Raw genomic sequence first — 115,343 nt, 5'->3', positions numbered from 1 at the left:
GGCGTTGTGTCGGCCGCGACCGCGGGGACGCTGCGGTCCTGCGTGTCCAGGGTGCGGTCCGGGTGGTACACCCACACCTTGTACAGCCAGAACCGGAAGGCCGTACCGAGCACGAGGCCGATCACGTTCGACGAGATGTTGTCCGCGAGCGCGGAGTGGTAGCCGAGGACGTAGTGCGAGATCCAGAGGCACCCGAGGGAGATGAGCATGCCGCCGAGTGACACGACGACGAACTCGATGCCCTCACGCACGGCCACGGAACGGCGCTGGTGCCGGAACGTCCAGTAGCGGTTCCCGACCCAGTTCACGAGGATCGCCACCGTGGTCGAGATGAGCTTGGCGAAGAAGGGACCGGCGTGCACGTGCTCGGGGGCGAGGACGGTGAGGCGGAGGAGGTTGAACAGGCCGGTGTCGACCACGAACCCGACTGCTCCGACGATGCCGAAGCGCGCGAGCTGTGCGAAGAGACGCCGCACGGGCCCTCCCGGTTCCGTAGAGTTGTGGCCGGCGGATGCGAGAACGGCCGCCGCGAGTCTAGATGACGCGCTGGGATCGGTCCCGGTCGTCGTGGAGGGAACACACGGACATGGCGTTGCGCGTCGGCGTGATCGGTGGCGGACAGCTGGCCCGGATGATGGTGCCCCCGGCCGTGGAACTCGGCCTCGACATCCGGGTGCTCGCGGAGCAGCCGGGCATGGCGGCCTCGATCGCCGCGACGGCCACGGGTGACTACCACGACGCCGCGACCGTGCTCGCCTTCGCGCGCGAGGTCGACGTCGTGACGTTCGACCACGAGCACGTGCCCCAGGACGTGCTGGCCGCGCTCGTCGACGCCGGCGTGGCCGTGCGTCCCGGCCCCGCCGCCCTCGCCGTGGCGCAGGACAAGATCGTCATGCGCACACGGCTGTCGTCGCTCGGGTTGCCCGTGCCCGACTGGGCCGCCGTGCACGACGCGGCCGAACTCGGCGCCTTCCTCGACGCCCACGGCGGCCGCGCGGTCGTCAAGACCGCCCGTGGCGGGTACGACGGCAAGGGCGTCCGCGTCGTGACGGCGTCCGACCAGGCCGACGACTGGTTCACCGCCCTGGCCGAGACTGCCTCGGGGGACGCGTTGCTCGTCGAGGAGCTCGTCGCCTTCACGCGGGAGTTGGCGCAGTCCGTGGCGCGGCGTCCCTCGGGCGAGGTCGTCCCGTGGCCCCTCGTCGAGACCGTCCAGCGCAACGGCGTGTGCGCCGAGGTCATCGCGCCGGCGCCGGGCAGCGCGGGGCGGATCGCGGACACGACCGAGGACATCGCCGTCCGCATCGCCGAGGAGCTCGACGTCACGGGCGTGCTCGCGGTCGAGCTGTTCGAGACCGACGATGAGCGGATCCTCATCAACGAACTCGCGATGCGGCCGCACAACACCGGGCACTGGTCCATCGACGGCGCCACGACGAGCCAGTTCGAGCAGCACCTCCGCGCGGTCCTCGACCTGCCGCTCGGAGTGCCGGGCATGCACGCGCCCACCGCGGCCATGGTGAACGTGCTCGGCGGCCCGGCCGACGGCGACCTCGCGGCGCGCTACCCCGCCGCACTCGCCGAGTTCCCGGAGGCGAAGTACCACTTCTACGGCAAGGCGCCGCGGCCCGGGCGGAAGATCGGCCACGTCACGGTCACGGGCGACGACGTCGACGACGTCGTGTTCCGTGCCCGGGCGGCCGCAGCGCACTTCGACGACTGACGGGCGGCCGCGCGACGGCCCGGCGCCGTCCCTCCCGACCGGCGCCGTCCCCCGATGGGGGATCCCCCGGACTGGGCGGTGCACAGGGGTGACCACTGCTGTTGTCATGGACAACAGCCAGTCACGTGTGCTCCCGACGCACGTTCCACCCCGTGCGTCCCCGACGCACGACCGCGCCCACCACGCCGTCAGGAACGTCCATGCTCCGCTCTCTCTGCGCCGCGGGCGCCGGGATCGTCGCGGCCGCCGCCGCGGTCGTCTCGATCGCCGTCGTGCCCGTGTCCGCGGCGTCCGCCGCGTCGGGCACACCCCTCACCGCCGCCACGGTCCACAGCGCCGCGTCGAGCGGCGTCTTCGCCGGCGGACCGTACCGCGAGCCCACGAGCCAGGCGGCCCAGGCGGCCAGCAGCCTCGCGGCGGCGGGCGACAGCAGCGGGGCCGCGGCCGCCCGCGCCATCGCGCAGTACCCGGTCGCGATCTGGCTGGGCGAGTGGTACTCGGACGCGCAGCTCGTCGACCTCCTCACCTCGACGGAGGCCGCGGCGGCCGGGGCGGGCGCGACGCCCGTCTACGTCACCTACGCGATCCCGAACCGCGACTGCGGCGGCTACTCGTCCGGCGGCATGACCGCGACGCAGTACACGCGGTGGGTGGACCTCATCGCATCGACCCTGCGGGGGAAGCGAGCGGCCGTGATGGTCGAGCCGGACTCCCTCGCGATGCTGAGCAGCTGCCCCGACGAGGCGACGAGCCGGTACGCGCTCCTGTCGCACGAGGTCAGCGCCTTCACCGCCGCGGGGGTCCCGGCGTACCTCGACGGGGGGAACTCGAACTGGGTCCCCCCGGCCACCATGGCGCAGCGCCTCCGTTCCGCGGGTGTCGCCGATGCGCGCGGCTTCTTCAGCAACGTCGCGAACTACTACCCGACCGCGCAGGAGCAGGCCTACGACCAGCAGGTCTCCGCGGCGACGGGCGGCGCCCACTACGTCATCGACACGTCACGCAACGGGCAGGGCTGGCGGGGCACCTGGTGCAACGGGCCCGGAGCCGGACTCGGCGCGGCCCCGCGCGTCGTCGACGACGGCACGGCGCTCGACGCCCTCCTGTGGGTGAAGACCCCCGGCGCGAGCGACGGTTCCTGTGGCGGTGCGCCCGCCGCTGGGGAGTGGTACCCGAGCTACGCCCGGGCCCTCGTCGCGAACGCCGTGCTGGACCCGAACGGCACCGTGAGCGCGAGCTCCGGCAACGGCGGCACGACCGCGCCCGCGGGATCCGCCCCGAAGGGGTCGTTCGACCGCGCCACCGCGGTCACGGCCGGTGTCACCGTCCAGGGATGGGCCTTCGATCCCGACGCGACCCGAACGCCCCTGTCCGTCCGGATCACCGTCGACGGCGCGGCGACCACGATCACCGCGAACGTCACCCGGCCCGACGTCGCGCGCGCCTACGGCGTCACGGCCGCGCACGGGTTCTCCGCCACCGTCCCGGCGACGAGCGGGAAGCACGCGGTCTGCGCGAGCGCGGCCGGGGTCGCGGGCGGCGGCGACAGCAGCCTCGGATGCAGGACCGTGACCGTCCCGTCCGTCAGCCCGAAGGGGTCCTTCGACTCGGCGACCGGCGCGGCCGGTGGCATCCGGGTGGCCGGATGGGCGTTCGACGGCGACCAGACCGGGACCGCCCTCACCGTCCGGGCCGCCATCGGGTCGACGACGACCACGTTCACGGCCGACACGACGCGGAAGGACGTCGCGCGGGTGTACGGCGCGGGGGCGTCCCACGGCTTCACCGCACTCGTCCCCGCGGCGGCCGGGTCGCGGAGGGTCTGCCTGACGGCGGTGAGCGTCGGCGGTGGCGCCGACACGAGTCTCGGGTGCAAGACCGTCACGGTGCCGAACACGAGCCGGTAGGCCCACCGACCGCGGTGGCCGGTGTGCCGGCGCGGCCATCTCCACGCACGGACGGACGGACGAACGGACGGGCGGACCGCGGCTGGGTGGCCGGTCCCGCGCCGGTAGCATCGACCCGTGACCGACACCACCGCACCGTCGTCCCCGCTCGTCGCGATCGTCATGGGATCCGACTCGGACTGGCCGACGATGCGCGCGGCCGCCGAGATCCTGACCGAGCTCGGCATCCCGTTCGAGGCGGACGTCGTCTCCGCCCATCGCACGCCCGACAAGATGATGCGGTTCGGTCGGGAGGCCGCCGGTCGCGGTATCCAGGTCGTCATCGCCGGCGCGGGTGGTGCGGCGCACCTCCCCGGCATGCTCGCGGCCGTGACGACGCTGCCCGTCATCGGCGTTCCCGTGCAGCTCGCGCGGCTCGACGGCCTCGACTCACTGCTGTCGATCGTGCAGATGCCCGCGGGAGTACCCGTGGCGACCGTCTCGATCAACGGCGCGGCCAACGCGGGGCTCCTCGCGGCCCGCATCATCGGCTCCGCCGACGCCGCCGTCTCCGCGCGTCTGGCCGACTACGCCGCGGGACTCGAGGACCTCGTCGAGCAGAAGGCGGCGGCGCTCCGCGCGCAGCTCTGAGGGGTGCCGGGCCGACCACGGCGTCCCGGGCGGCGCGGCGAGGCCGGTGACGGGCCTCCCGCGCGTGCCGCTCAGAGGTCGGCGTGCAGGTGCCAGACCTCGGCGGCCGAGTCGCGCCAATCGAACATGCGCGCGCGGTCGGGACCGGCGACCCGGAGCTGCGCGGCGAGCGCCTGGTCGCCGACGACCTGGAAGATCGCGTGGGCGAGCCGTTCCGGGTACGTCTCGATGGGGTTCGTGTCGACCACGACCGCGGCGTCCGCGGCGACCTCGCGCACGGCCGGCGCGTCCGAGTGGATGACCGGCGTGCCGAGGCTCATCGCCTCGATCACGGGCAGGCCGAAGCCCTCGGCCAGGCTCGGGAACACGAACACCGACGCGCGGGCGTAGACGACCGCGAGGTCGGCGTCCTCGATCCGTCCGAGGACCTTGACGCGGTCCGGGGCGAGGCCCGCGGCGGCGGCCGTGCCGGCCACGTCGACGTCGCCCCAGCCGTCCGGACCGCTGATGACGAGCGGGAGGTCGGCGGGAGCATCGGGGCGCGCCATCGCCGCGATGAGGTGCCCGAGGCCCTTGCGCGGTTCGAGCGTCCCCACCGCGAGCACGTACCGTTCCGGGAGGCCCAGGCGCTCGGCCCGCACGTCGGCGTCGACCGGGACCCGGAGTCGCCCGCTCGGCGCTCCACCGATCACGCGGAGGCGGTCCTCGAACCGGTGGATCTCGTTGAGCTCGGCCGCGACCGCGTGCGTGGGCACCACGACGGCGTCCGCGTACTTGTACGCGCGCTTCACCATCGCCTTGTGGAAGTGGACACCGCGGGGCGTCAGGGTCTCGGGGTGGGTCCACGGCACGACGTCGTGCACCGTGACGACCGTCTGCCGGCCCGGCTCCAGACCACGGTCGTGCTTGACCAACGGGGCGAGCACGCTCGGCGCGTGCACCATCCCGCGGCTGGCGCCGTGGGCGAACCCGCCCTGCCAGGCGAGCGAGAGCTCGCGGCGGGGCAGCGACAGGCGCTCGAGGTCCGCCAGGCCCGGCAGGAGCGTCCGGATGTGCGCCAGGTCCCCGGCGTCGACGGCCGACACGATGCCCTCGACGTCGCAGCCCGCCGGTGCGGTGGCGATGAGTTCCCGCGTCAGTTCCTCGGCGTACCGCCCGATCCCGCCCGGCACCGGGGCCACGATCTGGTCGACGATCACGCGGAGGGTGGTCATGGGGCTGTTCGGTCTCCTGGAGTTCGCCGACGACGCGTCGGACCCGGTCTCGCTCGGCCCGCGGACGTCCCCGGCAGGCCGCACGAACCTATCAGTGCTGCCCTGGAGTTCCGCGAGAGCCGAGCGCGCCGAGGTCGTCCCGCTCGGTCGGGACCGCGACGGGCGGCACGGGACGGTGCCGCCGGTTCAGCACGAACACGGCCGCGAACACGACGTCGACGACCGTGAGCAGCACCCGGGACATCACCGCGACGCTCACCGCGGTCCCGCTGGCGAGCGGCACGCCCGCCACGAGCAGCGCGGTGAGCGTGGCCTCCCGCCCGCCGAGCCCGGCCGGCAGGAAGAACACGACGAAGCCGACGAGCCACGCGAGCGCGTAGCCGCCGATCACGAGCAGGAACACGCCGGGGCGGAGGTGCGCGAGCGGCGACAGGACGAGGGCGATGTGCGTGCCGAACAGCCCCCAGGCGAGCGCCGCCCACCCGAACGCGCGGGCCAGGGTCGGGTAGGGGATCGTGAGCTGACCGAGCTCCCGACGCGTCACCCGTGAGGCCAGGCGCATGCCGAAGCCGAGCACGGACGGGTGGAGTGCGGCGACGACGATGGGCACGAGCAGGAGCACGAACCAGTAGGTCCGGAAGGCGCCGGGGGCGACGAACGGGATGGTGACGGCCGCCACGCAGACGCCGGCACCGCAACTGACGAGCAGGGTCAGCATGCCGACGGCGACGCTCTTGGCCGCGGGCACCTTGTGCTCGCGGCCGAGGTCCGCCTGCGCGACGATCGGCCACACCGAGCCCGGGATGTACTTGCCGATCTGTGACAGGAAGAACACGCGCTGCGCGGCACCGAGCGGGAGGCGGTGCCCCGCGCCGGCCAGGAGGCTCCGCCAGGACAGGAACGTCACCCACGTCGCGGCGAACCCGAGCAGGAGTGCGAGCGCGAGCGGCGCCGGACGCTGCCGCGCGAAGGCGGCGGCGATGTCGTCCGCGCGCGGCACGAGGAACGCCACGCACAGCGCCAGTGCGAGCACGAGGGCGACGACGCGGATGACGGTCCGGCGGCTGCGTCGCGGGGCGGGCGGCGTCTCGGGGCTCGTGGTCATGATCACCTAGGGTAGTTCGCGGCCGATGACGCATCGGCCCGGGCAGGGAGGACACGAGGCCACGTGCGCATTCTCGCATTCGGGACGTACCAGGCGGCGAACCACCCGCGCGTCACGGTCCTCGTCGAGGGCCTCCGTGCCCGGGGCCACCGGGTCGTCGAGGCGAACGTGCCGCTCGGCCTGAGCACCCGGGACCGCGTGGCCATGCTCGGGTCGCGGACCGGGGCGGTCCGGATGGCCGTGCGGCTGCTGTCGTCGTGGAGCCGGCTCGCCGTCCGGGCACTGCGGGTCCGCGCCGCCGGTCGTCCCGACGCACTGCTCGTCGGGTACATGGGGCACTTCGACGTCTGGTTGGCGCGAGCGCTGTTCCCCCGGACCACCATCGTGCTCGACCACCTGATCTTCGCCGCGGACACGGCGGCCGACCGCGGCGTCGGCGGTGGCGTCGTCCAGCGCGCCCTCCGGTGGCTCGACCGCGCCGCCCTCACCATCGCCGACGTCATCGTCCTCGACACCGAGGAACACCGGGACCTCGTGCCGGCCGCGCTGCGGTCGAAGGCGGTCGTCGTGCCCGTCGGCGCGCCCGCGGAGTGGTCCGCGGTCGAGCCCGCGCCCGAGCCCGGGGACGGACCCGTCCGCGTCGTGTTCTTCGGACTGTTCACGCCCCTCCAAGGGGCCGCGGTGATCGGGCACGCGCTCGCGGGCCTCCCCGAGGGGCTCGTCGAGGTCTCCATGGTCGGGGCCGGTCAGGACCTCGACGCCACGCGCGCGGCCGTCGGCGACCGACCCGACGTCACCTGGACGCCCTGGGTGGAGGCCGCCGACCTGCCGTCCGTGGTCGCCGCGCACCACGTCGGTCTCGGCGTGTTCGGGACGACCGACAAGGCGCTCCGGGTGGTGCCGAACAAGGTGTACCAGTGCGCCGCGGCGGGCACCGCGATCGTCACGAGCGACACACCGCCGCAGCGACGGATGCTGGGGGAGGACGCGCTGTTCGTGCCGCCCGGGGATGCCGACGCGCTCGGCGCGGCGCTGCGCGGTCTCGCCGAGGACCGTGATCGGTTGGCGGCGCTCCGGAGGGCCGCCCGGAGCCGTGCCGCCGGGTTCCGACCGGCCGCGGTGGTCGCCCCGCTCGAGGAGCGGCTCGCCCGGCGCTGAACGCGGTCGGCGCAGGGCGCGATGGCCCAGGGCGCGACGGCCCCGGGCGGCGCCGGGCGCGACGGCGCCGGGCCGCGACGGCGCCCGGCGACCCTCAGGCGGTCAGGACCCCCGCTGCCGCGGCGGCGTGCAGGGCGTCCCGCCAGTCGCGCATCGGCGCGATCCCGGCCGCCGCCCAGCCGTCGTGCCCGAGCACGCTGTAGGCCGGACGCGGTGCCGGACGGACGAACGCACTGCTGTCCGTCGGGAGCACGCGCTCCGGGTCGAGGCCGGCCTCGGCGAAGATCGCCTTGGTGAACTCGAACCACGAGGCCTGCCCGCTGTTCGTGCCGTGGTAGACCCCGGCGGGAGCGTCGGCGTCGAGGAGCGCGACGATCTGCCGTGCGAGGTCGCCCGTCCACGTGGGCTGGCCGACCTGGTCGGTGACGACGCTCACCGTGTCGTGCGACGCCGCGAGCCGGAGCATCGTCTTGGCGAAGTTCGGGCCGCCGGCGCCGTAGAGCCACGCGCCCCGGACGATGTACGACGAGTGCGGGGCGACGGAGCGGACGAACGCCTCGCCCTCGGCCTTCGTGCGACCGTAGGCGCTCACCGGGTGGGTCGGCGTGTCCTCGGCGTAGGGCGTCGTCGCCGTGCCGTCGAACACGTAGTCCGTCGACACGTGGACGAGCCGGGCGCCGGACTGGACCGCGGCCCGGGCGAGCATCTCGGCGCCCTGGGCGTTGACGCGCCGCGCCGTGGCCTCGTCGGTCTCGGCGTCGTCGACCTTCGTGTACGCCGCCGCGTTGATGACGACGTCGTGGCCCTCGACCGCGGCAGCGACGGCGCTGCCGTCGCTGATGTCGAGTTCGGCACGCGTCAGCGCGGTCACCGCCCGCCCGAGCAGCGCCTGCTGGAGGTCCTGGCCGAGCATGCCGCCCGCGCCGGTGATGAGGTACCGGGTCATGCGAGCGCCGCACGCTCCTTGAGCGGTTCCCACCACGCGCGGTTGTCGCGGTACCACTGCACGACGTCGGCGAGGCCCTGCTCGAACGGCACGAGGGGCTCGTAGCCGAGCTCGGCCTGGATCTTCGAGATGTCGACGGAGTAGCGGAGGTCGTGCCCGAGCCGGTCGGCCACGCGGTCGACGTACGACCAGTCCTTGCCCGTGGCGTCGAGCAGCAGCTGGGTCAGCTCCTTGTTCGTGAGCTCCGTGCCGCCGCCGATGTTGTAGATCTCGCCCGCGCGGCCCCGGGTCAGGACCATGGCGATGCCGCGCGTGTGGTCGTCGACGTGCAGCCAGTCGCGGATGTTGTCGCCCTCGCCGTACAGCGGGACGTGCTGGTCGTCGATGAGGTTCGTGACGAACAGCGGGATGACCTTCTCGGGGAAGTGGTACGGGCCGTAGTTGTTCGAGCACCGTGTGATCGACAGGTCGAGCCCGTGGGTGCGGTGGTAGCTGCGCGCGAGCAGGTCGCTGCCGGCCTTCGACGCGGAGTACGGGGAGTTGGGCTCGAGCGGCCGGTCCTCGGTCCACGAGCCCTCGGCGATCGAGCCGTAGACCTCGTCGGTGGAGACGTGCACGAAGCGCTGGGTGCGGTGCCGCAGGGCCGCGTCGAGGAGGCGCTGGGTGCCGACGACGTTCGTCTCGACGAAGACGCCGGAGTCCCGCACGGAACGGTCCACGTGCGACTCGGCGGCGAAGTGCACGATCGCGTCGATGCCGGGGACGACCTCGTCGAGCTTGGCCGCGTCGGTGATGTCGCCGTGCACGAAGGTGTAGCGCGGGGAGTCGGCGACCGGGGCGAGGTTCTGCTCGTTGCCGGAGTAGGTCAGCGCGTCGTAGACGACGACCTCGGCGCCCTCGAGGCCCGGGTAGGCGTCCTCGAGCGTGCGTCGGACGAAGTTGGAGCCGATGAACCCGGCTCCACCGGTGACGAGGATCTTCACGGACTGTTCCTAACGGTCTGGCGGAGGGTCGCCGAGGATTCTAGCGGGACGCTGCGGGGGCTCGTCGGAGCGACGGGCGGTCCGGCCCCGCGCCGACGGGGGTCGTTCCGCCGTCGCTCCCGCGGCCGGCCGATCGCCACACCGCGACGACCGTCGCGCTCCCGGCGACGGCCAGGAGGCACACGGCCGCGAGCAGGACCGGCGCACCGAGCGGGGTGGTCGCGGCGAGGTGGGCGAGGCCGGCGCGGGTGACACGGAACGCCGCGCCCTCGTCGAAGCCGCGGTAGGCGACGGACAGTCCGTAGACCGCCATGACGGGCGCCCCGACCGCGACGACCCGACCGGCGACGGGCCACCAGCGCGCCGGGAGCAGACGGAGTCCGCCGACGGCGGCGACGAGCAGGAGCGCGGCGAGCGCCACGAAGAAGTACCGCCCCTGCGCCCCGGTGATCCGGTGCAGCCGACCGTACGACTGCCAGTTGTTCGCCAGGAGGAGGAGCAGGGACACCGCCGGGAACGTCACGAGCGCGAGCACGGGTCCACGCCACCGTGACCGGAGCACGACCGCGGCGGCCACGGTGACGAGGCCGGCGATGGTGAGCGCCACCACGACGACCGGGTCGATCGGGTACGAGAGGAGCCCGAACCGGCCCCAGAACGACGTCGTGAGCGCGGACCACTCGTCCGACAGGAAGAACGCCGGGTCGCGCTGCTGGCCCGGGGCCCACGGCGACGCCGTCCAGGTGCCGGCAAGCCCGTTCGGCTGGACGGTGCCGTAGCGCACGACGTTGCGGACCCACCACCAGCCCCCGAGCGCGGCGCCGATCGCGAGGGCCACCGCCGCACGTCCCAGCCGTACGCGGAGACGAGCCGTGGTGGCCACGACGAAGGCGAGGCCGACGAGCGGGACGGCGGGGAACCCGGTCGCCTTCGTGGCCACCAGGACGCCGAGGGCGGCGCCGAGTGCGACCGTGGTGCGCCACCGGAGATCGCCGGTGGCCACTCGGACCGCCAGCCAGGTCACGACCGCGCCGAGCAGGATCACGAGCGCGTCGTTCGTGACCGAGGAACCGATCTGGGCCAGTTGCGGCACGGCCGCCAGGGCCGCAGCCGCGACGAGGCCGAACCGCCGGGACCGCGTGAGGCGACGGCCGGCAGCCCAGACGAGCATGGGCAGCGGCGCGACGAGTGTGACGTCGAGGAGGCGGAGGACGACGATCACGTGGTCCCACCGCAGGTCCTCGAACCCGACCACGCGGAGCACGACGGCCGCCAGGGCGTAGGCGGTCGGTGGATGCTGGGTCATCTGGTCCGCTCCGGCGCTCGCACCGGGGGCGGCACGGACGAGTTCGGCCCAGGTGCCCCGGTCGGCCGGCGCGGTCGTCGCGACCTCGGCGCGGGCCGCGAGGAGCGCGTTCGACACCCGCAGTGCGCCCGGCGCCGGCCAGCCCTCACCCGTGGCGATCGCCACGACGGCGCCGGTGTGCGGCAGTTCGTCGGGCGCCTGGAAGAGCGGCGTGAGGAGCGCCCAGACGACGAGCAGGAGGGTGAACGCCGCGGTGATCGAGCCGATCGTCCAGCGCTCCGTGCGGGTGACTGGCATCCGGACCTCCATCGTCGGCGAGCTTACCGATCGGCCACCGCCCCGCCCACCCGCCGACCCGCGCCGCGCCGCTCCCGGGCGAGGGCGCGAACCGGTGCCTTGCTACGCTCTCGGGGTGCAGATCCGCGAACTGAAGATCCCCGACAGCTACGAGATCACGCCGAAGCAGTTCGGGGACGACCGTGGCGTGTTCCTCGAGTGGTACCGCTTCGACCGCCTGGCCGAGGCCACCGGCCGTTCGATCGACCTCAAGCAGGCGAACACGTCCGTGTCGAAGCGCGGCACCGTCCGCGGCATCCACTTCGCGGACATCCCGCCGAGCCAGGCCAAGTACGTGACGGCGACGCACGGCGCGGTCCTCGACTTCGTCATCGACATCCGGGTCGGCTCGCCGACGTACGGCGAGTGGGACTCGGTGCTCCTCGATGACGAGGACCGGCGGGCGATCTTCCTGTCCGAGGGGCTCGGGCACTGCTTCGTCGCACTGACGGAGGGCGCCACGGTGTCCTACCTCGTCACGGACGTCTACCAGCCCACGCGCGAGCACGGCATCAGCCCGGTCGACCCGGCCATCGGGCTCGCGTTCCCGGAGGAGGCGGGCGAGCTGCTGCTGTCCCCGAAGGACACCGAGGCGCCGACGCTCGCCGAGGCCGAGGCACAGGGGCTGCTGCCGCAGTGGGCGGACGCCCGGTCGTTCTACGACTCGCTGAAGGGGGCCTGATCGCGATGAAGGGCATCATCCTCGCCGGCGGTTCCGGCACGCGGCTGTGGCCCATCACCAAGGGCATCTCGAAGCAGCTCATGCCGATCTACGACAAGCCGATGGTCTACTACCCGCTGTCGACGCTCATGATGGCCGGGATCCGCGAGGTCCTCGTGATCACGACGCCGGAGTACAACGACCAGTTCCGTGCGCTCCTGGGCGACGGCTCCGCGCTCGGCATGACGATCGAGTACGCGGTCCAGCCCTCGCCCGACGGCCTCGCGCAGGCGTTCGTCATCGGCGAGGACTTCATCGGGGACGACAGCGTCGCGCTCGTCCTCGGCGACAACATCTTCCACGGGGTCGGCCTCGGCACGAACCTCCGCAAGAACACCGACATCGACGGCGCGACGATCTTCGCGTACCACGTCTCCGACCCCAAGGCCTACGGCGTGGTCGAGTTCGACGACGCCTTCCGCGCGATCTCGATCGAGGAGAAGCCCGCCGAGCCGAAGTCGAACTACGCCGTGCCGGGGCTGTACTTCTACGACCACCGCGTCGTCGAGATCGCCAAGACGATCGAGCCGAGTGCCCGCGGTGAGCTCGAGATCTCGACGGTCAACGAGCGGTACCTCGAGGCCGGTGCGCTCAACGTCCAGGTGCTCGACCGCGGCACCGCATGGCTCGACACCGGCACCTTCGAGTCGATGATGCAGGCGTCGGAGTACGTGCGCGTGATCGAGGACCGGCAGGGCCACAAGATCGGCTGCATCGAGGAGATCGCCTGGCGGAACGGTTGGATCGACGACGCCGCGCTCGCCGCGCTCGCCGCACCGCTCGCGAAGAGCGGGTACGGCGTGTACCTGCAGCGCCTCCTCGACGCCTGACGCGCGTCCCGTCGCGCGGCACCCCGACGCCCCGGACCTCCGCCAGGAGCCGGGGCGTCGTCGCGTCCCGAGCTCCGTCAGTCGACGTCCGGGAGGCGGTCGGTCGCGGTCACGGGACCCGTGGCGGTGACCGACGGGACCGGGGTGGGCGGGGCCTCCCGGCCGGTCGTGTCCCGACCGGACCCGAGCCCGCACCAGCGCCACGCGAGCACCACCGCGACGACGACCGCGACCGCCATGAGGACGCCGACCACGGCGAGGGCGTGCGACCCGAGCGGCGTCGTGTACGCGAGGTGCGCGAGGCCGGGACGCGTGATCCCGAGGTTCGTCTGCTCGTACTCGCCCCGGTAGGCGACGCTCAAGCCGTACGCACCGACGGCCGGGGCCGCGACGACGAGGACCCGGGCGGCCCGGCGACGGAGCACCGGCCGGACCACGAGCGCGGACCAGGCGACCGCACTCATCGCGATCGCCGCGACGAGTGCGACGAACAGGAACCGCCCCTGGGTCCCGCCGATCTGGTGCAGGCCACCGTAGGACCGCCAGTCGTACGCGACGACGGCGAGGAGCACGGCCGCAGGCAGCGCGCCGAGTGCGACGACGGCACCGCGCTGCGGGAACCGGCGGGTGAACGACCACGCGATCGCGAGCAGCGCCACGAGCGACAGGAGGTCGGTGAGGATCGGGGTCATCGGGAACTGGAAGCCGCCGAACTCGCCCCAGAACGAGCGCGTCAGTCCGTCCCACTGCTGGTCGACGAAGAGTCCCAGGTTCCGCGTCGAGCCGGGCGGCCACGGCGTGACCGGGGTGAGACCGGCGAGACCGTTCGGCAGCGGGGTGTGGAAGGCGACGAGGCAGTGCACCCACCACCAGGAGCCGAGCACCACGCCGATCGCGAGCGCCACCCCGGCGCGGGCCAGCCGTGCCCGCCAGGGGAGGGCGCGTGCGGCGAGCACGACGACGGCGACGAACAGGACCGCCGGGAGGCCCGTGGCCTTCACCGACGCCAGCACGGCGAACGTCAGCCCGAGCGCGAGTGTCGTCCACCAGCGCCGGTCACCGGTGAGGATCCGGACGCCGAACCACGTCAGCAGGCCGCCCAGGAGGAACACGGGGGCCTCGTTCGTGACGGAGGATCCGATCTGCGCGAGCTGGGGCACCGCGAACAGCGCGAACGGCGCGACCGCTGCGAGTCGCGGCGCCCGCGTGAGCCGCCGGACCGTCGCCCAGACCAGGACCGGCAGCGGCGCGACGAGGAGGGCGTCGACCAGGCGGAGCACGACGACGGCGACGTCCCACCGAAGGTCGTGGAGGTGGAGGATCCGGAGGACGACCGCCGCCGCCAGGTAGTAGGTGGGCGGGTGCTGCGACATCTGGTCCACGAGCACCGATTCGCCAGGGTGCGCCGCGAGGAGGGCACCGACGGTGGGCCGCTGGAGGGGCGGGGTCGACGCGGCGGAGTCGACCGCGGCACGCGTCGCGCTGAGGTAGTGCAGCTGCCCGGGGGCGTCCCAGTGGCCGCCGAGCGCGAGGTGCAGCACGGCGTCGACGTGGGCGGCCTCGTCCGGGGCCTGGAACATCGGGGTGACGAGCGCCCACACGACGAGCAGGAGCGCGAACGCCAGCGTGCCCACCGCGACCACCACGACCTCGCGCCGGGTCACCCGGGGGCGCGGCACGACCACCGCGGTGGCCGGGAGGCGCTCGGCGGCGGTCATACCGGGACCTCCTCGCTCCGCGCCGCGCGCGTCCGCGCCGCCGCGGCTGCGGCTGCGGGGATCGCCCACCACGTGGTGACGGCCGCCGCGACGAGGGCGACGCCGACGAGCACGGTGAGGACCGTCACGCCGGCGCCGCCGACGGGACTCACGCTCGCGAGCCGGTGGAGGCCGTCCTGCGTGACGAGGAACTGGTTCTTCTCCCAGAAGCCGCGGTACCCGACGGTGACGCCGTACGCGGCCACGAGCACGGCCGTCACCAGGGCCACCCGGCCGAACCGGGCGCGACCTGCGGGCGTCAGGACGGCGCGTCGCCACGCGAGCGCGCTCAACGCCACGAGGGCCACGATGCCCGGGAAGAAGTACCGGCCCTGCACGCCGCCGATGAACTGCGTGCGGTCGTAGCTCTGCCAGTTGTTGAGCAGCTGGGTCGCGACGAGGAACGCGGGGAACACCGCGAGCGCGATCGCCGAGCGGAGCGCGGGGCCGCGCCGGAACCCCCACACGACGATCCCGCCGATCCCGACGATCGTGAGCAGGTCCGTCAGCACCGGGGTCATCGGGAACTGAGCGCGTCCGAAGTCACCCCAGAACGTCGGTCCGAGGCCCGTCCACTCGCTGTTGAAGAACTGGCCGAAGTTCGGCGTCGCCCCGCCGGTCCAGGGCTCGTCCGGACGGAGGGCGATGAGTCCGTTCGGCTGGAGCGCGTGGTACACGACGATGTTGTGGAGCCACCACCAGCCGCCGAGCACCCCGGCGACGGCGAGCGCGACGAGCGCCCGGACCGCGCGCACCGCGGGACGGAGGACACCGACCCCGGACCAGAACGCGGCGACGGCGACGAACGGGATCGCGGGCAGACCCGTCGCCTTCGACGCGACCGTGAGTCCGAGCGCGACCGACAGCGCCAGGAGCGTGCGGCGTCGGACGTCGCCCGTCACGACCCGGACCCCGAGCCACGTGACGAGCGCACCGGCGAGCATGACGAGCGGGTCGTTGCTCGCGGAGGCACCGATCTGTGCGACCTGTGGCACCGCGAGGACGGCTGCCCCGCCGACGAGCGCCGCGGCGGGTGAGCCCGTCAGCCGTCGGGTCGTCGCCCACGCCAGCAGGGGGAGTGCGAGCACGAGGAGGGCGTCGAACAGCCGCAGGGTGAGCACGACGAGGTCGTACCGGAGGTGCTCGTAGTGCACGAGGTGCAGGACACCGGCCGCGAGCACGTAGTACGTCGGCGGGTGCTGCGTCATCTGGTTCACGCCGGTCTCGTGCGTGTACCGGCGTTCCAGCGCGCCCCACGTCGGGCCCTGGTCGGTCGGGACGTGTCCCACGAGCGCCTGCGCCTGGACCGTCGCGCCCTCGTAGCGGAGGTGCCCGGGTGCCGCCCAGCCGTCGCCGCGCGCCACGTGCACCACGGCGTCCACGTGGGCGGCCTCGTCCGGCGTGTGGAACAGCGGGGTCAGGACCGCCCACAGCGCGAGTACCAGCCCGAACGCGACCGTCAGCGCGACGACGGCGATGCGCTCGCGACGGGTGATCGGAGGGGCGTCAATCGCCATACCGGGCGAGCTTCTGGAGGTCGAGTGTCTCCTCTTGCAACGTCCGGTTCAGGCGTGTCAGGTCGGCGACCACGCCGATCACGATCGAGAGCAGGGCCGTGATGACGAGGACGACGCCGAGGATGAGTGACTGCAGGTGGTTGCCCCCGCCGTCCACCGCCAGCAGGACGAGGTACCGGACGAACGGGATGAGCCCGCACACGGCGAGCAGCACGCTGATCCAGGCGAACAGGGCCATGGGTCGGTACATCAGGTAGACCCGGGCGATCGCGGACCCCGACTGGAACATGTGCTGCCAGATGTTGCTGAAGAGGCGGGACTCGCGGGTCTTCGGGTTCGTGGTGATCGGCACGCTGGCGATCGCGAGGCGCTTGTACCCGGCCTGGACGATGGTCTCCATGCAGTAGCTGAAGCGCGTCACGATGTTCAGCCGGATGAGCGAGTACTTGGAGTACGCGCGGAAGCCGCTCGCGGCGTCGGGCAGGTCGAGGCCGGCCGCGCGGCTGGCGACCCAGCTGCCGAACTGCTGCATGCTCTTCTTGAAGGCCGAGAAGTGCTCGATGGTGCGGGTCTGCCGGTCACCGATGACGATGTCGGCCTCGCGCCGGAGGATGGGCTGCACCAGCTCGGTGATCATGGCCTGCGGGTACTGGTTGTCGCCGTCGGTGTTCACGACGATGTCGGCGCCGTGCAGGAGCGCGTAGTCGACGCCGTCCCGGAAGGACCGCGCGAGACCCATGTTCGTCGTGTGGTGCACGAAGTGCTTGACGCCGTGTTCGCGCGCGACCTCGACGGTGCGATCGGAGCAGCCGTCGTCGATCACGAGCAGCTCGACCTCGTCGATGCCGGGGATCTCGCGGGGGATCGAATCGATCACGGACGCGATCGTGGCCTCTTCGTTGAGGGCGGGGATCTGCACGAACAGTTTCAAAATTCGGAACACCTCGGGCTCTGGACAGCGCTGTCGATCCTAGCGGAGGTCGTGAGCGGAACGGTGTCGGCGGCGCGCGGGCACTACCCTCGGACGCATGGCGCTGACCCGGGGACCAGCTCGCGTCGCTGCGGGTGTCGCTCGACGCCTGTTGGCCGGTCGTGACGTCAGCCCACCCGACGCGGGGCACGCACCCGTCGTGCTCGGCATCGCGACGGAGATCGACCAGCGCGGCGTGGACCATGCGGCGCTCCGCGCCGACGTGACCACCGTCCTCGTGCTCGCCGACGTCCGGACGTCGCTCGCCGACCACGCCGCCGCCCTCGACGCGGCCGCAGCCTCGGTCGACGCCGCGCAGGTGCTCCTGGCCACGTACGACGTCCACGCCGGACCCGCCACCGCACATCCCGTACCGCGCGTCCCGCAGGGGTGGCAGGGCGTCGACGAGCGCGTGCACGCGACGGTCGGCGGCGCCGTCGCCGCCGCGCTCCCGGCCGTGGTCGGAGCGCGTCTGCTCGTGGTCGACGCGGCGCTCGACGCCGAGCCGGAGGCGTGGGGACGCCTCCTCGACGCGCTCACGCCGGACACCGCGGTGGTCCAGGCGGTCGTCCGCACCCGCGACGACCTCGTCGCGAGCGCGGGTGCCGGGTTGATCCGTCCAGGGTGGCCCACGTGGTCGGTCCTCGAGGGGTTCCCGGTCGAGGACGTCGGCGAGGCGGGCACGGTGGTCTTCGCCGCCGACGAACCCGTCCTCGCCGTCCACACGAGCGCAGTCGGGATCCCGCCGCGCACGATCGACGCACAGGTCACGCTCGCCGCCTGGACACGTGCCGCTGCGGACGTGCACGGCGGGGCCGTGCGGGCCGTGCCGGTCGGACGCGTGTACCGGGACGCGCGCGAGACACCGCGGCGCCTCGACACCGACGCCGAGGCGGTCGTCCGCGGGTGGGACGACCGAGCGGACGCCTGGACGCCGACGACCCTCGCCGCGCGCGGTCTCGCCATCGCACGCGTCGACGCCGGTCCTGCGGGGCGTCCCGTCGCGCTGCGCGTCCCCGTGCCGTGGCTCGTGCGGGCCGTGCACGCGACCGATCGCGCCGTCCGTCTGCGCTGGTCGCTCAAGATCGCGGCCCACGCCGGCCCCCGCGGTGACGACTGGGGCGACCTGTTCTTCGCCCAGGACCTCGCGGCCGCCCTGCGGCGAGCGGGTCAGGAGGTCGTGGTCGACGCGCGGGACCGGCACGTCCGTCCGCGCTCCGAGCACCTCGACGACGTCAGCCTCGTGCTCCGTGGACTCGACGACACCCCGGTCGTCCCCGGCGCCGTCAACGTGCTCTGGGTGATCAGTCACCCCGACCTCGTCACCGACCCGGAGCTCGCCCGGTTCGACCTGCGCTTCGCCGCGGGCGCTCGGTGGGCGGACGCCACGGCGGCCCGGACGGGACTGCCCGTCCGGACGCTGCTCCAGGCCACCGATCCCGCGCGGTTCGCACCCGGACCGTCCGATCCCGAACTCGCCAGCGACGTCCTCTTCGTGGGCAAGACCCGCGACACCGTCCGGCCGGTCGTCGCCGACGCGGTGGCGGCCGGCCTCGACCTGACGGTGTGGGGATCCGGGTGGGACGCGACACCGGTGGCGCCCCTGGTCCGCGGGGCGTTCCTCCCGAACGACCGCCTGCCCGACGCCTACCGCAGCGCTCGGGTCGTGCTCAACGACCACTGGCCCGACATGGCCGACGGTGGGTTCCTGTCGAACCGGCTCTTCGACGCCGCCGCCACGGGGGCCATCGTCGTGTCGGACGACGTGCCGGGCATCCGCGAGGTCGCAGGACCGAGCGTCGTGGTCACGGCCGGCGGTCCGGACGACCTGCGGCGCGTCGTCGCGGCCGCGCAACCCGGCGACGAGATGATCCGATCGGCGCGTGCCGCGGTGTTCGCCGAACACCATTCGTTCGACCGTCGAGCCGCCGTCCTGATCGAGGAGGTCCTCCGTGTCCGCAGCTGAGTCGTGGGCCGAGGGACCCCGGAGTGCGACGCGGGAGCGACGCCGGGAGGGACGGGCGCGGCGGGACGCGCGGCTCGAGGTCGCCGGGTTGGTCGCCGCCGTGGTGTTCGTCGTGCTCGCCTCGGTCGCCCGTGCGCTGAGCAACGGGCCGCTGTCGACGGCCGACGAGACCGCGCACCTCGACTACGCCTACGAGGTGTGGCACGGTCACCTCCCGGTCTTCGAGCGCGGGATCCAGTTCCACCCCGCCTTCGGGGCCGTCCCGCCCGTGCAGTGGGTCTCGCAGCACCCGCCGCTGTTCTACGCGCTCCTCGCGCCCGTGGTCGGACCGCTCATCGACGGCAACCACCTCTACATCGCGGTGATCGCCGGCCGGTTCGAGGACGCGCTCATCGCGGGGACGACGGTGCTCGCGACGTGGTGGGCCGCGCGGCAGGTGCGTCCGGGGGACCGCGTCGTCGCGGTCGTGGCCGCGCTCGCCACCGCGTCGACCGGCATGCTCATCCTCGTCGGTGGCGCGATCTACAACGACCTCGTCAACGTCACGTTCTGCGCGCTCGCGATCGGGCTGGCGGCGCGGGCGTTGCGGACCGGCCTGACGACGCGGCTCGTCGTCGCCGCGGCGCTCGTCGGCGTGGGCGGCATGCTGAGTCGGCTCGTGTTCGCCGTCTTCCTCCTGGGCCTCGTCGTCGCCCTGTTCGTCGCGCCGACCCGTGCCGTCACCGCGCGCGGGGCGTGGGGGCGCCGGGTGCTGGCGGCCGTCGTCGTCGGTGTCGTCGCCGCGCTCGGGGCGGGGTGGTTCTACCTCCGCAATCGCGCGCTCACCGGCAACGTGGCCGGCAGCCACCCGGCCTGGGCCGCGGCGCACCTCGGTCGGCACGACCGGACCGCGTCGTCCGTCGTGACCGACAAGGGGTTCTGGGAGCAGCTGTTCGCCGTGTACCGGGCCGGCCTGCCGACGACGAGCCCGCTCACGTGGGTCCTGCTCCTCGCACCGCTCGTGCTCGCCGCGGTCGTCGGTGTCGTCGTCCTCGTCCGCACGCTGCGTGCACGCGGACGCCGCCACGGCTCCGCCGCCGCCGATGCCCAGCCGACCGAGGCCGCCGGGGTCGTCGGGCGGCCGCTCTGGGGTGTCCCGGCAGGGTGGTGGCTCGCGGCGATGATGGTCGCGGTCGTCGTGCTGACGGTGTTCCTCGAGGTCCGGTTCGTGATGGGCGGTGGCGCCCCGAACACGCGCTACGCGCTCCCGCTCGTCCCGGTCACCGCGATCGTCGGGGCGATCGGACTGACCGCGCTCGGGCGCATCGCGGGCACGGTCCTGACGGTGCTCTGGTCGATCTGCGCCGTCGTGGCCTACTCGAGCGCCGTCGGGCTCGTGACCCCGGTCGGCCCGGCGACCGCGCTGACCGCCACGCGTGGCGACTACGTCGTCTCGCTCGTCGTCTTCGCGTTCATGGTGGTGGCGGCCGTCGTGCTCCGCCTCCGGCGGCCGCCGGCAGTCGGCGTCGACGCGGGTTCCGAGCCCGACGTCCACGCCGACCACGGCGGACGACCCGACGGCGCCTGAGCGGCGCGTCCGGAGTCTCCGGAGTCTCCGGCGTCTCCGGCACCTCCGCGTCGCAGCGAGGACGACCGCGTGTCAGTGCGCGTGTCAGTGCGGGTGTCAGTGCGCGCGGATGCGCGACCGGACCGACCGGGCCACGTCGCCCGCACGGTCGGCCATACGCACGACGCGCCGCGCCCGCATGCGCTGGAGCTCGGCCTCCCGGTGGTTCGCGAGCTGCTCGACGGCGTCGATCCGGAGTTGCTGGTGCTGCACCGTCGACTCGAGCAGCCGCACGTTCTCGCGGACGCGTCCGAGTTCGGTCTCGCGGCGGTCGACCTCGGCATCGCGCGCCGCCAACGCGGCTCCGATCCGGCGCAGGTCGACGAACTCGTCCTCCGGGACGACCTCGTCCTCGCCGTCGGCAAGCGGCGTCCCGCGGTCGGCGAACGAGCGGACGAGGGAGTCGTCCCGGGTGAACGGCCCCGCTTCGGCTTCCGCCTCGGTGACGTGGCGGAGCGCGTAGTAGTGGAGCAGGACGCCCTCCTGGAGGCGCCGGTAGTCACGCATCCCGTGGTGGTTCGGGCTCGGGTTGAGGTCGGGGTTCGCCTCGTACGCGCGACCGGCGATCTCGACGCGGTGCTCGTACTGCCCCCACGATCGCCAGGGGAAGTGCAGGACCTCGAGCGCGAGGTCCTCGGCGGGGGCCTCGCCCGCGGGGATGGTCACGAGGTGGTTGCCCTGGACGACGGCGACGTCCGGGTGTCCGACGTGGATCGCGTTCCCGGACGGCTGCGAGATGAGGCCCGCTGCGTGCAGTTCGGACGCAGAGCGTTCGTCGCGCCACAGGAGCCGCGACAGACCGGCGCCGCGCCGAGCGAGGGGACCGACCATGTTGACGACGGGGACGACGAACGCGTTCACCGCGGGGTCGAGCCGTTCGAACACCTCGTGGAGCGTCAGTCTGCGGTCCTTGGGGAACAGGAACTCGTCGGCGTCCGCGTTGACGACCCAGTCGGCACCGTGCAGCGTGTGCGCCTCGCGGGCCATCCGTGTCACGGTCTCGCTCTGCTGCTTCCGGTGCACCGGGTCGTGTCGGAGGTCGACCTCGGCGACGCCGGACGCCGCGAACGCCTCGAGGGCCTCGCGGGTGCCGTCGACCGATCCGTTGTCGGTGATGACGAAGACGTCCACGCCCTGTGCGAGGTGGTGGTCCAACCACGGTCGGATGACGTCCGCTTCGTCGCGGACCATGAGCGTGACTGCGAGTTTCATCGGTGGAGTCCCGGGGAGGTGTCGGGTCGGCCTGGGAGGCCGACGTGGTCAGATGGTCGAACCGTGCATCCTGCTGCGGACACCCAGGGCGAGCCTGAGCGCGACGCGCAGCGGCCACAGGTACCACCCGTGGTACTTCGAGGCGAGGAACCGGTACGCGCTCGCGTGGTGTGCGCGGCGCATCCGCTCGGACACGCCACGGGTGGAGTGCGCCCCGACGTGCGTGACGCGAGCCGCGGGCTCGTACACGTTCCGGAAGCCGGCTCTGGAGAGCCGGTAGCCGAGGTCGACGTCCTCGAAGTACATGAAGTAGCGCTCGTCGAACCCGCCGATGCGCTCGAAGGCGCTGCGGCGCACGAGCAGGCACGCCCCCGACAACCAGCCGGCGTCGCGTCGTCGGGCGCCGTCGCGGTCGCTGTGGTACCGGGCGGTCCACGGGTTCCGGGGCCAGACGTTGGCGAACAGCGCGTGGCCGAGCCCGTTCCGGAGCGACGGGACGGCGCGCGCCGACGGGTAGACGGTCCCGTCCAGTTCGACGATCGCCGGGCCGACGGCGCCGATGTCCGCTCGTTCCGAGCCGGTCGCGAGGAGGCGGTCGACGGAGCCGGGCGCGAGGACGACGTCCGGGTTTGACACGAGCACCCAGTCGACGTCCGGGGGGAGCGCGGCCACGGCGCGGTTCACCGCACTGCCGTACCCGGCGTTGGTGCCGAGTTCCAGGAACACGGCACCGCTCGCCTCCGTCGCCGCGCGGAGCCCGGCCAGGTCGTCGGACCGGTTGTCCGCGACGACGACCGGGACCCGGCCGGAGCACGACGCACCTGTCGAGGCGAGGAAGTCGGTCAGGTAGCGGCCGGAGTTGTAGCTGACGGTCACGATCCCGACGTGGGCCGTGCGTCGTTCGGTCGTCGTCATGCCGCGTAGACCTCCTCGTGCACGCGAGCGCACGCGCGCCAGGTGAAGGTCTGCGCACGCTGTCGGCCGTCGGTGGCGAGGGCGGAGCGAAGCGCCGGGTCGGTGAGCAGGCTCGCGAGACCCGCGGCGATCGCGTCCGCCGTGGGCTCCACGTACGCGACGGCGTCGCCTCCGACCTCCGGGATCGCCAGACGGCGCGTCGTCAGGACGGCGGCACCGCACGCCATGGCCTCGAGGACCGGGAGTCCGAAGCCCTCGCCGGTGCTCGGGTACGCCACGACGGTCGCGCCGCCGAGGAACGCGGCGAGATGGTCGTTGGGCAGGAAACCGAGGTGACGGAGGCGGGCGCCGGGCCGGTTCCCCGCGCGTTCGAGCAGGTTCCGAGCCGTCGGGTCCCAACCCAGGCCGCCGGAGACGACGAGCGGGGGAGCGTCCGGGAGTTCGGCGTGTGCGGCGACGAGGGCGGCGACCTGCTTCCGGGGCTCGACGGTCCCGAGGAACGCGACCCAGCCCTCGCTCGGGTCGAGGTCGTGCTCGGCCGCGAAGGAGCGCACGGCCTCCGAGGTCGGCTCGTGGAACACGGCAGGGTCGACGCCGAGGTGCGCGACGACGTTGGGGACCGCGGTGTGGGGCACGAAGCGGGCGATCTCCGCGGCCGTCGCGGCGCTCGGCGTGACCGTGGCCCGCGCGTGACGGCGGGCGAGTCGGGTCCACAGCCGGAAGAACCGGCGCTTCAGGGCCCCGTGTGCGTCGGGGTCGCTGAAGAAGGTCGCGTCGTGCAGCGTGACGACGGACCTGCGGCCAGCGGCGAGGGGGAACGTGTAGTGGGGACAGTGCAGCACCCGTGCCCGCGCCCGCAGGGCCAGGAGCGGCAGCCCGACCTGTTCCCAGAGCAGTCGGACCGGACGACGCGCCACGGCGGCGGGCGCGACCGCGTAGCGGTGCGACGGCGCCACCGATCGGAGCCACGACAGGTCGTCGGGCTTCACGACGACACCCACCGCCACGCCGTCCTCGGCCAGGCCGCGCAAGAGGCCCACGATGTAGCGCGCCACGCCTCCGCGGTTCGGCGGGAGACTGGTCGCGTCGACGAGGACCGGGAGGTCGACCACCGTCAGGCGGGGATCTCGCGTGCGACGGTCGACACCCGCGTCATCCCGGCGTGACGGTCGTCGTCGGCCATGACGAACCGGGCCGCCTCGCGCAGGATCGCGATGTGCTCCCCGGTCTTCTTGGCGAGGAAGCAGTGGATGAAGTACGGGCCACCGCCGAACTGGATGTCCCGGAGCCGGTACTCCACGATGGTCCGACCGTGCAACGGCTGGTGCGTGAAGCCGATCTTGCGGCTGTCCGTTCCGTACACGAGGTGGCCGTGCTGGTTCTCGATCTTGAACCCCGAGTTCCACTCCTCCAGCGGCGACGTGTGGGACACGGTCATCCGGATGACGAGGTCGTCGCCCGGCTGGAGTTCCTCGCCCGGCGCGCGGCCCGGCGCGGCGATCTCGACGCGCTCGACCTTGCCGGGCGTCGCTTCCTCGCCCGCGGCCTCGGCCTCGGCGACGCGGCGACCCTCGAGGATCTCGCGGAAGTTCTTGACGGCGTGCCGCGCGGACCCCTGGAACTTGACCTCGCCGTGGTGCAGGACGACGGCGTGGTCGCAGAGCTCCTGGACCTGCCCGAGGGAGTGGCTGACGAGGATGATCGTCCGACCCTGCTGCTGGAACTCGCGGATCTTGTCGAGGCACTTCTTCTGGAACTGCTCGTCGCCCACGGCCAGGACCTCGTCGACGAGGAGGACGTCCGGGTCGGTGTGGATCGCGACGGCGAACGCGAGCCGGACGTACATGCCCGAGCTGTAGAACTTGACCTGCGTGTCGATGAACTCGCCGATGCCGCTGAACCGGAGGATGTCGTCGAACTTCTCCTCGGCTTCCTCTTGCGTGAGACCGAGGATCGCGGCGTTGAGGAACACGTTCTCGCGGCCGGTGAGGTCCGGGTGGAAGCCCGCACCGAGTTCGATGAGCGCGGCGAGGCGCCCGCGTCGAGCGACCGACCCCGTGCTGGGCTCGAGGATGCCGCCGATCACCTTGAGCAGGGTCGACTTGCCCGATCCGTTCGGCCCGAGCAGCCCGATCGTCGTCCCGGCCGGGATGTCGAGGTTGACGTCCTTGAGGGCCCAGAAGTCCTCGCTGTGTCGGCGCCCGGCGCGACCGAGCGTGACGATCCGTTCCTTGAGGGAGTTGTCCTTCCGGATGACGAAGCGCTTCGAGACGTTCCGGATGCTGACGACGGTCGGGGCGTCCTCGAACACGGCGTCCTCGGTCTCGCTCGGGGCGATGAGGTCGTTGTCGATCGACATGTGCTGCCTTTCTCGGTCCCGAGGACTCAGATCTCCTGTGCGAAGTTCCCCTGCAGTCGGGCGAACGCCCGCTGGCAGAAGAAGAGCGCGACGAGTCCCACGACACCGGCGATCACCAGGCGGAGGAGCATGTGGTCCGGGTACTGCTCGGGACCGCCGGCGGTCCAGAAGGCGCGGTGGAAGCCGAGGATGGCGAGCGTGACGGGGTTGTTCTCGTAGATCGGCAGGATCCAGCTGATCCCCGCGGCGATCGCCCGGTCGTGCACCATCTGCCACGAGTAGACGATCGGGGACGCCCACATGAAGAGCATCATCAGGACCTCGACCAGGTAGGCCATGTCCCGCAGGTACACGTTGAGTGCCGAGAACAGCAGGCCGATGGCGGTGGCCCAGATCAGGATCACGAGCGTGGCGGGGAAGAAGAACAGGATCCCCTCGTCCATCGGGAAGGACCGGAACGCGGCCGTCGCGATGAGCAGGATCACCATCTGGATCCCGAAGTTGAACAGCGCGCCGCCCACCGCGGAGAGCGGGTAGATCTCGCGCGGGACGTAGACCTTCTTGAGGAGGCCCGCGTTCGCGACGACGGAGCCGGTCGCGCCGGAGACGATCTCGCTGAACAGTCCGTACAGGGTCAGCCCGGCGAACACGTAGATGGCGAACTCGGGGATCGCCCGGGACGAGCCGAGGATCTTGCCGAGGATCAGCCAGTAGATCCCCAGCTGGACGAGCGGCCGGATGAGCGACCAGGCGAACCCGAGTGCACTGTCCTTGTAGCGGGACTTCAGGTCGCGGCGGATCAGGAGGTCCAGGAGCTGGCGCTGACCGTGGATCTCGCGCACCGACCCCCAGGTACCCCCGGCGGTCCGGCCCGCGGGCACCAGCTGCTCCGTGCGGAGACGGGCGAACCGGTCGGCGACGGTCCGGTCGGCGACGGTCCGGTCGGCGATGGTCGTGCTCATGTGTACCTCACTCGTCGGACGAACAGGAAACTATACCTCGCGCCGATCCGGCCGGCACCGCCACGCACTCAGCGTCCGTACTTGCTCGCGCGCATCGTCGAGACACGGTTGCGCACCTTGCCCGCGAGTTCCTGGACGCCGCCGTCGGTCAGGTAGTGCCTCGCGAGCATGACGTCGCGGCGGAGCCCGTGTCGGCTGTTCGCGATCTCGTGGAACCGCTGCTCGCGCGACTTGCCGATCTGCGGGATGACGACGCCTCCGCCCGTGCGCTCCCGTTCGACAGCGGCGTTCGCGCGGTCGGGAGCCGGGTACGGGTCGTGCGCGAACTCGATGAGCGGCGCGAGCGCCTTCTCCCAGGTGAAGTCCGTACGGACCCGGGCGACCTGTGCTCGGGCCTCGGCGATGGCGGCCTCGTCGTAGAGCATCGCCTCGAGTGCGTCGGCGAGGGCGTCGACGTCACGCTCCGGGACGGAGACGCCCATGCCCTCGGCGGCCACGAGGTCGCCGAAGCTGTCGCCCTCGGTGGTGACGATCGGCAGGTTCGCCCACATGTAGTCGAGGATCCGGGTGCGGAACGAGAACGTCGTCTCGACGTGCGCGAAGTGCGTCGAGACGCCGGCGTCGGCCTCGAGCAGGTAGTTCTGGCGGTCGTCGAGCGCGACCCACTGCTCGTTGAAGAACACGTGCTTGTTCGTCAGCCCGAGCTTCTCGCTGATCTCGCGGGTCTTCGCGACGATGGCCATCTCGGGCACGTCGGGGTTCGGGTGCGCGACACCGAGGAAGAACAGGCGGATGTCGTCGTGGCGCTCGGCGACCTTCGCGACGGCCTCGACCAGGGTCGGGGTGTCGAACCAGTTGTAGATGCCGCCACCCCAGATGACGACCTTGTCGTCCTCGCCGATGCCGGGCACGACACCGCGGATCGCCTTGCGGGTGTGCTGCGGCGGCGTCGAGTCCATGCCGAACGGTGCGATCGCGATGAGGGACTTCAGGTTCTCGTCCTGCGCGTAGGTGTCGGGGTTCACGCGACCCACGGCCGCGAGCTGCCCGATCCAGAACAACCGCTGCCGCTCCGAGGCGCACAGGAAGAAGTCGCCGCGCTGGAGCTGCTCGTTGACGACCTCGGTGGTCACGAGGACCTGGTTCCGCCACGCGGCGTCGCCCATCTCGCGCCCCTGCTCGAGCTGCTCGAGGTGCATCGGGTCGTAGAGGTCGACGACCATGATCTTGTTCGAGGCCTGCAGCGTCAGGAAGTGCCGCAGTGCGAAGCCCTGGAAGAAGATGACGTCGGCCCACTCCTCGTGCACCTTCATCGCGCGCTCGTCCTGCAGACGGACGCGGTGCACCTCGAACTGGTCCGAGGCCCGGTTGGCGACGTTCCAGGTGACGAGGCGGACGTCGTTGTGCTCGCTCAGCGCCTCGGCGATCTTCCACGCCCGCATGCCCGGGCCGGCCATCTTCTCGCCGAGCGCGTCGCCCGTGATGATGAGGACGCGCTTGCGCATCATCGGCCGGTTCACCTGGAACGCGTCCTGGATGGCGGTGAAGCCCTCGAGGTAGTAGTCGTTGCCGAACAGCGGGTGGAAGATGTTCCCGAAGAGCCGGAAGACCTCTTTGTCGGTCTTCACCCGACGGGACTGCACCTCGGCCCGGCTCTGCCGGAGCTTCGGCAGGTCGGCCACGAACTGGTCGACCGCGAACAGACCGGCCACGGTGTCCTTCGACACCGGTGTGGTCGGCTCGTGCTCGTCCGGTGCCCCGGTGAAGCGGCGGAGGTCGTACGACTCGCTGTCGAGCTCGCCCTTGGCGACGGCGCGACGGGCGAGGAGGGCGAGGGCCGCGGGGAGGATCGTGCCGAGGCTGGCGTCGTCGAGGTTCTTGTAGAGCATGTGCAGCGCGTTGCGCTCGAGCAGGTACATCTCGCGGTACTCGCCGAAGCTCTTCATCGAGCCGTGGTGCTTGTGGTACACGATCGAGTTCGGCGCGAAGCGGACGCGGTAGCCGTACAGGTTCAGCCGCCACCCGAGGTCGACGTCGTCGTAGAACATGAACAGGTCCTCGTCGAACCCGCCGATCTCGAGGAACAGTGCCCGGCGCACGAAGAGCGCCGACCCCGTGCCGAAGAGGATGTCCTTCTCGCGGTCGAACCGGCCGTCGTCGGGCTCGGTCGTGTGGTTCTTGTAGCCCATGCCGAACCAGGTCAGCCCGGCCTCGACGAAGTCGATCGCCGTGCCGTCCCAGTCGAGGACCTTGCTGGCGACCGCGCCGATGCGGGGGCTCGCGGCGAACGCGGCGAGCCCTTCGCGGATCCACTGGGGGTCCGGCTTGGCGTCGTTGTTGAGGAACGCCACGAACTCGCCGGTCGCCGTGCGGGCGCCGAGGTTGCTGCCGCCGGTGAACCCGAGGTTCTCGTCGGACACGACGAGCTTGACGTTCGCCTGGTCGCCGAGGGCCGCCCGGAGGCGGGTCGCACTGTCGTCGCCGGAGCCGTTCTCGACGACGACGATCTCGAGCTGGCGTGCGGGCCAGTCGACCTCGTTCAACCGCGCGACGCACTCCAGGGTGTCGTCCGTGCCGCGGAAGTTGATGATGACGACGGACACGGTGCCCGTGGTGGTGACGGTCAAGACGGGATCTCCAGATGTCGACGGCGGTCGTGGCGCACTGGCCGTGGCGAGTATAGCCAGCCCCCCGGCGCGGGACCGTGGAGACCGCCGGTGGTGCGGGATGATGGTCGGATGCTCGTCTCGGTCGTCGTCGTCGACTGGCACCGCGCCGACCTGACCGTGCGCGCGGTGGAGTCCGTCCTCGCGCAGCGCAGCGAGCACGACGTCGAGGTGGTGCTCGTCGTCAACGAGGCCCGCGACGCCGACGTCGCCCGCTTCCGTCGCGACCTGCCGCGGGTGGTCGTCGTGCCGATCGACCGGAACAGCGGGTTCGCGGGCGGGGTGACCGCCGGGATCGCGGCCGCACGGGGAACGGTCGTGGCCCTGCTCAACAACGACGCGGTCGCCGACGACGGCTTCCTGGCACACGGCGTGGCCGCGCTCGAGGCGGCCGGACCCCGTACCGCCGCGGTCGCCGCGACCGCCCTGCTCGAGGGCACCTTCCGCCCGGACCCGGACCCGGACGGCCGCGACCCCGACGACCTCGTCGCGCCCGACGGGGCACGCTGGCGGCGCTCGGAGGGCGGCGTCCACCTCGTCAACGGCACGGGCGTCGTGCTCTCCCGGAGCGGCAACGGCCGCGACCGCGACTGGCTCGCCCCGATCGAGGGGCCGCGTGAGACGACCCCCGTGTTCGGGTTCAGCGGCGGCGCCGCGTTCATCCGTCGCGAGGCGCTCGACCAGGTGGGCGGGTTCGATCCGCACCTCTTCATGTACTACGAGGACGTCGACGTGTCGTGGCGGCTGCGCCTGACAGGGTGGGACATCGGGCACGCGCCGCACGCCGTGGTGGTCCACCGGCACGCGGCGAGCTCGGGCAGCGACTCACCCCTGGTCCGCTACCAGAGCATCCGGAACCGGCTCGCGGTCGTCCTGCGCAACGCGACGGCCGGCACGACGCTGCGGGTGGTGCTCCGGACCACGGTGCGCGCCCTCCTCGACCTCGCGCGCCCCGACCGCGCACAGCTCACGCCCGCGCAGTGGCGGCGTCTCGTCCGGGAGGCCCCGGGCCTGGTCCGCCATGCCCGTCGCGCCCGTCGCGGCGACGGTGCCACCCGTGCGGACCGTCGGCGGGTCGAGGAGCTCCTCGAGGCGGACTGAGCACACCTCCCGCCGCAGCGGCCTCGGGGAGGTGTGTCGAGCCTCCCGGCCGTTCCGTCGTGCCGCCCGTTCGGGGGACGGATCGGGGGCTGTGTGACTGGAGTGGTTCCCGTAGCCTGAAGTGACCATGAGGACCTGATGTGGTCGTGCGACCCCATCCGATGATCGCCGCGCCCGCGGACCGGACCAGCACCGACGCCACCGGCGAAGAGGAGACCGACGACGTGAACAAGCTCCTGGCGACGGTCATGGCGGTGCTCGCCCTGGCCACCGTGCTCGTCGGGTTCCAGGTCGCACCGCGCTCGCCCGGGGAGGAAGCCGCCCGCGCGCTCAGCGGGTCGTCGTTCCAGGCGGGGAACATCATCTCGGACGCCAACTTCTTCGACGGGGACGCGATGTCCGCGTCGGCGGTCCAGTCGTTCCTCGACGACCAGATCGGCACGTGCAAGTCGACCTCGTGCCTCAACGTCGGCACGTCGTCGCTGAACGCGCACGCCGCCGACCCCATGTGCGGGGCGGTCACCGGCGGATCGGGCCTGAGCGCGGCGACGATCATCACCCGGGTGGCGGTCGCGTGCGGCATCAGCCCCAAGGTGATCCTCGTGACCCTGCAGAAGGAGCAGGGACTCGTGTCGGGCAGCACCGCACAGAAGCCCTCGTCGGGCGTGCTCTCGCGGGCCATGGGCTACGCCTGCCCGGACACGACGAACGGCGCCTGCGACCCGGCGTACTCGGGGGTCGGCAACCAGGTGTACTGGGCCGCCTGGCAGTGGAAGCGGTACGCGAACCCCGCCGGCACGAGCAAGTACTTCACCTGGTACGCACCCGGCACGACCGCCGCGGTGCAGTACGACGTCCCGACCTCGTGCGGCACCAAGTCGGTGACGATCACCGACCAGGCGACCGCCGACCTCTACTACTACACGCCGTACACGCCGAACGCGGCGGCGCTGGCGAACCTCTACGGCACCGGGGACGCGTGCTCGGCGTACGGCAACCGGAACTTCTGGCGCCTGTACAACGACTGGTTCGGCGACCCGACGGCCGGCGCGGCGTCGCCGGTCGGGTCGTTCGACGGGGCGACCGGCGGGTTCGACGAGCTGAGCGTCCGAGGCTGGGCGATGGACGGCGACGTCGACGACCCGATCCGGGTCCGGGTCACGGTGGACGGTGGCAGCCCCACGACGATGACGGCCGACCAGACGCGCGCGGACGTCGGCAGGGCCTACCCGGGCCGGGGTTCGGACCACGGTTTCTCCGGGACGCTCGCCGCCGCCGCGGGGAGTCACCAGGTGTGCGTGACCGCGGTCGGCGTGGGCAGCGGCCAGACGACGGCGCTCGGGTGCCGGACGCTGACCGTGACGAGCGCGTCCCCGATCGGGGCGGTGGACCAGGCGCAGGCGTCGCCGGGCGGCATCCGCGTCCGCGGGTGGACGCTCGATCCCCAGACGTCGGACTCCATCCGTGTGGCCGTCTACGTCGACCACACGCACACGACCACCCTCGCGTCCGGCGCGCGGTCCGACGTCGGTCGCGCCTCGGGGCTCGGGTCCGCGCACGGGTTCGACGAGACGCTCCCGGCGACCGCCGGCACCCACACCGTGTGCGTCTACGGCATCAACGTCGACGAGGGCTCGAACGCGCTCATCGGGTCGTGCAGCACCGTGCACGTCCCGGGCTCGAGCCCGACGGGGTCGCTCGACGGCGTGACCACCACGACGAACTCGGTCGCGGTCGCGGGCTGGGCCCTCGACGGGGACACCACCGGTCCGGTGGCCGTCACGGTGACCGTCGACGGGAAGGCGCAGCGGGTGACGGCCTCCGCGTCACGCTCGGACGTCGCGCGGCTCTACCCGGTGTACGGGGCCGCACACGGGTTCTCGACGTCGGTGCCGGCCGGCAACGGGTCGCACACCGTCTGCGTGACCGCCGTGAACACGGGCGCCGGATCGGACACCAGCCTCGGCTGTCGGACCGTCTCGGTCGTCAACCAGGCCCCGAAGGGGAGCCTCGACCAGGTCGCGGCGGTGACCGGCGGCGTCCACGTCCGTGGGTGGACGTTCGACCCGGACGCACCGACGACGTCGATCGCGGTCCACGTGTACGTCGACACCCGCGCGACCGCGCTGACCGCGTCGACCAGCCGACCGGACGTCGCCCGCTCCTTCAGCGGGATCGGCACGGCGCACGGGTTCGACGCCACGGTCCCGGCCGCGAAGGGCAGCCACCGGGTGTGCGTCTACGCGATCGACGCGACCGGCGGCAGCAACCCGACGCTCGGCTGCAGCACCGTCACCGTCCGCTGACCGCGGCGTGCGCGGGTGCGGCCGCGGGAGACCGGCCCGCCCCGCGCGGGTGAGGCCGCGGGACACGCTCGCCGTGCCGTGGCGACGGAGCGGGTGAGCGGTCTGGCATGATCGTGCGGTGCTCAGGAACCGGACGGTCCACCCTGTCGTCGTCGCGATCGGCGCCGTGGCGCTGTGGGCGGTCGGCACGCTCGTCGCCTGGTTCCGGCTCACTCCCGAGAGCCGGGGGACCCTCTGGGCCGAGGACGGCCGCTTCTTCCTGCAGGACCTGTTCACCCACGGCACCGTCGGGTCGCTCCTCGTGCCCTACCAGGGGTACCTGCACGTCGTCCCGCGTGCCGTGATCGCCCTCGCGGAGCACGTGGCGTCACCCGGCCGCTTCGCCGAGGTCGACACGGCCCTCTGCTGTGCCGTCGCCGCGGCCGCGGGCGCGGGCGTGTTCGTCCTGTCCGGCGCCGTCGTCCGGTCCTGGGTGGCTCGGGTGCTCCTCGGTCTCGTGCCCGTGCTGCTCCCGCTGGCCCCGATCGAGATCTCCGGCAACGCCGCCAACATCCACTCGTACCTCCTGTTCCTCGCCCCGTGGGTGTTCGGGGTCGTCGTCCGGTCGTGGTGGCACTCCGGGGTGCTGGCGGTCGTCGCGGTGCTCATCGGTCTCTCGGAGATCCAGTCGATCGCGTTCCTGCCCGTGCTCCTCGTCGGGATCCGCTCACGTCGCAAGTGGCCCGTCGTCGCCGGTGCCGTCATCGGCACCGGTGCACAGGTCCTGACGACGCTGTCCAACGCGCGGACCGCCTCGGAGCACGTGCCCGTCTCGGTGGCCGACATGGTCGTCGGCTACCTCCTCGAGGTCGTCGGCGGCGCCGCGACGTGGAACATCGCGGACGTCGGGACGGAGGCGGCGATCCACGGGTTCGTGGTCCTCGTCGTGCCGGCGCTGCTCGTCCTCGCCCTGCTCGTGCTCGGCGTGGTGCTCGGCGGCTGGTGGCAGCGCGGCGCGATCGTCGTGCTGCTGTACGGCTCGCTCCTCGTCTGGGCGGGGTCGGTGTACCTCAACGCCAACACGGTCTACGAGTACGCGGAGTACACGACCGCGCAGCTGCGGACCGTCTGGACGATCCGCTACGGTGCGCCGAGTTCGATGTTCCTGCTCGCCGCGGTCCTCGTCGCCGCCGACGTCCTCGCGGCCCGCGCGGTCGCGGCACGGCGTCGGGTGTTGCGGGTCGGCCTCCTCGCCGTGGCCGGAGTCGTCGCCGCCGGGGTGGCCGTGGCGTTCGCCCTGAACGCGCCCGTCGACGGCCAGAAGCGCGAGGCCGGGCCGCTGTGGTCGGACCAGGTGACGGCGTGGACCGCGGAGTGCGACGTCCGACCCGCGCAGCCGGCACGACTCCTCGAGGCCCCGACCGGGTGGGTGGCGGCAGTGCCGTGCACCTGGCTGGAGCACTAGCCGACGACGGGTGCACCCACGGCGCGTGCACCCACGCACCGGCCGACGCCGCGGGGGCACCGGTGCACGGGCTTCAGGGGCGCCGGAGGCGTGAGCGCCAGGACCGGCGTCGCGCGGTGATCACGAGCACGGTGACGAACATCATCAACCCCGCGCCGTGGAGCAGGTAGCTCTCGGCCGCACTCGTCACGCCGATGAGGACGAGCACGACGGCGGGCCACACGTAGGCGACCCCGGGGAACGTCGTGGCGGTGACCCAGGCACGCGCGAACGCCAGTCCGGCGGTCGCGACGAGGACGAGCATGCCCGCGAGCCCGATCTGGAACCAGGCGTCGACGAGGGCGTTGAGGCCGGAACCGAACGGGCGACCCGACTCGGTCAGCAGCGTGTCGAACGGGAACACGTCGGTCGGCCAAGTGCCCACCCAGCCCCAGCCCTGGATCGGGTACGCCTCGATGAGGATCCGGATCCGCGACCAGAGGGCGATGCGGGTGGCGGTGCCCTCGGCCGCTCCGATCCCGCGGAGCAACGGGTGACGCAGCGCGATCCCCGTGACGACGGCGGCGAGGAGGAGCACACCGAGCGCCGCGTTGATGCCGGGACGGCGGGGGAGCGGTGCCCGGCGGAGCGCGACGATCGCGAGCGCCGCCACCGCGAGTGCGATCATGGCGATGCCCGTGATCGGGGACTGGACGAGCATGAGCGTGATGAGGGCGAGCGCGGCCGACGCGATGCCCCGCCACCGGGTGACGCTGTGCGTGAGGATCTCCATGACGAACGTCACGAGCGCCATGCCCGCGATGAACCCCATGAAGTTCCGGGTGCCGCCGACGCCCTGGATCGGGCCGCCGTAGGCGATGTCGCCGGTGATCCCGAGCGCCGGGATCGGGACGTCGAGCACGAGGCCGCTCAGGACCTCGAGCCCGAGTGACGTCACGACGAGGATCCGGAGCGCGTCGCCCGAGGCGCGCACCACCTGCACGAGGTCGCGTCCGAGCGCCAGGTACAGCCCGAGGGACACGAACCCGATCGTGGACGCGAACCCGCGCAGGGACGACCAGGAGTACGTGCTCCACAGGACGCTGAGCGCCATGTACCCGACGAGGCCGAGCAGGCTCAACGGGAGCACGCCGTGCCAGTCGATCCGGTAGCGCTGCCCGAGCAGGCTGAGACCGGCCAGGACCACCAGGGACACGAGGACCGCACCGGTGCCGGCCGCGCCGACGAGCACGTGGACGGTCGGGGACCCGAACGCGAACACCACGATCACGGTCGCGAGCGCCTGCGAGAACCGGCCGCCGGCGGAGAACCCGATCCACGCGGACACGTACCGGCGCGCCAGGACACGGCGTCCGGGTGCTGAGCTCACGGACCAATCATCTCGTACCCGGAGCGCCGCGGCCCGGACCACGCGGCACGGCGGCCGTTCCCGGGCGCGTGACCGAGCATGGGATACGCTCGACCGTCCACGCTCGCGTCCGAGGAGTCCGTCCGCACCATGCCGTCGTCCGTCCGTCCGCTCGTCATCGTCCCCACCTACGACGAAGCGGAGAACATCACCGCCGTGACGGAACGGGTCCTCGGGGTGGTGCCCGAGGCGCACCTGCTCGTCGTCGACGACGGCAGCCCCGACGGCACCGCGGACATCGTGGCCGCCATCGCGGCGGGGGACGATCGCGTGCACCTGATGCGCCGCAGCGGCAAGCTCGGCCTGGGCACCGCCTACGTCGCGGGGTTCCGATGGGGGATCGAGCGTGGGTACGACCTGCTCGTCGAGATGGACGCGGACGGGTCGCACCCGGCGTCCGCGCTCCCGGACCTCGTCCGTGCGGTCGCCGACGCACCCGCCGGCGCCCGCGTCGACCTGGCGATCGGGTCGCGCTGGGTCACGGGGGGATCGGTGGTCGACTGGCCGCGGTCGCGGGAGCTCCTGAGCCGCGGCGGGAACTGGTACGCACGGTGGATGCTGCGGCTCGACGTCCACGACATCACCGCCGGCTTCCGCGTGTACCGCGCCGACGCGATCTCGCAGATGGACCTCGACACCATCGACTCGAAGGGCTACTGCTTCCAGGTCGACATGACGTTACGGGTGCACGACGCGGGAGGCCGCATCGTCGAGCGCCCCATCGAGTTCCGCGACCGCGTGCTCGGCACCTCGAAGATGAGCCGGGCGATCGTGCTCGAGGCGATGGCGCGGGTCACGCAGTGGGGACTGCAGCGCCGGTTCGGGCGTCGGCGCCGCTGAGCTCCGCGTGGGCGCCGCCGTCCCCGGTGTCCGCCACTCGGTCCGTCCAGCCGCGCTCCGGCAGCGCTGGGTCCGCGGTGCCCCGCAGGCGCGCCGTCGGTGACGCCAGGAACGCGACGACCATGCAGACGAGCAGCACTGCCCGTCCCCAGACGCCGAGTGCGAGCGCCTGGTCGGCCCACGTGGTCCCGGCCGGATGCCCGAGCGTCAGGTAGTACAGCCACCGGAACCACCCGACGAACGCGCACAGGTCGGCCACGAGGTACGCGGCGATCCAACCGACGCGGATCCGCACCGTGACGAAGAAGGGCAGCAGCCAGAGCGTGTACTGCAGCGAGTCCACCTTGTTGAACGCCATGTACACGCACAGCAGCGCCGCGCTCGTCTGCAGCCAGGGGTAGGGCCGACCGCCGCGTGCGAGCAGCAGGCTCACGACCACGACGACGACGATGCCGACGGCGGTCGCGGCGGTCGACGCCGCGCTCATGAGGTGCTGGATGTGCTCGGTGCCGTCGTCGGACCACGGGCGGAGCCCCCAGTACCAGATCGACAGCGTCGCGCGATCGATGTTGCGGGCGGCCTGGAACCGGAAGACCGAGAACCACCCGGTGAAGTTGACGACCGCGAGCGGGACGTTGACGACCGCGACGACCCCCACCGCGACGCCGATGGGCGCGAGGGCCCGGAGGAGACGCGGACCGATCGTCCGACGGCGTCCGTCGGTGAGCACCGCGAGGGCCAGGGGGAGCACGAACATGATCGGGTAGAGCTTGAGCGCGCCGCCGACGCCGAAGGCGGCGGCCGCGAGGAGCACGCGGGTGGTGGGCGACCAGCGCCGCGGGCCCGCGACGACGAGCGCGATCCCGAGCGCGGTCATCAGCACGGGTAAGACGTCCCAGTTGTACAGGGCGTAGAGCGCGAGCGGCGGCGTCGCTGCCCAGGCCCAGGCCCGCCGACCGGCGACACGCACCAGGAGGAGCGTCACGAGCACGCCGACGACCGCGAACACGCAGGTGGTGACGAGCAGGAACCCGACGTCGGTGGACACCGGGAGTGCGGTGAGCCAGACGAACAGGCCCGTCAGTGCCGGGTACTCGACCGTGCCGCCGTGGACCGCCGGCGGGTCGGCCGTGTACGTCCCGTGCACGTAGGGCACGAGGTGCGCGATGAGCCCCCGGCTGCCCCAGAGCGACAGCACGTCCGAGTAGCAGGCCTTGCGGACGACGTCCTGGTACGGGTCGGTGCTCGCGCCGTTCGAGGCGAAGACGCCCTTGGAGCAGGTGAGCTTGTCCGCGGCGCTCAGGACCGTGAGGAGCACGGTGGCGAGCACCATGCCGACGACCTCGAGCGGGTGCGGACGGGAGCGCAGGACGGCCGGCGCGGTCATGGGGTCCTCTCGGACGGGGGCGGGGTCGGCGTCAACCGTAGCCGGTCGCGGGTCAGCGGCCGGCCGCGGCACGACGGAAGGACCGGCTGCGGACCGGCACACGCGGTCCGTCCCCGATCGACGGCGGTTCGTCGCCGACGGCCACGATCCGGGTCTTCACCGCGACGAGCACGAAGAGGATGAAGTCGCCCTCGTAGAGGAGCCGGGACTCCGTGACGCTCTGCACGAGGAGCGCCACCACGACGAGCAGGGCGAGCAGCGAGACCGGCGCGAACGCCCGCGGGCGGTGGTCGGCGTCGTAGCTGAACGCCGTGGCGCTCGCCCACGACCGCACGAGCGTCGTGAGGACGGCGAGGCCGAACAGGACCACCCCGACGACGCCGGTCTGCATCCAGACGTCGAGGAACGCGTCGTGCGCCTGCAGGTACGTGACGCCGTTGCGCACGGCGAGGTGGTTCAGCGGCTCGATGGCGGGCCACCAGTACCCGAGCCACCCCCACCCGAGCACGGGGTGCTGCTCGACGAGGCCCCACACCGCCCGCCAGATCTCCCCGCGTCCGGTCAGGTCCGGGCTCTTGCCCGCCAGCGCGAGCACCGGCCGCCAGAGCAGCGCCACGAGGCCGGCGAGCACGACCGCGATCGCGAGCCCGGCGAGGTACCGCGGGGTCCGTCGTCCGGTGGGCACGCGACGGATCACGAGCGCACCGGCGAGCACGAGCGCGGTCACGGCCGCGGCGGCCACCACCGTGGAGGAGCGGGTGAGCAGGAACACCACCGCGGCCACGGAGAGCCACCCGGTCGCGCGCACGCGCCGCATGCGCCCCTCGGCGAGCTGCACGCCGACCGCGATCGCGGCGAGCAACGCCACCATGGCCAGGAGGTTCGCGTTGCCCGGGAGGCCCTGGATGCGTCCGCCGGTGAACAGTTCCGCCCGCGAGAACGCGAACGCGGCCGGCACGTGCCGGCCACCGTAGTGCGTCCACACCGGGTAGACGGGGTGGCGGACGAGGACCGCGACGACCGCCTCGAACACGAGGGACAGGGCGAGGACCCAGCGGAGTGCGAGGCTCAGCGCGTCGAGGATCCGCCGCCAGCTCAGGGTCGAGGCGATGACGACCGCCATGAGGGCGCAGAGGAGCTGCGCGGCGATGCTCGCGGTCGTCGCGACCCGCCAGTGCGACCACGCGACGCTCACGAGGCACCACGCGATGTACACCCACAGGGCGTTCGGCGTGCGCCGGAACGACGGCCGGGCCCGGATCGCGATCGCGACCCCCCAGGCACCCGCGCCGGCGCAGACGACCGCCCATCCGATCCAGCTGATGGTGTTCGGGATGCCGTCGCCGGTGAAGACGATGAAGAGCACGGTGGCGGCGAAGCCGAACGCCTCACGCTCCGGGACGCGTCCGCGGGTCCACGGCCAGGTGTTCGTCACGACGACGAGGCTACCGGGCCGCGGGCCCGGGACCACCGCCGTCGGCCCCTGCCGATATGGTCGGAGCCATGTTCCTCGGTATCACGAACACCCCGCGCGACTACGCCTGGGGCTCCCGCACCGCGATCCCCGAACTCCTCGGCCGCACCGTCACCGGTCAGCCGCAGGCCGAACTCTGGCTCGGAGCGCACCCGGGCAGCCCGAGCGTCGTGGTGAACCCGGCGATGGTCGGTGGTGCGGACACCCTCGCCGACTGGATCCGCGAGGAACCGGACGCCGCGCTCGGTGGCGGGGCCGAGGGCCTCCCGTTCCTGCTCAAGGTGCTCGCCGCCGCGGCACCGCTGTCACTGCAGGCGCACCCCACGCCCGAGCAGGCCCGCGACGGGTTCGCGCGCGAGGAGGCGGCGGGGATCCCCGTCGACGCCGCGGAGCGCAACTACAAGGACCCGTACCCGAAGCCCGAGCTCGTCGTCGCGCTGAGCGAGCGGTTCGAGGCCCTGAGCGGGTTCCGCCCGGTGGACGAGGCGCTCGCCGACATCGTCCGCATCGACGGCGGGACCGGTCGCACGGCGCCGCTCGCCGACCGGCTGCGCGACCAGGGCCTCGAGGAGACCGTCCGCTGGCTCGTCACCGCGGACGACGACGCGCGCTCCCTCGTGCGTGTGCTCGGGGAACTCGCGACCGCCGTCGAGGACCCGACGCCGAACACCGCGACCGTCGTCGACCTCGCCGCGTCGTACCCGGACGACCCGGGCGTCGCGGTCGCCCTGCTCGTGCACCGGGTCTCGCTCGCCCGGGGCGAGGCCCTCTACCTGCCGGCGGGCAACATCCACGCCTACCTCGAGGGCCTCGGCATCGAGCTCATGGCGCCGTCGGACAACGTCCTGCGCGGTGGTCTGACGCCGAAGCACGTCGACGTGCCGGAGTTGCTGCACGTGCTCGACTTCACGCCGGGGCCGCCGCCGCTGCTCACGCCGGAGCCCGTCGCGCCGGGTGTGGACCGGTTCGCACCCGCGGGCGTCGGGTTCGCACTCGTCCGCGTGTCGAGCGCCGGTGCCACGGCCGGGCTGGGCGCCGGCGGGGTCGTGCCGCTCGGCGGACCGTCCATCGCGATCTGCACCGAGGGCGCCGCGACCCTCGTCGGAGCACGGTCGGCGACCATGCTCCGCCGGGGGGAGTCGTGCTACGTCACGCCCGACGAGGGCACGGTCACCGTCGAGACCGACGCCGCGGCGGGCGGCACCGCCACCGTCTTCATCGCCACCCCCGCCTGAGCCGCGGTCGGGGCGCGCCGTCCCGGTACGGTAGCGCCATGAGTTGGTTGGTCACCGGCGGTGCCGGGTACATCGGTTCCCACGTCGTACGCGCCCTGCGGGCCGCGGGGCTCGAGACGGTCGCCCTCGACGACCTCTCCAGCGGGTTCGCGTCGTTCGTCCCCGAGGACGTCCCGTTCGTCCAGGGCACGATCCTCGACGGCGACCTCGTGCGGCACGCCATCGACGAGCACGGTGTCACCGGTGTCGTGCACGTCGCGGGGTTCAAGTACGCGGGCGTCTCGGTCGAGCGTCCCCTCCACACGTACGAGCAGAACGTCACCGGCATGGCGACGCTGCTCGGTGCGATGGCGGACCGCGGGGTCGACCGGGTCGTGTTCTCGTCGAGCGCGGCGGTGTACGGCACCCCCGACGTCGACGTCGTCGTCGAGGACACCCCGAAGGCGCCGGAGTCCCCGTACGGCGAGTCGAAGCTCATCGGCGAGTGGCTGCTCCACGACATGGAGGTCGCGGCCGGGTTCCGCACGACGAGCCTGCGGTACTTCAACGTCGTCGGTTCCGGTGGACCCGATCTGTACGACGCGAGCCCCCACAACCTGTTCCCGCTCGTGTTCGACGCGCTGCTGGCCGGACGGACGCCGCGGATCAACGGCGACGACTACCCGACGCCCGACGGCACGTGCGTCCGCGACTACATCCACGTCGCGGACCTCGCCCACTCGCACGCGGTGGCCGCCCAGCGCCTCGACGCGGGGGACCGGCTCGAGCGTGCGTACAACCTCGGCAGCGGTGACGGTGTGTCCGTGCGCGAGATCATGACGGCCATGGCCAGGGGCACCGGGATCGACTTCGAGCCCACCGTCGCGCCCCGCCGTCCGGGTGACCCGGCACGCATCGTCGCGACCGGCGAACTCGCCGCGCGCGACCTCGACTGGGCCATGCGCCACTCGCTCGACGAGATGGTGACGAGCGCCTGGGAGGCCCGCCGAAACGCGTCCTGACCGCCGTCCGGTGGCCCCGTACACCACGGACGACGCGCCGCGCGACACGCCAGAACGGGGGACATGACCTTCGATACGAGGTCGACGGTTTTATGATCCGCCGACTTGACCTCAGCGAATCACACCTGTGTAATTAGTGCTGCGGCGCTCGCCGCGACCGTGGCCAACACGACCGTTCAGCGGTGGAGCAAGGGGTGATCAGGGTGAACGCTTCCGACTTCCGGTCCGGCGTCCCGGACGACTGGCACGTCGACCCCGTCGACCTCGGCGTCCCCGGGGTCCGTCGTGCCGGCGAGGACCAGGGGGACAACCCGCTCGCCTGGCAGGTCGACTCGCTGTGCGCGCAGACCGACCCCGAGGCGTTCTTCCCGGAGAAGGGCGGCTCGACGCGCGAGGCCAAGAAGATCTGCACCTCCTGCGAGGTCCGCTCCCAGTGCCTGGAGTACGCGCTCGAGAACGACGAGCGGTTCGGCATCTGGGGCGGCATGAGCGAGCGCGAACGACGGAAGCTGCGCAAGCGCGCCTAGTCCGGTCGTCGGCACCGGATCCGCTTCGGCGGGAGCGGTCTCCGAAACGCGCGCCGCGCCTCCCGGGAGCCGCTCCGGACCGGACGTAGAGTGACCGGCGTCATGCAGCCCAGAGTCACCGCGATCCTCGTCTGCGCCAACGGCGCGGAGTTCCTCGACAGGACCCTGGACGCGCTCGCCGCCCAGACCCGCCCCCCGGAAGCCCTCGTCGTCGTCGACGTGGGGTCCACCGACGGCTCGACCGACGAGCTCTCGTTCGGCGGGTCCGCGCAGCTCGCACGGATCCCGGCCGGTCGGCCGTTCGGGGAGGCGGTGGCCCAGGGGGAGCGCGTCGCACCGCACGCCGCACCCGACGAGTCCGTCGACGAGTGGCTGTGGCTCATCGGGCACGACAACGCCCCCGCGCCGACCGCGCTCGCCGAGCTCCTCGCCGCGGTCGAGATCGCGCCGTCCGTCGCGGTCGCCGGGCCGAAGGTCATGGTCGCCCAGGAGCCCACGCGCATCCGGGAGTTCGGCGAGAGCATGACCCGCTTCGGACGGTCGACGGTCCTCGTCGCCGACGAGCTCGACCAGGGACAGCACGACGCGCACGCGGACGTGCTCGGCGTCGGTGTCGCCGGGATGCTCGTCCGCCGTTCCGTCTGGACCGCGCTCGGCGGCTTCGACCCGGGACTGCCGCACGTCGACGCCGCGCTCGACTTCTGCGTCCGGGCGCGGCTCGCCGGCCACCGCGTCAGCGTCGTGCCCGAGGCCCGGGTGACGAGCGCCGGCGGCCCCGAGGACTTCGGACGACGGTCGGTGTCCGAGACCCGTCGCCTCCGTTTCCGGCGGCAGGCCCAGCTGCACCGGCGTCTCGTGTACGCACCGGCCGCGGTCCTCTGGCTCCACTGGCTGTCGCTCGTGCCGCTCGCGATCCTCCGGAGCGTCGGGCGCCTCGTCGCGAAGCACCCCGGCGCCGTCGGTGCCGAGATCGGTGCCGCCGTCGCCGTGGCCTTCGGCGGTGGCGTGGGACGGGCACGTCGGACCCTCGCGCGGAACCGCCGGGTCGGCTGGGCCGCCGTCGAGCCGCTCCGCGTGAGTCTGGGCCGCGTCCGGGAGCACCGGGTCACCGCGCGCGACCTCGAGCTCGCCCGGGTCGAGGACGCCGCCGTGCCCCGCGCGTCGTTCCTCGGCGACGGCGGCTTGTGGACCGTCCTCGCCGCCGCGGTCGTCACGGCGGTGCTGCTCGGCCCGCTGCTCGGGGCACCCGCGCTGACGGGTGGGGGGCTGCTGCCGCTCAGCACGACGGTCGGTCGGCTCTGGCAGAACGTCGGGTACGGATGGCACACGATCGGCACGGGGTTCACGGGGCCGAGTGACCCGTTCGCGGCGGTGCTCGCGGTGCTCGGCACGCTCACGTTCTGGTCACCGTCCACGTCGATCGTGCTCGTCATGCTGCTCGCGGTGCCGTTGTCGGCCCTCGGCGGGTGGTTCGCGTCGCGCCGGCTCACGACGCGGGTCTGGGTGCCGGTCGTCGGTGCGACGCTGTACGCGCTCTCGCCGTCGCTCGTGACGGCCGTGATGAGCGGACATGTCGGCGCGGTGATCGCGCACGTGCTCCTGCCGTGGCTGCTCCTCACCCTCCTCGGCGCCCATCGGTCGTGGGCGTCGTCGGCGGGCGCCGCGCTGCTGTTCGCAGCCGTGCTCGCGAGCGCCCCGTCGCTCATCCCGGTGCTCGTGCTGACGTGGCTGGCGTCCCTCGCCTTCGGCTGGCGGCACCTCCTCCGGCGCATCGCGATCCCGCTGCCCGCGGTCGTGCTGTTCGCCCCCCTCGTGATCACGCAGCTCCGCGCGGGAACGCCGCTCGGCGTCCTCGCCGACCCCGGCGTGCCCGACGCCACCCGGGCGCCGTCGGCGCTCCAGCTGGCGATCGGGTCCCCGCTCCCGGACTGGAACGGGTGGACGACGGCGTCGCACGCCGCCGGGTTCGCCACCACGGTCCTCCCGATCGCGCTCGCGGTGCTCGCACTCCCGGTCGGCGCGACCGCCATCGGTGCGCTGCTCGGCCGACGCTGGCACCTCGCCGCGGTCGCGCTCGGGTTCGCGCTCGTCGGGTACCTCACGGCCTTCGGCGCCACGCACCTCGCGCTGTCCGGCGTCGGGTCCACCACGACCATCGTGTGGCCCGGCAGCGGTCTCAGCGTGTCCTGGTTCGCGCTCGTCGTCGCCGCGGTGGTCGGGCTCGACACGCTGCCGCGACTCGCGCCCGGTCTGGGACTCGTCGCCGCGGTGCTCACGGGCGTGACGGTCGCGCCGGTGTTCGCGGGTCTGTACCTCGGCACGGCGGCGATCAGCCCGACCACGGGGCGCGTGATCAGCGCCTACGTCAACGCGGAGGCACGGACGAACCCCGACGTCGGCACGCTCGTCCTGACCCCGCAGCGCGACGGCACGCTCGGGGTGTCCCTGGAGCGCGGGCAGGGGGCGACGCTCGACGACCAGTCGACGGTCCAGGCCACCGCCCACCGCCTCAGTCCGGACGACCGGCGCCTGACGACGCTCGCGGCGAACCTCGCCAGTCGGAGCGGCTTCGACCCGCGCGAGGACCTCCGCCGGCTCGGCGTGCGGTTCGTCCTGCTCGCGGACGGACCCGACTCCCGTGCCGCCGAGGCACTGCACGACCGCGCCGCCGGTTCCATCGGCCAGGACGCCCGGTTCACGAGCATCGGCGCGACCGGCACCGGCGTCCTGTGGAGCTACGACGGCCGCGTCGACCGGCCCGCCACGGGCACCGCCGCGGCGTCCGCCGCCCACGCGCTGTTCCTCGTCGTCCTCGGCGTCGTGTTCGGCGCCACCGCACTCCTCGCGATCCCCACGGGGCCGCGTCGACGGCGGGCGGTGTCGCACGTGATCGAGGCCGACGAACCCGCGACCACCTTCGACGAGGAGCGCGAATGACCCAGCAGCCCACGAACGGTCAGCGGAACGGACGGCGATGGGCGGTCCGGGGGAGCGCCACGCTCGTCGCCGTGCTCGTCGCCGCGGGCACCATCGGCACCGCGCACGCCGCGGACCTCACCGGCATCACGGCGCGACCCGCCGGGCGGACCGTGACCCCCGTCCCCGCGGACGCCTCCCGGGTGTGCGCGGGCGGCCTCCTCCAGCTGGCCGACGCGTCCGGTGCGGACGCGACCACGGCCTCCCGGGTCGGCCACGAGACCGTCGCCGCGGCGTCGACCACGGGACAGGTGCACCGGTCGACCCTGGCCGCCGCGAGCAACGGTGGCTCGGACCCGACCGTCGTCACGGCACGCGCCGGGCGCACCACCCCGACCGTCGCCGGGAGCGGCATCCAGGAGGCCGACGGTGACGAGGTCGCGGGCCTCGCCGCCGCCTCGTGCGACGACCCGTCGACGTCGAGCTGGCTCGTCGGCGGCTCCACCGAGACCGGTCGGACGAGCATCGTCACCCTGGCGAACCCCACCGACGTCAACGCGACCGTGGACCTCGACGTCTTCACGACGACGGGCAAGGTGTCGGCGCCCGGCACCACCGGCATCGTCGTCGCACCGAACACGCAGAAGGTCGTGCCGCTGGCGGGGTTCGTCTCCGACGCGGCGTCGCCGGTCGTGCACGTGACGTCCTCCGGCGGTCAGATCGTCGCCACCATGCAGGAGAGCATCGTGCGGACCCTCACCCCGGGTGGGGCCGACGTCGTGCAGGCGGCGGCGACACCGTCCCGGACGCAGACGATCCCCGGGGTCGTGCTCCGCGACACGGACGGCGCGCAGCACGGCGACGACACCGCCGACGCAGCACCGGTGGTCCGCGTGTTCGTGCCGGGTGACGCGAGTGCGCACCTGACCATGGCCCTGACGACCGCGGACGGCGGTGGGACCACGGTCCAGGCCACGGCGGACGGCGGCGTCGTGACGGACGTGCCCCTCGACGACTTCGCCGACGGCCGGTACACGGTGACGGTCACCGCGGACGTGCCGATCGTCGCCGGGGCCCGGACGAGCACGCCGACGACCGACGGCCGGACCGACCTCGGGTGGTTCGCGTCCGCGCCGACGCTCACGGGCACCACCCTCGTCGACGTCGTCGACGGTCCCGGCGCCCGCCTCACGCTCGTCAACCCCACGACCTCCGACGCCACGGTGACCATGGCGGCGGGCGGGGAGCGCACGACCGTCACGGTCGCCGCGGGGACGACGGCGGACACGACGGTGCCGACGAGCACCGCGCTCACGCTCCGCGGTGTCCGCGGGCTGGTCGCGGGAGTGTCCTACGCGGGCGACGCCGGGATCGCCGGGTTCCCGCTGCGCCCGGGTGCCACCGCGTCGACGCCGATCACCGTCTACCCCTGATCGGCGGGACGGGGTCAGAGGTGCCGGTACCGGTCCGGGGCGAGGTCCCAGGGGTCCTTGTCGAGGAGCTCCGCGACCGCCCGGAACACCGCGGTCTCGACGACGATCCGGCGGTCGACGTCGTCCTTCTCGGGCAGGTGCGTCAGCCGCTCGACCGGGATCCGGTAGATCGTCACGCGGTCCGGCCGTCGGTCGATGCGCCAGCGTGGCACCGTGCGGTCCGCCGGGTCGGGTGCGGTCGCGGTCGACGGCATGTCCGCCACCTGGAACACGACGCCGCGCAGTTCGTCGGGCCACAGCTCGACCAGGTAGTGCGCCGTGTCGCCGACGATGCGGTCGAACGCCTCGGCCCGGGTGACCACGGGCGCGAGGTCGGGCCCGGTGACCGACGAGCGCCCGCCCCGGCCGTGCCGCGAGCGACCGCGGGCCCGGTCGACGGGCGTCACGAGGGGGCGTCGGCGGACCATGCGGCCATGGTACTGCCGGGTGCCCGGTAGGTTGGGCGGGAGATGGACGTGCGGATCTGCAGCAAGGTCGCCTGCGGGGCGGGGGCCGTGGCGACCCTGACGTACGACTACGCCGACTCCATGGTCGTCGTGGGACCGCTGTCGATCCGGGTCGAGCCGCACGGGTACGACCTCTGTGGCCGGCACGCCGAACGCCTCTCGGTCCCACGGGGGTGGCAGGTGGTGCGCCGCGCGCCCCTCGGGCGCGACTGACGCCGGCCGGGTCCGTCGCCCGGCGGTCGCCACCGCCCTCCGGCCGGGAGGCGCGGTGCGAGCCCGCCACGTGCCTCCCGGCCGGAGGGTGGGAGACTGGTGGTCATGCCCACCGACATGCAGACCGCGCTGCCCCACCGCGTCGCCGACCTGACGCTCGCCGAGGCCGGCCGACACCAGATCCGCCTCGCCGAGCACGAGATGCCCGGCCTCATGGCACTGCGCGAGGAGTTCGGTGCGTCGCAGCCGCTCGCGGGTGCGCGGATTGCCGGATCGCTCCACATGACCGTGCAGACGGCCGTGCTCATCGAGACCCTCGTCGCGCTCGGTGCCCGCGTGCGCTGGGCGAGCTGCAACATCTTCTCGACGCAGGACGAGGCGGCCGCGGCGGTCGCGGTCGGCCCCACGGGCACCCCGGACGCCCCCGCCGGTGTCCCGGTGTTCGCCTGGAAGGGCGAGACCCTCGACGAGTACTGGTGGTGCACGAACCGGATCTTCGACTGGTCGGCCGAAGCCGCGGCCGAGGGCGCCGACTGGATCGGGCCGAACATGATCCTCGATGACGGCGGCGACGCCACGATGCTCGTGCACGAGGGTGCGGACGCCGAGTCCGCCGGAGCCGTCCCCGAACCGGCGTCCGACGCCGCGGCCGAGCGTCTCGTCGTCCTCCGCACGATCGCCGAGTCGCTCGCGACCTCGCCCGACCGGTGGACCCGGATCGCGGCCGAGCTGCGCGGGGTGACCGAGGAGACCACGACGGGCGTGCACCGTCTGTACGAGCTCGCGCGCGCCGGCGTCCTCCGGTTCCCGGCCATCAACGTCAACGACTCCGTGACGAAGTCGAAGTTCGACAACCGCTACGGCATCCGGCACTCGCTGCCGGACGGCCTCAACCGGGCCACCGACGTCCTCATCGGCGGCAAGGTCGCGTTCGTCGTCGGTTACGGCGACGTCGGCAAGGGCGCGGCCGAGGCGCTCCGCGGACAGGGTGCCCGCGTCATCGTCTCCGAGGTCGACCCCATCTGCGCGCTCCAGGCGGCCATGGACGGCTTCCAGGTCGCCCGGCTCGAATCCGTCCTCGACCAGGTCGACATCGTCGTGACCTGCACGGGCAACGTGGACGTCGTGACGGTCGACGACATGCTCGGGCTGAAGCACCTGGCGATCGTCGCGAACGTCGGCCACTTCGACAACGAGATCGACATGGCCGGACTCGAGCGGCTCGAGGGGGCGGAGCGGATCGAGATCAAGCCCCAGGTGCACGAGTGGCGCCTGCCGAACGGCCGGAGCGTCCTCGTCCTCAGCGAGGGGCGGCTCATGAACCTCGGCAACGCGACCGGCCACCCCTCGTTCGTCATGAGCAACTCGTTCACGAACCAGGTGCTGGCGCAGATCGAGCTCTGGACCCGACCCGAGGCGTACCCGACCGACGTGTACGTGCTGCCGAAGCACCTCGACGAGAAGGTCGCACGACTGCACCTGGACGCGCTCGGCGTCGAGCTGACCACGCTGGACGCCCGACAGGCCGACTACATCGGCGTGCCGGTCGAGGGCCCCTACAAGCCCGAGCACTACCGCTACTGACGTCCCGGCGGCGCGGCGGCGATCCCCGCGGACCGCCGCCCCGCCGCGCCCGGCCGTCGTGACCGGGTCCCTCGGTTATGGTGGCAGCACGGGCGCGTCGCCACGTCCGGCACCACCGATCCTGAGGGGGACCATGAGCCCGCGCATCCTCGTCGTCGACGACGACCAGGCGCTCGCCGAGATGATCGGGATCGTCCTCCGGTCCGAGGGGTTCGAGCTCGAGTTCAGCGAGGACGGCACCGACGCGCTCGAGGCCTTCCAGAGCACGCGACCGGACCTCGTGCTGCTCGACGTCATGCTGCCGGGTGTCGACGGGATCGAGGTCTGTCGCCGGATCCGTGCCGAGAGCGGCACGCCGATCATCATGCTCACCGCCAAGGGCGACACCGCCGACGTCGTGTCCGGCCTCGAGAACGGTGCCGACGACTACGTGGTCAAGCCGTTCAACCCGAAGGAGCTCGTCGCGCGCATCCGCACGCGCCTGCGCCCGGTGGCGAGCGACGCGGCCGTCCTCACCGTCGGGGACCTCACGGTCGACGTCCCCGGGCACGAGGTCCGCCGCGGCCGCACCCCGATCGCACTCACCCCGCTCGAGTTCGACCTGCTGCGCGCCCTCGCCGAGAAGCCGAACCAGGTGTTCACGCGCGAGATGCTGCTCGAGCAGGTGTGGGGGTACCACTACAAGGCGGACACGCGACTGGTCAACGTCCACGTGCAGCGGCTGCGCGCCAAGATCGAGCACGACCCGGACAACCCGCGCATCGTCACCACGGTGCGCGGCGTCGGCTACCGGGCGGGTTCGCAGGGCTAGCCGTTGGCCAGGCCCGCGGCCCGTGCGACGCCGACATCCGTCACGTCCCCCGGGGTGGTCACCGTCCGGCAGGTGTGGCGGCGCACCCGGCGATGGATCCGGCGGGGGTGGCGCGCCGTCGCGTTCCTCTGGCGACGGTCCCTGTTGTTCCGCGCGGTCGCCATCACGGTCCTGACGACCGGGCTCGCGGTCAGCGTCATCGGCACCGCGATCACCCTGAGCATCACGAACAACGTCTACGCCCAACGGCGAGACCAGATCGAGGCCGAGTCGGAGCGTGCGACGGTCCTCGCCCAGAACATCTTCGACGCCGCCACCGCCGCCGAGGACAACAACCAGGTCGAGCTCGAGACGCTGCAGAACGAGGCGCAGACCTCGATCCTGACCACCACGACGAGTCCCGGCGGCACGAGCATCGCCATCCTCCGCACCCCGGGGCAGTCCACCACGCAGACGCTGCAGAACATCGCGAGCCCCGACTTCCCGGACTCGGTGATCACGCCCGAGTTGCGGAAGGCCGTCGCGAAGGACTCCGGTGCGCTCCGGCTGCAGGCGGTCGCGCTCGAGGACGGCGGACGACGGGAACCGGGGCTCGCGGTCGGGTCGACGCTCCAGATCCCGAGCGCCGGGCAGTACGAGCTGTACCTCGTCTACGACCTCAGCGACGCGCAGAAGACGCTGGACTTCGTGTCGCAGACGCTGTCCGTCGGCGGCGTGGCGCTCGTCGTGCTCATCGCGCTCGTCACGTCGCTCGTCGTCCGCCTCGTCGTCGGCCCGGTGCGCGTCGCGGCCGAGACGAGCCGCAAGATCGCCGCCGGCCGACTCGACGAACGCATCCCCGTGCGGGGCGAGGACGACATCGCGATCCTCGCCACGAGCTTCAACGGCATGGCCGACGTGATGAGCCGGCAGATCACCCAGCTCGCCGAGCTGTCCCGCGTGCAGCAGCGGTTCGTGTCGGACGTGTCCCACGAGCTCCGCACGCCCCTGACGACCATCCGGCTCGCGGGCGACGTCCTGTTCGACGCCCGACACGCGTTCGAACCAGCGGTGGCCCGGTCGAGCGAGCTCCTGCACACCCAGATCGACCGGTTCGAGTTGCTGCTGGCGGACCTGCTCGAGATCTCGCGGTACGACGCCCAGGCGGTGCAGCTCGAGACGGAGCCGGTCGTGCCGGCGGCGCTCGCGACCGACATCGTCGACGAGTTCCGGCCGCTCGCCGAGTCGGCCGGAGTCGAGCTGCAGGTCGCCACACCGGGCGGCCACGTCGTCGTGCAGGCCGACGGACGACGGATCCGGCGCGTGCTCCGCAACCTCGTCGGGAACGCGATCGAGCACGGCGAGGCCAAGCCGGTGCAGGTCGTGGTCGACAGCGACGTCGACACGGTCGCGATCGCCGTGCGCGACCAGGGCGTCGGGATGCCCCCGCAGGACGTCGAGCGCGTGTTCGACCGGTTCTGGCGGGCCGACCCGAGTCGACAGCGGACCATCGGCGGGACCGGCCTGGGGCTCGCGATCAGCCTCGAGGACGCACACCTGCACGGCGGGCGGATCGACGTCTGGTCGCGGCCGACGGTCGGATCGGTGTTCGTGCTGACGCTCCCGCGCCGCGCCGGCGACGCGGTGACGCGGTCGGTGATCCCGTTGCCCGCGCTCGACGACCTGGAGGACGAGCCGCGCCTCCCGGCCGTCCCCGCCGACGGTGACGGAGGGCCGCGGCGGTGACCCGGCGCGTCCTCACCGCGCTCGTCGCGACGCTCGTGCTCGTCGTGCTCACCGCCTGCGCCGCGATCCCGACCGGCGGTGCCGTGCAGAAGGGCGGCCGCGTCGAGGACCAGGCGCCGTCCGGCGTCGACTACCGCCCGAACGGGCCGGTCAAGGGCTCGGACCAGGAGACCGTCCTCCGACAGTTCATCGACGCGGCCACCGGTGCCCAGGACAACTACGCGGTGGCACGGGAGTTCCTGACGACGGGGTTCGCGCAGCGGTGGAACCCGCGGCAGAGTGTGACCGTCCGCCAGGGGAGCGGCACCGTCGCGCGCACCGGGGACCGTCGGCTCTCGTACACGATGACGGTGTCGGCCACGGTGGACGCCGACGGCGAGTACACGCAGGCCGACAGCGACGCGACGTCGACGCTGACGTTCCAGTTCCGCAAGGAACGCGGGCAGTGGCGGATCAGCTACGCGCCCGGCGGGATCATCCTGTCGCCCGTCAGCTTCGAGTCGGTGTTCCAGGCGCACGCCCTGTACTTCTACGACCCGACGTACCACTACCTCGTGCCCGAGGAACGGTGGTTCCTCGCCCGGTCGTCGACGAGCACGCGGATCGCGAGCGCCCTGCTCGCCGGGCCGAGCGAGTGGCTCAAGGGAGCGGTCGTCACGGCGTTCCCCGAGGGCACGCAGCTGTCCCTCAACGCCGTGACGATCGAGAGCGGGTCCGCCCAGGTCGACCTGACGAGTGACGCGCTGAAAGCGACCACGGTCGAGAAGGTCCGGATGCGCGAGCAGCTCACCGCGAGCCTGGCGTCGGTCGCGAGCATCTCGTCCGTGACGATCACGGTCGAGGGCACGAGCCTCGACGTGCCCGACTCGACGGGCACGAACGCCGAACGCGACCCCGACGTCGACGCCCGGCCGCTCGTCGTCGCGAAGAACGCCGTCGGCAACGCAGCCGCGGGAGCCGTCGACCAACTCGCCGGCATCGCGGACAAGATCCGCGGCCTCGACCCGACGTCACTCGAGGTGACGGCGGCGGGCACCTCCGCCGCGGTCGGCACGGCCGACGGCGTGGACGCCGTCCGGTCCGGCTCGAGCGCTCCCGTGCAGGTGGACACGCGGAGCGGTCTCGTCGCGCCGTCCATCGACGACGAGGGCTTCGTGTGGTCGGCCCAGGCGGCGGACCCCCGGTCGGTCGTCGCGTACGGGCTCGAGGGCGATCCGCACCCGATCTCGTCGAGCCTGCCCGACGGCCGACTCGTCGCGTTCCGCGTGTCGCGGGACGCCACCCGGGCACTCGCGCTCATCGACACCGACGAGGGTGCCGCCCTGTACGTCATGGGCGTGCTCCGGAACTCGCAGAAGCAGCCGACCGCGCTCGGCGCACCCGTCCGGGTGCCGGTCGCCGCGGGCACCCCGGTCGACGCGACGTGGCAGAGCGACCTCGAGGTGGCGTCGCTCGGCTCCACCGCGACCGGCTCGACCGTGACGTCGTCGACCATCGGCGGGCGTTCGACGACGCTCAACCGCCCGTCCGGTTCGGCGACGACGATCGTCGGCGGTGCGTCCGACTCGCTGCTGCTGCGCATGACCGACGGCCGTGTGCTCGCCGAGAGCGGCGGTGGCTGGGACGACAGCGGCGTGACGGCGGCCGTCCTCGGCACGCAGCGGTAGGCCGGGAGGCCCGTCCTCCCCAGGTGCTCCCGTCCGGACCGCCGTCCACCGACTGATGGATCCGGCGCCGAGTCACGCGGCCGCGGCGCGACGATCGAGGCATGGGGGAGCGGGAAGCCGACCGGTGGCGGGACGCGGCGATCGAGGCGCTCGGCGTGCTGCTGCCGGTGTCGTGCGTCGTCTGCGGGCGTGACGACCGCCCGGTGTGTCACGCGTGTCTCGAGGACCTCGCCGCGACCCCGTCGTGCGTCCGGCTCGTGGCCGGCGTCCGGCTCGACGCCCCGTTCACCTACCGCGGGACGGCCCGGGCCCTCGTGCTCGCGTTCAAGGTGCACGGACGGCTCGACGTCGTCGGACCGCTGGCCCGCCCCACCGTGCGGGCACTCCGGGGGGCGCTCGCCGAGGCGCCCGACGCGGTCGTGGTCCGGGTGCCGTCCTCGCGGGCGGGACGTCGGCGGCGGGGATTCGACCCGGTCGTCGTCCTGCTCCGTCGCGGTGGGTTCCGGACCGCTCGCGTGCTCCGACGGGTGCCGGACCCGCGGGCCCGTGGCAGGCGCGACGGCGGCCAGAAGTCGCTGTCGGCGGTGGACCGGGTGACCGCGACGGTCGGCACCCTCCGCGCGGTGGACGTGCGCGACCGCGCCGTCGTGCTCGTCGACGACGTCGTGACGACCGGGGTGACCATGGCCGAGGCGATCCGGGCGGTCCGCGCCGCGGGCGGCCGCGTGGTGCGGTGCGTGGCGACGGCGAGCGTGGAGCCGTCCTCCCCGTCGGAGGCTGGGACCGGACCCTGAATCGTCGCGTGCACCCGGGTCTACGCTCGCTCGAAAGGCGTCTGGAGTCGCCACGAGGAGGCGACGCGCCGAGTCTGGATGGGAGCCGCCATGGACATCTCGATCACGGGACGGAACGTCGGGATCACCGACCGTTTCCGCGCCTACGCCGAGGAGAAGTCCGCGAAGATCGACGCGCTCGCCGATCGTGCCGTGGCCTTCGAGGTCCGGGTCAGTCGACACCACGAGAAGAGCAGCGGGGCGAGCGGCGACGACCGCGTCGAGCTCACCCTCATCGGTCCCGGGCCGCTCATCCGCGCCGAGTCGACCGCGTCCGACAAGTACGCGGCGTTCGACCTGGCGTTCGCCCGCATCGCCGAACGGTTGCGGCGTGCGAAGGACCGCAAGAAGGTCCACCGGGGCCGTCACCGCCCGACCTCGGTCGCCGAGGCGGCGGGTGACGGGTTCGCCACGATGGACGTCGTGCCCGCCGACGGCACGCTCATCGAGACGGTCGCGACCGGCAGCCTGCCCGTCGTGACGGACGAGGCCCAGGCGACGGACGAGGACGCCTACAACCCCGTCGTCATCCGCACGAAGGTCTTCGCGTCGTCCCCGATGACCGTCGACGACGCGCTGTACTACATGGAGCTCGTCGGCCACGACTTCTACCTCTTCATCGACGCCGAGACGGAACGCCCCAGCGTCGTGTACCGCCGCAAGGGCTGGGACTACGGCGTCATCGCCCTGGACGACGCCGCACCCGTCCAGCAAGAGGCCGCGACGGTCGAACGCGCTGGCGTGACCGTCTGACCTCCGCGCACGACCACGAGGGCCCCGATCGGCACCACACGGTGCGGTCGGGGCCCTCGTGTCCGCCCCGAGCGAACGGGGGCGCCCATCGGCTCCGGCAGCGCCCGCTGCCCAGGTGTGCGGGCGCGGAGGTTGCTAGCATGGCTGGCTGATCAGGCGCGCGCGAACGGCCGTCCGGAGGCCCCGAGCGATCAGCGCCAGACGACACCATGAGGAGTCTCGATTGACCAACGTGCTGGAGAAGGTCCTCCGCATCGGCGAAGGGCGCACGCTCCGACGCCTCAAGGCCTACGCCGAGGCGATCAACGACCTCGAGGACGACTTCGCCACCCTCAGCGACGAGGAACTGCGCGACGAGACGCGTGAGCTGCGCGAGCGGTACGCGAACGGCGAGTCCCTGGACGACCTGCTGCCCGAGGCGTTCGCCGCGGTGCGTGAGGCGTCGAAGCGCACGCTCGGGCTCCGTCACTTCGACGTCCAGCTCATGGGCGGTGCCGCGCTGCACCTCGGGAACATCGCCGAGATGAAGACCGGTGAGGGCAAGACGCTCGTCGCGACGACGGCCGCGTACCTCAACGCCATCGCCTCGCGCGGCGTGCACGTCATCACCGTCAACGACTTCCTCGCGAGCTACCAGTCCGAACTCATGGGCCGCGTGTTCCGCGCGCTCGGCATGACCACCGGCTGCATCCTCGCGGGGCAGGAGCCCGCCGAGCGTCGCGAGCAGTACGCCGCCGACATCACGTACGGCACGAACAACGAGTTCGGCTTCGACTACCTGCGCGACAACATGGCGTGGCAGGCGTCGGACATGGTGCAGCGCGGGCACTTCTTCGCGATCGTCGACGAGGTCGACTCGATCCTCATCGACGAGGCCCGCACGCCGCTCATCATCTCCGGACCGTCCTCGGGCGAGGCCAACCGCTGGTTCACCGAGTTCGCCACGATCGCCACGCGCCTGCGTCCCGGCGTCGATTACGAGGTCGACGAGAAGAAGCGCACGGTCGGCGTGCTCGAGCCCGGGATCGAGAAGGTCGAGGACTACCTCGGCATCGACAACCTGTACGAGTCGGCCAACACCCCGCTCATCTCGTTCCTCAACAACGCGATCAAGGCCGACGCCCTGTTCAAGCGCGACAAGGACTACGTCGTCATGAACGGCGAGGTGCTCATCGTCGACGAGCACACCGGTCGCATCCTCATGGGCCGCCGGTACAACGAGGGCATCCACCAGGCGATCGAGGCGAAGGAGGGCGTCGAGGTCAAGGCGGAGAACCAGACCCTCGCCACCATCACGCTGCAGAACTACTTCCGCCTGTACAAGAAGCTCTCCGGCATGACCGGTACCGCCGAGACCGAGGCGGCGGAGTTCATGTCGACGTACAAGCTCGGCGTCGTCCCGATCCCGACGAACAGGCCGATGCAGCGCAACGACCAGACGGACCTCGTGTACAAGAACGAGCCCGCGAAGTTCGAACAGGTCGCCGCCGACATCGAGCAGCGGCACGAGAACGGCCAGCCTGTCCTCGTCGGCACGACGAGCGTCGAGAAGAGCGAGTACCTGTCCAAGCTCCTCGCCAAGCGCGGCGTGAAGCACGAGGTGCTCAACGCGAAGAACCACGCGCGCGAGGCCGCGATCGTCGCCCAGGCGGGTCGCCTCGGTGCGGTCACGGTCGCCACGAACATGGCCGGCCGCGGTACGGACATCATGCTCGGCGGCAACGCGGAGTTCCTCGCCGTCGCCGAGATGCACGCGAAGGGGCTGTCCCCGACCGAGACCCCGGATGAGTACGAGGCCGCGTGGGACGACGTGTTCGCCCGCGTCAAGGCCGAGGTCGAGGTCGAGGCCGAGAAGGTCCGCGACGCCGGTGGGCTGTACGTGCTCGGCACGGAGCGACACGAGTCCCGGCGCATCGACAACCAGCTGCGTGGTCGCTCCGGTCGACAGGGCGACCCCGGCGAGAGCCGCTTCTACCTGTCCCTCACGGACGACCTCATGCGGTTGTTCAACTCCGGCGCGGCCGAGAGCCTCATGGGCCGCTCGAACGTCCCGGACGACCTCGCGATCGAGAACAAGCTCGTCGGTCGTGCGATCCGCTCCGCGCAGGCCCAGGTCGAGGCCCGGAACGCCGAGATCCGCAAGAACGTGCTGAAGTACGACGACGTCCTGAACCGCCAGCGCGAGGCCATCTACGACGACCGGCGCCGCATCCTCGAGGGCGACGACCTGCACGACCGGTCGCAGCAGTTCCTCGAGAGCGTGGTCAACGAGATCATCGACTCGCACACGGGCGAGGGCTCCCCGGACGACTGGGACCTCGACGCGATGTGGACCGAGCTCGGGACGCTCTACCCCGTGTCGATCACCATCGACGAGGTCATCACCGAGGCCGGATCGCGGGGCAAGGCATCGCGCGACTTCCTCGGCCGCGAGATCCTGTCGGACGCCAAGCTCGCGTACCAGAAGCGCGAGGAGGCCCTCGGCGACGAGGCCATGCGCGAACTCGAGCGCCGCGTCGTCCTGTCGGTGATCGACCGACGCTGGCGCGACCACCTCTACGAGATGGACTACCTCAAGGACGGCATCGGTCTCCGCGCGATGGCGCAGCGCGACCCCCTCGTCGAGTACCAGCGCGAGGGCTACGCCCTGTTCCAGAGCATGATGGGCCAGATCCGCGAGGAGTCCATCGGGTTCCTGTTCAACCTCGAGGTCCAGGTGCAGCGTGACGGCGAGACGGCCGTCATCGACGCCAAGGGCCTCGGCGAGGACTCGGAGGCCGCCGGGCTGGAGTACTCGGCACCGTCGATCGACGGCGAGGTCGAGGTCCGTGACCAGAGCGGTCGCCTCGAGCATGCCGCGACCGCACTCGCGCAGCGGCAGCAGGCCGTCGCCGAGGCCGAGCAGGTCCCGGGTCCCGAGCGGGGGTCGTCGTTCGGTGCTGCGGCGACGGCGTCCGGGCAGCGCGGTGCCTTCGGGCAGCGCGACACGGCGCCGACGAACCGGGCGGACCGTCGGGCGCAGGCCAAGAAGAGCTGATCGGGAGAGTTCCCGGAACGGCGGCGGTCCTCCTCAGGCCGTCGCCGTTCGGCGTTCGCGCACCCGTCGCCGGTGAGCCCTGCGCTCCGGTGCGGTCCGCGCCGGTCAGCCCTGCGCTCCGGTGCGGTCCGCACCGGTGGTCAGAGGACGCTGACCGCGGTCGCGCGCCATCGGCCGTCGCGGCCCTCCAGGCGGATCGCGACCGCACGCGTTCGTGCCCGTGCATGCACGATGACGGTGGCCTCGGCGACACCGTCGCTCGGTTCGCGGACGATCACCGAACCGATCGAGAAGACGGGCCTGCGCGGCGCCGTCCGGCGTACCGACCGCGCGCGGGCCGCCAACCGGACGCGGACCTGGAGGTGTCGGTGCACGTCGTCCGTCACCCACCGCGCGATCTGGTCGAGTTCACGGGCGCCGGCGAGGATCTCGACGACACAGCGGGCGAGGTCGCGTGCTACGGGGGTGGGGTCCGGCAGCGCTGCGCGAGGGGGCTGCGGTGCGGCGTCGGCGCGGCGGAGCCGGCGCGGCCCGGCGGTGCGCCGCGGCGCGCGCTCGGCAGAGCGATCCGGCTCGTGCCCGGGAGGCGTGGGGCGGAGGACCGCGCCGTCGAGCGCCGTGGGCAGCGGAGGAACCGGCTGCGCTCCGTGCTCGGTCAGGGCGTGCCGCCCCTGACGGCGCGTGCCCCGTCCCTCCGGTCCGTCGTCGGTGCGCTGTGCGGCACGGTCGTCCATGAGCCCCCTCGTGGTGCGGTGGTGCGGCCTCCCCGGCCACGCCCTCAGGCTACTGACCGTTGGAATGTGACATTTAATTCCCGGACCGAGGTGGGGACGGTCGCAGGGAGGACCGGAGGCGGCCACCTAGACTTGCTCCGTGTCGACCCTCAGTGACCTCGTTCTCGCCCAAGGCCGGTCCACCGACGCGGACGTCGAGTGGCTCCACCTGCTCGTGGGCGACGGTCAGCTCCTCGCCGACCTGTCGTTCGCCGACATCGTGGTGTGGGTGCCCGCGGAGGACGGCTCGTTCGTGGCCGTCGCGCACGCGCGGCCGTCGTCCGCCGCGACGCTGTTCTACCGCGACGTCGTCGGGCAGGGCGTGCGGGACGAGTGGCGCGACCAGATCACCCAGTGCTTCGAACGCAGCGAGATCGTCGACTCGGCGGAGCCCGACTGGTACGAGGACACCCCGACCCGCGTGCGCGCGATCCCGGTCCTGCGTCGGTTGTCCGCCACGAGCGCCCAGACGACGGAGGCGCCCATCGCCGTCGTCACACGCCACTCGAACGTCAACGAGCAGCGCACGCCGAGCCGCCAGGAGCTGACGTTCAACTCGAGCGCGAACGACCTGTTCGGCATGATCGCCACGGGGGACTTCCCGGACATCGGCGCACCGACCGGTCCGCGTCGGGGTGCTCCTCGTGCCTCCGACGGACTCCTGCGACTCGACGTCGGGGGCGTCGTCACCTTCGCGAGCCCGAACGGCCTCAGCGCCTTCAATCGGATGGGCTTCGAGGGCGAGCTCGAACGGCTCTCCCTGGCGGAGGTGACGACCGGACTGCTCGGCAACCAGCTCGTCGTGGACGAGTCCCTGCCGCTCGTCGTGACCGGCCGCGCCCCGTGGCGCACCGACATCGAGGCGAAGGGCGTGACCGTGACGCTCCGCGCGATCCCCCTGCGCGACCACGGGGAGCGCATCGGGGCGATCGTGCTCTGCCGTGACGTCACCGAGCAGCGGCATCAGGAGCGCGAGCTCATCACGAAGGACGCAACGATCCGCGAGATCCACCACCGCGTCAAGAACAACCTGCAGACGGTCGCGTCGCTCCTCCGCATCCAGGCGCGTCGCACGCATTCGGAGGAGGCCCGGGAGGCCCTGCAGCAGGCGATGCGTCGGGTCGCGGCCATCGCGGTCGTCCACGACACGCTGTCGACCGGTCTCAGCCAGAACGTGGACTTCGACGACGTGTTCGACCGCGTGCTCATGCTCGTGACCGAGGTCGCGGCGAGTCACAACACGACCGTGCGCCCCAAGAAGACGGGCGAGTTCGGTGTGCTCCCGAGCGAAGCGGCGACGCCGTTGGCGCTCGGCCTCACGGAACTCGTGACGAACGCGGTGGAGCACGGGCTCGACGGCCGTGACGGCGAGGTCGAGATCGTGGCCGACCGGTTCGAGGACCACCTCGAGGTGCAGGTGCGCGACAACGGGCGCGGACTCCCCGAGGGCAAGGTCGGTGCGGGACTCGGCACGCAGATCGTGCGGACCCTGATCCAGGGCGAACTCGGCGGCACGATCGACTGGCACACCTTGGTCGGCAGCGGTACCGAGGTCACCATCGGCATCCCCTTCCGGTGGTCGGAGCAGTCGTAGGGCTTCGGCCTCGGGATCGCGCGGGCTCCGAGTCGAGGGACGACGGGCGCGGCAGGACGACGTGGGGTGGAACGCCGACGGCGCCCGGTCCCCTTGGGGACTGGGCGCCGTCGTCGTCGGAACGGGTGCGCTCGGTCAGGAGGCGCGACGTGCGCGGGCAGCGCGGCGCTTGAGCGCGCGACGCTCGTCCTCGCTCAGACCGCCCCAGACGCCCGAGTCCTGCGAGGTCTCGAGCGCGTACTGCAGACAGGTCTCGGTGACGGTGCACCGAGCGCACACCGACTTCGCCTTCTCGATCTGGTCGACGGCCGGGCCGGTGTTCCCGACCGGGAAGAAGAGCTCGGGGTCCGCGGTGAGGCAGGCGGCCTTGTCACGCCAATCCATGTGTTGATGCTCCTTAAATAGCTTCGAATCGCACGACGAACGGCCGTGGCGAATCAAGTGCAGGCGTGGGCCAGCTGGGCTGCAGCACTGCGGGGGGATTCTCTGTGGGGGAGAGAAAGACTCTGCGGGAGGCGCACACGTCATCGTGGCGTTCCATCGACCTCGAACATCGTTCCATACTGATATGGCCAAATCAAGGGTCGAGAGCTGGAGGAACGCTGTGTCGGATGCCCCACGCCCGGAGCGCCCCGAGGGTGCCGCTGATCGGGAATCACCTGATCGCGCGGCATTCCGGACGCCGACCGTGCTCGGTCTCGCGGTCGTCGTGGGGCTCGAGTTCCTCGCCGTGGCGGTGCTCACGGTGGTGCTCGTCGTCGACCTCGTGGTCGCCCCGCCGGACTCGGTCGTGAACGGTCTGGCGCTCATCGTCCTCGCCGCCGTCGCCGCGATCTGGCTGGGAGCGATGGTGCTCGGACTGGCCCGCGCCCGCTCCTGGGTGCGGAGCGGGGTCGTCGTCTGGCAGTTCCTCCAGATCGCCCTCGCCGTCGGTGCGTTCCAGGGCGTGTTCCGGGTCCCGGCGATCGGGTGGGTGCTGCTCCTGCCAGCGCTGCTCGCCCTGGTGCTCGTCTTCGCACCGGCGACGACGGCGGTGCTCGCCCGCCGCGACCTCGAGCGCTGAGGGCAGGGACTCAGTCCAGGCCGAGCTTCTTCCGCAGCGCGGCCACGTGCCCCGTCGCCTTCACGTTGTAGAGCGGCAGCTGCACGCGGCCGTCCTCGTCGACGACGATCGTCGAGCGGATCGTGCCCGTCGTGACCTTGCCGTAGAGGTTCTTCTCGCCGTACGCGCCGTACGCGCGGTGGACCGTCAGGTCCGGGTCGCTCAGGAGCGGGAAGGTCAGGGCCTGCTCGTCCTTGAACCGCTGCAGCGCGGGGAGGTCGTCCTTGCTGATGCCGAGCACCGTGTAGCCGGCGCCCTGCAGGGAGTTCATGTTGTCGCGGAAGTCGCAGGCCTCGGTCGTGCATCCGGGCGTCGACGCGGCCGGGTAGAAGTACACGATGACCTTGCGGCCCCGCAGGTCGCGCAGGCTCGTCGGCGTGCCGTGCTCGTCCGGCAGGGTGAAGTCGGGGGCATCGGCCCCGGCGGCGAGACGTTCGGTCATCCTGTGCTCCTTGCGCGACGTGGTGGCGGCGCCCCGTGGTCCGTGGCGGCCGAGACCCATGCTATTGTTGTTCTCCGTTGCGGCGAGCCGCGACGGTACGCGCCTCTAGCTCAATTGGCAGAGCAACTGACTCTTAATCAGTGGGTTCTGGGTTCAAGTCCCAGGGGGCGCACCACCAGCCCCGGACCTCCCGGCATCAGCCGCAGGTCCGGGGCTTCGTCGTTGCCAGGCGCGGCCGTCGTCCCCCTCGATCGGGGGCGTCGTCCGGCAACCGCGGCGCTCGCGGGTCGCGCCGAGGACGACCTGGACTCGGTGTAGCGTGCGTACCTCCGGGCGGGAGCAAGGGGGGGGTGACGGGTGGGAACAGCGGACGAGGACGTGTCCGACCTCATCGCGGCGTTCACCTCCGTACAGCGGGCGAACGCCGCGCTCATGCGGCAGCTGAGCCTCCTCGCGGGCGTGCACGAGAACGCGCTGCGGGCGCTCGTGCTCATCGACGACACGGCCCGGTCCACGCCGACCGAGGTCGCCGGGTTCCTCGAGCTGACCTCCGGTGCGGTCACGAGCATGCTCGACCGACTCGTGGCGGGCGGGTTCATCAAGCGGATCCCGAACCCGGCCGACCGGCGCGGGTCCCTGCTCACGCTCGAACCCGCGGGTCAGGCCGTCGTCACGCAGATCCGGCGCCGCTACGAGGGGGTCATGCGGGCCGTCGACGCCGAGCACCGGGCCGGGCTGTACCTCGTGCTGAACGACCTCGCGACCGGGCTGCTCGAGCAGGCGCAGGGCGTCGTGTCCGACGCGGCCGCCGCGGGCGGAGACGGGACGTAGTCCCGGGACCGGCGGCGACCGCGGCGTGCGTCACGGTGCCGCGGCGTCAACGTCGGTCGAGCTCGGACGACCGCGCCCGGTACTCCGTCGCGTCGATCTCGCCGCGCGCGAACCGGTCCGCGAGGACGGCCCGGGCGTCGGAGCGAGCGCGCCACGGCCCGCGGCGGAGGACCCCGAACACGAGGGCGAGCACGACGAGGGTCGCGAGGAACACGACGGGGAACACGGCGAACGGGGCCATGGGCGGGCCGCCGTGCCAGGACGGTGCGGCGGCGAGTGCGGTGAGTGCGGGTGTCATGGTGACCTCCTCGGTCGGTGGCTGGGCGTCGCTGGTGCGACCGGTCCAGGCTCCTGCTCCGCGGTCGTCCTGTCGTCCGCTCGGGGGACGCTCCTGGACGTGCTCCCGACGGCAGTACCCGAGGTCGTTCCTCCACACGCATCACGCCGGAGGGAGGAGTCCACGGACACCTCCCCGGGCGGACGACGGCGCCCCGGTCGGCACCTAGGCTTCCGGGCATGAGGAGACCCACCGAGACCGGGCGGCGGCGGTTCGCGCGCGTCGGCAGGGTGCTCCCGGTGGCGGCACTGCAACTCGTCGGCACCCTCGTCCTGTCGCGCTGGACCGGGCCGACGCCCGGCACCGTGCCTGCTCATCCGGGACCGCCGTGGGGGCCGGGAACGGGGGAGGCCGTCGTGGCGGCACCCGGTCCGCTCGCGATCGCGATGCTCGTCGCTGCGGTGGTCGTCCTGCCGTTCCGGTGGCGTTGGCCGGTCGTCGTCCTCGGCGTGACGCTGGCGACGACCCTCGGCTACGCGGTCCTCGTGAGCCCGCGGGGTCCCTTCGTCGCGGCCCTCACCATGGCGGCGGTGAACGCGTGGCTGTCGGGTCGTCGCCGTTCCGCGGCCGCGGCGGTGGCGATCGGCGCGTTCGTGCTCCCGTGGGTGGACCTCGCGACGGGGCGTTCGTCCGTCCTGCCCTGGGGGACGGTCACCGTCATGCTCGCGTGGGGTGGACTCACGATCGCGCTCAGCGAGCTCGCTCGCGTCCGCGTGCTCCGCGCGGCCGAGGCCCGCCGCGCACGCGCGGAAGCGGTCCGGCGGCGCGCCGAGGACGAACGCGTCCGCATCGCTCGCGAGCTGCACGACTCGGTGGCGCACAACATGTCGCTGATCAACCTGCAGGCCGGGGTGGCGCTGCACCTCGGCGCCGACCTGCCGGACCCGACCCGGGCCGCGTTGAGGAGCATCCGCGACGCCAGCCACGAGGCCCTCGTGGAGCTCCGCGCGGTGCTCGGGGTCCTCCGCAGGGTGGACGATCCGGACGCGGGAACGAACAGCGGCGGCGCGGGTGCGGCGACCGGGAGTGGGATCGAGGCGACCGGGGACGGGGGCGTCGTGGTGCCCGAACGGTCCCCGGTGCCCGGCCTCGATCGACTCCGGGATCTCGTCCTGCGCGCGGAGGCGGCCGGACTCGACGTCACCCTCGACGTCGACGGCGACCTCGGCGCCGTCGACCGCATCGTGGATCGGACGGCGTTCCGCATCGTGCAGGAGTCGGTGACGAACGTCATGAAGCACGCGCCGTGGAATCGTGTCGCGGTGGTCGTCGGCGCGTCTGCGGAAGTCCTCGACGTCACCGTGGAGGACCTGCCCGACGCGCGCGGGCGGAGGGGCACTGCTGCACAGCCGGACCCGGCCGCGTCAGCCGCGTCCTCCGCGTCGGCCTCGGTGGACGCCCCGCAGGACACCCTCGACCGCGCCCAGGCCGGCCTCGGTCCGTCGGGCAACGGCATCATCGGCATGCGGGAGCGGGTGGCTGCGGTCGGCGGCGTGCTCGAAGCCGGCCCGGTCACCGGTGGCGGATGGCGGGTGCACGCGCGGCTCCCGACCACCGGCACGACCACGACCACGACCACGACCACGGGCACGGGCACGGACATCTCGGACCGACGGAGCGCTGCCCTCGAGCGAGGACAGGAGGCACACCGTGGATGACGCCAGCGAGGCGGCACCGCTCCGGTTGGTGATCGCGGACGACCAGGCACTCGTCCGCGCCGGACTGCGGGCGCTCGTCGAGTCCGAGCCCGACATGACCGTCGTCGCCGAGGCCGCCGACGGCGAGGACGCCGTGCGTGCCGCCGTGGAACACCACCCCGACGTCGTGCTCATGGACATCCGCATGCCCCGCGTCGACGGACTCGTGGCGACGCGGCGCATCGGTGCCGACCCGGCGCTCCGTGACGTGCGCGTCGTGGTCCTCACGACCTTCGAGGAGGACGCCTTCGTGTTCGAGGCGATCCGAGGCGGAGCGGCCGGGTTCCTGGTCAAGGACACCGAGCCGGCCGAGCTCCTCCGCGCGATCCGGACGGTGGTCGCGGGTGACTCGTTGCTCTCGCCGGGGGCGACCCGGTCCCTCGTCGCCGCCTTCGCCACGCACGCCACCCCGGCGGAACTGACCCCTGCACTCGACCGGTTGACCGACCGGGAGCGCGAGGTCATGCGCTGGGTCGCCGGGGGACTGTCGAACAGCGAGATCGCACAACGCCTGTTCATCAGCCCTGCGACGACGAAGTCACACGTGAGCCGGGCGATGGTGAAGCTCGGCGCACGGGACCGGGCGCAGCTCGTCGTGTTCGCCTACGAGACGGGCCTCGTCGCACCCGGCTGGTCCGGCTCCTGACCGCGTGGCCCCCAGCGCGGATCGGTAGGGTCGACCAGGCCGACGAACCGGAGGTGGTCGATGACGTCCTGGGTGGAGCACGCCCTCTGGTGGCACGTGTACCCGTTGGGGTTCGTCGGTGCCGACATCCGTCCGCCGGAGGCCCCCGCGCCGTCGGCACGGGAACGCCCGGTCGAGCACCGGCTCGGCCGACTCGAGGCGTGGCTCGACCACGTCGTCGACCTCGGGCTGAACGGCATCGCGCTGGGACCGGTGTTCGCGTCGTCGACGCACGGCTACGACACGCTCGACCACTTCCGGGTGGACCCGCGGCTCGGGGACGAGGACGACCTCCTCCGTCTCGTCGCCACGGCGCACGACCGCGGCGTCCGGGTGCTGCTCGACGGGGTGTTCAACCACGTGGGGCGCGCGCATCCGGCGTTCCGAGCGCTCGAGGAGGACGGACCCGCGGCCCCGACCGCCGGACTGTTCCGCGTGCGCTGGGACGGGTGGCGTCCCGGTGACCGCGTCGACGCGGACGTGTTCGAGGGACACGACCAACTCGTCGCCCTCGACCACGGCTCCTCGGCGACCGTCGACCTGGTCGTCGACGTCATGACCCACTGGCTCGACCGCGGCGTGGACGGCTGGCGCCTCGACGCCGCGTACGCCGTGCCGCCCGCGTTCTGGGCGGCGGTGTTGCCCCGCGTGCGAGAGCGGCACCCGGACGCTTGGTTCTCGGGTGAGGTGATCCACGGTGACGCCGCTGCCGTCGTGCGGGCCTCGACCATGGACTCGGTCACCCAGTACGAGCTGTGGCAGGGCATCTGGCACGGCATCGCGGACGGCAACTGCCACGAGCTCGCACACGCGATCCGCCGGCACGACGCGCTCCTGTCGACGTTCGTCCCGAGCACGTTCGTCGGTAACCACGACGTGACGCGCATCACCTCCGCGGTCGGTCCGCGGCACCTGCCGCACGCCCTCGCGGTCCTGTTCACGGTGGCCGGCGTGCCGAGTGTGTACGCGGGCGACGAGTACGCCTTCCGCGGCGTCAAGGAGGCCCGGGTCGGCGGCGACGACGCCGTGCGCCCGGCGTTCCCACCCGTGCCACCGGCTCCGGCCGACCTCGATCCGGAGGGCCGGGACGCGTTCCGCACGCACCAGGCGCTCGTCGCCGTGCGGCGTCGCCACCCGTGGCTGCACCGCGCGCACACGGACATCGTGCACCTCGAGAACACGGCGATCGTGCTCCGGACGGCGATCGGCACGGACGCGGTCGTCACCGCGCTCAACATCGGCGACGAGGCGGTGTCGCTGCCCGCTGCCGGGTCGACCACGGTCGAGGCGGGGGCGGGCGAGGTCGACCACGGTCGCGTCCGGCTGGCGGCCTCCGGTTGGGCGGTGCTCGGCGGGTGACCGCTCGTCGCGTCTTCGGGCGAGCCTGCATGGCCGCCGTGCTCGTCGTGGCCGGCTGGGTGGTCGCCCCGTCCGTGGCGTCCGCCGCGCCGTCGGACCGACCCGCGTCGGCCGCCATCGGGAGGCTCGGCGTCGGGGGGCCCGGCGTCGGGAGGCTCGCCGTCGCGGCACCCGCGTCCACCGCGACGCGTTCGTCCCCGCCGGTCCGGCCGTTCCCGACCCGCGGGCGCCCGGACTACCAGCTCGGCGGCGCCTACCGTCCGCCCGCCGGCGTCACGATCGTCGAACGGGACAGCACCGCGCATCCGGCACCGGGCACGTACGGGATCTGCTACGTCAACGGGTTCCAGACCCAGCCCCAGGACACCGCGTGGTGGCGGCGCGAGCACCCGAGGGACCTCCTCCGGACCGCATCGGGGAAACCGGTCAGCGATCCCGGGTGGCCGGACGAGGTCCTCCTGGACACCGGGACCGCGGCGCACCGTCGAGACGTCGTCCGGGTCCTGTCCCGCACCGTGGACCGCTGTGCACGTCGTGGGTTCGACGCCGTCGAGTTCGACAACCTCGACTCGTGGACGCGCTCGCGCGGGCGCCTCAGCCGCGCTGACGCCCTCGCCACCGCCGCGCTCCTGGTCGACGTGGCGCACCGGGACGGCCTCGCCGCGGGGCAGAAGAACGCGCCGGGCCTCGGCACGCGGGGGCGGGACGTCGCGGGCTTCGACTTCGCCGTCGCCGAGGAGTGCGTGCGCTACGACGAGTGCCGTGCGTACACCCGCGTGTACGGCGGACGGGTGATCGACGTCGAGTACAGCGACGCGCTCCGCACGACGTTCGCCGCCGCCTGCCGTTCCGCGTCGCGGCCGCGCATGACGATCCTCCGCGATCGTGACCTCGTCACGCCCTCGCACGCGGCGTACCGGTACCGGCGCTGCCTCGTCGCCGGCTCGTGAGAGCATCGTCGCGCCCCCGCCCGCCGACAGGAAGCCGCTCCGTGCCCCGCTCCCACACCACCGCCACCGCCCTCGTGATCGGAGCCGGGATCGCCGGCGCCGCCACCGCGTTCGCCCTGGCGCGCCGTGGGGTGGCCGTGACGGTCGTCGACGACGGCGCGACCGGGCAGGCGACCGCGGCGAGTGCGGGGATCCTGCAGCCCTGGTCGTCCGCGGTCGACGGGCCGTTCCTCGACCTCTACGCGGCGGGCGCCGCGTTCTACCCGAACCTGCTCGCGCAGCTCGCCGGCGTCGGCGTGACCCGGACCGACCACCGTCGGAGCGGTGCGCTCGTCGTCAACGCCGACCCGGCCCTCCTGGACGCGGCGGAGGCCCGGGTCCGGTCGCGGGCGGCCGTCGCCGGGTCGGTCGTCGGCGCGGTGGAGCGCATCACGAACGCCGAGGCCCGACGACGCTTCCCTCCGCTCGCCGCGGGACTCGACGCGCTCTTCATCGAGGGCGGCGGACGCGTGGACGGCCGCACGCTCCGTGATGCGCTCCTCCTGGCGGCCGAGCGCCTCGGCGCGGTGCGGCGGGGCGGCCGCGTCCGGTCGGTGCGCGTCGTGCAGGGCCGGCCGCTGGTCGACGTCGACGGCGCGGACACGACGGCGGACGTCGTCGTGGTCGCCGCGGGCGCGTGGTCACGGGACCTCCTCGCATCCACGGGTGCCGCCGTCCCGGTCGCACCGCAGCGCGGTCAGATCACGCACCTCCGCGTCGAGGGCGTCGACACGTCCGCCTGGCCCTCCGTCCACCCGTTGTCGCACCACTACCTCGTGGCGTTCGACGACTCGCGCGTCGCCGTCGGCGCGACCCGCGAGACCGACAGCGGGTTCGACCCACGCGTCACCGCGGCCGGGCAGCTCCAGGTCCTGCAGGACGCGCTGGCGGTCGCGCCGGGACTCGCGGACGCGACGCTCATCGAGACGCGGGTCGGGCTGCGGCCCCTGCCCGACGACACCATGCCGGTCGTCGGTGCGCTGCCGGGTACGCCGGGCGTCGTCGTCGCGACGGGCTACGGCGCGGCCGGACTGACGATGGGCCCGCTGCTGGGTGACGCCGTGGCCCGGTGGGTGCTGGGGGAACCGGCACCCGAGCTCGAGCACACCGCGCCCGGACGCGCTGGCGTCCCTGGCACCGACGCGCGCTGATCCGCCGGTCGTCCGGTCAGACCCCGCCGCAGGTGATCGCGCGGATCGTCGCGGCGTCCCCGCCGCCGACGCCGCCGACGAACGCGGTGGTCGGCGTGCCGTCGGTGAGGGCGCGTCGGGCCGTCGACCACGACGGGCCGAGGAACGCGAGCATCGCCGCGCGATCGCGCGTCCAGAAGCGCCATCGGCGTGCCGCGGCCGGGAGGCCCGGTGCCGGGGACCAGCCCTCCGGCGGCTCCCACAGTTGGTGCAGGGCGACCCACTCCGCCGACGGTTCGGGCCACCCGGGCGGGCGGCGGAACCGGAACGGCGGGGCCGCCGCTCCCGCGGGCTCGGACGGGACGGCGGTGTCACGGAGTTCCCCCATGCGGCGACCGTACCGACGCCTCCCAGGTGCCGCGCAGGCCCCTCTTCGGGGTCGACGTCCCGTGCGGTCCGGACGCGTCGCACGACGAACGACGACGGCCCGCCACCGAGGGGGTGGCGGGCCGTCGTCGTGGTGACGGTGCTACGGAGTCAGCTCCGCGTGGTGCCCGTCGTGCCGGTGGTGCCGCCGTCGCCCTCGAGCTCGATCTCCTCGTGCGCGACGTCCTCGGTCACGTTCTCCTGCTCGGTGACGGTGTCCTTGCCGAGGCGGACGCGCTCGACCGGCACGGTCTCCTTGTCGACGACGACGCGCTCCTCGCTGAGGGTCACCTCGTGCTCCTCCTCGCTGAGCTCCGGGCCGTCGGTCGCGGCGCCGACGTTCGCGTCGGTGATCGGCTCGCGCTCGAGTCGGACCTCCTCGTGCTGGACGGGGACGGTGACGTTCTGCTGCTCGGTGACGACGTGCTTGCGGAGGCGCGCACGGCCGGTCTGGACCTGCTGCGTGCCGACCTGGAGGTGCTGCTCCGAACGGGTCATGGCGTCGTCGGTGTCGGGGCCGGACGTGTCGTGGCCGGCGCCCTCGAAGCCCGTGGTGCCGGTGCCGACCGTGCCCGTGGTGTCGGTGCCGGTCGTGGTGGTGTCCGTGCCCGCGTAGGTGTCCGTCGTGCCGGTGCCGCCGGTGATGCCGTAGTACGAGAACAGGGTGTTCTCCTCGTCGATGCCGAGCTGGCCGTCGGCGTCCACCCGCGGGGCGTCCTTGATCCTGGCCTTGTCGTACCCGACGGTGAGCGTGCCGTTGCTGTAGTCCGCGTTCTCGAGCGGGACGAAGGACTCGGAGGTGCCGAAGAGGCCCGTCGAGACGCTGGCGAACAGCGGGTGACCGTCGTTCTGGTCCACGTAGACCTGCTTGACGGTGCCGACCTTGTCGCCGTCGCGGTCGATGACCGTCGCGTCGAAGATGTCGTTCATGGTGGTGGTGTCGATCATCGCGTTCTCCCTGATGTCGGTGGTGCTTCTCGGGTCTGCTTCTCGGTCTGCTCTGGAGCGCGTGGACGTGGGGCCCTGCGCCGGTGTGATCGCGACGCGCCGTACGGGCTGACGTCGACGCAGGCGATGCAACGCGTTCTCGGCCGTGCCGTCCCGCATGTCCGGGTGCCACCCATCGAACGGGGGACAAACGGAGCCGTTCGCGCACTTCTGCGGCCCGGGACGCGGCACCACGACGCATGTCGGACGATGTGGGGGACGTGCTCCTCGTGTTGCTGATCCGTGCAGGATCGATCCGCGTTCCCTGGCGTTCCCGGTGCCTGGGAGGATCAGACGCATGGCCTCCTCGACCTCGACACCCGTGCCCACCCGCCGTTCCGTCACCGTGCTCGCCGGCGGCGTCGGCGGGGGACGGTTCGCGCGCGGCGTGCGGCACCTCGCGCGGCAGCAGGACCTCGACGTCACCGTCGTGGTGAACACGGGTGACGACCTCTGGCTCACCGGGCTGCGCGTGTGCCCCGACCTCGACTCCGTCATGTACGCCCTCGCCGACGCGAACGACACCGAGCGCGGATGGGGGCGTGCCGGTGAGTCCGAACGCGTCAGCGCCGAGCTCACCGCCTACGGCGTGGGGTGGCCGTGGTTCACGCTCGGCGACCTCGACCTCGGCACGCACATCGCGCGCACCGCGATGCTCCGCGACGGCGACGACCTGACCCGGGCCACGGCGCGGCTGGCAGCGCGGTGGGCCCTCGACGTCACGCTCCTGCCCGTGACCGACGACGAGGTCCCGACCCTCGTCGACGTCGACCGTCCCGACGGCACCCGGGACCGCATCCACTTCGAGGAGTGGTGGGTGCGCCACCGCGCCGCGATCCCCACGCACGGGTTCGTGCAGCAGGGCGTCGAACGGGCGTCGGTCAGTGCGGCGGCAGCGGCGGCGATCCGTGGTGCCGACGTCGTGCTCCTCGCGCCGTCGAACCCGGTGGTGTCGATCGGCACGATGCTCGGCGTGCCAGGGGTCCGCGAGGCGCTCGCCGCGGCCCGGGGTCCGGTGGTCGGCGTCGCCCCGGTGATCGGAGGTCGACCCGTGCGTGGCATGGCGGACGTCTGCTGTGCGGTGGCCGGCGTCGAGGCGACGGCCGCGGGGATCGCACGGCACTACGGCGCCCGGCGGGACGGCGGGCTGCTCGACGCCTGGCTCGTCGACGAGGTCGACGCGGACGCCGCGGCCGAGCTGCAGCGCGACGGGCTCCCGACCCGGGCCGTCCCGCTCTGGATGACCGACGACGACGCCACGGCCGACATGGCGCGGGCCGCGCTGGCGCTCGGGCTGGAGGCCCGGGGAGCGTGAGCGGAGCGGATGGTCGTCGCGGATCCGCAGCCAGCGTCATGACCTGACCGCCCGTACGATCGAGCCGGAGCCCGGACCGCGGATGCATCAGGCGCACGGGCCCCCACGACAGGAGGACGCATCCCGTGACCGGACCGACCATCGGCTACGCCGCCATGCTCGAGCAGTTCCACCCGACCGAGGCCGTCGCGCTGAGCGAGTACGCCGAGCAGCACGGGTTCTCGGGGGTGATGGCCGCCGACCACTTCCAGCCGTGGGTCCCCGCGCAGGGTCAGAGTTCGTTCGTGTGGAACGTGCTCACCGCCATCGGCGAACGGACCCGGGGGGACATGGGGCCCGGCGTCACGGCCCCGACGTTCCGCTGGCACCCGGCGATGGTGGCCCAGGCGTCGGCGACCCTCGCCGCCATGTACCCGGGCCGGCACTGGCTCGGACTCGGATCCGGCGAGGCGCTCAACGAGCACGTCGTCGGGCAGTACTGGCCCGAGACGCCGGAACGCATCAACCGCATGTTCGAGGCCATCGACGTCATGCAGAAGCTGTTCCGGGCCTCGGCCGCGGGCAAGGACGTCAAGCACTCCGGCACCTTCTTCAAGCTCGAGTCGACCCGGCTGTGGACCATGCCCGAGGTGCCGCCGGAGATCCTCGTCGCCACCGCCGGTCCCGTGACCGCCAAGCGCGCCGGGCGGACGGTCGACGGCCTCATCACGGTGGGGGCACCGCTCGAGAAGATCGCGGGCCTGTTCGCCAAGTTCGACGAGGGCGCGCGCGAGGCCGGCAAGGACCCGTCGACCATGCCCCGCGTCCTCCAGGTGCACCTGTCCTGGGCGCCGACCGACGAGGAGGCGCTCCGGAACGCGATGGTCGAGTGGCCGAACGGCGGCATGAAGTTCCCGAAGGCCGACATCCGCTCGCCGTTCGAGTTCGAGCAGATGGCCAAGCTCGTCCGCCCCGAGGACTTCGAGGGCCGCATGGTCATCTCGAGCGACCCGGACGTGCACCTCCGGGCGTTGCAGCGGTACGCGGACCTCGGCTTCGACCGGATCTACCTGCACAACGTCGGGCGGAACCAGCGAGAATGGATCGATGTGTTCTCCGACGCGGTCCTGCCGAAGCTGACCAGGTGACCCGGTTCACCGTCTTCGCCATCCGCGGCGTGCCCGAGGTCGTTCCGGGTGCCGACCTCGCCGCGCTCATCGGTGACGCGATCGCCGCGGACCCCGAGCAGGCGCTCGCCGACGGCGACGTCCTCGCGGTGACGAGCAAGGTCGTGTCGAAGGCCGAGGGGCGGACGGCCCCCGCCGCCGATCGTGACCGCGTGATCGCCGAGGAGACCGTCCGCGTCGTCGCCGAACGTCCCACCCCCGACGGGCGGGTCACCCGGATCGTGGAGAACCGGCTCGGCATCGTCGGTGCCGCCGCCGGGGTCGACGCCTCGAACACCGCCGACGGCACCGTCCTCCGTCTGCCGGAGGACCCGGACGCCTCCGCCCGCCGCATCCGCACGGCCCTGGAGGCCCGCTTCGGCCTCCGCCTCGGCGTGGTCGTCACCGACACGCTCGGGCGGGCGTGGCGCACCGGGCAGACCGACGTCGCGATCGGCGCGAGTGGCGTCCGGCTGCTCGTCGACCTCGCCGGGACCCTCGACGCGAGCGGACGGCCACTCGGGGTGACCGCTCCGGCGGTCGGCGACGAGATCGCCGCCGCGGCAGACCTCGCCAAGGGCAAGGCGACGGGCCTCCCGGTCGCGGTGGTCCGCGGACTCGGGCACCTGCTCGACGCCGACGCGCCCGGCGCGCGGGTGCTCCAGTACCCGGCCGAGCGCGACTGGTTCCGGCGTGGTTCCGCCGAGGCGCACCGCGACGGCTACGAGGCCGGTCTGGCAGCGGCCGCGGCCGCGGCCGAGCAGGCCCAGCAGACCCGCACCCACCGGATCCTGCCGCCCACCGAGGTGCCGTGACCCCGGACTGGACGATCGTCGTCCCGGTCAAGGGCACGGCGGGGGCCAAGACGCGACTCGCGGCCACGCCCGAGCAGGCCCTCGCCATCGCGCTCGACACGGTCGCCGTCGCCGCCACGGTCGCGCCGGTCGTGGTCGTGACCCACCCGTCGTCCGCGCCGGCGTTCCACGCCCTCGCCGTCACCGTGGTCGAGGACCCGGGCCGCGGCCTCGACGCCGCGGTGCTCGCGGGCGTCGCGACGTGCGCACACGGCCCGACCGCAGTCCTCCAGGGCGACCTGCCCGCACTCGACGCGGCGCAGCTCCGTGCCGCGCTCGCGGCGGCGGCACCGTACCCGCGCGCGGTGCTGCCGGACGCCGACGGGACCGGCACCGTCCTGCTCACGGCACTCCACGGCCACGACCACCGCCCGCGGTTCGGACGCGGCTCCGCCCGCGCCCATCGGGCCCAGGGATACACGGAGCTCGACCTGCCGGGCCTCACCGGCCTCCGACGTGACGTGGACACCCGCGCGCACCTGGCCGCCCTCGGGTCCGGCCTGGGGCCGCGGACGCTGGCGGCGTTCGCCCGGTCCTGATCCCGCACCACCACGACGACCCGCTGCGCACTATGGTGAGCCCGTGCGGTGGTCCCCGGGCGAGGCGGATGGAGCACGCGCTGCTGCATCCTCTCCGGGGCTACCCCGGGGCACGCGGATCGACCAGGAACACACGCCTCAGGAGCTCGGGCGCGCTCCGCGCGCTGACGCTCCCGAACGGCACGACGAGTCGTCCGGGGACCACCAGCACGCCGACCCGCCACCGACCTCGCGGCTCGTCGCCCCGGAGCGGTCGGCCGGTCTCGTCGAGACGGCGATCGCGCTCGCGGACGCCTTCCTGGCCGCGTCGGCGTGGCGACCCGCGGAGCTCTCGGCCGCCGGCACCACGACGGTCGGACGCCGTCCGGGTCTGGTCGAGCCCGCGGTCGCGGCCGTCCTCGCCGTGTACCCGCGCGCCCCACGGGACGCGCCGCGTCGGCTGGCCGGGGTCCTCGCGTCCGACCGCTCGTTCACCGCGGCGTTCGCACGCCTCACAGCCCGCCGGCCCGTGCGGCTCCGGGTGCGCACGGTCGCACCCGTGGTCGCGGCTCCGGTCGCGGCGCACGTTCCCGTCGTCGACGCGTTGCCCGATCTCGCGACGCTGCTCGGTGTCACCACCGAGCGGCTGCTCTGGTTCGCCGACACCCGCGGGTGGAACCGTCGGGTCCCGGCCGGGAGTCCGCTCCACCACTACGAGCACCGGTGGGTCCAGCGCCCGGGACGGACCCCACGGTTGCTCGAGGCGCCGCTCCACCAGCTCCGGACGATGCAGCGGGTGGTGCTCGACCAGGTGTTGGCGCCCCTCCCGCTGTCCGACGCGGTGCACGGCTTCGTGCGCGGTCGCAGCGCGTTGTCCGGTGCCGAGGTCCACGTCGGGCACGACGTCGTCGTGAGTGCCGACCTCGTGTCCTTCTTCGCGGCCGTCCCGGCCTCCCGCGTGTACGGGATCTTCCGCCGGGTCGGGTACGCCGAACCCGTGGCGCACGTGCTCACCGGACTGTGCACGCACGTCGTGCCGGACGCGGTGCTCCGCGCGATGCCGCCGGGCGGGGACCTCGACGAGCGGTGGGCGCTCCGCCAGGCCCTCGCCACGCCACACCTGCCGCAGGGTGCGCCGTCCTCGCCGGCGCTGGCGAACCTGTCGCTCCGCCGACTCGACGCCCGGCTCGCCGGGTGGGCGCAGGCCGCGGACGCCGTCTACACGCGGTACGCGGACGACCTGGCGTTCAGCGGCGACGGCGCGATCGCCGCGCGACCCGACGCGTTCCTGCGCGGCGTCGACCGGATCGTCGCCGACGAGGGGCACGCGCTGAACCCCCGGAAGACGCGCGTGCGGCGGCAGGGGGTCCGCCAGTCGGTCACGGGCGTGGTCGTGAACGCGGTGCCCGGCGTCGGCCGACGCGAGCTCGACCGCCTCCGAGCGGTCCTGCACAACTGCGTGCGGTACGGACCGGCGTCGCAGGACCGCGGCGACCACGCCGACTTCCGCGCCCATCTGGAGGGACGGGTCGGCTGGGTGGAGCAGGTGCACCCGGCGCGCGGAGCGGCGTTGCGAGCAGAGTTCGAACGGATCGCGTGGTGAGCGCGCGATGCGTCTCAGGCCGCTCGTCGGGGGAGCGGCTGGGTGGCCAACCGCTCGAGGGTCCGCCGGAACGCGCGCGCCGTCCCCGGCCAGAGCAGGGTGAGCCGGCCGCTCCGCTCGTCGACGTACCAGCTGCGGCATCCGCCGGTCAGCCAGACCGTGCCCGCGGCCATCGCGTCGAGGTCCGCGGTCCACCGGCGCTCGGCGTCGGGGTCCACCTCGACTGTGCGCGCACCGTCGGCCCGCGCGCGTCGCAGGACCGCGACGACGAACCGTGCCTGCGTCTCGATCATGTCGACGGCGCTGTTGTGGCCGAGCGCCGCGTTGGGCCCGTCGACGACGAACAGGTTGGGGAACCCGGCCACCAGGGTCGTCGCCCAGGCCGTCATCCCGCCGCCCCAGTGATCGGCGAGCAACAGGCCGTCGCGGCCCCGCACGCGTCGGGCGACGGGCGGTTCGGTGGCGGCGAAGCCCGTCGCGAGCACGATCACGTCGACCGGGTGCCGGCGCCCCGAGTCGGCGACGGCCTCCGTGTCGTCCACCGCGACGAGCGCCGACGACTCGAGCACGGCGCGACCGGACGCCAGCGCCGGGTAGTAGTCGTCCGAGAGCAGGACCCGCTTGCACCCGATCTCGTGGTCCGGGGTGAGCGCGCGTCGCATCGCCGGGTCGGGCACCTGCGCGGCGAGGTGGTCGAGCGCGAGCCGACGCAGGGCGTCGCGGGCGGCACCGGGAGCGCGGCGGGCGACGTGCCCAGCCTCGGCCTGGTCGAACAGCGTCGCGCGCTCGCGCGCGAGGAACGCCGGGTCGGCCGCGGCGTGCTCGCGCTCCGTCGTCGGCACCGCCTCGTCGTTCCGCGGGACGACGTAGGGCGCCGAGCGTTGGAACACGACCGTCCGTGCCGCCTCGACCGCCACGTGCGGCACGAGCTGCACCGCCGATGCACCGGTACCGATCACCGCGACCCGCGCGCCCGCCACCGACGTCTTCGGGTCCCACGCGCTGCTGTGGACGACGGTGCCGGGGAACCGATCGAGCCCCGGCACGGCCGGCAGCCGGGGTTCCGACAGCCGGCCGGCCGCGAGGACCAGCGAGCGGCACCGGACCACCCCGCGGCTCGTGGTGAGGACCCAGCCGGCCGCGTCCTCGGGTCCCTCGTGCCACCGCGCGTCGAGCAGTTCGGTGCCGAAGCGCACGTGGGGCGTCACGCCCTCGGCGCGGGCCACGCCCTGCAGGTATGCCTGGATCTCCGCGCCGGGCGCGAACCGGCGGCTCCAGTCGGGGTTCGGGCGGAACGAGAACGCGTAGAGACGGGCGGGGATGTCGCATGCCACGCCGGGGTAGACGTTGTCACGCCACGTCCCGCCGACGTCGTCCGCGCGCTCGAGGACGACGAGGTCCCGGTGTCCCGCCCGCAACAGGCCGGACGCCACCGCGATCCCGCCGATGCCGGCCCCGACCACGACCGTGTCGACCACGGCGGGCAGGGTGTGCCAGGGCGACGGTGCGACCGGCCCGGTCACGCGGGGGAGCCCTCGCCCGTCACGGCCCCGTAGTCCGTCCGTCGCTCCCGCAGGGGACGTCCCGCGGCTGCCGCGAGGGCCTCGAGGTCCCGCCGTTCGAGCACGAGGCCCGCCTCCGGGCCGGCTGACGGTCGGAGCGCGCCGTCGAGCAGGACGCCGCCGACGTCGTCCGCGCCACCTCGGAGCACGTCGGCCGCCGTCGCGAGCCCGAGCTTCGTCCACGCCGCCTGCACGTGGTCGATCCGCCCCGCGAGCAGCAGCCGTGCGACCGCGATGACCGCGCGGGACTCCGACGGTGTCGGACCGGGCCCGGCGACCGCCGCGACCGCGGCGGGTGCGTCCGCCGGGACGAAGGGCATCGGGATGAACTCGGTGAACCCGCCGGTGCGGTCCTGCACGCGCGCGATCGTCCGGAGGTGCGCGACGACCTGTTCGGGCGTCTCGACGTGCCCGTAGACCAGGGTCGCGGTCGAGGGCAGACCGGCCGCGTGCGCGGCGCTGATCGTCTCGGACCAGGTCGTCGCCGGTGGGTCCTGCCCCTCGCTCAGCACGGCGCGCACGTCGTCGTCGAGGACACGGGCGGCCGTGCCGGGCACGCTCGTCACGCCGGCGTCCCGGAGCATCCGGAGGAACCCGGGCAGGTCGACCCCCGCACGGGCCGCGCCGTCGACGAGCTCGGGTGGCCGGAAGGCGTGCACCGACAGGGCGGGGGCCGCGCGACGGACCGCGCGGACGACGTCGGTGTACACGGCAGCCGGGAGGGCCGGGTCGGGTCGTCCCTGCAGACACACCTCGGTCGCGCCGAGCGCCGCCGCCTCGGCGGCCAGTGCTGCGACGTCGTCGACGCTCAGACCGTCCCCCTTCCCGGCCTCGTGGTCGTCCCCGACGAGCCGCGCGGTGTCGATGTTGCGGTTCACGACGTGGGTCACGGCGTCGAGTCCCGCCGCGGCCCGCACACGGTCGGCGAGCTCGGCGAGCGCGTCGAGCTGCGCGTCACGGGCCGTGAGGAGCACGGCCGCGTCCTCGTCGGTGATCGTGGACGGATCGGTGTGCACCGCGACCGTCGCTGCGGCGAGCGCGGCGTCGACCCGGGCGTCGCCGACGGGCGGTGCCGCCGCGTCGCGCCCGAGTCGCACCGGCGTGCCGTCGTCGCGGGTGACGGACCGACCGCGGACGGGTGCCTGCTCGTCCGCGAGCCGGGTGACGGGATCCTGCAGGGCCTCCAGGGCAGGTCGGACGGCGTCGTCGAGCCAGCGGTCGGCGTCGGCCAGGTACCGCGGGTGGGCGGTGAGTCGCTCGCGGAGCGTGTACCCGGACCGGGCGGTGAGGTCCGCGAGCGTGTCGAGTTCCGGCCACGGCCGCTCCGGGTTGACGTGGTCGGCGGTGAGCGGACTGACGCCGCCCCAGTCGTCGACGCCCGCGCGCACGAGCAGGTCGAGCTCGGCCGCGTCGGTGAGGTTCGGCGGCGCCTGCACGGTGGTGTCCGGCCCCATCACGACGCGCGCGACGGCCACGGCGGCGACGTACTCGACGAGACCGAGGTCCGGTTCGTTCTGCATCGCCGTCCGGGGCTTCGCGCGGAAGTTCTGGACGATGGTCTCCTGCACGTGCCCGTACCGCTCGTGCAGCCCGCGGATGGCGAACAGGGCCTCGGCGCGGTCGTGGTGGTCCTCGCCGATCCCGAGCAGGACGCCCGTGGTGAACGGGATGCGGGAGCGTCCGGCGTCCTCGATGACCCGGAGCCGCAGCGCAGGGTCCTTGTCGGGGGACCCGTGGTGCACGCCGCCGGGCTCGGACCACAGCCGCGTCGCGGTCGTCTCGAGCATCATCCCCATGGAGCCCGCGACCGGACGGAGGCGCTGCATCTCGGCCCAGGACATCACGCCCGGGTTGAGGTGCGGGACCAGCCCGGTCTCCTCCCGGACGAGTCGTGCCATCGCGTGCACGTAGTCGAGCGTCGAGTCGTACCCGTGGTCCGCGAGCCACGTGCGCGCCGCACGCCAGCGGTCCTCCGGGCGGTCGCCGAGCGTGAACAGGGCCTCCTTGCAGCCCATGTCCCCACCCGCACGGGCGATCGCGAGGATCGCCTCCGGCTCCATGTACGTCGGGATGCCGCGCGTGGCGAGGCCCCCGGGGGTGTCGACGAAGACGCAGTAGTGGCAGCGATCGCGGCACAGCTGCGTGATCGGCAGGAACACCTTCTTCGAGTAGGTGATGACGCCGGCGCGTCCGGCACGCTCGAGTCCGGCGTCCCGGATCCGGGAGGCCACGGCGAGCAGGCGGTCGAGGTCGCGACCGCGGGCTCCGAGCAGGGCGGTGGCGTCGTCCACGTCGATCGGCTCGTCCGACTCGGCGCGATCGAGGGCCCGGTCGAGCGCCGGGGAACCGGGGGCGCGCCGGTCCGGGATCGGGACGGCGGTGGGGACGGGCACGGATGTGGGCACGGTCATGGCGGGCTCCCGGACGGCGTGGGCGGCGGACCGGTGCTCGACGGAGCACCCCGGACCCAAATCGAGGCCCGATCGGTGACTCCACCGATGCTAGCCGGGCTGGCGGGCGCCGCCGTCCGCCGGCCCGTCAGGTCGCCGAGGTGAGGTGCTGCCCGAGGAAGGCGACGTGGTCGGGTGCCAGGCGCCTCCAGAACGCCATGTCGTGGCCGCCGGCCTCGAACCCACCGGCCGGACGACGGGTGAATCCGTCGACGTACGTCCGGACCGCCGGTTCGAATCCGTCGCCGGTGCCGCAGTCGATCCGCACCGGGATGCCGTCGAGCGCGCGCTGCCGGCCCGTCACCGTGTTCGCGGCGAAGTCGGTCGGGTCGTCGAACGCACCGCGGGCGGTGTCCCCGGCGGTGGTCCACAGCGCGGGGGACAGCGCGGAGACGACGCGGACGCGGTGGCGCCCGAGCACTCCCGCGAAGTGCAGTGCGCCGTACCCGCCCATCGAGTACCCGGTGAACCCGAGGCGGCCCGTGTCGAGTCCCTGCCGCGCGAGCAGGGGGAGGAACTCGTCGAGCACCATCGACGCGGGGTCGTCACCGTCGGCCCGCCGGTGCCAGTAGCGGTCGCCCCCGTCGACCGCGGCGATCGCGAAGGGCGCACCACCGTGGTCGACGTGCTCGGCGAGGAACCGGTCGAGGCCGAGCCGGTCTCCGAACAGGTCCGCGTGGTCGTCCCCGTACCCGTGGAGCGCGACGACGACGGGGAGCGCGTGGTCCGACGTCGGCGCCGCGACCGTCCAGCCCACCCGTCGACCGCGTCGTGCGCGCGAGGTGAACGAGCCCGAGCTCGTCGGACGGGACGGACGTCCGGGATGCGCCCGGCGTGGCCGTCCAGGCCGAGCACCCGGTACAGGGTGGACCGCCCGGGGAGCGCCCGGAGGTCGACGGCGGCACCGAGGGCACCGACCGCGGCGACGCCGACCGCCCCGACGACGAGTGACCGGCGCGTCACGACGGCGCGGCGGGATCCGGAGGGTGCGGCCATGGGGACGATCAGGCTCCGGTGTCCGGCGGCGCGACGTGGCGGGCGTGGTGCTCCGCCGGGACCCGTGTGCCACCGGCGTCCGTCGGGGCCCCCGATGCGAGGTGGGCCGGTGTGTGGTCGTGATGCTGCGTGGGCTGGGCGGGGGCCGTGTGGTCGGCGGCGGCCGTGTGCTCGTCGTGCGGCGTGGGCTCGGTCTGCGCGTCCTGCCCGGGCTGCTGCCCCCGTCCGGGCTGCTGCCCCTGGCCGGGCTGCTGTCCCCGTCCGGGCTGCTGCCCCCGCGGGAGCACGAACACGAGCAGGAACGCGAGCAGCGCGAACGCCGCGCTGACGAGCATGGCGTGGGCCGCGGCGTCGGCGAACCCGGTGGCGAGCGCGGCCTTCGAGCGGCCGGACACCGTCAGCGTCCCGAACAGCACCGACCCGATCACCGCGATGCCGATGGCTGCGCCGACCCGCTGGATCGCGTTGACGACCGCGCTCGCGGCGCCGGCCTCGGCCGGGTCGACGGTCGCGACGATGATCTGCACGTTCGGGGCGATGAAGAACCCGTTGCCGACACCGGCGATGAACAGCGGCGCCAGGAACTCCCAGTTCGTCAGGTCGGACGCGTCCGTGAGCTGCAGGACGAGCCAGGACCACACGAGCCCGACCGTGACGAGCGCCGTACCGAGCACGAGGACGTTGCGTCCGAGCCGGCCCACGAGCCGGGCGCTCTGCGACGAGCCGGCGATCGAGCCCACGGCGAACGGGGTCGCGACGAGCCCGGACTCGAGCGCGGTGTGGCCGAGGCCGCTCTGCCAGAGGAGCGAGATCGTGAAGAAGATGCTCGTGAACGCGGCGAAGTACACCAGGGCGAGGATGACGCCGCCCGTGAACGCCCCGTGGCTGAACAGGTGCGGTGGGACGAGGGGTGCCGCACCCCGGCGGCTGACCCGGAGCTCCCACAGCGCGAACAGGGCGATGAGCACGACACCGGCCGCGAGCGTCAGGTAGGTCCAGAGCGGCCACCCCTCGTCCTGGCCCTGGATGAGCGGGACGAGCAGCGCGACGAGGCCCGCGGAGACGAGCAGGAGTCCGACGAGGTCGACGCCCTTCGCGCCCTCGCGGACGTCGAGGTCGCGTCGGGCCGGCAGGAGCGCCACGGCCGCGATGAGGGTCGCGATCCCGATCGGCACGTTGACGTAGAACACGGTGCGCCATCCGTCGGTGTCCCCGAACGCCTGGATGAGCAGACCACCGAGGATCGGCCCGAGCGCCGTGGACACCCCGATGACGGCACCCATGATCGCGAACGCACGTCCGCGCGTCCGCGGCGGGAACAGCAGCTGGATGAGGGCGGTGACCGCGGGGACGAAGATGCCGCCCGCGAGACCCTGGACCACGCGGAACACGACCAGCCAGACGGCGTCCGAGGCGATGCCGCACGCGAAGCTCGCGGCGGTGAACAGCGCGAGCCCCGAGAAGAACACCCACTTGTGCCCGATGCGGTCGCCGACCCGTCCGGCCGGGATCAGCGTCAGCCCGAACGCGAGCGCGTACCCCGAGATGATCCACGACAGCGTCGCCTCGGACGCGTCGAGCGACTGGCGGATCGTCGGCAGGGCGACGTTCACGATCGTGGTGTCGAGCAGTGCGATGAACATGCCCGCGAGGAGCACGATCATCGCCTGCCAGGCGCGGCGGGGCACGGCGTCGGCGGACGGCTGCCGGGTGGTCGGTTCGGTCACGGGTCGCTCTCGGATCGAGGATGGGCGGTGCGCACCCGGCCCGGAGGGCGGGCGGTGCGGGGTCAGTCGGCGAAGATCTGCCCGATGGGCTCGCGCTTCTCGGCCTGGAAGCGGTCCTCGGCGCGACCCAGCGCCCAGTATGCCGACAGGGACATCGCGCGGCGCTCGATTCCCCAGCCGTCCTGCAGGATCGCTCGGATCGCCTGCATGGCGCCGCGCTCACCGTGCGCGAACACCGCGACCGGCCGGGAGGGCCGCGACAGTCCGCGAACGGCCTCCGTGAGCAGTGCCCCGGCTCCGGCGACGGCTCCGTCGGGCCCACGGCGGTGGAGCCACCGCACCACGACCCCGTCCGGGGCCGCGAGCGGGAGTTCGTCCTCGGGACCGTCCACCTCGACGAACGCGCGTCCCGAGGCGGCGGCGGGCAGGGCCTCCAGGACGGCGGCCACGGCGGGCACGGCGGAGTCGTCGGCCACGAGGAGGTGCCAGGTCGCCGGGTCGGCGGTGGGGGAGTAGCCGCCTCCGGGACCGGAGAGCGCGAGGGTGTCGCCCGGCCGTGCGGACGCGGCCCAGACGCCGGCGACGCCCTCGTCGCCGTGCACGACGAAGTCGATCGTGATGGTGCGGGCGACCGGGTCGACGGCGCGGACGGTGTAGGTCCGGCGCACCGGCATGTCCTCGGGCGCGAGTCGGCCGCGGAGCGCGTCGAGGTCGTACGGCGGGGTGAGGCCGAGGTCCGGACGCGCGAACAGGAGCTTGACGTACTTGTCGGCGGCGGCCAGCCGGTCGGGCGACGCCCCGGCGACGAAGTCGTCGAACGCGGGGCCGCCGAGGTGCACGCGGACCAGGTGCGGACCGAGGCGCTCGGTCCGGTCGACCACGAACACGTGCTGGGCTCGGGCGGGCCGCGGCTGGGATCCGGCGGCAGCGGGTGCGGGGGGATTCGTCATCACCTGCAGTCTCCCAGCACATCCGCGGCGTGACCGGGCATTTCTCGGTCGATTCTCGGAGCCGCCGTGCGCGGGTACGGCCACTGAGGAGAACCCGCGTGTTCTCACAACCCGCCCCCGGCCCGCTCATGGGATCGACACAGCCTGAGACCGTTCGATCATCCCACGACCACCGGCAGGGTGCTGGCGTCGCAGCGGATCGGAGACCCCATGGCGATCGGGACGGTTGGGCGGGCAGCGCCCACACGGCGCCCCACCGAGCGGCAGCTCCGCCGGCGGCACCGGACGCGCCAGGTCACCGTCGACCTGCTCGTCGTCGCGGTGTGGGTGTCGGCCGCCATGGCGCTCGCGCTCTGGCTCACGGCGGTCCCGGTGCGGTGGGACGGCATCGGTGTCGTCGTCACCGACCTCGGGATCGCGGCTGGCCTCGTCGGGACCGACCTCGTGCTCGTGATGATCGTGCTCGCGGCCCGCATCCCGTGGATCGACCGCGTGGTGGGACACGACAGCGCGATGGCCGTGCACCGGTCCCTCGGCAAGCCGTCCCTGTACCTGTTGCTGGCCCACGCGGTGCTGCTCGTCGTCGGGTACGCGCTCGCGGCGCACGTCGATGTCCTCGCCGAGGGGTGGGCGCTCGTCACCACGTACGACGTATTCCTCTCGCTGCTCGCGATCCTGGCGATGATCGCGGTGGTCGTGACGAGCGTCGTCGCGGTCCGGCGGTACCTGCCGTACGAGGGCTGGCACGCCGTCCACCTCCTCAGCTACGTCGCGGTGCTCATCGCTCTGCCACACCAGCTGTCGCTCGGCGGCATGCTCGCGCACGGCTCGTGGCAGCGCACGTACTGGATCCTCCTGTACGCGACGGCGATCGGCGCGATCGGCTGGTTCCGGTTCACCGTGCCCGCGATCCGGAGCGTCCGGCACCGCATGGTGGTCGAGCACGTCGAGCGCATCGCGCCCGACGTCGTGTCGCTCTGGATCCGCGGACGTCGGCTCGACCGACTCGGGGCGCGCGGCGGACAGTTCCTCATCTGGCGGTTCTGGTCCGGCGAGACCTGGTGGCACGCCCATCCGCTGTCGCTGTCGGCGGCTCCGTCGAGCACGCGGCTGCGGATCACCGTCCGGTCCCTCGGTGCCGGGAGCGGTCGACTCGCGACGCTCCCGCCCGGAACGCGCGTGTCGTTCGCCGGACCGTACGGTGTCTTCACCGACCGTGTCCGGGCAGGCGACCGGATCGCCGTCGCTGCCTCCGGCATCGGTGTCACCCCGATCCGCGCGTTCCTCGACCACCTCGACGTGCCCCGGGGCGCCGTGACGATCCTCCTCCGCGCCCGGAGCGAGCGCGAGACGTACCTGTGGGACGAGGTGTTCCAGTGGGCGACCGACCACGGCGCCCGCGTGTACACGAGCATCGGACCGCGTGGTCCGGGTCCGAACGGGTGGCTCGCCGCCGCTGACACGGCGCGCGGGGTCAGTGCGGGCACCGTCTGGCCGGGCATCGCGGACAGCGACCTGTACATCTGCGGACCGGACGGCTGGTCGGACCTCGTCGAGGCGGACGCCCGACGCGCGGGTCTGCCCGCGGACCGGCTGCACCGCGAACGATTCGACTGGTGAGGAGAGGGTGGTCATGAGGAAACGGGCACTCATCGGCGGGGTCCTCGCGTCGGTCGCCGTGGTCCTGGGGTCCTGGGAGGTCGGGCAGCCACACACGACGACCACCACGACCACCCCGGCGGCCAGTGGCGACGACGGCGGTTCGTCGTCCGGCTCGTCGTCGTCCGGCTCGTCGTCGTCCGGCTCGACGTCGTCCGGCTCGACGAGCACGGCGACGTTCACCGACGGGACCTTCACCGGCTCCACGGTGTCGACCCAGTACGGCGACGTCCAGGTGCAGGTCACGGTGTCGGGCGGCAAGATCACGGCCGTGACACCCCTCCACCTCACCGACGCCGAGCAGCGCTCCGTCATGATCAGTGAGCAGGCGGCACCGCTCCTCGAGGACGAGGTCCTCAGTGCCCAGTCCGCCGACGTCGACACCATCAGCGGCGCGACCTACACGAGCGACGCGTACCTGCAGTCACTGCAGGCGGCGCTCGACCAGGCGCGATGACGTCGATCGGGTCGGTGACACCGACAGGGAACGGCGCCGGCGTCAGACGCATCGACGCGCCTGACGGCGTGCGACTCGTCGTGCCGACGATGGGCACGATGGCGTCGATCCGGGTCGACGGACCCCGCGGCGACACCCGCGGCCTGGAGGGCCGGATCACCGCCGTCGTCGACCGGCTCGACCGCGAGTTCAGTCGCTGGGACCCACGCTCCCCGGCGAGCGCCGTCGCCCACGGCCGACTCCGCCTCGGCGACACGAGCGCGGAGCACCGAGCCGTGTACGCGCTCGCGATCGACTGGCGGAACCGCTCGGGAGGCGCGTTCGATCCCCATCGACCCGACGGCACCGTGGACCTCGCGGGCATTGTGAAGGCGCTCGCGATCGAGCGGGTCGGCGCCGTGCTCGACGACCTCGACGCCGTGGGGTGGGTGTGCAACATCGGTGGTGACGTCCTCGTCGCCGGCACGACCATGACCGGGCGCCCCTGGACCGCGGGGATCGTCGACCCCGCCGACCGATCGTCGCTCATCCGTCGCGTGCGGCTCCTCGCCCGGCACCGCGCCGTCGCGACCTCGGGGACCGCGGAGCGTGGCGCACACATCTGGTCTCCGCTCGGCGACCAGTCGACGAGCGAGCGGTTCGTCCAGGCGAGCGTGGTCGCGGCCGACATCGTGACCGCGGACGTCCTCGCCACGGCCGTGATGGCCGGTGGTGCGACCGCCGCCGCGCTCGCCGCGTCCGAGCACGGGTGCGTGGTCCTCGCGGTGCGGCCCGACGGCACGACCGCGACGTGGGGGCTCGACCGACAGCTGCAGACCCGGCGCGGTGCCCACGCCGCCTAAGGGGGTACCGGGCGCGAGCACCGCGCGGGCGTCGCTTCCGCTGAAGGAGGGGCGACGGGAACGATCCTGTTCGTCCCGGACCAAGGAACCGCCAAGGAACCGAGCGACGCCCGATCCGGCAGTTCGTGCTCTCGGAGCGGACGCACCGAGCCGTCATACGGGTGCCACAGGCGGGAGCGGTGTCATCGATCCAGGCGCTTCGCGGCGCTGCATACGCCCGGAGGTCCGGGAGCACCACGATCAGGAAGACCAGCCATGACGAGCACGAACGACACGGACCGACGCCCCGACTGGGAGCACACGCCCGCTCCCGGGGTGGACCAGCGCCCGGCGCCCGATCCGATGCCCCGGGTGTCCGGCGGGGAGCGGCGTGGCGGCGTCCCGGGATGGAGCGAGGTGCCGTCGGTGCGCGTGCCGCCCGTGATGTTGCCGCCGACCTCGGTCAGGTCGTCGCGGCGCTGGTTCTGGCCGGCCGTCGTCGCTGCGGTCGCGGTCGTGGCCCTGTTCGTCGGTGGCGTCGGCGGGTACGTCATCGGGCATCGGTCGTCCGGCACGACGACGCAGCAGTTCCCGAGCGGCGGGACCGGCGGGTACGGCTCGCCGGGCGGTGGGACGGGGGAGTTCCCGGGCGGGACCGGGTCGGGTAGCGGCTCCGGCACCGGCACCGGAACCGGCACCGGCACCGGAACCGGCACCGGCACCGGCACCGGAACCGGCACGGGCACCGGCACCGGTGACGCCGGCACGTCCTCCTGACCGCGCCGGCGGCCGCCTCGGGTCAGACGACCGACCAGCCGCCGTCGCTCGGCAGGACCGCGCCGTTCACGTTCGCGGCGTCGTCGCTGAGCAGCCAGGTGATCGCAGCCGCGAGCCGCTCCGCCTCGGCGGGCTGGGGCACGGCGACCTGCATGATCGGACCGATGCGGCCGGCGGCGAAGTCCGATCGCATCGGGGCCTCGATGTTCGTCATGACCGCTCCGGGCGCGACGGCGTTCGCGCGGACGCCGCTCGGGCCGTAGAAGAACGCGACGCTCTTCGTGAGGCCGACGACGGCGTGCTTCGACGTCGTGTAGGCGACGCCGGCGGCCGAACCGCGGAACGCCGCCTCCGATGCCACGTTGACGATCGAGCCCGCGCCGGCGGGGATCATGAGCCCGAGCACCGCGCGCGTCAGACGCATGGGCCCCGTCACGTTGACGCCCATGACGCGGTCCCACGTCGCGTCGTCGACCTCGGCCGGCGGCAGGAACGCGTCCATGATCCCGGCGACGTTCGCCAGGCCGTCCACGGTCCCGTCGGCGGCCGCGATGACGGCGTCGATCGTCGCGGCCTGCGCCACGTCGCCGACCACGGTGACGACGTCGTGCCCGGCCAGCTCGCCGCGCAGGGCGTCGAGTCGGTCGGCGGCGACGTCGGTGGCGACGACGCGGGCGCCCTCCTGCACCAGCCGGGTGGCGGTGGCCCGGCCGATGCCGGAACCGGCGCCGGTCACGATGACGGTCCTCCCGTCGAATCGTCCCGGGGTGATGGTCTGCGTCATGATTGCTCCTCGTCGAACACGGGCCGCGGGTCGGCCCGGAAGCAGTTATAGCACCCAGTGCCAAAAGGAGGCCCGGTGGCAGCAGCGAGAACGGGCCGTCCCGTCGAGGTGGACCCCGACCGCGTCGCCGAGGTCGCGCTCCGGCTGTTCGCCGAGCGCGGCTTCGACGCCGTGACGATGGACGACGTCGCCGTGGCGGCCGGGGTCGGTCGGCGCACCCTCTTCCGTCTGTTCCGGACGAAGGACGACCTCGTCTGGGGCGGGACCGCCGAGGCGGCCGACCGGATCGCCGCCGAGCTCGCCGCACTGCCGGACGGGGCCGACCCCTACGAGGCGATGCGGACGGCGTACGTGGCCGCGCTCACCTTCCCGTCCTCGCTCATCCCCGTGACGCGGGCGCGACTGCGTCTCATCGCGGACCACGAGCGATTGGCGGCCGGTGCGGTGACCCGGCTCGGCGCGGGCCGTGACCTCGTCGTCGGGGAGCTGCGCCGGCGGCTCGGACCGGACGCGTCGCCGCTGCTCCTCGAGGTCCGTACCAGCGCGATCGCCGCCGCGGTGTTCGCCGCGATGACCTTCTGGGCCCGGCAGGACGGCGGCGATCCCGCGCCCGTCGTCGAGCGCGCCCTCGCCGGCCTCGTCCGGGACTGGTCGGCGGACGGCTGAGGTCCGACTGGACCCGGACGTGACCACCGGCCGACAGCGTCGGTCAGCAGTCCGTCGGCGTCCTCGGTCAGCAGTCCGTCGGCGTCAGATCGCGGCGAGCAACGCCGCACCGACCGCCCCACCGTCGTCGTCGAGCGCGGTCGCGCGGAGGTCGAGGTCGAGGCCGTGCAGCGCCACGGCTCGGACGGTCCGGACGGTCGCGTCGCGGTAGGCGTCGAGGAACCGCGCACCACCGCCGCCGATGACGACGCGCGTGGGTCGGAGGACCGTCACGAGGGTGCGGAGACCGAGCCCGACGCGCTGTCCGTACCGGTCGAACACGGCCTGCGCCGTCGGGACCCCGTCGAGCGCCGCCGCCGCCAGTCGGTCGAGCCCGCCGACGTCCTCGACGCCGGCCAGCCGCTGGAGCGCCCGACGCGATGCCGTCTGCTCCCAACACCGCGTCCGTCCGCAGTAACACGGAGCCGGCTCCTCGTCGGGCACGTCGAGGTGTCCCGCCTCGGGTTGGAACCCGTCCGCTCCGAGCACGGGTGACCCGTGCCGGACGACGGCCACGCCGATACCGGTCCCGATCGTCACGTGGAGCAGGTCGGCCGCCCCACGGCCCGCACCGACGGTCGCTTCCGCGACCGCGGCGGCGACCGCGTCGCTCTCGACGACGCAGGGTGCACCGCTGGCCGCGGTGACGAGCGGGGCGAGCGCGATGTCCGAGAACCCGGGCAGCGTGTGCGGGTTGCGGACGATGCCGTCCGCGTCGACGGGGCCGGAGGCGCCGATCCCGACGCCCGAGATCGTCGCGGGCCCGACCTGCCCGCCGGCACCCGCGGTGACGACGGCGATCCCGTCGGCGAGGAACGCCGTGGCGGCACCCGCGTCGACCGCGACCGGCGTGCGCACGGTGTGCCGTGCGAGCACGACGCCCTCTGCGTCGATCGCGGCGAACCGGGTCCCGGTGCCGCCGATGTCGATGCCGACACGGACGGAGGCGGGGAGGTCGGGCACGGCGCTCACAGTGCCGTGGTCACCTTGGAGCCGTACGCGAACGCTCCGGGGACCACCCCCGCCGCGCGCGCGAACGCGACGGCGAGGAACTCGGCGACGACCGCGCCCGTGACGAGTCCCTCGACCGGGCCGCTGCGCGGAGCGGGGACCGCGGTCGCGCCGTCCACCGCGCTGGTCCCGACGGTGAGCACGCGAGCCCCCGTGGCCACGAGGTCCGCGCCGAGCCGCTGGAGCGCGACGCCGCCCTCGGACTCGTCGACCCCGTAGAGCACGGTCGTCAGTCCCGGCCCGGCGAGTTCGAACGGCCCGTGCCGGAACTGCCCGCCGACGTGGCCCTCCGCGGCCACCTTCGAGGACTCCTTCGTGATGAGACCGCTGAGGAGCGCGGTCGCGGCGTCGTCGCCCCGGCCGACCATGGCCACACGGCGCCCGGGTTCGGCGACCGTCGCGCGGGCGAACCCGCCGAGGTCGACCCGCGACAGCATGTCCTCGACGGTGTCGGCGATCCTCGTCAGGTCGTCGGGGAGTCCCGCCGTGTCGCCACCGCCGAGTTCGAGCGCGACCGCGCGCTGCACGGCCAGCGTGTTGACGTAGCTCTTCGTGCTCACGGTCGCCTCGGGTCCGCTGTGCAGCGCCAGGTGGACGTCGGCACGGACGGCGAGCGGACTCGTGGCGTCGTCCGCGATCCCGACGACCGCGCCCGGCCTGATCGATCCAGCGCCGATGCGGTCGAGCAGCTCGACGACCTCGCCGCTCGCCCCGGACTGCGAGGTCGCGACGACGAGGGTCGACGGGGTCACGAGCTCGGGGGTGTCGAGCAGCTGTCCGGTGTCGACGCTCCATGCGGGCACGCCGGCCGCGACGAGTGCGCGCCACGTGGGGATGCCGGCGAAGTGCGACGAACCCATACCGGTGAGCACGACGCGGTCCCACGGTCGGTCGGTGACGCGCTCGATGCCGGCGGCGGGTCCGGCGGCGGCGAGGCGCCGCAGGGCCGCGGGCTGTTCCAGGATGTCGGCTTCGAAGGGGGTGATCTCGGTCATGTGGAGCTTCCTGATCGTGCCGCGGCGGCGCGCGGCGGTGGGGACCGGGCCGGCGAGGGGGGACGGCGACCCGGGGTCGGAAGGGGACGGGCCTCCCGGACGACCGCCGGCGGGCCGGGGGTCGGGCAGGCGCGATCCGCTACTTGACGGCGCCCTGCGTCGCGCCGGCAGTGAAGTACCGCTGGCCGGCGAGGAACACGGCGAGCACCGGGATGATGAACAGCGTCGACGCCGCCAGGAGCAGGTTGTAGGCGGTGAAGTGCTGGCTCTGGTACTGCTGCAGTCCGAGCGAGAGCGTGTCGAGCGAGGCGTCGTTGAGGAAGATGAGCGGGCCGACGAACGCCGTCCAGCTGCTCAACGCCGTCATGATCGTGATGGTCACGAGCACCGGTCGGGCGAGCGGCATGAGGATCTGCACGAGGATGCGGAAGCTGCCCGCACCGTCGACCTTCGCGGCCTCGACGATCTCGCCGGGGATCTGCTGCAGGAACTGGCGGAGCAGGAAGATCGCGAGGGCCGAGGAGAACGCCGGCGTGACGAACTGCGCGGCGAACGGCGGCAGGAGGAGCGGGGCGAGCGTCCCGATCATCCCGAGCTGCTTGAAGATGAGGTACCAGGGCACCATGATCGCCGGGAACGGCAGCATCATGCTGAACAGCACGACGCCGAACACGGGCGCCTTGGCACGCCACTGCAAGACGGCGAACGCGTACGCCGCGGGAACGCACGCCAGGAGTGTCCCGATCACCGTGACGACGGTCACGACGGCGCTGTTGCGCAGGTACGTCCAGAAGTCGATGGACGTGATCGCGTCGGCGAAGTTGCCCGGGTGCCACGTGTGCGGGAGCAGCTGCGGGGGACTGGCCGTGACGCTCGTGGTGTCCTTGAACGCGCCGGTGACCATCCACAGGACCGGGATCAGGAACAGGATCGCGAGCACGATCCCCGCGGTGAGTCGTGCGCCGGACGTGAACCGGCGGGACGTCCGGGAGGCCCGGGGTGCGGCCGTCGGTCGGGGCGCGACGAGGAGGTCGGTTGCCATGGTCAGCGCTCCAGACGACGGTTGATGGCGAAGAAGACGACGATCACGAGGCTCGAGGCGAGGAGCAGCAGCACGCTCATCGCGGCTGCGCTGCCCATCCGGAGGAACGTGAACGCCTGCTGGTAGAGGTAGACCGCGTACGTCAGCGTGGACTGTCCGGGGGCGCCGAGGTCCGACGGGTTGACGACGAACGCCTGCTCGAAGAACTGGAAGTAGAACAGCGTGGCGATGACGACGTTGTAGAGCAGCACGGGCCGCAGGGTCGGGAACACGACGCTCCAGAACGTTCGGAACCGTCCGGCTCCGTCGAGCGAGGCCGCTTCGAGCACGTCCTCGGGCACCTCGTGCAGCGCGGCGACGAACGTGATCATGACCTGGCCGACCGAGCCCCAGAGCACCATCATGACGAGCCCGAGCTTCGCGTGGGCCGGGTCGCTGAGCCACCCGATCGGAGCGAGTCCGACGGCGCGGAGACCCGCGTCGAGGAGTCCGTACTCGGGGTTGAGGATGAAGGTCCAGACGATCCCCGTCGCGACCGGCGGGACCACGGCGGGCATGAACACGACGGCGCGCAGCACGGTGTTCGTGCGGCCCTGCTCCGCCAGGAGCACCGCCGAGCCGAGGCCCATGGCCGTGCCGGCGACGACCCCGATGACGGTCGTGTACAGCGTGTTCGTGACCGACTTGATGAACACCGCGTCGTGGAACAGCGTCGTGTAGTTCTGCAGGCCCACCCACTCCGGGCTCGAGAACAGGTCGTACCGCGTGAAGCTCCAGTACACCGCGAGCACGGTCGGCAGGGCGACGAGGACGACCGTGCCGACGAACCAGGGTGCGAGGTACCAGACCACGCGGCGTCCGTCGCTGTGGATGCCGCGGCGGCGACGGGCCCGCGCGGGAGCGGGGACGCGCTGCCCGGCCACCTCGGACTCGGGACGTGGGGCGATGGAGGCGATGCCGCTCACCGTCCCGTCACCGCCTCGAGCGCTGCCGTCGCGCTTTGGCCGTTGAGGAGCGCGTTGTCCTGCGCCTCGCAGAGCTGCGTGCCGTAGTTCGAGCTCGTCGCGGTCTGGGTCCAGCTCCGTGCGTTGGCGCTCTTCGCGATGCCGATGTACTTCGCGAACTGCGGGTCGGACGCGAGCGCGAACGACGGCGTGTCCTTGAGCTGCGGGATGTTGCCGACGGTGTCCGAGAAGCTGGCGGTCTCCGACGCGTTCGTCGTCTCCCACTTGATGAAGTCGAACGCGGCCTTCGGGTGCTCCGCGCCGGTCGGGATCACCTGGGCGTTCGCGTCGACGTACGTGCTGCCGGCGCGGGACGGCGCGGTCGAGGAGGCGGGCAGCGGTACGACCCGGAGGTCACCGGCAGCTGCGGACCGGTTGTCCGAGGCGTACTGGACGGACCAGGGGCCGTCGAACATCATCGCCAGCTTGCCGGACTCGAGCGGGTCGCCGCTCGTGAGGTACGAGCCTGCGCTCGAGATGAAGTTCTGCACGTTCGCGACTCCGTAGCGCTTGAAGAACGACTGCTCCCACGTCAGGGCCGCGACGTTCGCGGCGCGCGTCGGCGTCGCGGTGCCGTCGGACGACGTCCAGCCGCCGCCGAACGCGTAGCCGTAGGAGATGAGGGGACAGGTCTGGCCCTGGTCGGGGCCCGGGTAGGTCGGCAGGAATCCCATCTGCGTGATCGTGCCGTCCGCGTTCCGCTCGGTGAGCTTCGCGGCGTCGGTGGCGAGTTCCTGGAGCGTCGTCGGCGGCTTCGTGATCCCGGCCTCCGCCAGCAGCTTCGTGTTGTAGATGAGGCCGGAGGTGAACACCTGGAACGGGAGACCGTAGGTCTTGCCGTTCGAGGTCATCGCACGCATCGCGCTGGGGATGTACGTGCTCGTGTCGAGGCCGGAGGCCCTGATGTACCGGTCCAGTGGCTGCAGGGCGCCGGCCGCGGCCCACCCGCCGAGCGGCAGCGAGTTGCCCAGGTCGACGATGTCGGGCGCGTCCCCACCGGTGATCGACGCGAGGATCTTCGCGTTGTTCGTCACGGGGGTCTCGGTGATTTCGACGCGCGGATGCAGCGACTCGTACCGCTCGATGAGTCGGTCGAGGACGGCCTGCTCGTGTCCACCGCCCCACTGCTGGTACATGGTCAGGTGGATGCGGCCGTCCGACGCGTCGGACGACGACGCACCGCTGCTGCATGCGGTGAGCGCGAGCAGGCCGATGGCCGCGGAGGCCACCGACGCCGCCAGTCGGCGCCTCGGCGGGGTGGTTCGGGGACTGGAACGCATCGGGGTCTCCTCGTCGATGACCGTGGGAACGAACACATGTAGAGTTCGAATGAACAAGTAGCGGAAACATAGCGTTCCGTGATCGAACAGCACAACCGTTGAAACACACTGTTCACATGTTCGATCTCGCTCTCGACCTCGATAGAGTGCGAGCGTGAAGAGCGGGAGCGGGAGTGGCAGCGTCCGCGGCGGTGCATCGAAGGAGCAGCGTCACGGGGCGATCCTCGAGGTGCTGCGCCGAGACGGCCGACTCGACGTGGCGGCCCTCGGCGCACTGCTCTCCGTGACGGAGATGACGGTCCGGCGCGACCTCGACGAACTCGCCGCGGAAGGGCTCGTCAAGCGTGTCCGCGGCGGTGCGACCCTCCCCGTCGGGAGCGGCTACGAGCCGCCGTTCGCGGCACGCGCGAAGACCAACGTCGAGGTCAAACGAGCGATCGCCGCGCGGGTCGCGGGGCTCGTCGCGGACGGAGACACGGTCCTCCTGGACGGGGGCTCGACGGGCCTCGCCGTCGCCGAGGCGCTCGCGGACCGGGTCGTCACCGTGTGCCCGCTCTCCCTGCGGATCGCGGCGCAGCTCGCGTCCTCGCCGACCGTGCGGCTCCGGATGCCGGGCGGCGCGGTGCGGCACGGCGAGCAGTCGTTCATCGGCCCCGACACGCTCGACTACCTCGGCCTCCACCGCTTCGACCACTTCGTCATGACGGCGAGCGCGGTGTCGTTCGAGGCGGGGTTCATGGAGTGGGACCCGGACGACGCCGCGGTGAAGCGCAAGGGGTGTGCCGTCAGCGACGCCGTGATCGCAGCGGCCGACTCGAGCAAGTTCGGCCGGACCGGGTTCGCCGTGATCGGACCGGTCGACGTCGCCGACACGGTCGTGACCGACGACCGCCTCGGCCGGGAGGACCGGAACCGACTCGCGCAGGCCGGTCCCGTCGTGGAACTGGTCGCCGCGGCCGCTGCCGGCTAGGAGCGGTCCTCGCGGCGGCGGACCTGTGCGCGCGGGTCGCGTCCCGTGACCGGGTACGGACCGGTGACGCCCTCCCGGAGCGACGCGATGCGGAGGATCCGGTCGCGCTGGAGGAACCACCCGACCACGAGCAGCGGGATGATCACCACGAGCGACGCGATCGTGAGCGTGCCGATCGGCCAGTCGATCGCCATGAGCACGAGCACGGACACCAGGAACGCGAGCGTCAGCCAGGACGTCACCGGGGCGCCGGGGAGCCGGAAGGTCGGCTCCTTCGCCAGGCCCTGCTTCGCCCAGACCCGGAGTCGCATCTGGCAGAGCATGATCGTGCCCCACGCGGTGACGATCCCGAGCGCCGACACGTTGAGGACGATCTCGAACGCCTGACTCGGCACGAACAGGTTGAGCACGACCCCGGCGAGCGTGAAGCAGGCCGTGAGCAGGATGCCCGCGAACGGCACCCCGCCCTTCGACATCTTCGTCGTCCATTTCGGCGCGGAGCCGTTCATGCCCATCGAGTGCAGCGCCCGGCCCGTGGAGTACAGCCCGGCGTTCAGAGACGACAGCGCTGCGGTGAGCACGACGAAGTTCATGACGGATCCGACGACGTGCCCGACCTGCGGGTTGCCGATGGACGAGAAGAACGTGACGAAGGGGCTGACGCCCTCCTTGTAGGACGTGTACGGCAGGAGCAGCGACAGCAGGATGATCGAGCCGACGTAGAACACCGCGATCCGGAGCACGACCGAGTTGATCGCCCGGGGGATCACCTTCTCGGTGTCCTGCGTCTCGCCGGACGCCGTCCCGACGAGCTCGATCGCAGCGTAGGCGAACACGACGCCCTGCACGACGAGCACCGCGGGCAGGAGCCCGGTCGGGAACAGGCCGCCGTGGTCGCCCCAGATCGAGAAGCCGGTGTGGACGCTCGCGCCGCCGGTCTGCACCGGGAACGCGAAGAACAGCCAGATGAGTGCGATCACGAGGAACGCCACGAGCGCGGCGACCTTGATGAGCGCGAACCAGAACTCGAGTTCGCCGAACACCTTGACCGCCACGAGGTTCGCGGCGAGCACGACGAGCAGGGCCACCAGGGCGAGCGCCCACTGCGGGATCGCGCGCGTGCCCGCCCAGTAGTGCAGGTACAGGGCGACGGCGGTGGTGTCGACGATCGACGTCATGGCCCAGTTGAGGAAGTACATCCACCCGGCCGCGTATGCGAACTTCTCGCCGTAGAACTCGCGCGCGTACGAGATGAACGAGCCGGACGACGGACGGTGCAGCACGAGCTCGCCGAGCGCGCGGAGGATGAAGAACGCGAAGATCCCCGCGACCAGGTAGACGACCGCCAGCGCGGGTCCGGCGGAGTGCAGCCGACCGCCGGCGCCGAGGAACAGACCCGTGCCGATCGCTCCGCCGATGGCGATCATCTGGAGCTGCCGGGGCTTCAGGCCGTGCTGGAACCCCTCCTGCTCGTGGGCGAAGTCGTTGCCGGACGCCCGTCCGGTGTCGTTCGCTGGTGGCCGTCCGGTGTCGCTGTGGTCCTGCGCGGTCATCCCGCCACCGTACCGACGAGCTGCCGGACGTGCTCCCGGCCCAGGGGGGCAGCGACGGTTGCGCGACGGTCGTCGTCCAGCCGTCGCCACGTGTCAGCGTGGTTCCATGGAGGGATGGCACCGCTCATCCGTCTCCTCGTCGCCGTCGGGTTCGCGCTGCTCCTGACCGCGGCGACGGCGCTCGTCCTCCACCTGGTGTTCCGAGCCCTCGCACGCCGAGGCCGATGGGCGGCCGTGCTGTCGCGCCGCACGAAGCACCCGACCCGGACGGTGCTGCTCGTCGCGTTCCTCTGGACCGCGTTCGCGTCCTCCATCCGGCCGGACGCCCGGCTGTACCCGTGGCGGGACGACGTCACCCACGGGTTCCTCATCGTGACCATCGCGGCGGGTGCCTGGCTGGCGTGCGAGCTCGCGATCTTCCTCGAGGACCTCGGTCTGCACCGCTACCGCGTGGACGTCCCCGACAATCGCGTCGCGCGGCGGATCCGCACGCAGGTGCTCATCATCCGGCGGCTCACCGTCGTCGTGGTCGTCGTCATCGCCGTCGGCTCCATCCTCCTGACGTTCCGGGGGATCGAGGCGGCCGGCGCGAGCGTGCTCGCGAGCGCGGGCCTCATCAGTGTCATCGCCGGCATCGCGGCGCAGTCCACCCTCGGCAACGTGTTCGCGGGCATGCAGCTCGCGTTCTCGGGCGCGGTCCGGGTCGACGACGTCGTGGTGGTCGAGCAGCAGTGGGGCCGGATCGAGGAGATCACGCTCACCTACGTCGTCGTGCACCTGTGGGACGACCGGCGCTTCATGCTGCCCTCGACGTACTTCACGACGACGCCGTTCGAGAACTGGACCAGGACGAGCAGCGAGCTCCTCGGGAGCGTCGACTTCGACCTCGACTGGCGGGTGAGTCCGGGCCAGATGCGGACGGAGCTCGACCGGATCCTGGTGACGACGGACCTCTGGGACGGGCGCACCAAGGTCCTGCAGGTCACCGACGCCGTGAACGGGCTCGTACACGTGCGGATCCTCGTGACGGCGCACGACGCACCCGGCCTGTTCGACCTCCGCTGCTACGTCCGCGAGGAGATGATCGCCTGGATCCAGCGCACGCACCCCGATGCGCTGCCGCTGCAACGGGTCATGATGGTCGACCCGACGCCGGACCGACCGCGGTCGCGGCGCGAGCCGTCCACCGCCACGAGCTCCGCCCTGTTCGGGGGCGACGAGGGCAGCGACCGCGCCGCGCTCTTCACGGGACCGATCCAGACCTCCGGCATCCGGCCGGACCAGATCCCGCCCGCCGACGCCGCGTGGCAGCGTCGGCGGGCGCCCCACGACCCGCGGGACGCTAGCGGACCTGCTGCCGGCCCTTGATCATCCGGTCGTCCTCGATGACGGTGCCGACCGCGACGATCGTCGTGGCGAGCCACGCGACCCACGTCAGGGCGAGGCGCCAGTCGCGCGGTCCCTTCCGCGTCGTCTGCAGGACGCTCCACCCGCTGAAGAGCGCGCTGAGCACCGATCCGTTGAACAAGAACTTCCGCACGTGTGCCTCCTGGTGTCGTTCCAGGCCACGCTACCCGTGGGTATGGTGGAGCGCCGTCCGCAGCGGACGGTGATCAGGACGAACCAGGAGGCCCCGTGCGTCAGGCCGCGATCGGGGCGCTGCTCCTCGTCGCCGGAGCGGTGTGCGTCGTGGTCGGTGTCCTGCCCGTGCCCACGCTCCTCGCGCTGGCCGACCGGGTGGTCCCGGTCCTGGCGTTCGTGCTGGGCCTCACGATCGTCGCCGAACTCGCGGCGGACGCGGGCGTGTTCGACCGGCTGGCCGACCTCGCGGCCCGGGTCGGGCGTGGCCGGACCCTCGGGCTCTGGGCAGCCGTCGTCGTGCTCGCGGTCGTGTGCACGGTGTTCCTCTCGATCGACACGACCGCGGTGCTCCTGACCCCCATCGTCATCGCCCTCGCTCGGCGGGTCCAGCTGCCGCCGATGCCCTTCGCGCTCACGACCGTGTGGCTGGCGAACACCGCGTCGTTGCTCCTACCGGTGTCGAACCTCACGAACCTGCTCGCCGTCTCGCGCATCGGACTGGCGGGGCCGCCGGCGTTCGCGGGGCTCATGGCGCTGCCGGCGCTCGCGGGGGTCCTCGTGCCGTGCGTCGTGCTGCTCGTCGTGTTCCGTCACCGGCTGCGCGGCGGGTACGCGCCCCCGCCCGTGCGCCGACCGGAGGACCGCGTGTTCTTCGTCGCGGCCTCCGCGGTCCTCGCGGCCCTCGTCGTGGCGCTGACCGCCGGCGTCACCGTGTGGGTCGCGGCGCTCGCCGCGGCCGCGGTCCTCGTGGTGGTCGCCGCCGTCCGCCGACCCGACGTGCTCCGCCCCGCTCGTGTTCCGTGGCAGCCGCTCGTCCTCGCAGCGGGGTTGTTCGTCGCCGTCGAGACCCTGCACGCAGTCGGCTCCACCGATCCGCTCGTCCGGGCGCTGCACGGCGGTGACGGCTTCGGGTCCCTGCTGGGGCTCGCGGGCGCGGGTGCGCTCGCGGCGAACGGGATCGACAACCTCCCCGCGTACCTCGTGCTCGAGCCGGCGGCGGGCAACGCGGCCGTGCGGTACGCGGCGCTCCTCGTCGGAGTGAACGCCGGGTGCCTCGTGACGCCGTGGGCGTCGCTCGCCACGCTGCTCTGGCACGCACGGCTCCGCGCCGAGGGCATCGCGCTGTCGTGGGGTCGCTACGCGGCGCTCGGCTGCGTCGTCGCCCCGCTCACCGTCGTGGCGGGCGTCGCGGCGGTCCTCGTCGCCCGCTGAGCACCGGTGGCACCGTCGGCGTGGGCCGGTCCTGCCGTCGTCGGCGTCAGAGCCAGTCGCGCCGACGGAACACGGTGTACAGCGCGACCGAGGACACGACGATGAGCACGGCGGACGCGACGAGCCCGGACCAGGCGCCCTCGCCGGGGAACTTGATGTTCTGCCCGAACCACCCGGTGATGGCGGTCGGGATCGCGATGATCGCCGCCCAACTCGTCACCTTCTTCATGACCAGGTTCATGCGGTTCGACGCGAGGTTGAGGTTCGTCTCGAGCACGCTCGACACCGACTCACGGAGCTGGTCGACCTGCTCCGTGGCCGACGTGATGTGGTCTGCCACGTCGCGGTAGTACGGTCGCAGTCCGTCGCTGACCTGCGTCGCGTCATCACGGACGAGGGTCTGGATCACCTCGCGCTGCGGCCCGACGAGCCGCCGCAGGGTCCCGAGCGCCTTCCGCAGCGCGAACGACCGCCGCTGGATGTGGGACGTCTGCGCGGACACCTCGAACAGGTCGTCCTCCAGGTGGTCGATGAGGTCCTCGAGCTGTTCGACCGTCGCGGTGGCGTGGTCCGCGAGCACGTCGAGGACGCCCCACACGAGGAACGCGGCACCGTGGCCGGCCAGGTCGTCGTTGGCGTCCCAGCGGCGCACGAACTCCTGCGCGTCGAAGCCCGGCGCGTGCATGGTGACGACGGCGCGTTCGGTGACGAACGCCTTGACCTCGTGCGTCACCAGGTCGGTGCCGCCGCGCGAGCACGTCACGTCGTACGCCACCAGGAACAGGGCGCCGTGGTACCGGTCGAGCTTCGGCCGTTGCCCCGGCTCGAGTGCGTCCTCGCTCGCGAGCGCGTGGATGCCGAGTTCGTCCTCGATGCGCGCCAGCTCGTCGGCCGTCGGGTCCGTGAAGTCGACCCACACCACCTCGTCAGGACGCTCGAGGTGGTCGGACACGTCCTCCACCGGGAAGTCCTCGGCCGCGACCGTCCCGTTCCGCCACATCCGCGTCCGCACCATGCCGGTCATCGTACTGAGGCCCACGTGCGGCCCGGTGCCTGGCGCGTCCGGGCCCACGGCGAGACCCGTGTCGACCGGGAGGCCCGCGTCGGTCGCCGGGACGGGCCAGGCTGGGCGCATGGCGGTGTTCACGAAACGGCGGTCCGACGCTCCCGACGGCTTCTTCGCGGCGGAGGCGGCGGGACTGACGTGGCTCGGGGCCGCTGGCGGCGTCGCGGTCGCGGCCGTGCTCGACGTCGGACGGCGCCACATCGACCTCGAGGAGCTGTCCGACGTCCGGCCCACGCCCGGTGCCGCTCGCCGGTTCGGCCACGACCTCGCCCGCACGCACGACGCCGGCGCCGCGGCGTTCGGTGCGCCGCCCGAGGGGTGGGACGGCCCGACCTTCATCGGCAAGCGGCCGCAGTCCTGCCGGCCGTCGTCGTCGTGGGGGCGCTTCTACGCGGAGCAGCGCGTTGCACCGTTCCTCGACCTGGCACGCGCGGCGGGCAGTGTCACGGATGACGAGCACGCCGCCGTCGGCAGGGTGCTCGAGGCCGTCGCGGACGGGGCGCTCGACGACGACGACATGCCCGCGCGACTGCACGGCGACCTCTGGAACGGCAACGTCGTCTTCACGCCGGGCGGTGTCGTGCTCATCGACCCCGCGGCGCACGGCGGGCACCGCGAGACCGACCTCGCGATGCTCGACCTCTTCGGCTGCCCGTACCTCGACGAGGTCGTGGCGGGGTACCAGGAGCACCGGCCCCTCCGTCCCGGCTGGCGGGAGCGGATCCCGCTGCACCAGCTGCACCCGCTCGCGGTGCACGCGGCCGGCTACGGGCGGTCGTACGGGCACGCGCTCGTCGACGCCGCGCGGCGGACGGCCGCGCTGCTGCGGTGACGTCCCTCGCCCCTCGTCCACCCCGCCGCCCCGGCTCCATCGGCCCGACGTCCGCCCCGGGCAGCCTGGATGCCCGCTGCTAGCCTGGACCGGCCCGCCGCCGCGACGGGTGCCGAGCGCCTCCCGCGCCCGTGCGACGTCCGGCGCCTCCCGTCGCCGGTCGGCGGGACCAGAACGGAGAGCCCGCACCAATGTCCGCAGTCCCCCCGGAAGCCGAGCCCACCGACACGACGCCGACCCCAGACCGGACGGCCTCGACGGACCGGTTCGGCTTCGTCGTGGTGTCGAACCGCCTCCCCGTGGACCGCGTGGTCGACGAGGACGGGACCGAGGGGTGGCGGCACTCGCCGGGCGGGCTCGTCACCGCGCTCGAACCGGTGATGCGCGCGAACGACGGCGCGTGGGTCGGTTGGGCGGGCCAGCCCGACGTCGACCTCGACCCCTTCGAGAACGACGGCATCCACATCGTGCCGGTGCCGCTGTCCGACGCCGAGATCGAGGAGTACTACGAGGGCTTCAGCAACGACACCCTCTGGCCGCTGTACCACGACGTCATCGAGCAGCCGACGTACCACCGCGACTGGTGGAACGCGTACCGGCGGGTGAACCAGCGGTTCGCCGAGGCCGCGGCGGCGGTCGCCGACCAGGACGCCGTCGTGTGGGTGCAGGACTACCAGCTGCAGCTCGTCCCGCAGCTCATCCGCGAACTCCGTCCCGACGTCACGATCGGCTTCTTCAACCACATCCCGTTCCCGCCGGTCGGGATCTACGCGCAGCTGCCCTGGCGGTCGCAGATCATCGACGGCCTGCTCGGCGCCGACGTCATCGGGTTCCAGCGGTACGACGACGCCTCGAACTTCCTCCGCGCCGTGCGCCACATCAAGGGCCACACGACCAAGGGTGCGATCGTCGACGTCCCGGTGGACGACCCGGACGCCCCGCGCTCGCGACGGGGCATCACCGTCCGGCACGTCGAGGCACGGCACTTCCCGATCTCGATCGACGCCGAGAGCTACGAGGACATCGCCCGACGGCCCGAGGTCCAGGCCCGTGCCCGCGAGATCCGCGAAGGACTCGGCAACCCGAAGACGGTCCTGCTCGGCGTCGACCGGCTCGATTACACCAAGGGCATCGGACACCGCATCAAGGCCTTCGGCGAGCTCCTCGAGGACGGCCGCATCGACGTCGAGGACGCCACCCTCGTGCAGGTCGCGAGCCCGAGCCGCGAGCGCGTCGACACCTACAAGGCACTCCGCGACGAGATCGAGCTCACGGTCGGGCGCATCAACGGCGACCTCGGCACGATCAGCCACCAGCCGATCAGCTACCTCCACCATGGCTACCCGCGCGAGGAGATGGTGGCGCTCTACCTCGCCGCCGACGTCATGCTCGTCACGGCGCTCCGCGACGGCATGAACCTGGTCGCCAAGGAGTACGTGGCGAGCCGGTTCGACAACCAGGGCGTGCTCATCCTGTCCGAGTTCGCCGGCGCCGCCGACGAGCTCCGCCAGGCCCTGCTCGTCAACCCGCACGACATCGGCGCGCTCAAGGACGCCATCGTGCGCGCGATGCAGATGCCACAGCGCGAGCGCGCGACCCGCATGCGCGCCCTGCGCAAGCGCGTGCGGGACAACGACGTCGCGCGGTGGTCGCGGTCCTTCATCGAGGCACTCGACCGGCACGCGCCGGGCGGCGGCATCGACCCCGAGGCGACCGACCCCGGTGACGAGCACGTCGACGAACTCGCGCAGAGCACGCCGGTGGAGGCGCGTGATGCCTGAGGCCTCCTCGCTCGACAGCGCGATCGAGCGGCTGGGTGGGGCGCGGTCACTGCTCGTCGCCCTCGACTTCGACGGCACCCTCGCGCCCTTCGCGGACGATCCGGCAGCGGTGGCGGCTCTGCCGGGCTCCTGGGCCGCGGCGCTCACCCTCGACCGCGCACGCGACACCCACGTCGTCCTCGTCTCGGGCCGCCCGCTCGCGGGGTTGGCGCGGGTGACGCACGCTCCCGACGGCATGTCCCTCGTCGGGTCGCACGGCGTCGAGTGGCGGGTGGACGGCCACGACGAGGCCGCGCTGTCGCCCGACGAACTCGCGGCCGTGGATCGGATCGGCGCGCTCCTCGATGCGGTCGCCGAACGCCATCCCGGTGTTCACATCGAGCACAAGCCCGCGGGCCTCGGGGTGCACACGCGTCGCGTCGGTCCGGCCGAGGCCCGAGCGGCCGTGGAGGACGCCCGGGCGACGGTGCTCGCGGCGTTCCCCGACGTCCACATGCGCGATGGTAAGGACATCCTCGAGTTCGCGGTGCGCGACGTCACGAAGGGCGACGCCGTCGAGCGGCTGCGTGCGCTCCTCGACGCCGACCGCGTCCTGTTCGCGGGCGACGACGTCACCGACGAGGACGGCTTCCGGGCGCTCGACCAGGACGCCGGTGACGTCGGCATCAAGGTCGGGCCGGGGGAGACCCGCGCGGCGCACCGCGTCGCCGACCCTGCTGCCCTGACGCCCGTGCTGCAGGCGCTGGCGCGCGCCCGCGCCTTCCGCTGACGCTCCCGTCCGCTCGCGCTCGGCCCCGCGTCCGGTTGGTGTACCAACTGCATCTAGACTCGCTCCATGCCTGATATCGACGTCAAGCCCCGCAGCCGTGCTGTCACCGACGGGATCGAAGCCACCACCTCGCGTGGCATGCTCCGGGCGGTCGGCATGGGCGACGCGGACTGGGACAAGCCTCAGATCGGCATCGCCTCGTCCTGGAACGAGATCACCCCCTGCAACCTCTCCCTCGACCGTCTGGCGCAGGGGGCGAAGGAGGGCGTGCACGGCGGCGGCGGGTACCCGCTGCAGTTCGGCACGATCTCGGTGTCCGACGGCATCTCGATGGGCCACGAGGGCATGCACTTCTCGCTCGTCTCGCGCGAGGTCATCGCCGACAGCGTCGAGACCGTGGTGAACGCGGAGCGCCTCGACGGCACGGTCCTCCTCGCCGGCTGCGACAAGTCGCTCCCCGGCATGCTCATGGCGGCGGCCCGGCTCGACCTGGCGAGCGTGTTCCTCTACGCCGGTTCCGTCATGCCCGGCTACGTCAAGCAGGCCGACGGCTCGGAGAAGCAGGTCACGATCATCGACTCCTTCGAGGGTGTGGGGGCCTGCAAGGCGGGCACCATGACCGAGGAAGAGCTGAAGAAGATCGAGTGTGCGATCGTCCCGGGCGAGGGCGCCTGTGGCGGGATGTACACCGCCAACACGATGGCGTCCCTCGCCGAGGCCCTCGGCATGAGCCTCCCCGGGTCGGCTGCGCCGCCGTCGGCCGACCGTCGTCGGGACTACTACGCGCACCGCTCCGGCGAGGCCGTGGTCGAGATGCTCCGCCTCGGCATCACCGCACGGCAGATCCTCACCCGTGAGGCCTTCGAGAACGCGATCACCGTGCTCATGGCGCTCGGCGGCTCGACGAACGCCGTCCTGCACCTGCTCGCGATCGCGCACGAGGCCGAGGTCGAGCTGACCCTCGACGACTTCAACCGCATCGGCGCGAAGGTCCCGCACATCGCCGACATGAAGCCCTTCGGCCAGTACGTCATGGTGGACGTCGACCGCAACGGCGGCATCCCCGTCGTGATGAAGGCGCTCCTCGACGCGGGTCTGCTGCACGGGGACTGCCTGACGGTCACGGGGAAGACCCTCGCCGAGAACCTCGCCGAGATCGATCCGCCGGAGCTCGACGGCAAGGTCATGCGCAAGCTCGACGACCCGATCCACGCCACGGGTGGCCTGACGATCCTCCAGGGCTCGTTCGCGCCCGAGGGCGCGGTCGTCAAGACGGCCGGCTTCGACGCCGAGGTCTTCCAGGGCCCCGCCCGCGTGTTCGACCGGGAGCGGGCCGCCATGGACGCCCTGACCGAGGGCCGGATCGGCAAGGGCGACGTCGTCGTCATCCGCTACGAGGGCCCGAAGGGCGGCCCGGGCATGCGCGAGATGCTCGCGATCACCGCCGCCATCAAGGGCGCGGGCCTCGGCAAGGATGTACTACTCTTGACCGACGGACGATTCTCGGGCGGCACAACCGGCCTGTGCATCGGCCACATTGCACCGGAGGCAGTGGACGCAGGTCCCATCGCCTTCGTGCGCGATGGCGACCAGATCCGCGTCGACATCGCCGCTCGCACGCTCGACCTACTGGTCGACCCTGCCGAGCTGGAGGCCCGCCACGACGGCTGGGCACCGCTTCCCCCGCGGTACACCCGCGGTGTCCTCGCGAAGTACGCGAAGCTCGTCCGGTCCGCCGCCCAGGGCGCGGTCACGGGCTGAGCGCCGACCTCCACCCTCGCACCACGACGGCGGCGCCGTCCCCGCGGACCGCGCCGCTCCACACCAGAGGAAGTGCCATGCCCACGGAAGCCACTCCGCTCTCCGCCGCGGGGACGCGGCGCGCACCCGAGGTCCTGACCGGCTCCGGCGCGGTCCTGCGGTCCCTCGAACACCTCGGCATCACCGACGTCTTCGGGCTGCCGGGCGGCGCGATCATCCCGTTCTACGACGAGCTCATGGCCTCGACGGCCATCCGCCACGTCCTCGTCCGCCACGAGCAGGGCGCCGGCCACGCGGCCGAGGGCTACGCGGCGGCGTCCGGGAGGGTCGGGGTCGCGATCGCGACGTCGGGTCCGGGCGCGACGAACCTCGTCACCGCCATCGCGGACGCCTACATGGACTCAGTTCCGTTCATCGCGATCACCGGTCAGGTGTTCTCGACGCTCATGGGGACGGACGCCTTCCAGGAGGCCGACATCGTCGGCATCACGATGCCGATCACGAAGCACTCGTTCCTCGTCACGAAGCCCGAGGACATCCCGAGCACGCTGGCCGCGGCGTACCAGATCGCGACGACGGGACGTCCCGGTCCGGTGCTCGTCGACATCACGAAGGACGCCCAGCAGAACTCGGCGCCGTTCGTCTGGCCCCCGCGGGTCGACCTGCCGGGGTACCGCCCGGTGACCAAGGCGCACGGCAAGCAGATCGCGGCCGCGGCGCAGCTCATCGCCGAGTCGAGCAAGCCCGTGTTCTACGTGGGCGGCGGCGTCATCCGGTCCGGTGCGTCGGCGGAGTTGCTGCGACTCGCCGAGGCCACGCACGTCCCGGTGGTCACGACCCTCATGGCTCGCGGGGCGTTCCCCGACTCGCACCCGCAGCACCTCGGGATGCCGGGGATGCACGGCACGGTCCCGGCGGTGCTCGGACTGCAGGAGAGCGACCTCATCGTCGCGCTCGGGGCCCGGTTCGACGACCGCGTCACGGGCAAGATCGACGAGTTCGCGCCGGACGCCAAGGTGGTGCACGTCGACATCGATCCCGCCGAGATCTCGAAGATCCGGTTCGCCGACGTCCCGATCGTGGGCGACGCGAAAGAGGTCCTCACCGACCTCCTGGCCGCGTGGCAGGACGTCCCCGTCGCCGACCGCGCGTCCCTCGACGCCTGGTGGGAGCGCCTCGGACGGCTCCGTGAGCAGTTCCCGCTCGGGTACGCCGCCCCGCAGGACGGCCTCCTCGCGCCACAGGCCGTCATCCGCCGCATCGGCGAGCTCACCGGGCCGGAAGGCGTGTACGTGGCCGGGGTCGGTCAGCACCAGATGTGGTCGGCGCAGTTCATCCAGTACGAGCGCCCCCATGCCTGGCTCAACTCGGGCGGCGCGGGGACGATGGGCTACTCGGTCCCCGCCGCCATGGGCGCGAAGGTCTCGCAGCCCGACCGCGTCGTGTGGGCCATCGACGGCGACGGCTGTTTCCAGATGACGAACCAGGAGCTCGCGACCTGCGTCATCAACGACATCCCGATCAAGGTCGCGATCATCAACAACTCGTCGCTCGGCATGGTGCGACAGTGGCAGACGCTGTTCTACGACGGCCGGCACTCCTTCACCGACCTCGAGACGGGGCACGCGTCCCGACGGGTACCGGACTTCGTCAAGCTCGCCGACGCCTACGGTGCGCTCGGCATCCGCGTCGAGCGCGAGGACGAGATCGACGACGCGATCCGGCTCGCCCTCGCCACGAACGACCGGCCCGTGGTCATCGACTTCGTCGTCAGCCGCGACTCCATGGTGTGGCCGATGGTGCCGCAGGGGGTCAGCAACTCCGCGATCCAGCACGCACGCGACCTCGCCCCGAGCTGGGACGACGAGGACGCCGACATGACCGGGAGGCCCGCATGAGCCACGTCCTGTCCCTCCTCGTCGAGGACAAGCCGGGTCTGCTCACGCGCGTCGCCGGCCTGTTCGCACGGCGCGGGTTCAACATCGAGTCCCTCGCGGTGGGGTCCACCGAGGTCGAGGGGTTGTCCCGCATCACCGTCGTGGTCGACGTCGAGGACCTGCCGCTCGAACAGGTGACGAAGCAGTTGAACAAGCTCGTCAACGTCATCAAGATCGTCGAGCTCGAGTTCTCGCAGTCCGTGCAGCGGGAGCACATGCTCGTCAAGGTCCGGGTGGACAACCAGACGCGCTCCCAGGTACTCGAGGCCGTCAACCTGTTCCGGGCGCGCGTCGTCGACGTCGCGACCGATTCCCTGGTGATCGAGGTCACGGGTGACCCCGGCAAGATCCAGGCGATCCTGCGCGTGCTGGAGCCGTACGGCATCAAGGAGCTCGCGCGGGCGGGCCTCCTCGGCATGGGCCGAGGCCCGAAGAGCATCACCGACCGCGTCCCCCGCGCGTAGTCGACATGACCCCGGGGCGGCACACCGCGGACCCCCGGACCGGACACACCGAACCGACAAGGAGAACCACCACCGTGACTGACATCGTCTACGACGCCGACGCCGACCTCTCGCTCATCCAGGGCAAGAAGGTCGCGGTCATCGGCTACGGCTCGCAGGGCCACGCGCACGCGCTCAACCTCCGCGACTCGGGCGTCGAGGTCGTCATCGGCCTGCAGGAGGGCTCCAAGAGCCGCAGCAAGGCCGAGGAGGCCGGGTTCACCGTGCACACCCCGGCCGAGGCGACCGCCTGGGGCGACGTCATCGTCATCCTGACGCCGGACCAGGTGCAGCGGCACGTGTACGCGGACGAGATCCAGCCGAACCTGACCGACGGCAAGGCGCTCGTGTTCGGGCACGGCTTCAACATCCGCTTCGGCTACATCCAGGCGCCCGAGGGCGTCGACGTCGTGCTCGTCGCGCCGAAGGGCCCGGGCCACACGGTGCGCCGTGAGTACGAGGCCGGCCGGGGCGTGCCCGTGATCGTCGCGGTCGAGGTCGACGCCTCGGGCCAGGCGTGGGACCTCGCCTGGAGCTACAGCAAGGCCATCGGCGGTCTGCGGTCCGGCGGCATCAAGACGACGTTCACGGAGGAGACCGAGACCGACCTGTTCGGCGAACAGGCCGTCCTCTGCGGTGGCACCTCGCAGCTCATCCAGTACGGGTTCGAGACCCTCGTCGAGGCGGGCTACCAGCCCCAGATCGCCTACTTCGAGGTCCTGCACGAACTCAAGCTCATCGTCGACCTCATCTGGGAGGGCGGGCTCACCAAGCAGCGCTGGTCCATCTCGGACACGGCCGAGTTCGGGGACTACGTCTCGGGCCCGCGCGTGATCGACCCGCACGTCAAGGAGAACATGAAGGCGGTCCTCGCCGACATCCAGGACGGCACCTTCGCCAAGCGCTTCATCGAGGACCAGGACGCCGGTGCGCCGGAGTTCACGGCGCTGCGCGAGAAGGGCGAGGGGCACCCCATCGAGGCGACCGGTCGCGAGCTGCGCAAGCTCTTCGCGTGGAAGCAGACCGACAGCGACTACGTCGACGGCTCGGCCGCCCGCTAGGCTCCTGCCAGCACTCGACGAGGAGGCGACGGTGCGCACCACGCGCACCGTCGCCTCGCGACGTGACCCGAACGACATGCAGCTCCTCTCCTCCAGCACCCCCGCTCACGCCGCCCTCCGGCCGGCGTCCTCGGCGCACCGATCGCAGCCGCTGGGTCGTCCGTCGTGGTCAGTCGCGGCCTCCCGGCATGGGAAGATGCTCGAATGGCGGTGACGAGACGTGCGGTCCACATCGGCGCCGGCAAGATCGGGCGCGGATTCGTGGGCCAGTTCCTCGCAGCCAGCGGGTACGACCTCACCTTCGTCGACGTCGATGACCGCGTCGTCCGCGCCCTGAACGAGTCCGGCCGCTTCGTCGTCCACGAGGTCGGTGACGACCCCATCGACCGCGTGGTCGAGGGCTTCGCCGCCCTCAACAGCAAGCGCGAGCGCGACCGCGTGGTCGAGGCGATCGCCGGCGCGGACGTCGTCACGACCGCGGTCGGCGCGCGGACACTGCCCCTCGTGGCGCCGTTCATCGCCGAGGGACTGGCCGCGCGGCCGGCCGGAGCGGGCGTGGTCACCGTCGTGGCATGCGAGAACGCCATCAACGCCACCGACTCGTTGCACGCGAGCGTCCGGCGATCGCCCGCCCTCGAGGACCACGACATCGACGCGGTGTTCGCGAACTGCGCGATCGACCGCATCGTGCCGGAGCAGACCGGCGTGCTCGGACAGTCCGGCGGCCTCGACGTCGTCCTCGAGCCCTTCTACGAGTGGGTCATCGAGCGGACGCCGTTCTCCGGCGTCGACGCCGAGCCCCCGGCGATCCAGGGCGTCACGTGGGTGGACGACCTGCAGCCGTTCGTGGAGCGCAAGCTCTACACGGTGAACACCGCCCACGCGACCGCGGCCTACCACGGCTTCGTCCGCGGGATCCGGCTCATCCGCGAGGCCCTCGAGGACGACCTGGTCCGGGCCGAGGTCGACGGCGTCCTCGACGAGACCACCGCGTTGCTCGTCGCGAAGCACGGTTTCGACCCGGAGGAGCACCGCCGGTACGTCCAGGCGAACCTCGTCCGCATCGCCAACCCACTCCTCCCGGACACGACGGCGCGGGTCGGACGCAACCCGCTCCGCAAACTCGGGCGTCGTGAGCGCTTCATCGGTCCCGCCGCGCAGCTGGCGGAACGCGGCATGCCGGTCGACCACCTGCTCGGCGCCGTCCGGGTCGCCCTCGAGTTCGACGACCCCGACGACCCGGAGTCGTTCGAGCTGCACGCGCTGCTGCGGTCCGGGGCGACCGCCCACGCCCTCACCGAGATCCTCACGGGACTCATGGAGAGCCACCCCCTGTTCCCGGCGGTCCGTTCGGTGGTCGCTTCTACACTGGAGTCATGACCACCCCGAAGGACGTCGGGTCCCCGCCGGACGGCGGTGCGGACCACGACGACGCCGAGGCCCTGAGCTGGGGTGCGGAGCAGGACGCCACCTACGTCGATGCACCGGCCAACGAACTCCGCGCACCGAGGGCGCCGCGGGCCCGCACCGGTGACGAGCCCCTCGCGTCCGGATCGCTCGTCGGTCTGGGCGTCCTCGGTGGGGTGTACCTGCTGTACACGGTGGCGTGGCTCGTCAGTGCGGGCGCGTTGCCGGTCGATCCCGGCACGTCCGCGGCGGCCGTCTTCTCCGAGGGCCTCCGGGTCCTCGCGATCATGGCCCCGGCCCTGTGGTTCGCGGCCACCCTGTGGCTCGGGCAGGGCCGGCGTCCGCGGACGCGGGTCCTCTGGCTCGTCGCGGGGGCGCTCGTGCTGTTCCCGTGGCCGTTCGTCCTGACGAGGAGCTTCGGGTGAGCGCGGTGCCCTCGGACGACACGTCGTCGTCGGCCGTTCCGGACACCACGGGCGTGACGCTCGGCAAGGTCGTGGTGTGGGTCGTCGCCGCCGTCCTGTTCGCGTACGTGCTGTGGCAGGCGATCGGCAACTTCGTGGGCGTGACGACCACCCTCTCGGCGAACAACGCGTTCCTCCGGCGCAACGGGGGCGATGCACTGCAGACGAGCGTGCCCTGGGTGGCCCTCGTCATCGACGTCGCCATCGCACCCGTCCTGTACGCGGTGGCGTGGTTCGTCACTCGGCGCACGGACCTCGTCCGGACGGTCGTCGTGTTCCTCGCGGCGTTCTGCGCGGTCGCGGCGCTCTGGTTCGACGTCCTCCAGTACGTCTCCGCGACGCTGCGCGTGGGCGGCTGACACCCGTCGTAACGCGTTCGGCCCGTCGATAGCATGGGATGCGCGTCGTCCCGCGTCGCGACCCCACCGCCCCCTCCCCGAAGGAACCCACCTGTGGCAAAGCCGGTCGTCCTGATCGCCGAAGAACTCTCACCAGCGACCGTCGAGGCTCTCGGGCCCGACTTCGACGTCCGGAACGTGGACGGCACCGACCGCCCCGCGCTCCTCGCCGCGCTGGCCGACGCGAACGCGATCCTCGTCCGATCCGCCACCAAGGTCGACGCCGAGGCGATCGCTGCTGCGCCGCACCTGCAGGTCGTCGCCCGCGCCGGGGTGGGTCTCGACAACGTCGACATCAAGGCCGCCACGGCTGCCGGGGTCATGGTGGTGAACGCGCCGACGTCGAACATCATCTCGGCGGCCGAGCTCACGGTCGGTCACATCCTCAGCCTCGCCCGGCACATCCCAGCGGCCCACGCATCGCTGTCGCAGGGGGCGTGGAAGCGTTCCGCCTACACGGGTGTCGAGCTCTACGAGAAGACCGTCGGCATCATCGGCCTCGGTCGCATCGGCGCCCTCATCACCGCACGGCTGCAGGCCTTCGGCGTCTCCGTGATCGCCTACGACCCGTACGTCACCCCGGCCCGCGCGCAGCAGCTCGGCGTCGAGCTCGTGTCGCTCGAGGACCTCCTCCGCCGGAGCGACTTCGTGACGATTCACATGCCGAAGACCCCCGAGACCGTCGGGATGATCTCGGACGACCAGCTCGCCCTCATGAAGCCGACCGCGTTCGTCGTCAACGTCGCCCGCGGCGGCCTGATCGACGAGGCCGCCCTGCGGCGCGCGCTCACCGCGAACACCATCGCCGGCGCTGGCCTCGACGTCTTCGTCACCGAGCCGCCGACCGACGACGCCCTGACCGCGCTGCCGAACGTCGTCGTCACACCGCACCTCGGGGCCTCGACGGACGAGGCCCAGGAGAAGGCGGGCGTCTCGGTCGCGAAGAGCGTCCGACTCGCACTCGGCGGCGAGCTGGTGCCGGACGCGGTCAACGTCGCCGGCGGTGTCATCGACCCCTACGTGCGACCCGGCATCCCACTCGTGGAGCAGCTCGGGCAGGTGTTCGCGAGCCTCGCCGACACCTCGATCACGAGTGTCGACGTCGAGGTGCACGGCGAGCTCGCCGGGTTCGACGTGAGCGTCCTCCGGCTCGCGGCGCTCAAGGGCATCTTCACGAACATCGTCAGCGAGCAGGTGAGCTACGTGAACGCGCCGCTCCTCGCCGAGCAGCGCGGGATCACGGTGCGGCTCATCACGGACCCCGCCACCGCCGAGTACCGCAACGTGCTGACCATCCGCGGCGCCCAGTCCGGCGGTCCGGCGATCAGCGTCTCGGGGACCCTGACGGGTCCGAAGCAAGTGGCCAAGCTCGTCGAGGTCAACGGCTACGACATCGAGGTCCCGCTCGCGCAGCACCACGTCGTCATGGTCTACACAGACCGTCCGGGGATCGTCGCGGTGTACGGCAAGGAGTTCGGGGAGGCGGGCATCAACATCGCGGCGATGCAGATCGCCCGGCGTGCCGCTGGCGGCCAGGCGCTGAGCGTCCTCACCGTGGACTCGCCCGTGCCGAGCCCGATCCTCGAGCGCGTCCGTGCCGCGATCGACGCCGAGTCGCTGCGCGAGATCGACATCACCCTGTGACCGCGGTCGCACGACCAGGAGGCCCCGCATGACGGACACCATCGACCTCGCCGTGATCCGTGGCGACGGCATCGGCCCCGAGGTCGTCGAGGAGGCCCTCAAGGTCCTTGACGCCGCGGTCGGGCCCGACGCGGTCCGACGGACCGAGTACACCCTCGGGGCCGGGCACTACCTCGAGACGGGGGAGGTCCTGACCGACGACGACCTCGCCGCGATCGCCCGGCACGACGCGATCCTGCTCGGCGCGGTCGGGGGTGACCCCCGCGATCCGCGGCTCGCGGGCGGGATCATCGAGCGCGGTCTCCTCCTGCGCCTCCGGTTCGCCTTCGAGCACTACGTGAACCTCCGACCGACGCGCGTCTACCCGGACGTCGCCTCCCCCCTCGCCGATCCCGGCGAGGTCGACTTCGTCGTGGTCCGCGAGGGCACCGAGGGGCCGTACGTCGGCAACGGCGGAGTGATCCGCAAGGGCACCCCGGCCGAGATCGCGACCGAGGTGAGCCTCAACACCGCGTTCGGCGTGGAGCGCGTCGTGCGGTACGCGTTCGACCTCGCCCGTCGTCGCCCTCGTCACCACCTGACGCTCGTGCACAAGAGCAACGTCCTCGTGCACGCGGGCGACCTCTGGCAGCGGACCGTGGCCTCCGTCGGGGCCGAGTACCCCGAGGTCACCGTGGACTACCAGCACGTCGACGCCGTGACCATCCACATGGTCCAGCGGCCCGGTGTGTTCGACGTCATCGTCACGGACAACCTCTTCGGCGACATCATCACCGACCTCGCCGGCGCGATCAGCGGCGGCATCGGTCTGGCGGCCTCGGGCAACATCAACCCGGACGGCACCTTCCCCAGCATGTTCGAACCGGTCCACGGGTCCGCGCCCGACATCGCGGGTCAGCAGCGGGCCGACCCCACGGCCGCGATCCTGTCCGTCGCGTTGCTGCTCGACCACCACGGTCGGACGGCCGAGGCCGAGACCATCACGCGGGCGGTCGAGGCGGACATCGCGGGCCGCGGCGCGACGTCGCGCTCCACGGCCGAGATCGGCGACGCGATCGTCGCGGCCGTCGCGCGTACCACCGCGGCCTGACCCCGGCGTCCGCCGAACCGACCGCTCCGTCCCCAGGAGAGACCATGACCAGCACGACACCCACCAGCACCGACACGGCGTTCGCGACGGCGTTCCGGACGGTCCCCTCCGCCGACCGCCGCGCGGCGGCCGAACGGGAGGCCATCCTCGCCGACCCGGGGTTCGGCAAGTTCTTCACGGACCACATGGCGACCATCCGCTGGTCGGTCGAGTCCGGCTGGCACGACGCGAGCGTCCATCCGTACGGGCCCCTCGTGCTCGACCCGAGCGCGAGCGTGCTCCACTACGCGCAAGAGATCTTCGAGGGCCTCAAGGCGTACCGGCACGCCGACGGTTCGGTCTGGGGGTTCCGACCCGAGGCGAACGCTCGTCGGTTCCAGCGGTCCGCCGAACGCCTGGCGCTGCCGGAACTCCCGGTCGAGGACTTCGTGTCGGCCATCCGGCACCTCGTCGCGACGGACGTCGAGTGGGTGCCGTCGGCGGACGAGACGAGCCTGTACCTCCGGCCGTTCATGATCGCGACCGAGGCCTTCCTCGGGGTGCGCGCCGCGCAGCAGGTGGAATTCCACGTGATCGCCTCGCCGGCCGGGGCGTACTTCACCTCGGGTCCCAAGCCGGTCTCGATCTGGCTGTCGACGCAGTACGGCCGCGCGGGCAAGGGCGGCACGGGAGCGGCGAAGACCGGTGGGAACTACGCGTCGTCGCTCCTGCCGCAGCAAGAGGCCTACGCGCATGGCTGTCAGCAGGTGATGTTCCTGGACTCGGTCGAGGGGCGGTACCTCGAGGAACTCGGCGGGATGAACGTCGTGCTCGTCCGGTCCGACGGCACGCTCGTCACCCCGGACTCCGACAGCATCCTCGAGGGCATCACGCGGGACTCGATCCTGCAGCTCGCGGAGGACCGCGGCCTGCGCGTCGAGCGCCGTCGCGTCGCCCTCGACGAGTGGCGCGACGGGGTCGCCGACGGCACGATCACCGAGGCCTTCGCGTGCGGAACGGCTGCCGTCGTGACCCCGATCGCCGAGTTGCGGGGCGAGGACATCACGATCGGGTCCCCGACCCAGGGTGCCGGCGAGCTCACGATGTCCCTGCGACAGGAGCTCACCGACATCCAGTACGGGCGACGCCCCGACCCGCACGGGTGGATGGTGCAGCTCACCGAATCGGGCGCGGCGTCCGTCGGCGACGCGGGCGACGATGCCCTCCGCTCCGCGGAGTCCGGGACCGACGAGGCAGCGGCTCAGTAGGGTCGACACGTGAAGATCGCACGGTTCAGCACCCCGGGGGAGGACCCCCGTTACGGCATCCTCGACGAGCGAGCGCTCGTGGTCCTGGCGGGCGACCCGCTGTACCAGGGGTTCGAGACGACGGGGGAGCGGGTGGACCTGCGGACCGCGACGCTCCTCGCTCCGGTGATCCCGAGGTCGAAGGTCATCGGGGTCGGGCTCAACTACGCCGAGCACGTGTCCGAGATGGATGAGCGCGCGGGGGAGGACCCCATCGTGTTCCTCAAGCCGAACACGGCCATCATCGGCCCGAACGACCAGATCCGCTTGCCGCAGGACGTGGGGCGGGTCGACCACGAGGGCGAGCTCGCCGTCGTGATCGGGTCCCTGGCGAAGAACGTCCGTCGCGAGGACTTCGCGGACGTCGTGCTCGGGTACACCGTGGCCAACGACGTGACCGCCCGTGATCTCCAAGCCCGCGACGGACAGTGGACCCGGGCGAAGGGCTTCGACACGTTCTGCCCGATCGGCCCGGTCATCGAGACGGACCTCGATCCGTCCGACGTCCGGTTGGAGACCCGCGTGGACGGCGACATCCGGCAGGCGGCGTCCACCTCGGAGATGATCCACGACATCCCGAGTCTCATCGAGTTCGTGTCCTCGATCTGGACCCTGCTGCCCGGGGACCTCATCCTCACCGGGACCCCCGCGGGCGTGGGCCCCATCAACGACGGCGAGATCGTCGAGGTCACGGTGTCCGGTATCGGCTCGCTGACCAACCCGGTCCTCGCGCGACGCTGACCCGCGGACGCAGCCGAACCGAGCCCCGACGCCGCCGAACCGAGCCCCGACGCCGGCGGACCCGGCCCGCGACCCTGACACCGCCACGGTGCCGGGGTCGCGGCGTTCGCGGCTCCGCAGACCACGATCGGGGCGCGGAACCAGGAGCGGACAGCCCGGCGGTTGCATGGGACAACTTCGCGACACGCCCGGGATGTGGGGTGGTTTGCTGGGTGGTGGGGTGGTGCGTAAAGTAATCACTCGTCACCCCAAAGGTGCGGCGGAGCGGCCGGGACAGTGTCCCGGAGCGA

99 protein-coding genes and 1 tRNA gene (1 of these 100 running past the window's edge) are annotated in these 115,343 nt (G+C 72.6%); 61 read left to right on the top strand and 39 right to left on the bottom strand.

Translation table 11 applies throughout. The features are described from left to right. Window positions 1-476: the 5' portion of a GtrA family protein gene (locus DEI92_RS10640; protein WP_111009529.1), read on the bottom strand. Its footprint begins 4 nt before the window's first position; only the first 476 of its 480 coding nucleotides appear in the window; the start codon lies at window positions 474-476; the stop codon falls past the left edge of the window. A gap of 62 nt (window positions 477-538) precedes the next feature. Here DEI92_RS10640 and DEI92_RS10635 point away from each other — a divergent pair, with 62 nt between their 5' ends. From DEI92_RS10635 to purE, 3 genes are all read left to right on the top strand, one after another. Beyond that, window positions 539-1,723 carry a 5-(carboxyamino)imidazole ribonucleotide synthase gene (locus tag DEI92_RS10635; RefSeq protein WP_258370165.1) on the top strand — a complete coding sequence of 395 codons (1,185 nt, stop codon included), beginning with the start codon at window positions 539-541 and terminating at the stop codon, window positions 1,721-1,723. A gap of 200 nt (window positions 1,724-1,923) precedes the next feature. After that, window positions 1,924-3,630 carry a glycoside hydrolase family 6 protein gene (locus DEI92_RS10630; RefSeq protein WP_111013467.1) on the top strand — a complete coding sequence of 569 codons (1,707 nt, stop codon included), beginning with the start codon at window positions 1,924-1,926 and terminating at the stop codon, window positions 3,628-3,630. A 162-nt stretch (window positions 3,631-3,792) separates the two neighbouring features. Beyond that, on the top strand, window positions 3,793-4,260 hold the full coding sequence (gene purE / locus DEI92_RS10625) for a 5-(carboxyamino)imidazole ribonucleotide mutase (RefSeq protein ID WP_111009629.1): 468 nt from the start codon (window positions 3,793-3,795) through the stop codon (window positions 4,258-4,260). Between the two features lie 71 nt (window positions 4,261-4,331). Here purE and DEI92_RS10620 read toward each other — a convergent pair whose 3' ends face one another. Further along, window positions 4,332-5,474 (bottom strand): glycosyltransferase family 1 protein, encoded by a 1,143-nt coding sequence (locus tag DEI92_RS10620; protein WP_111009531.1) that lies wholly within the window; start codon window positions 5,472-5,474, stop codon window positions 4,332-4,334. A gap of 91 nt (window positions 5,475-5,565) precedes the next feature. Continuing rightward, window positions 5,566-6,579 carry a lysylphosphatidylglycerol synthase transmembrane domain-containing protein gene (locus DEI92_RS10615; protein WP_146242879.1) on the bottom strand — a complete coding sequence of 338 codons (1,014 nt, stop codon included), beginning with the start codon at window positions 6,577-6,579 and terminating at the stop codon, window positions 5,566-5,568. A 63-nt stretch (window positions 6,580-6,642) separates the two neighbouring features. Between DEI92_RS10615 and DEI92_RS10610 the strand changes: the two genes are divergently transcribed. Then, complete coding sequence (locus DEI92_RS10610) at window positions 6,643-7,737, top strand: glycosyltransferase (RefSeq protein ID WP_220037494.1); 1,095 nt, start codon at window positions 6,643-6,645, stop codon at window positions 7,735-7,737. A 94-nt stretch (window positions 7,738-7,831) separates the two neighbouring features. On the opposite strand, the gene rfbD is transcribed toward DEI92_RS10610, so the two are convergent. The 3 genes from rfbD to DEI92_RS10595 are packed head-to-tail and all read right to left on the bottom strand — an operon-like array spanning window position 7,832 to window position 11,269. Further along, complete coding sequence (gene rfbD, locus DEI92_RS10605; protein ID WP_111013466.1) at window positions 7,832-8,683, bottom strand: dTDP-4-dehydrorhamnose reductase; 852 nt, start codon at window positions 8,681-8,683, stop codon at window positions 7,832-7,834. Then, window positions 8,680-9,666, bottom strand: a complete 987-nt coding sequence (gene rfbB / locus DEI92_RS10600) for a dTDP-glucose 4,6-dehydratase (protein ID WP_111013465.1) — start codon at window positions 9,664-9,666, stop codon at window positions 8,680-8,682. The genes rfbD and rfbB overlap by 4 nt, the downstream gene beginning before the upstream one ends. 40 nt (window positions 9,667-9,706) lie before the next feature. Next, the gene (locus DEI92_RS10595; protein WP_181434840.1) at window positions 9,707-11,269 is read right to left on the bottom strand and encodes a DUF2142 domain-containing protein; all 1,563 of its coding nucleotides are present in this window, start codon (window positions 11,267-11,269) and stop codon (window positions 9,707-9,709) included. Window positions 11,270-11,384: 115 nt separating this feature from the next. Between DEI92_RS10595 and DEI92_RS10590 the strand changes: the two genes are divergently transcribed. After that, window positions 11,385-11,990 (top strand): dTDP-4-dehydrorhamnose 3,5-epimerase family protein, encoded by a 606-nt coding sequence (locus tag DEI92_RS10590; protein ID WP_111009536.1) that lies wholly within the window; start codon window positions 11,385-11,387, stop codon window positions 11,988-11,990. A 5-nt stretch (window positions 11,991-11,995) separates the two neighbouring features. Further along, window positions 11,996-12,859, top strand: a complete 864-nt coding sequence (rfbA, locus tag DEI92_RS10585; protein ID WP_111013463.1) for a glucose-1-phosphate thymidylyltransferase RfbA — start codon at window positions 11,996-11,998, stop codon at window positions 12,857-12,859. 77 nt (window positions 12,860-12,936) lie between these two features. Here rfbA and DEI92_RS10580 read toward each other — a convergent pair whose 3' ends face one another. From DEI92_RS10580 to DEI92_RS10570, 3 genes are read right to left on the bottom strand one after another with little or no spacing between them, the layout of a single operon-like run. After that, complete coding sequence (locus DEI92_RS10580; RefSeq protein ID WP_111048146.1) at window positions 12,937-14,577, bottom strand: DUF2142 domain-containing protein; 1,641 nt, start codon at window positions 14,575-14,577, stop codon at window positions 12,937-12,939. Further along, window positions 14,574-16,133, bottom strand: coding sequence for a DUF2142 domain-containing protein (locus tag DEI92_RS10575; RefSeq protein ID WP_111013461.1), 1,560 nt, complete (start codon window positions 16,131-16,133; stop codon window positions 14,574-14,576). The genes DEI92_RS10580 and DEI92_RS10575 overlap by 4 nt, the downstream gene beginning before the upstream one ends. After that, entirely contained in the window at window positions 16,123-17,052 is a 930-nt protein-coding gene (locus DEI92_RS10570) for a glycosyltransferase family 2 protein (RefSeq protein ID WP_375334619.1), read from the bottom strand. The genes DEI92_RS10575 and DEI92_RS10570 overlap by 11 nt, the downstream gene beginning before the upstream one ends. Before the next feature lie 109 nt (window positions 17,053-17,161). Here DEI92_RS10570 and DEI92_RS10565 point away from each other — a divergent pair, with 109 nt between their 5' ends. Beyond that, the gene (locus DEI92_RS10565) at window positions 17,162-19,069 is read left to right on the top strand and encodes a glycosyltransferase (RefSeq protein ID WP_146249144.1); all 1,908 of its coding nucleotides are present in this window, start codon (window positions 17,162-17,164) and stop codon (window positions 19,067-19,069) included. Continuing rightward, window positions 19,056-20,636: a glycosyltransferase family 39 protein gene (locus DEI92_RS10560; RefSeq protein ID WP_111013459.1), complete on the top strand. Its 1,581-nt coding sequence runs from the start codon at window positions 19,056-19,058 to the stop codon at window positions 20,634-20,636. Before DEI92_RS10565 ends, DEI92_RS10560 begins: the two co-directional genes overlap by 14 nt. A 96-nt stretch (window positions 20,637-20,732) precedes the next feature. Here the strand turns inward: DEI92_RS10560 and DEI92_RS10555 are convergent, their stop codons facing one another. The 6 genes from DEI92_RS10555 to DEI92_RS10530 form a co-directional block, all read right to left on the bottom strand. Beyond that, complete coding sequence (locus tag DEI92_RS10555; protein WP_181434838.1) at window positions 20,733-21,887, bottom strand: glycosyltransferase family 2 protein; 1,155 nt, start codon at window positions 21,885-21,887, stop codon at window positions 20,733-20,735. Window positions 21,888-21,935: 48 nt separating this feature from the next. Then, complete coding sequence (locus tag DEI92_RS10550; RefSeq protein ID WP_111009544.1) at window positions 21,936-22,802, bottom strand: glycosyltransferase family 2 protein; 867 nt, start codon at window positions 22,800-22,802, stop codon at window positions 21,936-21,938. Continuing rightward, on the bottom strand, window positions 22,799-23,914 hold the full coding sequence (locus DEI92_RS10545; protein WP_181434836.1) for a glycosyltransferase family 1 protein: 1,116 nt from the start codon (window positions 23,912-23,914) through the stop codon (window positions 22,799-22,801). The genes DEI92_RS10550 and DEI92_RS10545 overlap by 4 nt, the downstream gene beginning before the upstream one ends. Window positions 23,915-23,916: 2 nt before the next feature. Then, complete coding sequence (locus DEI92_RS10540; protein WP_111009545.1) at window positions 23,917-25,161, bottom strand: ABC transporter ATP-binding protein; 1,245 nt, start codon at window positions 25,159-25,161, stop codon at window positions 23,917-23,919. Window positions 25,162-25,187: 26 nt separating this feature from the next. After that, window positions 25,188-26,123 (bottom strand): ABC transporter permease, encoded by a 936-nt coding sequence (locus tag DEI92_RS10535; RefSeq protein WP_111013458.1) that lies wholly within the window; start codon window positions 26,121-26,123, stop codon window positions 25,188-25,190. A gap of 68 nt (window positions 26,124-26,191) precedes the next feature. Beyond that, window positions 26,192-28,750 carry a glycosyltransferase gene (locus DEI92_RS10530; protein WP_220037493.1) on the bottom strand — a complete coding sequence of 853 codons (2,559 nt, stop codon included), beginning with the start codon at window positions 28,748-28,750 and terminating at the stop codon, window positions 26,192-26,194. A 111-nt stretch (window positions 28,751-28,861) separates the two neighbouring features. Here DEI92_RS10530 and DEI92_RS10525 point away from each other — a divergent pair, with 111 nt between their 5' ends. The 3 genes from DEI92_RS10525 to DEI92_RS10515 all read left to right on the top strand — a co-directional run bounded on the left by DEI92_RS10525 (window position 28,862) and on the right by DEI92_RS10515 (window position 33,640). Then, complete coding sequence (locus tag DEI92_RS10525) at window positions 28,862-29,890, top strand: glycosyltransferase family 2 protein (protein ID WP_111013457.1); 1,029 nt, start codon at window positions 28,862-28,864, stop codon at window positions 29,888-29,890. Between the two features lie 146 nt (window positions 29,891-30,036). Continuing rightward, window positions 30,037-32,196 (top strand): hypothetical protein, encoded by a 2,160-nt coding sequence (locus DEI92_RS10520; RefSeq protein WP_146249143.1) that lies wholly within the window; start codon window positions 30,037-30,039, stop codon window positions 32,194-32,196. 118 nt (window positions 32,197-32,314) lie between these two features. Continuing rightward, window positions 32,315-33,640: a hypothetical protein gene (locus tag DEI92_RS10515; RefSeq protein ID WP_111013455.1), complete on the top strand. Its 1,326-nt coding sequence runs from the start codon at window positions 32,315-32,317 to the stop codon at window positions 33,638-33,640. A 73-nt stretch (window positions 33,641-33,713) separates the two neighbouring features. Here the strand turns inward: DEI92_RS10515 and DEI92_RS10510 are convergent, their stop codons facing one another. Continuing rightward, a complete protein-coding gene (locus DEI92_RS10510; RefSeq protein ID WP_111026185.1) occupies window positions 33,714-35,009 on the bottom strand; it encodes an O-antigen ligase family protein in 1,296 nt (431 codons plus the stop codon). Window positions 35,010-35,138: 129 nt separating this feature from the next. On the opposite strand from DEI92_RS10510, the gene DEI92_RS10505 reads away from it, so the two are divergent. Further along, the gene (locus DEI92_RS10505; RefSeq protein WP_111009633.1) at window positions 35,139-35,888 is read left to right on the top strand and encodes a polyprenol monophosphomannose synthase; all 750 of its coding nucleotides are present in this window, start codon (window positions 35,139-35,141) and stop codon (window positions 35,886-35,888) included. Here the strand turns inward: DEI92_RS10505 and DEI92_RS10500 are convergent. Both DEI92_RS10500 and DEI92_RS10495 read right to left on the bottom strand, forming a co-directional pair. Beyond that, window positions 35,842-37,275 carry a hypothetical protein gene (locus tag DEI92_RS10500; protein ID WP_111013453.1) on the bottom strand — a complete coding sequence of 478 codons (1,434 nt, stop codon included), beginning with the start codon at window positions 37,273-37,275 and terminating at the stop codon, window positions 35,842-35,844. The two genes, DEI92_RS10505 and DEI92_RS10500, sit on opposite strands and share 47 nt — an antisense overlap. Window positions 37,276-37,327: 52 nt before the next feature. After that, window positions 37,328-38,710: an O-antigen ligase gene (locus DEI92_RS10495; RefSeq protein ID WP_146242877.1), complete on the bottom strand. Its 1,383-nt coding sequence runs from the start codon at window positions 38,708-38,710 to the stop codon at window positions 37,328-37,330. Between the two features lie 68 nt (window positions 38,711-38,778). Here DEI92_RS10495 and manA point away from each other — a divergent pair, with 68 nt between their 5' ends. The 5 genes from manA (at window position 38,779) to DEI92_RS10470 (ending at window position 45,861) form a co-directional block, all read left to right on the top strand. Further along, window positions 38,779-39,984, top strand: coding sequence for a mannose-6-phosphate isomerase, class I (gene manA / locus DEI92_RS10490; protein WP_111013582.1), 1,206 nt, complete (start codon window positions 38,779-38,781; stop codon window positions 39,982-39,984). Between the two features lie 38 nt (window positions 39,985-40,022). Then, window positions 40,023-40,985 carry a UDP-glucose 4-epimerase GalE gene (galE, locus tag DEI92_RS10485; RefSeq protein WP_111009553.1) on the top strand — a complete coding sequence of 321 codons (963 nt, stop codon included), beginning with the start codon at window positions 40,023-40,025 and terminating at the stop codon, window positions 40,983-40,985. A 203-nt stretch (window positions 40,986-41,188) separates the two neighbouring features. Continuing rightward, complete coding sequence (locus DEI92_RS10480; protein ID WP_111009635.1) at window positions 41,189-41,512, top strand: WhiB family transcriptional regulator; 324 nt, start codon at window positions 41,189-41,191, stop codon at window positions 41,510-41,512. A 102-nt stretch (window positions 41,513-41,614) separates the two neighbouring features. Continuing rightward, on the top strand, window positions 41,615-44,449 hold the full coding sequence (locus DEI92_RS10475) for a glycosyltransferase family 2 protein (RefSeq protein ID WP_146249142.1): 2,835 nt from the start codon (window positions 41,615-41,617) through the stop codon (window positions 44,447-44,449). Then, window positions 44,446-45,861: a DUF5719 family protein gene (locus tag DEI92_RS10470; protein ID WP_111013450.1), complete on the top strand. Its 1,416-nt coding sequence runs from the start codon at window positions 44,446-44,448 to the stop codon at window positions 45,859-45,861. The genes DEI92_RS10475 and DEI92_RS10470 overlap by 4 nt, the downstream gene beginning before the upstream one ends. 14 nt (window positions 45,862-45,875) lie before the next feature. Here DEI92_RS10470 and DEI92_RS10465 read toward each other — a convergent pair whose 3' ends face one another. Then, window positions 45,876-46,328, bottom strand: a complete 453-nt coding sequence (locus DEI92_RS10465; RefSeq protein ID WP_111009556.1) for a metallopeptidase family protein — start codon at window positions 46,326-46,328, stop codon at window positions 45,876-45,878. 42 nt (window positions 46,329-46,370) lie between these two features. On the opposite strand from DEI92_RS10465, the gene DEI92_RS10460 reads away from it, so the two are divergent. The 8 genes from DEI92_RS10460 to secA all read left to right on the top strand — a co-directional run bounded on the left by DEI92_RS10460 (window position 46,371) and on the right by secA (window position 56,990). Beyond that, window positions 46,371-46,580: a DUF3499 family protein gene (locus tag DEI92_RS10460; protein ID WP_111009557.1), complete on the top strand. Its 210-nt coding sequence runs from the start codon at window positions 46,371-46,373 to the stop codon at window positions 46,578-46,580. 105 nt (window positions 46,581-46,685) lie between these two features. After that, a complete protein-coding gene (ahcY, locus tag DEI92_RS10455; RefSeq protein ID WP_111009636.1) occupies window positions 46,686-48,164 on the top strand; it encodes an adenosylhomocysteinase in 1,479 nt (492 codons plus the stop codon). Between the two features lie 133 nt (window positions 48,165-48,297). After that, on the top strand, window positions 48,298-48,975 hold the full coding sequence (gene mtrA, locus DEI92_RS10450) for an MtrAB system response regulator MtrA (RefSeq protein WP_111009558.1): 678 nt from the start codon (window positions 48,298-48,300) through the stop codon (window positions 48,973-48,975). 54 nt (window positions 48,976-49,029) lie between these two features. After that, a complete protein-coding gene (gene mtrB, locus DEI92_RS10445; RefSeq protein WP_258370164.1) occupies window positions 49,030-50,700 on the top strand; it encodes an MtrAB system histidine kinase MtrB in 1,671 nt (556 codons plus the stop codon). Next, window positions 50,697-52,367, top strand: coding sequence for an LpqB family beta-propeller domain-containing protein (locus DEI92_RS10440; RefSeq protein WP_111013449.1), 1,671 nt, complete (start codon window positions 50,697-50,699; stop codon window positions 52,365-52,367). The genes mtrB and DEI92_RS10440 overlap by 4 nt, the downstream gene beginning before the upstream one ends. A 101-nt stretch (window positions 52,368-52,468) precedes the next feature. Continuing rightward, window positions 52,469-53,161, top strand: coding sequence for a ComF family protein (locus DEI92_RS10435; protein ID WP_111013448.1), 693 nt, complete (start codon window positions 52,469-52,471; stop codon window positions 53,159-53,161). Between the two features lie 90 nt (window positions 53,162-53,251). Then, entirely contained in the window at window positions 53,252-53,953 is a 702-nt protein-coding gene (gene hpf / locus DEI92_RS10430) for a ribosome hibernation-promoting factor, HPF/YfiA family (protein ID WP_111013447.1), read from the top strand. A gap of 223 nt (window positions 53,954-54,176) precedes the next feature. After that, the gene (gene secA, locus DEI92_RS10425; protein WP_111013446.1) at window positions 54,177-56,990 is read left to right on the top strand and encodes a preprotein translocase subunit SecA; all 2,814 of its coding nucleotides are present in this window, start codon (window positions 54,177-54,179) and stop codon (window positions 56,988-56,990) included. Between the two features lie 140 nt (window positions 56,991-57,130). Here the strand turns inward: secA and DEI92_RS16695 are convergent, their stop codons facing one another. Next, window positions 57,131-57,724 carry an Rv3235 family protein gene (locus tag DEI92_RS16695; RefSeq protein WP_220037492.1) on the bottom strand — a complete coding sequence of 198 codons (594 nt, stop codon included), beginning with the start codon at window positions 57,722-57,724 and terminating at the stop codon, window positions 57,131-57,133. Between the two features lie 139 nt (window positions 57,725-57,863). Here DEI92_RS16695 and DEI92_RS10415 point away from each other — a divergent pair, with 139 nt between their 5' ends. After that, on the top strand, window positions 57,864-59,357 hold the full coding sequence (locus tag DEI92_RS10415; protein WP_111013445.1) for a sensor histidine kinase: 1,494 nt from the start codon (window positions 57,864-57,866) through the stop codon (window positions 59,355-59,357). 135 nt (window positions 59,358-59,492) lie between these two features. Here the strand turns inward: DEI92_RS10415 and DEI92_RS10410 are convergent, their stop codons facing one another. Next, window positions 59,493-59,741, bottom strand: a complete 249-nt coding sequence (locus DEI92_RS10410; protein WP_066515941.1) for a WhiB family transcriptional regulator — start codon at window positions 59,739-59,741, stop codon at window positions 59,493-59,495. 304 nt (window positions 59,742-60,045) lie between these two features. Here DEI92_RS10410 and DEI92_RS10405 point away from each other — a divergent pair, with 304 nt between their 5' ends. Further along, a complete protein-coding gene (locus DEI92_RS10405; protein ID WP_111009564.1) occupies window positions 60,046-60,420 on the top strand; it encodes a hypothetical protein in 375 nt (124 codons plus the stop codon). Window positions 60,421-60,430: 10 nt separating this feature from the next. On the opposite strand, the gene bcp is transcribed toward DEI92_RS10405, so the two are convergent. Then, the gene (bcp, locus tag DEI92_RS10400) at window positions 60,431-60,901 is read right to left on the bottom strand and encodes a thioredoxin-dependent thiol peroxidase (RefSeq protein WP_111009565.1); all 471 of its coding nucleotides are present in this window, start codon (window positions 60,899-60,901) and stop codon (window positions 60,431-60,433) included. Between the two features lie 99 nt (window positions 60,902-61,000). Between bcp and DEI92_RS10395 the strand changes: the two genes are divergently transcribed. Next, window positions 61,001-61,076, top strand: a tRNA-Lys gene (locus DEI92_RS10395). A gap of 203 nt (window positions 61,077-61,279) precedes the next feature. Then, window positions 61,280-61,732: a MarR family winged helix-turn-helix transcriptional regulator gene (locus DEI92_RS10390; RefSeq protein WP_111013444.1), complete on the top strand. Its 453-nt coding sequence runs from the start codon at window positions 61,280-61,282 to the stop codon at window positions 61,730-61,732. 46 nt (window positions 61,733-61,778) lie between these two features. Here the strand turns inward: DEI92_RS10390 and DEI92_RS10385 are convergent, their stop codons facing one another. Beyond that, window positions 61,779-62,030: an SHOCT domain-containing protein gene (locus DEI92_RS10385; RefSeq protein WP_220035635.1), complete on the bottom strand. Its 252-nt coding sequence runs from the start codon at window positions 62,028-62,030 to the stop codon at window positions 61,779-61,781. A gap of 218 nt (window positions 62,031-62,248) precedes the next feature. Here DEI92_RS10385 and DEI92_RS10380 point away from each other — a divergent pair, with 218 nt between their 5' ends. The 5 genes from DEI92_RS10380 to DEI92_RS10360 are packed head-to-tail and all read left to right on the top strand — an operon-like array spanning window position 62,249 to window position 67,950. Next, window positions 62,249-63,727, top strand: coding sequence for a sensor histidine kinase (locus DEI92_RS10380; RefSeq protein WP_111013443.1), 1,479 nt, complete (start codon window positions 62,249-62,251; stop codon window positions 63,725-63,727). After that, complete coding sequence (locus DEI92_RS10375; protein ID WP_258370163.1) at window positions 63,720-64,412, top strand: response regulator transcription factor; 693 nt, start codon at window positions 63,720-63,722, stop codon at window positions 64,410-64,412. Before DEI92_RS10380 ends, DEI92_RS10375 begins: the two co-directional genes overlap by 8 nt. Window positions 64,413-64,472: 60 nt before the next feature. Then, window positions 64,473-65,810 carry an alpha-amylase family protein gene (locus tag DEI92_RS10370; protein WP_111013442.1) on the top strand — a complete coding sequence of 446 codons (1,338 nt, stop codon included), beginning with the start codon at window positions 64,473-64,475 and terminating at the stop codon, window positions 65,808-65,810. A gap of 29 nt (window positions 65,811-65,839) precedes the next feature. Further along, the gene (locus DEI92_RS10365; protein ID WP_111013441.1) at window positions 65,840-66,760 is read left to right on the top strand and encodes an endo alpha-1,4 polygalactosaminidase; all 921 of its coding nucleotides are present in this window, start codon (window positions 65,840-65,842) and stop codon (window positions 66,758-66,760) included. Window positions 66,761-66,801: 41 nt separating this feature from the next. Continuing rightward, the gene (locus tag DEI92_RS10360) at window positions 66,802-67,950 is read left to right on the top strand and encodes an FAD-binding oxidoreductase (protein WP_111013440.1); all 1,149 of its coding nucleotides are present in this window, start codon (window positions 66,802-66,804) and stop codon (window positions 67,948-67,950) included. Between the two features lie 16 nt (window positions 67,951-67,966). Here the strand turns inward: DEI92_RS10360 and DEI92_RS10355 are convergent, their stop codons facing one another. Together DEI92_RS10355 and DEI92_RS10350 are read right to left on the bottom strand one after the other, a co-directional pair. Beyond that, window positions 67,967-68,317, bottom strand: coding sequence for a hypothetical protein (locus DEI92_RS10355; protein WP_111013439.1), 351 nt, complete (start codon window positions 68,315-68,317; stop codon window positions 67,967-67,969). A gap of 149 nt (window positions 68,318-68,466) precedes the next feature. Next, complete coding sequence (locus DEI92_RS10350; RefSeq protein ID WP_111013438.1) at window positions 68,467-69,303, bottom strand: DUF2382 domain-containing protein; 837 nt, start codon at window positions 69,301-69,303, stop codon at window positions 68,467-68,469. Between the two features lie 337 nt (window positions 69,304-69,640). Between DEI92_RS10350 and cofD the strand changes: the two genes are divergently transcribed. The 5 genes from cofD (at window position 69,641) to DEI92_RS10325 (ending at window position 74,777) form a co-directional block, all read left to right on the top strand. After that, entirely contained in the window at window positions 69,641-70,657 is a 1,017-nt protein-coding gene (gene cofD, locus DEI92_RS10345; protein ID WP_111009571.1) for a 2-phospho-L-lactate transferase, read from the top strand. A 155-nt stretch (window positions 70,658-70,812) separates the two neighbouring features. Further along, window positions 70,813-71,784: a TIGR03557 family F420-dependent LLM class oxidoreductase gene (locus DEI92_RS10340; RefSeq protein WP_111009641.1), complete on the top strand. Its 972-nt coding sequence runs from the start codon at window positions 70,813-70,815 to the stop codon at window positions 71,782-71,784. Beyond that, window positions 71,781-72,617 (top strand): coenzyme F420-0:L-glutamate ligase, encoded by an 837-nt coding sequence (cofE, locus tag DEI92_RS10335; RefSeq protein ID WP_258370162.1) that lies wholly within the window; start codon window positions 71,781-71,783, stop codon window positions 72,615-72,617. The genes DEI92_RS10340 and cofE overlap by 4 nt, the downstream gene beginning before the upstream one ends. After that, window positions 72,614-73,195, top strand: coding sequence for a 2-phospho-L-lactate guanylyltransferase (cofC, locus tag DEI92_RS10330; RefSeq protein WP_111013436.1), 582 nt, complete (start codon window positions 72,614-72,616; stop codon window positions 73,193-73,195). The genes cofE and cofC overlap by 4 nt, the downstream gene beginning before the upstream one ends. 43 nt (window positions 73,196-73,238) lie before the next feature. Further along, a complete protein-coding gene (locus DEI92_RS10325; protein WP_111013435.1) occupies window positions 73,239-74,777 on the top strand; it encodes a reverse transcriptase family protein in 1,539 nt (512 codons plus the stop codon). A gap of 14 nt (window positions 74,778-74,791) precedes the next feature. Here the strand turns inward: DEI92_RS10325 and DEI92_RS10320 are convergent, their stop codons facing one another. From DEI92_RS10320 to DEI92_RS10300, 5 genes are all read right to left on the bottom strand, one after another. Beyond that, window positions 74,792-76,300 (bottom strand): NAD(P)/FAD-dependent oxidoreductase, encoded by a 1,509-nt coding sequence (locus DEI92_RS10320; protein ID WP_220037491.1) that lies wholly within the window; start codon window positions 76,298-76,300, stop codon window positions 74,792-74,794. After that, a complete protein-coding gene (cofG, locus tag DEI92_RS10315) occupies window positions 76,297-78,750 on the bottom strand; it encodes a 7,8-didemethyl-8-hydroxy-5-deazariboflavin synthase CofG (RefSeq protein WP_111013579.1) in 2,454 nt (817 codons plus the stop codon). Before cofG ends, DEI92_RS10320 begins: the two co-directional genes overlap by 4 nt. 127 nt (window positions 78,751-78,877) lie before the next feature. Next, window positions 78,878-79,546, bottom strand: coding sequence for an alpha/beta hydrolase family protein (locus DEI92_RS16535; RefSeq protein ID WP_181434834.1), 669 nt, complete (start codon window positions 79,544-79,546; stop codon window positions 78,878-78,880). Between the two features lie 247 nt (window positions 79,547-79,793). After that, a complete protein-coding gene (locus DEI92_RS10305; protein WP_258370161.1) occupies window positions 79,794-81,512 on the bottom strand; it encodes a DHA2 family efflux MFS transporter permease subunit in 1,719 nt (572 codons plus the stop codon). A 62-nt stretch (window positions 81,513-81,574) separates the two neighbouring features. After that, the gene (locus DEI92_RS10300) at window positions 81,575-82,462 is read right to left on the bottom strand and encodes a siderophore-interacting protein (RefSeq protein WP_111013433.1); all 888 of its coding nucleotides are present in this window, start codon (window positions 82,460-82,462) and stop codon (window positions 81,575-81,577) included. Window positions 82,463-82,672: 210 nt separating this feature from the next. Between DEI92_RS10300 and DEI92_RS10295 the strand changes: the two genes are divergently transcribed. From DEI92_RS10295 to DEI92_RS10280, 4 genes are all read left to right on the top strand, one after another. Beyond that, a complete protein-coding gene (locus DEI92_RS10295; protein WP_181434832.1) occupies window positions 82,673-84,082 on the top strand; it encodes a ferric reductase-like transmembrane domain-containing protein in 1,410 nt (469 codons plus the stop codon). A 13-nt stretch (window positions 84,083-84,095) separates the two neighbouring features. After that, window positions 84,096-84,578, top strand: coding sequence for an FMN-binding protein (locus DEI92_RS10290; protein WP_111013577.1), 483 nt, complete (start codon window positions 84,096-84,098; stop codon window positions 84,576-84,578). Further along, complete coding sequence (locus DEI92_RS10285) at window positions 84,575-85,420, top strand: FAD:protein FMN transferase (RefSeq protein ID WP_111013431.1); 846 nt, start codon at window positions 84,575-84,577, stop codon at window positions 85,418-85,420. The genes DEI92_RS10290 and DEI92_RS10285 overlap by 4 nt, the downstream gene beginning before the upstream one ends. Window positions 85,421-85,675: 255 nt before the next feature. Further along, window positions 85,676-86,176 (top strand): hypothetical protein, encoded by a 501-nt coding sequence (locus tag DEI92_RS10280; protein ID WP_111013430.1) that lies wholly within the window; start codon window positions 85,676-85,678, stop codon window positions 86,174-86,176. A 22-nt stretch (window positions 86,177-86,198) separates the two neighbouring features. On the opposite strand, the gene DEI92_RS10275 is transcribed toward DEI92_RS10280, so the two are convergent. Then, window positions 86,199-86,960 carry an SDR family NAD(P)-dependent oxidoreductase gene (locus DEI92_RS10275; protein ID WP_111013429.1) on the bottom strand — a complete coding sequence of 254 codons (762 nt, stop codon included), beginning with the start codon at window positions 86,958-86,960 and terminating at the stop codon, window positions 86,199-86,201. 75 nt (window positions 86,961-87,035) lie between these two features. Between DEI92_RS10275 and DEI92_RS10270 the strand changes: the two genes are divergently transcribed. Then, on the top strand, window positions 87,036-87,626 hold the full coding sequence (locus DEI92_RS10270) for a TetR family transcriptional regulator (RefSeq protein ID WP_111013428.1): 591 nt from the start codon (window positions 87,036-87,038) through the stop codon (window positions 87,624-87,626). A gap of 84 nt (window positions 87,627-87,710) precedes the next feature. Here the strand turns inward: DEI92_RS10270 and DEI92_RS10265 are convergent, their stop codons facing one another. From DEI92_RS10265 to DEI92_RS10245, 5 genes are all read right to left on the bottom strand, one after another. Beyond that, window positions 87,711-88,628 carry an ROK family protein gene (locus DEI92_RS10265; protein WP_181434828.1) on the bottom strand — a complete coding sequence of 306 codons (918 nt, stop codon included), beginning with the start codon at window positions 88,626-88,628 and terminating at the stop codon, window positions 87,711-87,713. A gap of 5 nt (window positions 88,629-88,633) precedes the next feature. Then, window positions 88,634-89,671 carry an SIS domain-containing protein gene (locus DEI92_RS10260; protein ID WP_111013426.1) on the bottom strand — a complete coding sequence of 346 codons (1,038 nt, stop codon included), beginning with the start codon at window positions 89,669-89,671 and terminating at the stop codon, window positions 88,634-88,636. Between the two features lie 139 nt (window positions 89,672-89,810). Further along, complete coding sequence (locus DEI92_RS10255) at window positions 89,811-90,713, bottom strand: carbohydrate ABC transporter permease (RefSeq protein WP_111013425.1); 903 nt, start codon at window positions 90,711-90,713, stop codon at window positions 89,811-89,813. A 2-nt stretch (window positions 90,714-90,715) separates the two neighbouring features. After that, the gene (locus DEI92_RS10250) at window positions 90,716-91,678 is read right to left on the bottom strand and encodes a carbohydrate ABC transporter permease (RefSeq protein WP_111013424.1); all 963 of its coding nucleotides are present in this window, start codon (window positions 91,676-91,678) and stop codon (window positions 90,716-90,718) included. Then, complete coding sequence (locus DEI92_RS10245; RefSeq protein ID WP_146249141.1) at window positions 91,675-92,997, bottom strand: extracellular solute-binding protein; 1,323 nt, start codon at window positions 92,995-92,997, stop codon at window positions 91,675-91,677. Before DEI92_RS10245 ends, DEI92_RS10250 begins: the two co-directional genes overlap by 4 nt. Window positions 92,998-93,151: 154 nt before the next feature. On the opposite strand from DEI92_RS10245, the gene DEI92_RS10240 reads away from it, so the two are divergent. Continuing rightward, the gene (locus DEI92_RS10240) at window positions 93,152-93,967 is read left to right on the top strand and encodes a DeoR/GlpR family DNA-binding transcription regulator (RefSeq protein WP_111013422.1); all 816 of its coding nucleotides are present in this window, start codon (window positions 93,152-93,154) and stop codon (window positions 93,965-93,967) included. Here the strand turns inward: DEI92_RS10240 and DEI92_RS10235 are convergent. Beyond that, complete coding sequence (locus DEI92_RS10235) at window positions 93,964-95,520, bottom strand: amino acid permease (RefSeq protein WP_111009583.1); 1,557 nt, start codon at window positions 95,518-95,520, stop codon at window positions 93,964-93,966. The two genes, DEI92_RS10240 and DEI92_RS10235, sit on opposite strands and share 4 nt — an antisense overlap. Before the next feature lie 114 nt (window positions 95,521-95,634). Here DEI92_RS10235 and DEI92_RS10230 point away from each other — a divergent pair, with 114 nt between their 5' ends. Beyond that, the gene (locus DEI92_RS10230) at window positions 95,635-96,888 is read left to right on the top strand and encodes a mechanosensitive ion channel family protein (RefSeq protein ID WP_111013421.1); all 1,254 of its coding nucleotides are present in this window, start codon (window positions 95,635-95,637) and stop codon (window positions 96,886-96,888) included. Here the strand turns inward: DEI92_RS10230 and DEI92_RS10225 are convergent. Next, window positions 96,863-97,060, bottom strand: coding sequence for a hypothetical protein (locus DEI92_RS10225; RefSeq protein WP_111009585.1), 198 nt, complete (start codon window positions 97,058-97,060; stop codon window positions 96,863-96,865). The genes DEI92_RS10230 and DEI92_RS10225 overlap by 26 nt on opposite strands. A 95-nt stretch (window positions 97,061-97,155) precedes the next feature. Between DEI92_RS10225 and DEI92_RS10220 the strand changes: the two genes are divergently transcribed. Next, a complete protein-coding gene (locus tag DEI92_RS10220; RefSeq protein WP_111009586.1) occupies window positions 97,156-98,313 on the top strand; it encodes an SLC13 family permease in 1,158 nt (385 codons plus the stop codon). 46 nt (window positions 98,314-98,359) lie between these two features. Here DEI92_RS10220 and DEI92_RS10215 read toward each other — a convergent pair whose 3' ends face one another. Next, on the bottom strand, window positions 98,360-99,328 hold the full coding sequence (locus DEI92_RS10215) for a magnesium transporter CorA family protein (RefSeq protein WP_220037490.1): 969 nt from the start codon (window positions 99,326-99,328) through the stop codon (window positions 98,360-98,362). A gap of 118 nt (window positions 99,329-99,446) precedes the next feature. Here DEI92_RS10215 and DEI92_RS10210 point away from each other — a divergent pair, with 118 nt between their 5' ends. The 14 genes from DEI92_RS10210 to DEI92_RS10140 all read left to right on the top strand — a co-directional run bounded on the left by DEI92_RS10210 (window position 99,447) and on the right by DEI92_RS10140 (window position 115,053). Beyond that, entirely contained in the window at window positions 99,447-100,211 is a 765-nt protein-coding gene (locus DEI92_RS10210; RefSeq protein ID WP_111013420.1) for a fructosamine kinase family protein, read from the top strand. 191 nt (window positions 100,212-100,402) lie between these two features. Then, window positions 100,403-101,992, top strand: coding sequence for an alpha,alpha-trehalose-phosphate synthase (UDP-forming) (gene otsA, locus DEI92_RS10205; RefSeq protein ID WP_111013419.1), 1,590 nt, complete (start codon window positions 100,403-100,405; stop codon window positions 101,990-101,992). Then, window positions 101,985-102,761: a trehalose-phosphatase gene (otsB, locus tag DEI92_RS10200; RefSeq protein ID WP_111013418.1), complete on the top strand. Its 777-nt coding sequence runs from the start codon at window positions 101,985-101,987 to the stop codon at window positions 102,759-102,761. Before otsA ends, otsB begins: the two co-directional genes overlap by 8 nt. Window positions 102,762-102,827: 66 nt before the next feature. Then, window positions 102,828-104,522 carry a dihydroxy-acid dehydratase gene (gene ilvD / locus DEI92_RS10195; protein WP_111013417.1) on the top strand — a complete coding sequence of 565 codons (1,695 nt, stop codon included), beginning with the start codon at window positions 102,828-102,830 and terminating at the stop codon, window positions 104,520-104,522. A 77-nt stretch (window positions 104,523-104,599) separates the two neighbouring features. Next, window positions 104,600-106,420, top strand: coding sequence for an acetolactate synthase large subunit (locus DEI92_RS10190; RefSeq protein ID WP_111009591.1), 1,821 nt, complete (start codon window positions 104,600-104,602; stop codon window positions 106,418-106,420). After that, window positions 106,417-106,923 (top strand): acetolactate synthase small subunit, encoded by a 507-nt coding sequence (gene ilvN / locus DEI92_RS10185; protein WP_111009592.1) that lies wholly within the window; start codon window positions 106,417-106,419, stop codon window positions 106,921-106,923. The genes DEI92_RS10190 and ilvN overlap by 4 nt, the downstream gene beginning before the upstream one ends. Before the next feature lie 74 nt (window positions 106,924-106,997). Then, window positions 106,998-108,023: a ketol-acid reductoisomerase gene (gene ilvC, locus DEI92_RS10180; RefSeq protein ID WP_111009593.1), complete on the top strand. Its 1,026-nt coding sequence runs from the start codon at window positions 106,998-107,000 to the stop codon at window positions 108,021-108,023. A 204-nt stretch (window positions 108,024-108,227) separates the two neighbouring features. Beyond that, window positions 108,228-109,403 carry a mannitol-1-phosphate 5-dehydrogenase gene (locus DEI92_RS10170; RefSeq protein ID WP_111009595.1) on the top strand — a complete coding sequence of 392 codons (1,176 nt, stop codon included), beginning with the start codon at window positions 108,228-108,230 and terminating at the stop codon, window positions 109,401-109,403. Next, window positions 109,400-109,855: a hypothetical protein gene (locus tag DEI92_RS10165; protein ID WP_111009596.1), complete on the top strand. Its 456-nt coding sequence runs from the start codon at window positions 109,400-109,402 to the stop codon at window positions 109,853-109,855. The genes DEI92_RS10170 and DEI92_RS10165 overlap by 4 nt, the downstream gene beginning before the upstream one ends. Beyond that, window positions 109,852-110,253, top strand: coding sequence for a hypothetical protein (locus tag DEI92_RS10160; protein WP_111013415.1), 402 nt, complete (start codon window positions 109,852-109,854; stop codon window positions 110,251-110,253). The genes DEI92_RS10165 and DEI92_RS10160 overlap by 4 nt, the downstream gene beginning before the upstream one ends. 93 nt (window positions 110,254-110,346) lie before the next feature. Further along, window positions 110,347-111,936, top strand: a complete 1,590-nt coding sequence (gene serA / locus DEI92_RS10155; protein ID WP_111013414.1) for a phosphoglycerate dehydrogenase — start codon at window positions 110,347-110,349, stop codon at window positions 111,934-111,936. A 28-nt stretch (window positions 111,937-111,964) separates the two neighbouring features. Next, complete coding sequence (locus DEI92_RS10150) at window positions 111,965-113,026, top strand: 3-isopropylmalate dehydrogenase (protein WP_111013413.1); 1,062 nt, start codon at window positions 111,965-111,967, stop codon at window positions 113,024-113,026. 44 nt (window positions 113,027-113,070) lie between these two features. Next, on the top strand, window positions 113,071-114,273 hold the full coding sequence (locus DEI92_RS10145; protein ID WP_111013412.1) for a branched-chain amino acid aminotransferase: 1,203 nt from the start codon (window positions 113,071-113,073) through the stop codon (window positions 114,271-114,273). A gap of 9 nt (window positions 114,274-114,282) precedes the next feature. Next, window positions 114,283-115,053: a fumarylacetoacetate hydrolase family protein gene (locus DEI92_RS10140; RefSeq protein WP_111013411.1), complete on the top strand. Its 771-nt coding sequence runs from the start codon at window positions 114,283-114,285 to the stop codon at window positions 115,051-115,053. Window positions 115,054-115,343 lie beyond the last annotated feature (290 nt).

Origin of the sequence: Curtobacterium sp. MCBD17_034, from assembly GCF_003234515.1 — a bacterium.
GTDB lineage: Bacteria > Actinomycetota > Actinomycetes > Actinomycetales > Microbacteriaceae > Curtobacterium.
Note: the sequence above shows the minus strand (reverse complement) of the source record. Positions and strands in the feature narration are given on the sequence as shown.

Excerpts from the sequence above, each read along its gene's own strand:
- DEI92_RS10230 (WP_111013421.1), top strand. The coding sequence starts at position 95,635 with ATGGCACCGCTCATCCGTCTCCTCGTCGCCGTCGGGTTCGCGCTGCTC.
- DEI92_RS10380 (WP_111013443.1), top strand. The coding sequence starts at position 62,249 with ATGAGGAGACCCACCGAGACCGGGCGGCGGCGGTTCGCGCGCGTCGGC.
- DEI92_RS10615 (WP_146242879.1), bottom strand. The coding sequence starts at position 6,579 with ATGACCACGAGCCCCGAGACGCCGCCCGCCCCGCGACGCAGCCGCCGG.
- DEI92_RS10215 (WP_220037490.1), bottom strand. The coding sequence starts at position 99,328 with ATGGTGCGGACGCGGATGTGGCGGAACGGGACGGTCGCGGCCGAGGAC.
- DEI92_RS10255 (WP_111013425.1), bottom strand. The coding sequence starts at position 90,713 with ATGGCAACCGACCTCCTCGTCGCGCCCCGACCGACGGCCGCACCCCGG.
- DEI92_RS10290 (WP_111013577.1), top strand. The coding sequence starts at position 84,096 with ATGAGGAAACGGGCACTCATCGGCGGGGTCCTCGCGTCGGTCGCCGTG.
- DEI92_RS10435 (WP_111013448.1), top strand. The coding sequence starts at position 52,469 with ATGGGGGAGCGGGAAGCCGACCGGTGGCGGGACGCGGCGATCGAGGCG.
- DEI92_RS10475 (WP_146249142.1), top strand. The coding sequence starts at position 41,615 with ATGCAGCCCAGAGTCACCGCGATCCTCGTCTGCGCCAACGGCGCGGAG.
- otsA (WP_111013419.1), top strand. The coding sequence starts at position 100,403 with ATGTCCGCAGTCCCCCCGGAAGCCGAGCCCACCGACACGACGCCGACC.
- DEI92_RS10470 (WP_111013450.1), top strand. The coding sequence starts at position 44,446 with ATGACCCAGCAGCCCACGAACGGTCAGCGGAACGGACGGCGATGGGCG.
- DEI92_RS10245 (WP_146249141.1), bottom strand. The coding sequence starts at position 92,997 with ATGCGTTCCAGTCCCCGAACCACCCCGCCGAGGCGCCGACTGGCGGCG.
- DEI92_RS10365 (WP_111013441.1), top strand. The coding sequence starts at position 65,840 with ATGGCCGCCGTGCTCGTCGTGGCCGGCTGGGTGGTCGCCCCGTCCGTG.
- bcp (WP_111009565.1), bottom strand. The coding sequence starts at position 60,901 with ATGACCGAACGTCTCGCCGCCGGGGCCGATGCCCCCGACTTCACCCTG.
- DEI92_RS10285 (WP_111013431.1), top strand. The coding sequence starts at position 84,575 with ATGACGTCGATCGGGTCGGTGACACCGACAGGGAACGGCGCCGGCGTC.
- DEI92_RS10370 (WP_111013442.1), top strand. The coding sequence starts at position 64,473 with ATGACGTCCTGGGTGGAGCACGCCCTCTGGTGGCACGTGTACCCGTTG.
- DEI92_RS10385 (WP_220035635.1), bottom strand. The coding sequence starts at position 62,030 with ATGACACCCGCACTCACCGCACTCGCCGCCGCACCGTCCTGGCACGGC.
- DEI92_RS10340 (WP_111009641.1), top strand. The coding sequence starts at position 70,813 with ATGCTCGAGCAGTTCCACCCGACCGAGGCCGTCGCGCTGAGCGAGTAC.
- DEI92_RS10145 (WP_111013412.1), top strand. The coding sequence starts at position 113,071 with ATGACCAGCACGACACCCACCAGCACCGACACGGCGTTCGCGACGGCG.
- DEI92_RS10540 (WP_111009545.1), bottom strand. The coding sequence starts at position 25,161 with ATGTCGATCGACAACGACCTCATCGCCCCGAGCGAGACCGAGGACGCC.
- galE (WP_111009553.1), top strand. The coding sequence starts at position 40,023 with ATGAGTTGGTTGGTCACCGGCGGTGCCGGGTACATCGGTTCCCACGTC.
- DEI92_RS10350 (WP_111013438.1), bottom strand. The coding sequence starts at position 69,303 with ATGATCGACACCACCACCATGAACGACATCTTCGACGCGACGGTCATC.
- DEI92_RS10620 (WP_111009531.1), bottom strand. The coding sequence starts at position 5,474 with ATGACCACCCTCCGCGTGATCGTCGACCAGATCGTGGCCCCGGTGCCG.
- DEI92_RS16695 (WP_220037492.1), bottom strand. The coding sequence starts at position 57,724 with ATGGACGACCGTGCCGCACAGCGCACCGACGACGGACCGGAGGGACGG.
- DEI92_RS10595 (WP_181434840.1), bottom strand. The coding sequence starts at position 11,269 with ATGCCAGTCACCCGCACGGAGCGCTGGACGATCGGCTCGATCACCGCG.
- cofD (WP_111009571.1), top strand. The coding sequence starts at position 69,641 with ATGGCCTCCTCGACCTCGACACCCGTGCCCACCCGCCGTTCCGTCACC.
- otsB (WP_111013418.1), top strand. The coding sequence starts at position 101,985 with ATGCCTGAGGCCTCCTCGCTCGACAGCGCGATCGAGCGGCTGGGTGGG.
- ilvN (WP_111009592.1), top strand. The coding sequence starts at position 106,417 with ATGAGCCACGTCCTGTCCCTCCTCGTCGAGGACAAGCCGGGTCTGCTC.
- DEI92_RS10150 (WP_111013413.1), top strand. The coding sequence starts at position 111,965 with ATGACGGACACCATCGACCTCGCCGTGATCCGTGGCGACGGCATCGGC.
- ilvD (WP_111013417.1), top strand. The coding sequence starts at position 102,828 with ATGCCTGATATCGACGTCAAGCCCCGCAGCCGTGCTGTCACCGACGGG.
- DEI92_RS10550 (WP_111009544.1), bottom strand. The coding sequence starts at position 22,802 with ATGACGACGACCGAACGACGCACGGCCCACGTCGGGATCGTGACCGTC.
- DEI92_RS10275 (WP_111013429.1), bottom strand. The coding sequence starts at position 86,960 with ATGACGCAGACCATCACCCCGGGACGATTCGACGGGAGGACCGTCATC.
- DEI92_RS10630 (WP_111013467.1), top strand. The coding sequence starts at position 1,924 with ATGCTCCGCTCTCTCTGCGCCGCGGGCGCCGGGATCGTCGCGGCCGCC.
- DEI92_RS10295 (WP_181434832.1), top strand. The coding sequence starts at position 82,673 with ATGGCGATCGGGACGGTTGGGCGGGCAGCGCCCACACGGCGCCCCACC.
- purE (WP_111009629.1), top strand. The coding sequence starts at position 3,793 with ATGGGATCCGACTCGGACTGGCCGACGATGCGCGCGGCCGCCGAGATC.
- DEI92_RS10300 (WP_111013433.1), bottom strand. The coding sequence starts at position 82,462 with ATGACGAATCCCCCCGCACCCGCTGCCGCCGGATCCCAGCCGCGGCCC.
- DEI92_RS10355 (WP_111013439.1), bottom strand. The coding sequence starts at position 68,317 with ATGGGGGAACTCCGTGACACCGCCGTCCCGTCCGAGCCCGCGGGAGCG.
- DEI92_RS10170 (WP_111009595.1), top strand. The coding sequence starts at position 108,228 with ATGGCGGTGACGAGACGTGCGGTCCACATCGGCGCCGGCAAGATCGGG.
- DEI92_RS10165 (WP_111009596.1), top strand. The coding sequence starts at position 109,400 with ATGACCACCCCGAAGGACGTCGGGTCCCCGCCGGACGGCGGTGCGGAC.
- DEI92_RS10580 (WP_111048146.1), bottom strand. The coding sequence starts at position 14,577 with ATGACCGCCGCCGAGCGCCTCCCGGCCACCGCGGTGGTCGTGCCGCGC.
- manA (WP_111013582.1), top strand. The coding sequence starts at position 38,779 with ATGTTCCTCGGTATCACGAACACCCCGCGCGACTACGCCTGGGGCTCC.
- rfbD (WP_111013466.1), bottom strand. The coding sequence starts at position 8,683 with ATGACCCGGTACCTCATCACCGGCGCGGGCGGCATGCTCGGCCAGGAC.
- DEI92_RS10410 (WP_066515941.1), bottom strand. The coding sequence starts at position 59,741 with ATGGATTGGCGTGACAAGGCCGCCTGCCTCACCGCGGACCCCGAGCTC.
- DEI92_RS10535 (WP_111013458.1), bottom strand. The coding sequence starts at position 26,123 with ATGAGCACGACCATCGCCGACCGGACCGTCGCCGACCGGACCGTCGCC.
- DEI92_RS10525 (WP_111013457.1), top strand. The coding sequence starts at position 28,862 with ATGCTCGTCTCGGTCGTCGTCGTCGACTGGCACCGCGCCGACCTGACC.
- DEI92_RS10505 (WP_111009633.1), top strand. The coding sequence starts at position 35,139 with ATGCCGTCGTCCGTCCGTCCGCTCGTCATCGTCCCCACCTACGACGAA.
- DEI92_RS10210 (WP_111013420.1), top strand. The coding sequence starts at position 99,447 with ATGGCGGTGTTCACGAAACGGCGGTCCGACGCTCCCGACGGCTTCTTC.
- cofG (WP_111013579.1), bottom strand. The coding sequence starts at position 78,750 with ATGACCGTGCCCACATCCGTGCCCGTCCCCACCGCCGTCCCGATCCCG.
- mtrA (WP_111009558.1), top strand. The coding sequence starts at position 48,298 with ATGAGCCCGCGCATCCTCGTCGTCGACGACGACCAGGCGCTCGCCGAG.
- DEI92_RS10190 (WP_111009591.1), top strand. The coding sequence starts at position 104,600 with ATGCCCACGGAAGCCACTCCGCTCTCCGCCGCGGGGACGCGGCGCGCA.
- DEI92_RS10280 (WP_111013430.1), top strand. The coding sequence starts at position 85,676 with ATGACGAGCACGAACGACACGGACCGACGCCCCGACTGGGAGCACACG.
- DEI92_RS10500 (WP_111013453.1), bottom strand. The coding sequence starts at position 37,275 with ATGACCGCGCCGGCCGTCCTGCGCTCCCGTCCGCACCCGCTCGAGGTC.
- DEI92_RS10555 (WP_181434838.1), bottom strand. The coding sequence starts at position 21,887 with ATGAAACTCGCAGTCACGCTCATGGTCCGCGACGAAGCGGACGTCATC.
- DEI92_RS10235 (WP_111009583.1), bottom strand. The coding sequence starts at position 95,520 with ATGACCGCGCAGGACCACAGCGACACCGGACGGCCACCAGCGAACGAC.
- DEI92_RS10460 (WP_111009557.1), top strand. The coding sequence starts at position 46,371 with ATGGACGTGCGGATCTGCAGCAAGGTCGCCTGCGGGGCGGGGGCCGTG.
- DEI92_RS10260 (WP_111013426.1), bottom strand. The coding sequence starts at position 89,671 with ATGACCGAGATCACCCCCTTCGAAGCCGACATCCTGGAACAGCCCGCG.
- DEI92_RS10575 (WP_111013461.1), bottom strand. The coding sequence starts at position 16,133 with ATGGCGATTGACGCCCCTCCGATCACCCGTCGCGAGCGCATCGCCGTC.
- hpf (WP_111013447.1), top strand. The coding sequence starts at position 53,252 with ATGGACATCTCGATCACGGGACGGAACGTCGGGATCACCGACCGTTTC.
- DEI92_RS10465 (WP_111009556.1), bottom strand. The coding sequence starts at position 46,328 with ATGGTCCGCCGACGCCCCCTCGTGACGCCCGTCGACCGGGCCCGCGGT.
- DEI92_RS10635 (WP_258370165.1), top strand. The coding sequence starts at position 539 with ATGACGCGCTGGGATCGGTCCCGGTCGTCGTGGAGGGAACACACGGAC.
- ahcY (WP_111009636.1), top strand. The coding sequence starts at position 46,686 with ATGCCCACCGACATGCAGACCGCGCTGCCCCACCGCGTCGCCGACCTG.
- DEI92_RS10565 (WP_146249144.1), top strand. The coding sequence starts at position 17,162 with ATGGCGCTGACCCGGGGACCAGCTCGCGTCGCTGCGGGTGTCGCTCGA.
- rfbA (WP_111013463.1), top strand. The coding sequence starts at position 11,996 with ATGAAGGGCATCATCCTCGCCGGCGGTTCCGGCACGCGGCTGTGGCCC.